104 protein-coding genes and 14 pseudogenes (2 of these 118 only partly in view) are annotated in these 112512 nt (G+C 62.8%); 51 read left to right on the forward strand and 67 right to left on the reverse strand.

Annotation, left to right across the window (positions count from 1 at the left end; genetic code table 11):
- The 3 genes from ACPEE0_RS22270 to ACPEE0_RS22280 all read left to right on the forward strand — a co-directional run.
- Positions 1-980, forward strand: the 3' portion of a protein-coding gene (locus ACPEE0_RS22270) for a CaiB/BaiF CoA transferase family protein (protein ID WP_424575445.1). The gene continues 235 nt to the left of window position 1, outside the view; only the last 980 of its 1215 coding nucleotides appear in the window; its start codon lies off the left edge, out of view; its stop codon occupies positions 978-980.
- Positions 977-1330 (forward strand): muconolactone Delta-isomerase, encoded by a 354-nt coding sequence (locus ACPEE0_RS22275; RefSeq protein WP_424575446.1) that lies wholly within the window; start codon positions 977-979, stop codon positions 1328-1330. Before ACPEE0_RS22270 ends, ACPEE0_RS22275 begins: the two co-directional genes overlap by 4 nt.
- Before the next feature lie 256 nt (positions 1331-1586).
- Positions 1587-3065 carry an MFS transporter gene (locus ACPEE0_RS22280; protein ID WP_424575447.1) on the forward strand — a complete coding sequence of 493 codons (1479 nt, stop codon included), beginning with the start codon at positions 1587-1589 and terminating at the stop codon, positions 3063-3065.
- A gap of 2402 nt (positions 3066-5467) precedes the next feature.
- Here ACPEE0_RS22280 and ACPEE0_RS22285 read toward each other — a convergent pair.
- Both ACPEE0_RS22285 and ACPEE0_RS22290 read right to left on the reverse strand, forming a co-directional pair.
- On the reverse strand, positions 5468-5668 hold the full coding sequence (locus ACPEE0_RS22285; RefSeq protein WP_424575448.1) for a hypothetical protein: 201 nt from the start codon (positions 5666-5668) through the stop codon (positions 5468-5470).
- 617 nt (positions 5669-6285) lie between these two features.
- Positions 6286-6465, reverse strand: coding sequence for a hypothetical protein (locus tag ACPEE0_RS22290; protein WP_424575449.1), 180 nt, complete (start codon positions 6463-6465; stop codon positions 6286-6288).
- A 204-nt stretch (positions 6466-6669) separates the two neighbouring features.
- Here ACPEE0_RS22290 and ACPEE0_RS22295 point away from each other — a divergent pair.
- Positions 6670-7481: pseudogene (locus ACPEE0_RS22295) on the forward strand (DUF2382 domain-containing protein).
- A gap of 118 nt (positions 7482-7599) precedes the next feature.
- On the opposite strand, the gene ACPEE0_RS22300 reads toward ACPEE0_RS22295, so the two are convergent.
- Entirely contained in the window at positions 7600-7914 is a 315-nt protein-coding gene (locus ACPEE0_RS22300) for a hypothetical protein (protein WP_424575450.1), read from the reverse strand.
- Between the two features lie 572 nt (positions 7915-8486).
- Here ACPEE0_RS22300 and ACPEE0_RS22305 point away from each other — a divergent pair.
- Complete coding sequence (locus ACPEE0_RS22305; RefSeq protein ID WP_424575451.1) at positions 8487-8816, forward strand: histone-like nucleoid-structuring protein Lsr2; 330 nt, start codon at positions 8487-8489, stop codon at positions 8814-8816.
- Positions 8817-9541: 725 nt separating this feature from the next.
- Positions 9542-10012, forward strand: coding sequence for a hypothetical protein (locus ACPEE0_RS22310; RefSeq protein ID WP_424575452.1), 471 nt, complete (start codon positions 9542-9544; stop codon positions 10010-10012).
- 33 nt (positions 10013-10045) lie between these two features.
- Here the strand turns inward: ACPEE0_RS22310 and ACPEE0_RS22315 are convergent, their stop codons facing one another.
- The 6 genes from ACPEE0_RS22315 to ACPEE0_RS22340 all read right to left on the reverse strand — a co-directional run bounded on the left by ACPEE0_RS22315 (position 10046) and on the right by ACPEE0_RS22340 (position 17087).
- Positions 10046-11224: an ATP-binding protein gene (locus ACPEE0_RS22315; protein WP_424575453.1), complete on the reverse strand. Its 1179-nt coding sequence runs from the start codon at positions 11222-11224 to the stop codon at positions 10046-10048.
- 434 nt (positions 11225-11658) lie between these two features.
- Positions 11659-12081: a hypothetical protein gene (locus ACPEE0_RS22320; protein WP_424575454.1), complete on the reverse strand. Its 423-nt coding sequence runs from the start codon at positions 12079-12081 to the stop codon at positions 11659-11661.
- A 402-nt stretch (positions 12082-12483) separates the two neighbouring features.
- On the reverse strand, positions 12484-13014 hold the full coding sequence (locus ACPEE0_RS22325) for a hypothetical protein (RefSeq protein WP_424575455.1): 531 nt from the start codon (positions 13012-13014) through the stop codon (positions 12484-12486).
- The gene (locus ACPEE0_RS22330) at positions 12954-14756 is read right to left on the reverse strand and encodes a hypothetical protein (RefSeq protein ID WP_424575456.1); all 1803 of its coding nucleotides are present in this window, start codon (positions 14754-14756) and stop codon (positions 12954-12956) included. The genes ACPEE0_RS22325 and ACPEE0_RS22330 overlap by 61 nt, the downstream gene beginning before the upstream one ends.
- A complete protein-coding gene (mobF, locus tag ACPEE0_RS22335; RefSeq protein WP_424575457.1) occupies positions 14717-16732 on the reverse strand; it encodes a MobF family relaxase in 2016 nt (671 codons plus the stop codon). Before mobF ends, ACPEE0_RS22330 begins: the two co-directional genes overlap by 40 nt.
- A gap of 7 nt (positions 16733-16739) precedes the next feature.
- Positions 16740-17087 carry a relaxase domain-containing protein gene (locus ACPEE0_RS22340; protein ID WP_424575632.1) on the reverse strand — a complete coding sequence of 116 codons (348 nt, stop codon included), beginning with the start codon at positions 17085-17087 and terminating at the stop codon, positions 16740-16742.
- 425 nt (positions 17088-17512) lie between these two features.
- On the opposite strand from ACPEE0_RS22340, the gene ACPEE0_RS22345 reads away from it, so the two are divergent.
- Positions 17513-17911: a hypothetical protein gene (locus ACPEE0_RS22345; protein ID WP_424575458.1), complete on the forward strand. Its 399-nt coding sequence runs from the start codon at positions 17513-17515 to the stop codon at positions 17909-17911.
- A 152-nt stretch (positions 17912-18063) separates the two neighbouring features.
- Here ACPEE0_RS22345 and ACPEE0_RS22350 read toward each other — a convergent pair whose 3' ends face one another.
- From ACPEE0_RS22350 to ACPEE0_RS22375, 6 genes are all read right to left on the reverse strand, one after another.
- Positions 18064-18321 (reverse strand): chemotaxis protein, encoded by a 258-nt coding sequence (locus ACPEE0_RS22350; protein ID WP_424575459.1) that lies wholly within the window; start codon positions 18319-18321, stop codon positions 18064-18066.
- Positions 18318-18617, reverse strand: coding sequence for a helix-turn-helix domain-containing protein (locus ACPEE0_RS22355; RefSeq protein ID WP_424575460.1), 300 nt, complete (start codon positions 18615-18617; stop codon positions 18318-18320). The genes ACPEE0_RS22350 and ACPEE0_RS22355 overlap by 4 nt, the downstream gene beginning before the upstream one ends.
- A complete protein-coding gene (locus ACPEE0_RS22360; RefSeq protein ID WP_424575461.1) occupies positions 18614-18808 on the reverse strand; it encodes a ParB family protein in 195 nt (64 codons plus the stop codon). Before ACPEE0_RS22360 ends, ACPEE0_RS22355 begins: the two co-directional genes overlap by 4 nt.
- A 65-nt stretch (positions 18809-18873) precedes the next feature.
- Entirely contained in the window at positions 18874-19473 is a 600-nt protein-coding gene (locus ACPEE0_RS22365) for a DNA-binding protein (RefSeq protein ID WP_424575462.1), read from the reverse strand.
- A gap of 140 nt (positions 19474-19613) precedes the next feature.
- Positions 19614-20219, reverse strand: coding sequence for a single-stranded DNA-binding protein (gene ssb, locus ACPEE0_RS22370; protein WP_424575463.1), 606 nt, complete (start codon positions 20217-20219; stop codon positions 19614-19616).
- Between the two features lie 85 nt (positions 20220-20304).
- Positions 20305-20613 carry a hypothetical protein gene (locus ACPEE0_RS22375; RefSeq protein ID WP_424575464.1) on the reverse strand — a complete coding sequence of 103 codons (309 nt, stop codon included), beginning with the start codon at positions 20611-20613 and terminating at the stop codon, positions 20305-20307.
- Between the two features lie 1599 nt (positions 20614-22212).
- On the opposite strand from ACPEE0_RS22375, the gene ACPEE0_RS22380 reads away from it, so the two are divergent.
- Together ACPEE0_RS22380 and ACPEE0_RS22385 are read left to right on the forward strand one after the other, a co-directional pair.
- Positions 22213-22455 carry a helicase associated domain-containing protein gene (locus ACPEE0_RS22380; protein WP_424575633.1) on the forward strand — a complete coding sequence of 81 codons (243 nt, stop codon included), beginning with the start codon at positions 22213-22215 and terminating at the stop codon, positions 22453-22455.
- Between the two features lie 166 nt (positions 22456-22621).
- Positions 22622-22849, forward strand: a complete 228-nt coding sequence (locus ACPEE0_RS22385) for a DUF2188 domain-containing protein (protein WP_424575465.1) — start codon at positions 22622-22624, stop codon at positions 22847-22849.
- 287 nt (positions 22850-23136) lie between these two features.
- Here ACPEE0_RS22385 and ACPEE0_RS22390 read toward each other — a convergent pair whose 3' ends face one another.
- From ACPEE0_RS22390 to ACPEE0_RS22435, 10 genes are all read right to left on the reverse strand, one after another.
- Positions 23137-24489: a ParB/RepB/Spo0J family partition protein gene (locus ACPEE0_RS22390; RefSeq protein WP_424575466.1), complete on the reverse strand. Its 1353-nt coding sequence runs from the start codon at positions 24487-24489 to the stop codon at positions 23137-23139.
- A gap of 953 nt (positions 24490-25442) precedes the next feature.
- Positions 25443-26453 carry a DNA-processing protein DprA gene (gene dprA, locus ACPEE0_RS22395; protein WP_424575467.1) on the reverse strand — a complete coding sequence of 337 codons (1011 nt, stop codon included), beginning with the start codon at positions 26451-26453 and terminating at the stop codon, positions 25443-25445.
- 371 nt (positions 26454-26824) lie between these two features.
- Complete coding sequence (locus ACPEE0_RS22400; protein WP_424575648.1) at positions 26825-26980, reverse strand: hypothetical protein; 156 nt, start codon at positions 26978-26980, stop codon at positions 26825-26827.
- Between the two features lie 132 nt (positions 26981-27112).
- Positions 27113-27769, reverse strand: a complete 657-nt coding sequence (locus ACPEE0_RS22405) for a hypothetical protein (RefSeq protein WP_424575468.1) — start codon at positions 27767-27769, stop codon at positions 27113-27115.
- 143 nt (positions 27770-27912) lie between these two features.
- A complete protein-coding gene (locus ACPEE0_RS22410) occupies positions 27913-28104 on the reverse strand; it encodes a hypothetical protein (RefSeq protein WP_424575469.1) in 192 nt (63 codons plus the stop codon).
- Positions 28092-28889 carry a DUF4192 family protein gene (locus ACPEE0_RS22415; RefSeq protein ID WP_424575470.1) on the reverse strand — a complete coding sequence of 266 codons (798 nt, stop codon included), beginning with the start codon at positions 28887-28889 and terminating at the stop codon, positions 28092-28094. Before ACPEE0_RS22415 ends, ACPEE0_RS22410 begins: the two co-directional genes overlap by 13 nt.
- A gap of 661 nt (positions 28890-29550) precedes the next feature.
- A complete protein-coding gene (locus tag ACPEE0_RS22420) occupies positions 29551-29997 on the reverse strand; it encodes a hypothetical protein (protein WP_424575471.1) in 447 nt (148 codons plus the stop codon).
- A gap of 42 nt (positions 29998-30039) precedes the next feature.
- Entirely contained in the window at positions 30040-30390 is a 351-nt protein-coding gene (locus ACPEE0_RS22425; RefSeq protein ID WP_424575472.1) for a hypothetical protein, read from the reverse strand.
- 291 nt (positions 30391-30681) lie between these two features.
- Positions 30682-30825 (reverse strand): hypothetical protein, encoded by a 144-nt coding sequence (locus tag ACPEE0_RS22430; RefSeq protein ID WP_424575473.1) that lies wholly within the window; start codon positions 30823-30825, stop codon positions 30682-30684.
- Positions 30826-30910: 85 nt separating this feature from the next.
- A complete protein-coding gene (locus ACPEE0_RS22435; RefSeq protein WP_424575474.1) occupies positions 30911-31342 on the reverse strand; it encodes a hypothetical protein in 432 nt (143 codons plus the stop codon).
- Positions 31343-32956: 1614 nt separating this feature from the next.
- Between ACPEE0_RS22435 and ACPEE0_RS22440 the strand changes: the two genes are divergently transcribed.
- On the forward strand, positions 32957-33280 hold the full coding sequence (locus ACPEE0_RS22440) for a hypothetical protein (protein ID WP_424575475.1): 324 nt from the start codon (positions 32957-32959) through the stop codon (positions 33278-33280).
- A gap of 109 nt (positions 33281-33389) precedes the next feature.
- Here ACPEE0_RS22440 and ACPEE0_RS22445 read toward each other — a convergent pair whose 3' ends face one another.
- The 4 genes and pseudogenes from ACPEE0_RS22445 to dprA (ACPEE0_RS22460) all read right to left on the reverse strand — a co-directional run.
- A complete protein-coding gene (locus ACPEE0_RS22445) occupies positions 33390-33542 on the reverse strand; it encodes a hypothetical protein (protein WP_424575476.1) in 153 nt (50 codons plus the stop codon).
- 183 nt (positions 33543-33725) lie between these two features.
- Positions 33726-33980, reverse strand: coding sequence for a DUF4192 family protein (locus ACPEE0_RS22450; RefSeq protein ID WP_424575477.1), 255 nt, complete (start codon positions 33978-33980; stop codon positions 33726-33728).
- Positions 33908-34750, reverse strand: coding sequence for a DUF4192 family protein (locus ACPEE0_RS22455; RefSeq protein WP_424575478.1), 843 nt, complete (start codon positions 34748-34750; stop codon positions 33908-33910). The genes ACPEE0_RS22450 and ACPEE0_RS22455 overlap by 73 nt, the downstream gene beginning before the upstream one ends.
- Positions 34751-35322: 572 nt before the next feature.
- Positions 35323-36230 (reverse strand): annotated as a pseudogene (gene dprA / locus ACPEE0_RS22460) (DNA-processing protein DprA); the annotation flags it as partial.
- Between the two features lie 962 nt (positions 36231-37192).
- Here dprA (ACPEE0_RS22460) and ACPEE0_RS22465 point away from each other — a divergent pair.
- The 6 genes and pseudogenes from ACPEE0_RS22465 to ACPEE0_RS22490 all read left to right on the forward strand — a co-directional run bounded on the left by ACPEE0_RS22465 (position 37193) and on the right by ACPEE0_RS22490 (position 44684).
- Complete coding sequence (locus tag ACPEE0_RS22465) at positions 37193-37915, forward strand: AAA family ATPase (protein ID WP_424575479.1); 723 nt, start codon at positions 37193-37195, stop codon at positions 37913-37915.
- A gap of 249 nt (positions 37916-38164) precedes the next feature.
- Positions 38165-38515, forward strand: a complete 351-nt coding sequence (locus tag ACPEE0_RS22470; protein WP_424575480.1) for a hypothetical protein — start codon at positions 38165-38167, stop codon at positions 38513-38515.
- A gap of 1448 nt (positions 38516-39963) precedes the next feature.
- Complete coding sequence (locus ACPEE0_RS22475; protein ID WP_424575481.1) at positions 39964-40464, forward strand: hypothetical protein; 501 nt, start codon at positions 39964-39966, stop codon at positions 40462-40464.
- A 538-nt stretch (positions 40465-41002) separates the two neighbouring features.
- Positions 41003-42628: pseudogene (gene istA, locus ACPEE0_RS22480) on the forward strand (IS21 family transposase); the annotation flags it as partial.
- A gap of 66 nt (positions 42629-42694) precedes the next feature.
- Positions 42695-43482, forward strand: a pseudogene (gene istB / locus ACPEE0_RS22485) (IS21-like element helper ATPase IstB).
- Between the two features lie 545 nt (positions 43483-44027).
- Entirely contained in the window at positions 44028-44684 is a 657-nt protein-coding gene (locus ACPEE0_RS22490; RefSeq protein ID WP_424575482.1) for a TraM recognition domain-containing protein, read from the forward strand.
- Positions 44685-44801: 117 nt separating this feature from the next.
- Here the strand turns inward: ACPEE0_RS22490 and ACPEE0_RS22495 are convergent, their stop codons facing one another.
- The 3 genes from ACPEE0_RS22495 to ACPEE0_RS22505 form a co-directional block, all read right to left on the reverse strand.
- On the reverse strand, positions 44802-45359 hold the full coding sequence (locus ACPEE0_RS22495) for a hypothetical protein (RefSeq protein ID WP_424575483.1): 558 nt from the start codon (positions 45357-45359) through the stop codon (positions 44802-44804).
- On the reverse strand, positions 45319-45594 hold the full coding sequence (locus ACPEE0_RS22500; RefSeq protein WP_424575484.1) for a hypothetical protein: 276 nt from the start codon (positions 45592-45594) through the stop codon (positions 45319-45321). The genes ACPEE0_RS22495 and ACPEE0_RS22500 overlap by 41 nt, the downstream gene beginning before the upstream one ends.
- Positions 45595-46123: 529 nt before the next feature.
- Positions 46124-46558 (reverse strand): MarR family winged helix-turn-helix transcriptional regulator, encoded by a 435-nt coding sequence (locus tag ACPEE0_RS22505; RefSeq protein ID WP_424575485.1) that lies wholly within the window; start codon positions 46556-46558, stop codon positions 46124-46126.
- 15 nt (positions 46559-46573) lie between these two features.
- Here ACPEE0_RS22505 and ACPEE0_RS22510 point away from each other — a divergent pair, with 15 nt between their 5' ends.
- Positions 46574-47581, forward strand: a complete 1008-nt coding sequence (locus ACPEE0_RS22510; protein ID WP_424575486.1) for an alpha/beta hydrolase — start codon at positions 46574-46576, stop codon at positions 47579-47581.
- Positions 47582-47856: 275 nt separating this feature from the next.
- On the opposite strand, the gene ACPEE0_RS22515 is transcribed toward ACPEE0_RS22510, so the two are convergent.
- On the reverse strand, positions 47857-48282 hold the full coding sequence (locus ACPEE0_RS22515; RefSeq protein ID WP_424575487.1) for a DUF4158 domain-containing protein: 426 nt from the start codon (positions 48280-48282) through the stop codon (positions 47857-47859).
- A 296-nt stretch (positions 48283-48578) separates the two neighbouring features.
- Here ACPEE0_RS22515 and ACPEE0_RS22520 point away from each other — a divergent pair.
- Positions 48579-49123 (forward strand): annotated as a pseudogene (locus ACPEE0_RS22520) (recombinase family protein).
- 50 nt (positions 49124-49173) lie between these two features.
- Here the strand turns inward: ACPEE0_RS22520 and ACPEE0_RS22525 are convergent.
- Positions 49174-50343, reverse strand: a pseudogene (locus tag ACPEE0_RS22525) (IS110 family transposase); the annotation flags it as partial.
- A gap of 823 nt (positions 50344-51166) precedes the next feature.
- On the opposite strand from ACPEE0_RS22525, the pseudogene ACPEE0_RS22530 reads away from it, so the two are divergent.
- The 3 genes and pseudogenes from ACPEE0_RS22530 (at position 51167) to ACPEE0_RS22540 (ending at position 53208) form a co-directional block, all read left to right on the forward strand.
- Positions 51167-52463: pseudogene (locus tag ACPEE0_RS22530) on the forward strand (Y-family DNA polymerase).
- A gap of 39 nt (positions 52464-52502) precedes the next feature.
- Positions 52503-52820 carry a hypothetical protein gene (locus tag ACPEE0_RS22535; RefSeq protein WP_424575488.1) on the forward strand — a complete coding sequence of 106 codons (318 nt, stop codon included), beginning with the start codon at positions 52503-52505 and terminating at the stop codon, positions 52818-52820.
- Positions 52810-53208 (forward strand): hypothetical protein, encoded by a 399-nt coding sequence (locus ACPEE0_RS22540; protein ID WP_424575489.1) that lies wholly within the window; start codon positions 52810-52812, stop codon positions 53206-53208. The genes ACPEE0_RS22535 and ACPEE0_RS22540 overlap by 11 nt, the downstream gene beginning before the upstream one ends.
- Positions 53209-54926: 1718 nt before the next feature.
- On the opposite strand, the gene ACPEE0_RS22545 is transcribed toward ACPEE0_RS22540, so the two are convergent.
- From ACPEE0_RS22545 to ACPEE0_RS22560, 4 genes are all read right to left on the reverse strand, one after another.
- Positions 54927-55322 carry a hypothetical protein gene (locus ACPEE0_RS22545; protein WP_424575490.1) on the reverse strand — a complete coding sequence of 132 codons (396 nt, stop codon included), beginning with the start codon at positions 55320-55322 and terminating at the stop codon, positions 54927-54929.
- The gene (locus tag ACPEE0_RS22550; protein ID WP_424575491.1) at positions 55316-55951 is read right to left on the reverse strand and encodes an AAA family ATPase; all 636 of its coding nucleotides are present in this window, start codon (positions 55949-55951) and stop codon (positions 55316-55318) included. Before ACPEE0_RS22550 ends, ACPEE0_RS22545 begins: the two co-directional genes overlap by 7 nt.
- 259 nt (positions 55952-56210) lie before the next feature.
- Complete coding sequence (locus ACPEE0_RS22555; RefSeq protein WP_424575492.1) at positions 56211-58034, reverse strand: MarR family transcriptional regulator; 1824 nt, start codon at positions 58032-58034, stop codon at positions 56211-56213.
- A gap of 236 nt (positions 58035-58270) precedes the next feature.
- Entirely contained in the window at positions 58271-58501 is a 231-nt protein-coding gene (locus tag ACPEE0_RS22560; RefSeq protein WP_148258204.1) for a hypothetical protein, read from the reverse strand.
- 616 nt (positions 58502-59117) lie between these two features.
- On the opposite strand from ACPEE0_RS22560, the gene ACPEE0_RS22565 reads away from it, so the two are divergent.
- The 4 genes from ACPEE0_RS22565 (at position 59118) to ACPEE0_RS22580 (ending at position 61582) form a co-directional block, all read left to right on the forward strand.
- Positions 59118-59621, forward strand: coding sequence for a hypothetical protein (locus ACPEE0_RS22565; RefSeq protein WP_424575493.1), 504 nt, complete (start codon positions 59118-59120; stop codon positions 59619-59621).
- A 113-nt stretch (positions 59622-59734) separates the two neighbouring features.
- Positions 59735-60613, forward strand: coding sequence for a hypothetical protein (locus tag ACPEE0_RS22570; RefSeq protein ID WP_424575494.1), 879 nt, complete (start codon positions 59735-59737; stop codon positions 60611-60613).
- Positions 60594-61154 (forward strand): hypothetical protein, encoded by a 561-nt coding sequence (locus ACPEE0_RS22575; RefSeq protein ID WP_424575495.1) that lies wholly within the window; start codon positions 60594-60596, stop codon positions 61152-61154. Before ACPEE0_RS22570 ends, ACPEE0_RS22575 begins: the two co-directional genes overlap by 20 nt.
- Entirely contained in the window at positions 61151-61582 is a 432-nt protein-coding gene (locus ACPEE0_RS22580; RefSeq protein ID WP_424575496.1) for a hypothetical protein, read from the forward strand. The genes ACPEE0_RS22575 and ACPEE0_RS22580 overlap by 4 nt, the downstream gene beginning before the upstream one ends.
- 138 nt (positions 61583-61720) lie before the next feature.
- On the opposite strand, the gene ACPEE0_RS22585 is transcribed toward ACPEE0_RS22580, so the two are convergent.
- A complete protein-coding gene (locus ACPEE0_RS22585; protein ID WP_424575497.1) occupies positions 61721-62035 on the reverse strand; it encodes an ArsR/SmtB family transcription factor in 315 nt (104 codons plus the stop codon).
- Between the two features lie 89 nt (positions 62036-62124).
- On the opposite strand from ACPEE0_RS22585, the gene ACPEE0_RS22590 reads away from it, so the two are divergent.
- The 18 genes from ACPEE0_RS22590 (at position 62125) to qatD (ending at position 78226) form a co-directional block, all read left to right on the forward strand.
- Positions 62125-62775, forward strand: coding sequence for a hypothetical protein (locus ACPEE0_RS22590; RefSeq protein WP_424575498.1), 651 nt, complete (start codon positions 62125-62127; stop codon positions 62773-62775).
- A 49-nt stretch (positions 62776-62824) separates the two neighbouring features.
- Complete coding sequence (locus ACPEE0_RS22595) at positions 62825-63196, forward strand: M23 family metallopeptidase (protein ID WP_424575499.1); 372 nt, start codon at positions 62825-62827, stop codon at positions 63194-63196.
- Complete coding sequence (locus ACPEE0_RS22600) at positions 63193-63489, forward strand: hypothetical protein (protein ID WP_424575500.1); 297 nt, start codon at positions 63193-63195, stop codon at positions 63487-63489. Before ACPEE0_RS22595 ends, ACPEE0_RS22600 begins: the two co-directional genes overlap by 4 nt.
- Before the next feature lie 260 nt (positions 63490-63749).
- Entirely contained in the window at positions 63750-64241 is a 492-nt protein-coding gene (locus ACPEE0_RS22605; protein WP_424575501.1) for a hypothetical protein, read from the forward strand.
- Positions 64238-64939 carry a MinD/ParA family ATP-binding protein gene (locus tag ACPEE0_RS22610; protein WP_424575502.1) on the forward strand — a complete coding sequence of 234 codons (702 nt, stop codon included), beginning with the start codon at positions 64238-64240 and terminating at the stop codon, positions 64937-64939. Before ACPEE0_RS22605 ends, ACPEE0_RS22610 begins: the two co-directional genes overlap by 4 nt.
- Before the next feature lie 11 nt (positions 64940-64950).
- Positions 64951-65286: a hypothetical protein gene (locus tag ACPEE0_RS22615; RefSeq protein WP_424575503.1), complete on the forward strand. Its 336-nt coding sequence runs from the start codon at positions 64951-64953 to the stop codon at positions 65284-65286.
- A 3-nt stretch (positions 65287-65289) separates the two neighbouring features.
- Positions 65290-66075 carry a hypothetical protein gene (locus ACPEE0_RS22620; protein ID WP_424575504.1) on the forward strand — a complete coding sequence of 262 codons (786 nt, stop codon included), beginning with the start codon at positions 65290-65292 and terminating at the stop codon, positions 66073-66075.
- Positions 66056-68044, forward strand: a complete 1989-nt coding sequence (locus ACPEE0_RS22625) for a hypothetical protein (protein ID WP_424575505.1) — start codon at positions 66056-66058, stop codon at positions 68042-68044. Before ACPEE0_RS22620 ends, ACPEE0_RS22625 begins: the two co-directional genes overlap by 20 nt.
- Positions 67930-69495: a hypothetical protein gene (locus ACPEE0_RS22630; RefSeq protein WP_424575506.1), complete on the forward strand. Its 1566-nt coding sequence runs from the start codon at positions 67930-67932 to the stop codon at positions 69493-69495. Before ACPEE0_RS22625 ends, ACPEE0_RS22630 begins: the two co-directional genes overlap by 115 nt.
- Positions 69492-69974, forward strand: a complete 483-nt coding sequence (locus ACPEE0_RS22635; protein WP_424575507.1) for a hypothetical protein — start codon at positions 69492-69494, stop codon at positions 69972-69974. The genes ACPEE0_RS22630 and ACPEE0_RS22635 overlap by 4 nt, the downstream gene beginning before the upstream one ends.
- On the forward strand, positions 69971-71080 hold the full coding sequence (locus tag ACPEE0_RS22640; protein WP_424575508.1) for a hypothetical protein: 1110 nt from the start codon (positions 69971-69973) through the stop codon (positions 71078-71080). Before ACPEE0_RS22635 ends, ACPEE0_RS22640 begins: the two co-directional genes overlap by 4 nt.
- On the forward strand, positions 71077-72765 hold the full coding sequence (locus tag ACPEE0_RS22645; protein ID WP_424575509.1) for a type IV secretory system conjugative DNA transfer family protein: 1689 nt from the start codon (positions 71077-71079) through the stop codon (positions 72763-72765). The genes ACPEE0_RS22640 and ACPEE0_RS22645 overlap by 4 nt, the downstream gene beginning before the upstream one ends.
- A complete protein-coding gene (locus ACPEE0_RS22650) occupies positions 72762-73316 on the forward strand; it encodes a DUF4913 domain-containing protein (protein WP_424575510.1) in 555 nt (184 codons plus the stop codon). The genes ACPEE0_RS22645 and ACPEE0_RS22650 overlap by 4 nt, the downstream gene beginning before the upstream one ends.
- A gap of 239 nt (positions 73317-73555) precedes the next feature.
- A complete protein-coding gene (locus ACPEE0_RS22655) occupies positions 73556-74596 on the forward strand; it encodes a KAP family P-loop NTPase fold protein (protein WP_424575511.1) in 1041 nt (346 codons plus the stop codon).
- 38 nt (positions 74597-74634) lie between these two features.
- Positions 74635-75417 (forward strand): hypothetical protein, encoded by a 783-nt coding sequence (locus tag ACPEE0_RS22660; protein WP_424575512.1) that lies wholly within the window; start codon positions 74635-74637, stop codon positions 75415-75417.
- Positions 75418-75463: 46 nt separating this feature from the next.
- A complete protein-coding gene (gene qatB, locus ACPEE0_RS22665; RefSeq protein ID WP_424575634.1) occupies positions 75464-76225 on the forward strand; it encodes a Qat anti-phage system associated protein QatB in 762 nt (253 codons plus the stop codon).
- On the forward strand, positions 76222-77385 hold the full coding sequence (qatC, locus tag ACPEE0_RS22670) for a Qat anti-phage system QueC-like protein QatC (protein WP_424575513.1): 1164 nt from the start codon (positions 76222-76224) through the stop codon (positions 77383-77385). Before qatB ends, qatC begins: the two co-directional genes overlap by 4 nt.
- Before the next feature lie 106 nt (positions 77386-77491).
- Complete coding sequence (gene qatD, locus ACPEE0_RS22675) at positions 77492-78226, forward strand: Qat anti-phage system TatD family nuclease QatD (RefSeq protein WP_424575514.1); 735 nt, start codon at positions 77492-77494, stop codon at positions 78224-78226.
- 387 nt (positions 78227-78613) lie between these two features.
- Here qatD and ACPEE0_RS22680 read toward each other — a convergent pair whose 3' ends face one another.
- The 4 genes and pseudogenes from ACPEE0_RS22680 to ACPEE0_RS22695 all read right to left on the reverse strand — a co-directional run.
- The gene (locus ACPEE0_RS22680; RefSeq protein WP_424575515.1) at positions 78614-79492 is read right to left on the reverse strand and encodes an SLC13 family permease; all 879 of its coding nucleotides are present in this window, start codon (positions 79490-79492) and stop codon (positions 78614-78616) included.
- Between the two features lie 22 nt (positions 79493-79514).
- Positions 79515-80024, reverse strand: a complete 510-nt coding sequence (locus tag ACPEE0_RS22685; protein ID WP_424575516.1) for an SLC13 family permease — start codon at positions 80022-80024, stop codon at positions 79515-79517.
- A gap of 8 nt (positions 80025-80032) precedes the next feature.
- Positions 80033-80875 (reverse strand): isocitrate/isopropylmalate dehydrogenase family protein, encoded by an 843-nt coding sequence (locus tag ACPEE0_RS22690; protein ID WP_424575517.1) that lies wholly within the window; start codon positions 80873-80875, stop codon positions 80033-80035.
- A gap of 35 nt (positions 80876-80910) precedes the next feature.
- Positions 80911-81132 (reverse strand): annotated as a pseudogene (locus ACPEE0_RS22695) (isocitrate/isopropylmalate family dehydrogenase); the annotation flags it as partial.
- A gap of 151 nt (positions 81133-81283) precedes the next feature.
- Between ACPEE0_RS22695 and ACPEE0_RS22700 the strand changes: the two are divergent.
- Positions 81284-82294, forward strand: coding sequence for a LysR family transcriptional regulator (locus ACPEE0_RS22700; RefSeq protein WP_424575518.1), 1011 nt, complete (start codon positions 81284-81286; stop codon positions 82292-82294).
- A 449-nt stretch (positions 82295-82743) separates the two neighbouring features.
- Here the strand turns inward: ACPEE0_RS22700 and ACPEE0_RS22705 are convergent.
- The 3 genes and pseudogenes from ACPEE0_RS22705 to ACPEE0_RS22715 all read right to left on the reverse strand — a co-directional run bounded on the left by ACPEE0_RS22705 (position 82744) and on the right by ACPEE0_RS22715 (position 84765).
- Positions 82744-83414: pseudogene (locus ACPEE0_RS22705) on the reverse strand (response regulator).
- 504 nt (positions 83415-83918) lie between these two features.
- Positions 83919-84457, reverse strand: a pseudogene (locus ACPEE0_RS22710) (amidohydrolase family protein); the annotation flags it as partial.
- Positions 84436-84765 carry an amidohydrolase family protein gene (locus ACPEE0_RS22715; protein ID WP_424575519.1) on the reverse strand — a complete coding sequence of 110 codons (330 nt, stop codon included), beginning with the start codon at positions 84763-84765 and terminating at the stop codon, positions 84436-84438. The gene ACPEE0_RS22715 and the pseudogene ACPEE0_RS22710, both read right to left, overlap by 22 nt.
- Before the next feature lie 75 nt (positions 84766-84840).
- Here ACPEE0_RS22715 and ACPEE0_RS22720 point away from each other — a divergent pair, with 75 nt between their 5' ends.
- The 4 genes from ACPEE0_RS22720 to ACPEE0_RS22735 are packed head-to-tail and all read left to right on the forward strand — an operon-like array spanning position 84841 to position 86859.
- Positions 84841-85242 carry a GntR family transcriptional regulator gene (locus ACPEE0_RS22720; RefSeq protein WP_424575520.1) on the forward strand — a complete coding sequence of 134 codons (402 nt, stop codon included), beginning with the start codon at positions 84841-84843 and terminating at the stop codon, positions 85240-85242.
- Positions 85128-85586 carry a GntR family transcriptional regulator gene (locus ACPEE0_RS22725; RefSeq protein ID WP_424575521.1) on the forward strand — a complete coding sequence of 153 codons (459 nt, stop codon included), beginning with the start codon at positions 85128-85130 and terminating at the stop codon, positions 85584-85586. Before ACPEE0_RS22720 ends, ACPEE0_RS22725 begins: the two co-directional genes overlap by 115 nt.
- 2 nt (positions 85587-85588) lie before the next feature.
- Positions 85589-86155 carry an SLC13 family permease gene (locus ACPEE0_RS22730; protein WP_424575522.1) on the forward strand — a complete coding sequence of 189 codons (567 nt, stop codon included), beginning with the start codon at positions 85589-85591 and terminating at the stop codon, positions 86153-86155.
- Complete coding sequence (locus tag ACPEE0_RS22735; RefSeq protein WP_424575523.1) at positions 86095-86859, forward strand: SLC13 family permease; 765 nt, start codon at positions 86095-86097, stop codon at positions 86857-86859. Before ACPEE0_RS22730 ends, ACPEE0_RS22735 begins: the two co-directional genes overlap by 61 nt.
- 1146 nt (positions 86860-88005) lie before the next feature.
- Here ACPEE0_RS22735 and ACPEE0_RS22740 read toward each other — a convergent pair.
- The 20 genes and pseudogenes from ACPEE0_RS22740 to ACPEE0_RS22835 form a co-directional block, all read right to left on the reverse strand.
- Positions 88006-89006, reverse strand: a pseudogene (locus ACPEE0_RS22740) (sugar phosphate isomerase/epimerase family protein).
- 2 nt (positions 89007-89008) lie between these two features.
- Positions 89009-90214 (reverse strand): Gfo/Idh/MocA family protein, encoded by a 1206-nt coding sequence (locus ACPEE0_RS22745; protein ID WP_424575524.1) that lies wholly within the window; start codon positions 90212-90214, stop codon positions 89009-89011.
- 17 nt (positions 90215-90231) lie between these two features.
- A pseudogene (locus ACPEE0_RS22750) lies at positions 90232-91369 on the reverse strand (Gfo/Idh/MocA family protein).
- Entirely contained in the window at positions 91366-92115 is a 750-nt protein-coding gene (locus ACPEE0_RS22755) for a sugar phosphate isomerase/epimerase family protein (protein ID WP_424575525.1), read from the reverse strand. The pseudogene ACPEE0_RS22750 and the gene ACPEE0_RS22755 overlap by 4 nt, the downstream one beginning before the upstream one ends.
- Positions 92116-92329: 214 nt before the next feature.
- Positions 92330-94096 carry an ABC transporter ATP-binding protein gene (locus ACPEE0_RS22760; protein WP_424575526.1) on the reverse strand — a complete coding sequence of 589 codons (1767 nt, stop codon included), beginning with the start codon at positions 94094-94096 and terminating at the stop codon, positions 92330-92332.
- Complete coding sequence (locus ACPEE0_RS22765; RefSeq protein WP_424575527.1) at positions 94093-96045, reverse strand: acetylxylan esterase; 1953 nt, start codon at positions 96043-96045, stop codon at positions 94093-94095. Before ACPEE0_RS22765 ends, ACPEE0_RS22760 begins: the two co-directional genes overlap by 4 nt.
- Positions 96046-96351: 306 nt before the next feature.
- Positions 96352-97323 (reverse strand): carbohydrate binding domain-containing protein, encoded by a 972-nt coding sequence (locus ACPEE0_RS22770; RefSeq protein ID WP_424575528.1) that lies wholly within the window; start codon positions 97321-97323, stop codon positions 96352-96354.
- A gap of 32 nt (positions 97324-97355) precedes the next feature.
- Entirely contained in the window at positions 97356-98252 is an 897-nt protein-coding gene (locus ACPEE0_RS22775; RefSeq protein ID WP_424575529.1) for a glycosyl hydrolase, read from the reverse strand.
- A gap of 774 nt (positions 98253-99026) precedes the next feature.
- Positions 99027-100014, reverse strand: a pseudogene (locus ACPEE0_RS22780) (acetylxylan esterase).
- A gap of 74 nt (positions 100015-100088) precedes the next feature.
- Positions 100089-100727 carry a hypothetical protein gene (locus tag ACPEE0_RS22785; RefSeq protein ID WP_424575530.1) on the reverse strand — a complete coding sequence of 213 codons (639 nt, stop codon included), beginning with the start codon at positions 100725-100727 and terminating at the stop codon, positions 100089-100091.
- Complete coding sequence (gene manA, locus ACPEE0_RS22790; protein ID WP_424575531.1) at positions 100711-101556, reverse strand: mannose-6-phosphate isomerase, class I; 846 nt, start codon at positions 101554-101556, stop codon at positions 100711-100713. The genes ACPEE0_RS22785 and manA overlap by 17 nt, the downstream gene beginning before the upstream one ends.
- A gap of 9 nt (positions 101557-101565) precedes the next feature.
- Complete coding sequence (locus ACPEE0_RS22795) at positions 101566-101814, reverse strand: hypothetical protein (protein WP_424575532.1); 249 nt, start codon at positions 101812-101814, stop codon at positions 101566-101568.
- Between the two features lie 20 nt (positions 101815-101834).
- Entirely contained in the window at positions 101835-102437 is a 603-nt protein-coding gene (locus ACPEE0_RS22800) for a BadF/BadG/BcrA/BcrD ATPase family protein (RefSeq protein WP_424575533.1), read from the reverse strand.
- Positions 102438-102505: 68 nt separating this feature from the next.
- Positions 102506-103503: pseudogene (locus ACPEE0_RS22805) on the reverse strand (glycoside hydrolase family 113).
- On the reverse strand, positions 103500-104027 hold the full coding sequence (locus ACPEE0_RS22810; RefSeq protein ID WP_424575534.1) for a hypothetical protein: 528 nt from the start codon (positions 104025-104027) through the stop codon (positions 103500-103502). The pseudogene ACPEE0_RS22805 and the gene ACPEE0_RS22810 overlap by 4 nt, the downstream one beginning before the upstream one ends.
- A gap of 400 nt (positions 104028-104427) precedes the next feature.
- Entirely contained in the window at positions 104428-104934 is a 507-nt protein-coding gene (locus tag ACPEE0_RS22815) for a hypothetical protein (protein ID WP_424575535.1), read from the reverse strand.
- A 50-nt stretch (positions 104935-104984) separates the two neighbouring features.
- Positions 104985-106100, reverse strand: a complete 1116-nt coding sequence (locus ACPEE0_RS22820) for a glycosyl hydrolase 2 galactose-binding domain-containing protein (RefSeq protein ID WP_424575536.1) — start codon at positions 106098-106100, stop codon at positions 104985-104987.
- Positions 106097-106966: a carbohydrate ABC transporter permease gene (locus tag ACPEE0_RS22825; protein WP_424575537.1), complete on the reverse strand. Its 870-nt coding sequence runs from the start codon at positions 106964-106966 to the stop codon at positions 106097-106099. The genes ACPEE0_RS22820 and ACPEE0_RS22825 overlap by 4 nt, the downstream gene beginning before the upstream one ends.
- Positions 106963-107379 carry a carbohydrate ABC transporter permease gene (locus tag ACPEE0_RS22830; RefSeq protein WP_424575538.1) on the reverse strand — a complete coding sequence of 139 codons (417 nt, stop codon included), beginning with the start codon at positions 107377-107379 and terminating at the stop codon, positions 106963-106965. Before ACPEE0_RS22830 ends, ACPEE0_RS22825 begins: the two co-directional genes overlap by 4 nt.
- Before the next feature lie 556 nt (positions 107380-107935).
- Complete coding sequence (locus ACPEE0_RS22835) at positions 107936-109186, reverse strand: ABC transporter substrate-binding protein (protein ID WP_424575539.1); 1251 nt, start codon at positions 109184-109186, stop codon at positions 107936-107938.
- 378 nt (positions 109187-109564) lie between these two features.
- On the opposite strand from ACPEE0_RS22835, the gene ACPEE0_RS22840 reads away from it, so the two are divergent.
- From ACPEE0_RS22840 to ACPEE0_RS22850, 3 genes are read left to right on the forward strand one after another with little or no spacing between them, the layout of a single operon-like run.
- Positions 109565-110593 (forward strand): LacI family DNA-binding transcriptional regulator, encoded by a 1029-nt coding sequence (locus tag ACPEE0_RS22840; RefSeq protein ID WP_424575540.1) that lies wholly within the window; start codon positions 109565-109567, stop codon positions 110591-110593.
- 6 nt (positions 110594-110599) lie between these two features.
- A complete protein-coding gene (locus tag ACPEE0_RS22845; RefSeq protein WP_424575541.1) occupies positions 110600-111646 on the forward strand; it encodes a LacI family DNA-binding transcriptional regulator in 1047 nt (348 codons plus the stop codon).
- A 44-nt stretch (positions 111647-111690) separates the two neighbouring features.
- The gene (locus ACPEE0_RS22850; protein ID WP_424575542.1) at positions 111691-112371 is read left to right on the forward strand and encodes an MFS transporter; all 681 of its coding nucleotides are present in this window, start codon (positions 111691-111693) and stop codon (positions 112369-112371) included.
- Positions 112372-112509: 138 nt separating this feature from the next.
- Here the strand turns inward: ACPEE0_RS22850 and ACPEE0_RS22855 are convergent, their stop codons facing one another.
- Positions 112510-112512: the final stretch of a hypothetical protein gene (locus ACPEE0_RS22855; RefSeq protein WP_424575543.1), read on the reverse strand. Its footprint extends 315 nt past the window's final position; 3 of the gene's 318 nt are visible here — the last part of the coding sequence; the start codon falls outside the window, past its right edge — the gene reads right to left on this strand; it ends in the stop codon at positions 112510-112512.

A 112512-nucleotide genomic window follows, 5' to 3' on the forward strand; every position in this document is an offset into this window, starting at 1 on the left:
GAAGGGCGCAAAATCCTTCGGCAATTGCTAAAGGGGGCCGACGTGTTCTATCAAATCTCGGTCCAGGAGCCGTGGACCGCATCGTATCCGACGACGAGCTTGTCGCCCTCAACCCGGAGCTGATCAGATGCATCATTAGCGGATACGGACCCGATGGACCCTACGAACATAGGAAAGCCTTCGACCTACTCGTGCAGGGCGAAGCGGGGGTGACAACCAGCACCGGCGAAATCGGGCGGCCCGCCAAGCCTGGAGTTTCGCTCGCCGACCTCGGAGCAGGAATCTACGCAACCACGGCAATTCTCGCAGCACTAAGGGGGCGGGAGAGGAGCGGAAGTGGTGATCGCATTCATATCGCGATGTTCGATGTGATGGTGGAGTGGATGAGCCCCCTCCTTTTGGCATACAGAGAAGCCGGCGTAGAGATAGAGCCAGCGGGTACAAGGCATGCGACCATAACCCCTTATGGCCCATTCGAAACCCGCGATGGAAAGATGCTAAACATCGCGGTTCAGAACGACCGACAATGGGCCTCCCTTTGCAACGTTCTGGGCCTGAGCTCTCTGGCCGCACAACCGGACCTAGCGACAAACAAGGGCAGGCTTGCCAAGCGGGAGTTTGTGGAGAAATCGGTGTCGGATGCCATCGGCTTGCGCAACCAAGCGGACGTGGCCAGTGATCTTGAGCGTGCCGGCATTCCGTTGGGCTCTCTCAACTCCGTTGCTGACGTAGCCCATCATCCGCAATTGGAGGGCGGCCGCAGGTGGGAGAAGGTCGTTTTGCCATCCAACGAGACGGTATCTGTTATCGCCAGCCCATTCCGCGTCGAGGGCAACTCTACGATGAAGCGAATTCCGGCGCTTGGGGAAAGTACCGTGTCCCTCCTGTCGGAGTTGGGATACTCAACGGCAGAAACCACGCAGTTTCTCAGCGATGGTGTCGTGGGCGTTGGCGGCGCAGCCTCAGTGTTCCCCGCATGAGCGAGTTCCTCGTCTTCATTGAGGTCAGACGCCCAGCAAACACACCCGACGCCGAGTGGGCTTCCTTATTGGAACGCGAGGCAGCCCGCGGCCGCGAGTACCGCATCTCCGGCATCATCAGCCGAATCTGGCGCGTACCAGGAACCCGCCAGAACATCGGAATTTGGGAGGCGGCAGACGCAACGGAATTACACGCCCGCATTTCCGCTCTGCCCATGTTCGACCACATGTCGATAGAGGTCCGGCCTCTAGCGTTGCACTACCTCGAAACCTACGCCAGGACCGTCACAGGGAGGACCCGACCCAAGTCCGCTGGCGGAGGTAGTTCCGCATGGAAAGATACGGAATAACGCCGGTCTCTGCTGACTGCAGGCATCCGAGACACGCGAATCAAACCTCCGGACACTGCGAGTCATTGTCCTAAGACCTGAGCTGTATCTATTACTTCCTCACGGAGGGCGAAGAAGCCCTCCGCCGCGTCGCCATGGGTCGGGGCTGCCGCTGCCTCTATCTGGGAACAGAATCCCCACGAACCTTGCAGAAGGCATTGCCCCTCAACTGTCGCGTGACACGGTTCTCCATTCATAACTAAAGGAAGGTTGCGGAATGGACATGTTCTCAGAACTTGACTCCCGCCCCCGGCTAACCAGACGCCAAAAGGTACTGACTGTTATTGCCACCTGGGCCGTCTGCCTCGAATTCCTGGATTACTTTATCGTTGGCTTCATCATCGTCTTCATCGGAAGTTCGTGGAACCTCAGCTTCGGACAGTCCTCGCTCATCCTTCTGTCTTCAGGAATCGGTGCCATAGTGGGCGCGATCTATTTCGGCAGGCTCGCTGACCGCATTGGACGGCGGCGAGTTTTCATCACGACGATCATGACCTTCACCCTTGCAACCGGTGCACTGGCACTGACGCCGGACAACGCCGCGTTCGGGTGGATATACATCGTCCTGATGCGAGTCATAGTGGGTTTTGGAGCCGGCGGGCTTTACGTGGTTGACATTCCCATGGTCCAGGAATTCCTTCCGGCCGCGAAACGTGGCCGAATCACCGGCTACGTGACGTCCGCTGTCCCCCTTGGTTTCTTGGTCGGCTCAATTCTCGTGTGGCTCTTCGCCGACCACATCGGGTGGCGAGGAATCCTCATGATTGCCGTTGGACTGGGCATAGTCCTGCTGCTCTTACGCCTCACCATTCCCGAATCGCCCCGATATCTAGCCCGCAACGGTGATATTGAGGGTGCGCGGCGATCAATCGCTTGGGCCTTGGAAATTGATCCTTCCACGCTTCCGCTCGAAACCTCCGGCACGGCTGCCCCACAGCAGCGCCCTGCGCAGATGCGTGAACTGTTCTCCTATCCACGGAGTCTCTGGGTCTCGACGCTCACAAACCTAGGCGCCCAGACCGGCTATTACGGGATCGCACTGTGGACTCCAACTCTGTTTGTGCTCGTGCTGGGGATCCCGGCGGCACTGTCGGGTCTCTACATGATCTTTGCCACTCTCGGGGCACTCGTGGGTCGATTCGTCCTCTCACACCTAGCCGAGATCCTGGGGCGGCGCGCCACCGGGGCATTCGCGGGAATTACGGCGGCTGCGCTCCTCGTAATGGCCGCGCTCACTGAGGACCTAGAGGTTTTCGGAGGAGTTTCCGTCTTCCTGCTCGTCATGATCATCGTTTACTTCTTCGCGGAAGGCGGTTTTGCCATCGTCGGGCCCTATTCGGCAGAGGTCTGGCCCAGTGCCCTGCGGACCACTGGAATGGGGTTCGCCTATGGCGTCGGAGGCATCGGCAAGGTCATCGGACCGCTGGGTCTGGGTCTCATCGTCGGATCGAGCAACTTTGTAAAGCCTGATGCCAGAACCGCGACCCTTCTGCCCGCCTTCTCGTACTTTGCGGCCTGGTTCCTACTCTGTGGGCTGATGTTTCTGCTATTCGGTCTTGAGACCAAGGGAAAGAGCCTAGAAACGCTCGACGCAGAAATCGAAGCGCAGCGAAAATGTGCCTTGCGCCCTGCAGAACTGGGCATGAAGGATCCCTCTACCGTGAGCCCAAGGCAGGACGAGGTCACTCGCAGGTAATTCGCCGGGGCCCATGACGTCCCTCCGCGCCTAAGAAGCAAGAAGTACTCGCGGAAAAACCCGTGCCCGAAGGGAAATCCCGGCCGCCGGTCTGTGGGTCGGCCGGCCCACAGACCGGTGAACCCAATCGATTGGCGTCGGAATCAAACACAATTCGGAAAGACTTATTCAACATGAACACGCAGGACTTTACGGTTACTATTACCGTTCCCGACAGGGCCAGCCTGGACCGCCAACTCGATGCAGCCGTCGCGCTCGCTCAGGCAAAGGCTGTGAATCCTCCAATAAGAGGAATTCTCGTAACGAGACATGACTACGATTGTTTTACCGTCTCACTTAGTGACGCCGTCCCCTTCGGTCTCATTAGGGAACAGCAGGACTGGCGGACTTCGGAGAAGGCCGACCGAGTGTTTAGGCCCCATCACTAAACTACGAAGTCCAAGCCATCCACCTGCGAAACGCCCGCTGAGGCAATCCGTGGGGCTGCACTCCTGAGGGTGTCGCAGATAAGCACCCTATTGTCCTCCGCGAACTGGCAGCAACTCCGCGTGCCCCTAACAGGTCCCGACCAGCAAAGAAACTCAGGGTCGACACTGTATTGGCGGACGGATCTTTTCTTTGGATAATGTCCAGGAACGGAACCGGTGCCGTCTGCTCATCAAGGATGAAGTTTCCAAGACCCTGTTAGTGGTCGGGTAGGTTGGGCCTCGGGAACGAGGCCCTGATCAAAGCTGCGGAATAGTCTGGAAGTTCTCTACTAGACAACGCTCTGGTCCTTGGTCACTGGGCGTCCAGCCGTTTGCGATGAACTCCCGCTTGTCCTTGTACAGCGCACAAACCCCGTTGGCTTGAAGTACACCCCAATCTGACGTCAGAAATGGCCCTGATACCCGTCAGGATAGGGCCAGTTTGAGAGCTTACTGACACTGATTTGGAAAGGTCTTGGCTTCAACCTGACAGTCGTAGCTCCTGGTGCCAGTCCGAATTGGTCGCCGCTGGCGGGTACCCGGGCTTTGGAGAAACGCGTACTGATTACTCGCGCGGCTTGGCAGATAGAGATCGTAGGGTCGTAACCGGAGCTGGCGGCGAGGGTGTCGCTGAGACCACGACGCCTCCCCCAGCCGTCGCCAGCTTCAAACTCGGGGGTTGGGGGTGCGGTGCCCACGGGCTGCGAAACTCAAAATTGGAACAATAAGTCCCTGTGATGGGCAAAGTTCCTTCCGCCTGCCTGCGTGGCTCCTTACTGTGTCACTACAGGGGCCGAGGATGTTCCCTGAGTCGCACGTCAAAGGGGACGTATGAGCACACGTATTGCGGTTGAGGCCATGGAAGAAGCATGTACCGGGGCTCCGCCGCGGCGGGGTGGAACTCCTGTTCCCGCTCCCCCGAAGACCCGCTTGGTGCGACCTCGTCTTGTACAGCAGAATCCGCGCTCTGCGCAGCGGGAACATCAGGTGCAGCGGGTGATCCTCGATCTCGCCGCTCTTGCCGCCGCGCATCGGCCACCGGTTCCTTAGGCTGGTCGTGATGATCGTGGGACCTTCACGCCGAGTCTGCTGATCAGGGGCCCGCGAAGTCTTGGTTCGAAAGCCCTGTTATTGAGGTTCTGCCGGTCGTACGCTGTGGTCATCCATCTGATTCGAGGAGGCACCGATGCGCACAGCGGAACCAGCAATCCAAATGGAGCACGTGCACCATCTTTCCGATAACCTCATGCATCAGCTGGCCAGGGGCCGGGAGTGGGCGACGCCAGGGGTGCAGGCTGCGCTTCAACGAGCGGTGGCAGGGCTGGATACGGGTATCGAGACCGCGTCGCCGCGCCTGCAGGCACTTTTACGCCGGTTGGCGGATGAGCTTGCCGGCGGTGTGGAGACACTGACTCCCCGGGTGCAGGAACGATTAAAGCGTGTGGGACCGAAAGCCCAAGTCACTGAACCGGTTTCGGGGCGTCCCGCTGCCCGGGTATGGTGGGCGGTTTGCGGGTTCGTGGCTGGAGCTGCAGCCGGGGTAACTGCGTGGCGTCTTGTGCAGGCGTCCCGAAACGAGCCGGCCCCGTCGCTTAGTGCGCAGGAAAGCGGCGGCACCGACTTTGCGGGAGATGCAGACCTTACCGCTGGCCGCATGTAGGAGCGTCCGCTGGGAATGCATCAAGGCGGCCACGGGGATGCGCGGTGGCAGCAGCCGGCAATGACGGATGCCCAGCTTTTCTGTGTCTTCCTGGACCCGAGGGGGCCGGAGCTGGTTACTGCCGCTTTGCCGGACGAGGAGCTATCCAGGCTTTTGGATGCTCTTTACCGCCACCTTGATACTGCCGATCCTGAACCGAGTGCCATTTTCTGGTACGAGACGGGCCTCGAAGAAAGCCGCCGGAGGGGCCGCTAAGCGGCCACTCGCACTCGGTTCTAGTTGTCGCGGTGCTCGAACTCTTCGTCCAGCTCTTGGTGGCGGAATTCGGTCTCGGGGTTTGGTTCGCCCTCGTTGATGATTTCGTGGTCCAGCTGGCGTTGTACCTGGCTGTCGAGAACCTGCAGCTTCTCGTCTTTCAGTTCTTCCAGATCCTCAGGAAAAGGATCAGTAGGGGCGATCCGCAGATTCGATGACATAGTCTGACCTTTCGATGGCGGCACTCCAGCAAACGGACACCCGCGACCGGAGTATTTTAGTCGAAATCAGGCAAATGCATGTAACTGAGGTGTGCATCCGATCTGCTCCGTGCAGGTCCCGCGGTCAGATTAGGCAGTAGTCGGAACGACGGTTGCGGCGGTGATTCAGACTTTGGATGCGAGGGGTTTTGAAGCTTCCCCGCCGTGCGGTGCGTCTGGCCTCCCGCAGGGCACGACGTTGTGCCCGGTCGAGGGTGTAGAGCAGGAGCAGCACTCCCGATATCCAGGCAACGGCGGTCAGGAATACCAGGCTGATTGCCGCTAGGGGATGCATGCTGCAAGTCTAGGTCCCTGCCCCCCCCTGACAGCCCTCTCCAGGGGAACGGATTAGGTACCCGCACGCCTGTTCCCCGGGCAGGGACAGTCCTACGATGAACAGAGACGTGAACGGGGTTTCGGGTCTGGGCCCGGGTCCGGTGTGGCCGGCGTCGTGTGGGTTCCGTCGAGACATCCGGGGCCCTCCCCCAGCCGACGCCGGTCACTTAGCCCGCCTGCTGCGATCACACACTCCGTCCACGGTGGCAGCAGGCAGGACTGCGCGTTGTTTGGGGCCCCGGTCAGTAGTCGCTGACGACGGTGAACTGGTCGTGGGCCATTCCAGTGTGCTCGGCCGCTGCTGCCAGCACTGCTCCGGGTATCTCGGCATCGTTCGCCGCCTTGGCTCTGACCTGGGGCAGTTCAACGATTGGCAGCGTGAAGTGATGGTCGGTCGCGGTGATGATGTAGGCCGTAAGCACCAAGAGCTTCCCCGTTCTTCCAAGCTCCTCAACAGGCTATCGCGCACGACTTGCGCCCCGGACCGTAAGGAGGGGTGAACAAAATTAATAAGCATGCTTGCTGTTTTGTGTGGTGGTGTGGCTATGTAGAGGGAGGTGGTGCACCTTTGGTTGCACTGACGAGATGGTCTCAGAGCCTCATCCCAGCACGAGAAGGAGAACATCATGATTCACGGGGAGAACCTTTCATCACTGGCCAGCGCCGGCGGGAACGTCATCGGTTCGGATGGCAGCAAGATCGGCGGTATCGGCGAGATTTACGCTGACGACCAGACGTCGGAACCGACCTGGGTCACGGTCAAGACCGGGCTTTTCGGCACCAATGAATCCTTCGTCCCGATCCGTGAGGCCACCCAGGAAGGCAACGACCTGGTCGTCCCGTACACCAAGGACAAGGTCAAAGACGCCCCGAACGTTGCCCCGGACGGGCACCTGAGCCCGGAAGAGGAAGACCGCCTGTACAGCTACTACGGTCTCTCCGGCGGCACCGGCTACACCGGTACTGCTGACCGCGGCGCCGATTATGACACCAGCCGGGACACGGATCGGACCACCGGGCGCGAGACTGTCGGCCATGACGTTTCCGGCCCGACCACCGACGATGCGATGACCCGCTCCGAGGAACAGTTGAACGTGGGCACGCGGCGGAAGAAGCCGGCCGGGCCCGGTTGCGGAAGTACGTCACCACGGAGAACGTGACCAAGACTGTGCCGGTGCAGCGTGAAGAGGTGCGCCTCGAGCGTGAGCCAATCACCGATGCCAACCGCGACGCCGCCCTGTCAGGTCCGGCGATCAGCGAGGAAGAACACGAGGTGATCCTGCACGAGGAACGCCCCGTCGTGGAGAAAGAAACCGTTCCCGTCGAACGGGTCCGGCTCGACAAGGACACCGTGACCGACCAGGAGAGGGTTACCGAGGAAGTCCGCAAGGAAAACATCGACGTGGACGACGACGGAACCGGCCGCACCAACCGATAACCCGGCCCCCGGCCCCGCAACTCACCGCCGCGGCCGGACCAACCCCAGAGATCCGCTTCCTCCCACCGGGGCGGATCTCCGGGGTAAACGGATCCTCCACGCCTTCGCGTTTCTTGATTCAGGCGGGCTGCTCAGCCGACTCGACCAGGAACAATCTGAAGTAATTCAGGCACGTACTGGCGGCGTCATTTCCCGGGATCCGCGCACCTTCCAGCGTCACTTCGGCTCCCAGCTGCATGCTTGTCCCGTCCGGGAGGATGATGATCCGCGGCCCGTGCACGAGGGTCCCCTCGGGAAAGACCAGCGTGCTCGTATACCCGTCCTGGTCCTGGACGGTAAAGCACCCAGCTTCGTCGGAGCTGAGCACCCCCCCGGAGGGTGCCGGGGTCGCCTGGTTCCGTAAGGAGCCCATCGAGGACAACGGCTTTGGCACCTTCGTCACCGTGAACGATGCTCAAGCTCGTATGGGTGCTTGCGGGAACAACATATGGGCCCTGCCGTACGCCGCACCCGACCAGGCTGAGGGCTGCGACGATCATTGCTGCAGCTGATGTTCGGTGTCCCATGGTGCGCCCCCGTTGCCCAGCCATCTAATCGTTCCCCCAGACTAGGCGTCGGGCCCCGGGGAGGTCTACGGCCGCGGAACACTGAAGCGAATAACCAGGTCGCAAGCGCTTTGTGATGGCGCCGACGCTACCGAACGGTGCGTCCTCTACCTCTGGCGTCCCGATTCGGAAGGACTGACAAACTCATGAGCTTTCACCAAGAACGCCAAACTCACAAAACTCATGATCACACACAAGCAGAGCTCATGATCGAGGGTCAGTTCAGGCCCTCAGCAGGAGCGACTCCCCCAGAAATTATCGGGCGGACAGGCGTGCCGGCCACTTTTTATTATCTAATTGCTGGTTATATTATCCGCTGACGTAAAGCTGGCGCGTTTGGTTGACTAGGCAGAGATGCTTGGTCGATAGCGTTTGTTCTTTAGGCTGATAGTCTTGTTTTATGGCAAAAAAGACAGTCGTGCTGCTGGAAGATGATATTGACGGTACGGAAGCTAATGAAACGATTTCTTTCGCTCTCGACGGCAGTGAGTACGAAATTGATCTCAACGAGGAACACGCAACGGAACTGCGTGAAGCTCTGGCGCGCTTTACCGACGCTGGCCGCAAAGTAACTGGCGGACGTGGGCGTCCCGCGGCTCGTGGCAAGTCCTCGCAGAGCGGACCTGACGCCAAAGCGGTACGAATGTGGGCCGTTGAGAATGGCATCCCCGTCAATACACGCGGCCGGATCCAAGCGGAGGTAGTAGAGAAGTACGAGGCTGCTCACTAAATCTGTGAAGAACAATATCGGGGCTCGGATCTATTATTGATTCGGGCCTCGATTTTTATCGCAACATAACTAATTTCTCGGCAAGAGTCCCCGGTCCGGCGAACAATCAGAGCATTCGCTACCGGCCTTACTGACGACTCCAGATGTAGGGTGAGCATGAAAAGGAGGAGTGCTATTTCTACTGATGCTGGTGCGGCCCGCTGCGGTACAGCAAGTCTGGCCCTTCGAGAGATTGTCCGGCAGTTGAACGGCGGGCTGGGCGCCACACTGGTGGCCGCACTGTCGGGCAGCAAAGACCCAACCATTAGTTATCGCTGGGCCCGTGCCGGCGGTCCTGAACCCGGGCCCGAAGCAGAGGCCCGGCTGCGGCTCGCGCACCGTGCTTGGACCGCTGTGTCGGGTGTCGAGGGCGAACACGTGGCCCGGCTCTGGTTTGTGGGTGCCAACCCGTGGTTGGATGACGTCTCCCCGTTGAAGCGATCAGGGAGATGCGCTCCACGGAGGTCATGGCGGCCGCGACGGCCATGACGGAAGGCAGGTTTACCGGGTGACTCGGACCCGGTTCTTGTACCGGCGTGGTTCCTGTCGAGGGAGTGCCCTGGTTCGCCCACAGGGTGTTGTGTGCTGCGGCATTGGCCAGCAGTGGAACACTGGGATCTTCACCTGAAGGGTTCGGATCTTCAGACTTGTGGAGTGACCGCAGAGCAGGGAGCCTCAAGAGGAGAATGTTGGGATACACACACTACTTTTCCGGGCTGCAGGCAACGGCCGATATCATCGCCGATGCCCGAAAGATTGTCGCAGCGTCGGATGTGACGATCTGCGGCCCGAGTGGTGAGGGCGTGCCTGTGATGACCGAAGCCGAGGGGATTCGGTTGAACGGTTCGAGGGCCGCCGGCGAAAGCTACGAGACGTTCCATGTGCAGGGAACGAAAGAGCTAGATGTGCCGGGGTTGGGTGAAGCCTGCAAGACAGACGGCCGCCCTTATGACGAGGTCGTGACAGCCATTTTGATTGCCGCTGCGGTGCGTTCGATGGAGTCAAGGGCGGGTGTCTTCACGACTGATGGGCGATGGGACAACTGGAGTGCCGGCGTGCGATTGTACGAACGTGCGGTGCGGGCACTGACCGAGGAAGAGAAGCTGGCGTTGGAGCTCGATGTGGCACGGATGCGCCCGGGTACGCTCTACGACTGACTGTTCAGGAAACCGGGTACAACGGTTCGGTTGTCATTCCTCTGTTTGGCGGGCGATGAAGGCGGCCATGCCGGGGACGGTGAACTGAATGGACCCGTATTCGGGCGCGTAGACGACGCCTTTGGCGATGAGCCGGGAGCGGATGACGGCGAGTTTGGTTGTTGACTTCCCGAGCCGGTCGGCGATTTGTCCGGTGGATGAGGGGTTGTCCCCGTCTTGTGCCATGGCTCTTAGGTAGAGGCGCTCGGCGTTGGTGGCCCGCTGCCATCGGGCTTCGAAGAAGCCGTGGTCCAGGTCGCTCGTGCCGAGGCGGACGGCGAGCTGGGCGTCCTCGGCGCTGATGACCTTATCCGATGCCGCTTCCCAGGCGGAGCGTCCGTAGACCTGAAGGAAGAAGGGGTAGCCGTTGGCTGCCGCCAGCAGCAGGGACAGGGCGTCCGGTGCCAGTGTGGCGCCGAGCCGGCTGATGGGCAGGGCAAGGGCTTCGGACGCGGCCTCGTCGTTGACCTGGCCGATGGTTCTGTAGAGAAACAGTCTCTCGCCGTACGTCCTGGCTTCCGAGATCTTGCCGGGCAGGTTGGGCAGCCCGGCACCGATGATGTAGAACGGCCAGCCGCGTTGTCCCGCAAGGTGCTGGACGGAGAGCAGCACGGTGAGCAGTTCCTCGTCGAGGTCCTGCATCTCATCAATGAAGAGGCCAAATCCTGCCCTGGCTTTTCGCATGGCGGTTGAGACGTCTTCGACGAGTTCTTCGAGGTCGATGTCCAGGTTGCCCGAGTCGGCCCGGCCGTGTTGTTTGGTGGTCACGGTGGCTGATACGCCGGTCACGCCGAGGCTGGCGGAGATGTTGGCGATGCTGGCCATGGCGTTCTGCAGGGAGCTCCAGGCGGGTTTTCCGCGGAGCCTGCGGGCACCGAGTTCGAGTTCTCGGGCCAGTTTCGCCCGGGTGGCTTTCTTGCCGGGCTCCCCTGGCTGGGCTTCGAGTTGGATGACCAGCCAGTCGTTGCGGCGGGCATGCTCGGCGAACACGTTGAGCAGAACAGTTTTCCCGACTCCGCGCAGCCCGGAGAGGACCATGCCCCGGTCCCCTACCGTGTTGGATTTGGAGCGGGCTACGAGGAGATCAAAGGCGTCGATTTCTCCGTCGCGGCCGACGAGCTCGGGCGGCCGGACACCGGAGCCCGGGTTGAAGGGGTTTAGAGCTGGGTCCATAGACCGATGATACCGGTTTATAGGCTCTTATAACAGCGTTTGTTATAAGGTGCTATTTCTCGTTATCCATGTACGCGTGAGGACAGCCGACATGGGTCGTTGCTTCGGGGCTCCTCCCATGGTGGCCGGTCAGAGTCGGGGTCCGGTGAACGTAGCTTCGGTGTTGGGTGGTCGTGGTTGTTGGTGGTCAGGTGGGGTTTCGAGGGCGGCGCGGGCTTGGGTGAGCAGGCGTGCGACGTCTGAGGATGGCTTGGTTGTTTCGTTTCGTGCGCGTTGTGCTGCGAGGTAGCGCTGGAACTGGTTCTCGATGGACGCCAGGGCTCTGGGTGACTCTGTTCCGACGGCGAGTCCTACGGTGTGGTCCAGGGGCGGGTTGTGGTTGTCGGCCTGGGCGCGGAGCCGGTTGAGGTTCTCGTTCTCTTTGCCTTGGTGGACTAGACTTGAGGCCGAAGCAACAGCTGGTTGCCCGCCCTGTAGGGGGCCGGTCGTTGGCTGGACCCCCGGACTTGGCTGCGGCAGATGGGGGTTGCTTCTTTAACGGCCAGTCCGGTCCTGGCGTGCAGGACGGTGGCGACGGTCTCGTATGGGGTGAACCATTGGGAGTCGCCGAGGGCGAGGTCGCGGCGGAAGCTCCAGGCGACGAGGTCCGGTGCCCAGAGCAGGGGTTCGTCTCCGGGTGAGGCGTGGTAGCCGGTGACGTCGGGGTGAAGCAGTCCGGCGGCCCTGAGCCGGTGCAGGACGGCGAGGTCTTGTTTGTCCCGTCCGGGTAGTAGCGCCGGTTCCTTCGCTCGAAGACGAGCAGCCGCGGCGCTGCGGGTTTGCCGCGGGTGATCTCCCTGGCGAGGGCGGTGACGCATTCTTCGCGGGCGGTGCGGAGGTTGTGGTCGGCCCGGCGGATCTCGGTCTGGACGGTGATGATGCTGGGTTCGATGGCGTGGGCGAGGTAGTCGTTCATTTCGGTGATGACGTGCCGGCCCATAGGGGTGTTGAAGGCTTCTGTGGTGTGCCAGTAGTCGCTGCCGGCGATCTCGATGAGGCGTTGGCGGATCATCGCGGCCTGGTCCTTGGCGATCACGATGGCGCTCATGGCGTAGAAGGGGCGTTCCCCGCGGCCTGGTTCGCGCAGGCTTTCGTCGATAAAGGCCACGGGGCCGGGGGTGCGCTGGTAGAGGGTGCGGAGGCGGTCGTCTTTCAGTCCTGGCCCGTCGACGATGCTCACGTGTGTCCTTTGGTCATGACTGTCTGTTTGTCGGCTCACTCTACAGGCGGGGTCCGCGCGGGCCCTGTTCCGGGCCAGTTCCGCGCCCGGGTCGGCCGGTGTCCGGGCGGGACTGCTCTGCGGCTTGTTCTGCCTGGGCCGCGCGGAGCCTGGCCACCGCGTTTGAGGGGCAGGGTGCCGGCCTGTTGGTCCTGGCGGAGTTTGGAGAGCCGGTCCTGGAAGGATTCCCGGGCCTCGGCACCGGCGGTGGCGCCGGTGCCGTGTTCGGCTTCGCGGCGCTTGCGGATGTCTTCGAGGGCCTCGTCGACGGATTCGGGTGTGGTGTCGGCGGGTTGCTGGCCGGGCCGGTTGTCCGTACCTTGCGGGCGAGGTCGGCGATCCGGTCGGCGCGCCCCTGCAGGGGTCCCTCCCCGGCTGTTTGTGCGCGGTCTTCGCGGAGCCGGTCCACGACCTGTTCGGCCGGTGTGGGTTCGACGGCTACGATCGCTTCGACTTCGGCGGCTTCGGCCATCAGGGTGGCGTCCTCGGGGGCGAGGGGTGCCTTCTTCGTTTGGGCGGTGTATTTGTGCATGGCGGTGACCCGGGCGGCGAGGTCGGCGCCGGTCCCGGTTGCGGTGTGCGTGGCGGGCAGGACGGTGGGGTCGGTGTCGGGGATCCGGTAGGTGTCGCGGTAGGTCTTGACCTCGGCCGCCAGCTGCCGCCAGCGCTGCTGCTGGGCGGTGTCGGACGGGACGGGCCAAGGGCCTCGGCCCAGGCGGGTGGTTCGGCGGCGAGCTGGGAGCCGAGCCGGTTCATTTCCAGTGCCATGGCCTCCCGGCGGTCCTGCAGTTCCTTCCGCCACAGGGCCGGCGTGTCGTGGTGGCTGATGGTGTCGGCCGGGGCCATCCATCCGGGCACCCCGTCCTGGGCAACTGTCTTCGTCATGGGGGTGGGGAGTTGGCGGCGGAGCTGGAGTTCGGCGTTGATCCGCTGGTGGATGTGCCGTGCTGTGTGGACGCGGTGTGCGGTGTCGTTGCGGCGGTGGTTGGTCAGGGCGCCGCGTTCGTAGGCTTCGTCGGCGCGGGCTTCTGCGGGCATCCGTTCGCGCAGCGCCTTCTCTTTCTGCAGGGTTCCGGTGAGCCAGCGGTTTTTGCGGGCGGTGTCGGGGTCGTTGATGGTGGTGTCGGTGCGGGCCTGTTCCTTGGCGCGGGTGATGCGGGAGTCGAGGTCGTCGTCGGTGAGGTGGCCGTGCAGCCTGCGCTGCCACGGTGTGGTCCGTTTCTCGGCCCGCCAGCCTTTGATCAGGTCTTTCTGGTCGGGTTTGCCGGTGCCGGGGTTTTGTCCGGCGTTGGCACGGGCGCGGATGAGTTCGCTGGCGGCGCGGCGTTCGAGGCGTGCCAGGGCGTCGTCGCTGACCGCTTCCAGCGGGCGGTGCCCGGGCATGGTGGCGCGTTCGCGCCATGTCTGGAGGGTGTGCTGGACGCGCCAGGACAGGACGGCGCCGATGTCGTCGGTCTTCTCGGACGGGTAGGCGGTGGCGTCTTTGAGAAGGGTGGTGAGGTTGTAGCCGTCGTTTTCGGCGTTGCGGAGGTGGGTGGCGGTCGCGGCCCAGGCGTCGGAGGCGATGAAGGGTTGGGCGGTGGCGTCGCCGAGGATCCGGCGGGCGGTGTTGGCCATTCGCAGTTCGTTGGCCTGGCCGTCGATGTCGTTGTAGGCGGCGGCCATGTCGGGCAGGGAGCGGGCCTGTGCGCGGGCGGCGTCGATCTGTTCGTGGGCGGTGAGGTTCCCGTCGTGGTTCGCCGCGACGGTGCGGAGCACGTCGGTGAGGGTTTCGCCGTCCGTGGTGACGCCATAGAGGTGGTTGCTTTCCCGGCCGCGGGACGCGGCGACGTAGGCCAGGGACCGGGACAGGCCGGAGCCGATCAGGGCGTGGGTGGTGTCGCAGGTGATGCCTTGGGTGCGGTGGATGGTGGCGGCGTAGCCGAGCATGGTGTGGTCCCGGACGTAGTGGGCCGGGAGGGTGATGGTTCCGCCGTGGGCCTTGTTCCGGGCGGTGAGGGACCCGTCGGGGTGGACGTCGCGGACGTCCCAGACGTCGTTGTTTTTCACGAAGTCCTTGCCGCGGTGCATAGTCAGTCGGCGGTTGTTTTCGCGGGTGACGATGACGTCGCCTGCGCGGGCATTGAGTCCGTCCCGCAGCGTTGCGGCGGGCCCGTCGGGGAGGGTGCCGGTGCCGAGGCGGTAGGCCTGGGCGCGGGCGTTGAGTTCTGTGACGGTGGCGTTGTCGTAGGCCATCATGACCGAGTGTTTGCCCTTGGCGGTGTCTTTCTCCACGCCGTGTACACCATGGAGGTCATGGTTTCGGCGTTGCCGCCGACGACGCGGCGGTTGGTCCGGTAGAAGGTCCAGGGGTCGTCTTCGCCGGTGGCGGGTGGTTCGCGGAGGGCCAGGGTCGCTGCGGCTTCGTCCTCGTTCGCGGTCCCGTCGGGGTTGCGGAATCGGTGGAGGTCTTCCAAGTGCACGGCGCCGACGGTGTTTTTCAGCAGCCGCAGCGCTCCGCCGGAGCCGACGGCGGAGAGCTGCTGGTCATCGCCGAGGGCGCGGACGACGGCGCCGTACTGGTCGGCAATGGTGACGGCGGCGGCGAACAATTGGGTGCCGACCATCCCGGCTTCGTCGATGATGATGACGTCCCCGGGGGCGGGGATGACTTTGCGCGGCGAGTCGGTCTGGTGGGACAGGACGAACGAGTCGATGGTGGTGGCTTTGGCGCCGAGCTCGGTGCCCATGACGGCGGCGGCCGCGGCGGTCGGGGCGAGCCCGATGACGTGTCCGCCGGCGGCGCGGACGGTGTCGGCGGCGAGTTTCAGGGCGGTCGTTTTTCCTGCTCCGGCGGGGCCGACGCCTACCAGCAGCAGCCTGTCGCTGCAGGCGAATTCGCGGGCGAGCTGCAGCTGCCCGGCGTCGAATTGTTTGTCCTGGGCCGTGAGGGCGGTATCGAAGGCATCGGGGGTAGCGGCGGGGATGACGGTGCGGGCGGCGGCGGTGAGGAGGCGGTCTTCGCTGTGCAGGATCCCGGAGGAGGTGTAGAGGGCGGCATGGACTTTGCCGTACCTGCTGGCGCCGTTGCGCAGCCGCAGCGCGTCGATCTCGGGGGCCGGGGTGTCGGGGGTGATGCGAAGGGAGAACTGGTCGATGGCGCGGGCTTTCACCTGCTCGATCAGGGTGGCCGGGATGGGCAGTTCGCCGAAACGGGACCCGAGCCGGCGGCGGGTTTCGGCGTCGATGTGGTGCTCTCCCCACACCCCGCGGGTGCGTTCCAGGGTTCCGATGACCCCTGCCGCTTCGGTCTCGGGGTCGACCTCGTCGGCGTGCGTGACCATCCAGTCCGGGTTGGTTTTGGCGGCCATGTCGCGGGCGTCGTGCCGGTGCGCCCGCGCCTTCTCGACCGCCGCCGGGCCGACCTGAACACCGGGAAGCCGGCCGAGTTCTTCGGTCCACTCTGTGACGAGGGCGGAGAGTTGACGGGCGGATTTTTTCCCTGGCCGGGTCTGAAGGGTGGCCTGCTGGGCCAGGGCGATTATCTGTTTGGTGGTGGGGGCGTAGCCCTTGGTGTCGGTGAAGTCCTCGACGAGTTTGTCCAGGGCAGGTTTGATCCCTTCCCGGCGGGAGGAGGCCTTCTCGATTGCGGCGACGTCGATGCCGGCGATCTCCATGACCGGCCGGTCCCCTGCGACTTTGCGGGCGATCGTGCCGACGCCGAGGCGGCTGCAGACCTTCTCCATGACGGCGCGGTTGTAGTGCTCGGAGGCGGCGACGTTGAACTGGTACAACAGACGCCCGTCCAGGCTTGACCACTTCCCGTCGGCCCCGAGGACCTTGTTCGCGACCACGACGTGGTCGTGGAGTTGGGGGTCGCCGTTGCGGGAGTCGTAGTGGCGGAACGTGGTGTAGATCAGGCCGCCGTCGACGTCTTCCTGCCGGACGCCATTGCGTCCGCGCCGGGTGTAGGTGGCTTCCTTTTCGAGGAATCGCATCGTCTCATCGATCGCTATGTGTTGCGCTGCTTCGATCTCGCGGCGGGCGTCGTCCCCTCCGATGGCCCAGAGGACGGAGACCGATTTGGCCGGCGCGAAGACCAGGTCGTACCCGGCGACGGCCTGCGAGCCGGGTTTGTTCTGTGCGGTGATGAACCGTCCGAGTTCTTCCTTGTCGGCGGGGTTTCGGCCGTTGAGTTCGCGGAAGTATTGGGCGCCTTCCTTGGTGCGGATGCGGCGGCGGGCGTCGGTGTCGGGGTCTTTGTGGTTCATCCGCTGGTCAGTCCCCGGTGGCCCGGTCGATGCGCTTAGCGAGTTCGCTGTTCTTCTGGTCGTAGCGTTTGTAGCGCTGCCCGAGCCGGGTGTCGGCTTTTGGATCGGCGGCGAGCATGGCCTCGGCGTTGGGGTGCAGTCCCTCCCCGAACAGGGCCGCCATCTGCGCCTCGGTGACCTCGCCGGTGACGCCTAGGTGGGTGGTCCCGCCGCCGCCCCATTGCCCTGGCGGGTTGCCGTCCACGGTGTAGTAATCCCCCAGTGCCCGGCCGCCCGAGCGCAGCTCGTCACCGCTGGCGACTTCACGCGTGTAGTACGTGTATCCGTCGCCGGCACTGAGCTTGTGCACGGTCATCACGGACCTCAGCATACCGGCCTGACCAGCCCATTCATCAATGATGCATGAGGTGTGACAGATCAGAGCGGGTTTGCCTCTCGACAAGGGACGCAGGAGAATCACAGGAGGCGGGCGCGCTATGCTTTTGGCCATCAATCGTTCTGATGCGGTTCTGCACATGAGAATGGGCGGTGGGTAACGCGCTTTTGGTTATCCACGGTTGCGTTCGATTGTGCAGAACCGCACGACCGGGCTATCCACAGGTTGGCAGAGGAGAGACGCGGGTTATCTCGGAGCCGTCCACGTGTGGGTAGCCCGGTCATGGCCAGCCCGAGCGTCAGCGAGGACCGATCCGGCGATTTTCGCCGGCCGCGGGGCATGGACCAGGCCACCCGGGCCTGTGACCATGCGGGATCAGATGAAGGGGAAGGGGACCCACACGAATGGCAGCACCACGGAAGTCAGCACAGCAGGTCGCGGCGCGGGAGAAGGCCAGGGCGAAGGCCCAGGCGCTCACCGCCCGGCACGAGAAGATGATCGATCTCGCCGCCGAATTCTTTGAACGGCAAGAGACGGCAGAGCAGGTCCGCGCCGACGCGCAGCGCAAGGCCGATGAGATCCTGGCCAAAGCCGAGCAGGACGCGGACCGTGCGGTCACGGCCGCCGCCGGCACCGTGCAGGCGATGGTGGACGCGGGCGAACCGAAGGCCGCGGTCGCCGCCCGTCTGGGACTCACCGGCGCCGAGGTGAAGAAAATGCTCGACCTCGCGGCCACACCCGCAGCGGCCGCTTCGAAAGACAGCGACGACGCTCGCGAGGAAACGGTCGACACGGCAGCCTAAACCAGGCCACACGGACACGACGACAGAAGCCTCCGGCATGTGCCGGAGGCTTCTGTCGTAGCGCTCAAATCCCGCGATCAGAAAATCGGTGAAACGCCACGGCTGCGCGAGGGGCGTATCGGGACATAGCGACCCGGACCGGTCGCGGACGTTTATCGGTGCCAGCGCAACTCGAGCCGGTTGGCGCAGAACAGGAAGGCTGCGGCAGCCAGGAAGTACGGCAGTGAGGCCGGGAAGCCCTGGAAGATCCAGACCCCGATGGCGGCGAGGGCCGCCAGGACACCGGCGGTTTTGGTGGCGCCGATCAGGACGCCCTGGCCGGCGAGGACCGGATGCGTCAGGGCGTAAATGATCCAGCACACCAGGGACACTCCGGCGAAGGCTGCGAGGAACGGCAGCACCATCATCATGTCTGCTGCCCGTCCTCCCCCGCGTCACCGGGCAGCTGGCCGCTGGCGATCCGCTCGGCAGTCTTCTCATACGCCGCGTCGATGTAGGCTTCGAGGTCGTCTTCCCGAACCCGCCAGACGCCTCGGCCACCGAACTGGGCGGCGCGCAGCTCCCCGTTGCGGACCAGCGCGTAGACGAGCGGCTTGCCTAGGTTCAGGATCTCCTCCACCTGTTCCAGGGTCAGCATCCGCGCGAATGCCCTGGTTCCCTGGCCGGTGTCGCCGGTCGCGGTATGGGTTGGTTTGGCCACGGTCATGCTTCCTCACGTCGGTGCTGCAGTTCTTCCATTCGTCGCTGTCCGCGGCGCACACCACCGGCTTTCACCGGCGGCCACGGCTTCCCGCCGTTGTACTTGCGCTGGCGGCGTTTCACCTCACGCATCGTCGCATAAACGATGAAGTCCGAGATGCTCGCGTCCCCTTCCACCTCCTTTGTTTCCAGGAACACGGCACGGACCTGGTCGGCCTGCTCCTCGGTGAAGTACGGGGTGAAGGCAGGAATTTTTTTTCGGCTTAGGCATCGGACTGCGCCGGCGGCTGCTCTCCGGGCTGTTCGGGGGTGATGCGCTGCAGCAGCGCCGTGTGGGCTTCCTGGAGGGCGGCAGCGCGGGCTTCGGCGGCCGCAGCACGCGTCGCTGCCGCTGCCGCCTCTGCCGTCGCTTCCCGCTCGGCTGCTTGTGCCTGCTCGAGCTGGTCGACGCCGGCGGCCAGACGGCGTTCCAGATCCTCGACCCGGCCCGTCAACTCCGCGACGGCGGACTCCTTGTCAGCGGTGACCGTGTCGAGGTCGGCGACGAGCTCGGCGACCTCCTCGGTCAGCTCCTTCTTCTCCCGCACCCACCGTTCCTCTACGGCCGCGTGGCGCTCCAGCGCTGCGGAAGACGCTTCCGCCCAGACCGTGCCGGCCAGGCGCGCGGCCTGCTCGAGGATCGTCGGCGGAGTCGCAGCGACCTGGCCTCCCGCTGCCTGCTTCTCCTCGTTCCATTCCTTCAGGTACCGGGTGGCGTCGGCGCTGCTCACGCCCGCGGCGGCGCGGACCGTGGAGACGGTGGGACGGCGCTCCGCGCTGATCTTCTCAGCAGCAGCGAAAACCCGATCTTTGGCACTCGACACGGCGGTCCCTCAAAAAGTAGTAGGAGTAGTAGTAACCAAACTACTACTCCTACTACTCGGGCACAAGATGGCCTCGCTGCCTTCCGCGCCATAGCCCGCTCCGGGGTGTGGAGGGCACCCGGGCCCCTGCGTGCTGGGCGTTATTGGACGTAACCGTTGCGGTGGGCGTTCTTTCCGAACCAGGGATCGTCGTCGGCGTACCCGGCGGTGCCGGTCTCGGCGGCCGCGGCTTCGTGTTCCTGCTGGGCTTTGAGCCGGTCCCGCCAGCCCATGCGCGGGGCCTCCTCCGCCGCTGGCGCCTCGTCCTGTGCGGGTGCTTCCTGCCGTGCCGTCGGTTGTTCCCGGGCCGGCTGCTTAGCCGGCGAGCCTACGGCCTGAGCCGCGGAGAAGCGAAGGGAGATTCCGATCTCGTCAATGTCGAATTCGATGACTGTGCGCTTCTCCCCCTGCCTGGTCTCATAGGTGCGCGGCTTCAACCGACCGCTGGCGACCACCCGGCTGCCTTTGGACAGGGACGCTGCGACGTGCTCTGCGGCTTCGCGCCAGACGGTGGACCGAAGGAACAACGTGTCGCCGTCCTTCCACTCCTTACTTTGGGGATCAAACACCCTGGGAGTGGACGCGATCGTGAAGTGCGCGACGGCAGTGCCTTCAGTTTTGCCGAACTCACCGGAAGCCGGGGTGCGGCGCAGTTCCGGGTCGGCCGTGAGGTTTCCGATGACGGTGGTGGTGGTTTCGCCTGACATGGTTTCGTTCCTGTTCTCTCTGGTTTCGTATTGGCGGGTACTGCGTCTACAGGCCCGGGCCGGGCCGGTCGGGCCCGGGGGAAGGCTAGTCGTCGATGGCATCAACCTCTGCCATGAAGTCCTCCACGTCGAGGGCATTGCTGCGGCGGAGGATCCTGTCGTTGTAGATTTCGGTGAGCATGGCCCGGGTGGGCATTCGGTAGGACCGCTCCTCGGGGGTGTCACCGGGCAGGAGGGTGTCGGCGTTGTAGAAGCGTTCCTCCGCTCCCCCGTCCGAATTGTCCAGGAAGGCCAGCGCATACGCGGCGCCGAGCAGCTCCGGGTCCTGACGGTGCCCGTCCTGGACCTCGTGGCGGTCGAAGATCATGGTGATGATGGCGGGGTTGATGCTCATGCTAGGTCCTCTTTCCGGGTAAAAGTCGAGTCGATGTTGTTCAGATGCGCTTGGACAAGCTTGTCGCGGCGCAGACCGGACCAATGGTCCGGTCATCAGCACTCACCACGACGGGAGCCCGGGGCGTAGCCGAGCTCTGTGATGTATTCCAGGGCCGCGGGGACTTCGGTGATGTTGACGGGCGGCGTAAGTGATGCCCTCGACATCGAAGCACTCCTTCGTCTTCTCGCAGTTGCTGCAGTCGGGGCTTGGCATAAACCGTGTAGGCCGTTGCGTGAGGCAGTCATTTTCAGCACCTGGTTTCGTATCAAAAAAGTTTCGTTCGTCTGGCTGACCCGCTGCTTCTATTCTACCATTCATTCAACTGAATGAATGGCTGTTTTGCCCCGTATTCTAGGCATTTTGCAAAACATTTCTTAGGCCCCGGCGCGGTCTCCCGCGCGCTTGTCCAACGCTGTCGATTTCAGAAGCTGACTGCACAAATGTCAGAAATCCTCTGCACTTCTGCCCGGATCAGCTTCCAATAGGCCAGGTGGCCCCGAATCAGGCCGTCCAACCGTACCGACATGCTGCAAGGGGCGTGGCTCGTTTTCACCTCGCCCGGCCAAGGACCCGTTGCGGGCGGCACGGATTGATGTAGATGCATTGTGAACAGGAGTGGGAAGCAACCCGACACTTGTGCACAGGAGTAGCGGGCAATCCGTGATCACAACCCGTCTACACAAACCCAGGAGTTCAGCAGGGAGTTGTGCAGACAGCTTCTGAAAACGACAGTTTTGGTGGTGGTGATGATCGCCGCTGGTGACTGTGGCGATCGCCCGCTGGTGCCCCACGGCGGCAGTCCCCCGGCGCCTGAAAAGCCGCCCACGGCGTGAAGGTTCCATGACTATCTGGGATCACCCGCCGCGGAGCAATGTGTCGTCCGTGCTGAAAGAAACCCGGCCGACGGGATGGGTGGGCGGCGACGGCGGCCTTGGCCCATGGGGAACCAGCCCGCTTCACTGCAGGCCATCGCGCCTCCCCCGCCACCGTCTTTGGCCCCTCGACCCGGGCGCCGGGGTGTGGGGCGGGTTGTGTAGCCTGACATTCGGGCGGCACAGCCCGGGCCGGGCCCGGGACCACTGGTGTTGGCGAAGGGGGGGGGGGCGGCTGTGGCTGGGGTGAGGCGGCAGGCGCCGGATCCGGAGTGGGTGCAGATGTACCGACAGGGTGTGCCGGTGTCCCGGATCGCTGTCCTGGCCGGTGCCGCGGAGACGACGGTCCGGTATCACCTGCAGATCGCGGCCCGGGCGGAGCCGTCCCTGCGGGGCGAGCATGCCAGGGCGGTGCGGCCGGTTCCGAAGAAGCAGGATGAGCGCGGCCTGAAAAACGTGGCCGACATCGTCGCCCTGTACCGGGCGGAGGGGCGGTTGCCGAGCAGCAAGTCCGCGTCGATGAGGGAGCGGTCCCTGGAGTCCTGGCTGGCGGCCAAGCGGCAGCAGTCCCAGAAGGGGACCCTCTCCCCGCCTACCGGGACGGGCTCAGGGAGATCCCGGGCTGGGATACCCCGCGGCGGCAGAAGAGCAGCGCGAAGAGCTCTGGAACCAGCGCTTCGCCGAACTGGCCGCCTACCGGGCGGCAGGTAATGACTGGCCACTCCACAAGGAAGCAGCCTCGGAGCAGGAGCGGCTGCTCGGGGTGTGGCTGCACAGCCAGCGGATCACGTACCGGGACGGGACGCTCCGGCAGGACCGGGAAGCACGGCTGGATACGGAGCTGCCGGGTTGGCGGCGGGGCCGCCGGCCAGGAAGGCGCCCACAGCCGATGCGGGGTGCGGGTGACGGCGCGCCGCTTGAAAAGTAAGCATGCTTGTTATTAGTTTGGTGGCAGTTGCTCCGCCTGTCCCCCATCAGGCGGAGCAACTACGAAGGGGCGGCCCTGCATGACTGACTTGTGGTGCGGGGCTTTTCCGCTTTCCCCGCAGCGGCGGGGCAGGTGTCAGTGAACCGATCGGCAGAGGGAGTGTGCAGTGGCTCAGGGCGACATCGAGACGTTTTACGAGAACGGCGAGTGGAAGAACAAGCGAGAGGGCGCCGGCCGGGCGTTCGGGTCCGGGTACGGCACCAAGGTCGAAGCGGTCACCGTCGGCCGGGACACCGCGAAGGCTGACAAGGTCGAGCACGTGATCAAGAACCAGGACGGACAGATCGCCGGGAAGAACAGTTACGGCAACGATCCGCGCAGCGTCCCGGGCTAGGTAGTCGGGGTGCTGTCAATAAACAAAAAGGGCCGGCATCGCCGGCCCTTTTTGCTCTCCTCGGACAAAGGAAATCTGGTGGCAACTCTACCAGCGGCTGCAGGTGCAGCGCGGCACGCTGGTGTGGGTCGCGTGTCTTGCGCGAATGGCGGTCCGCCGCTGTTGTGTGGCTGCTGTGGTTCGCACCGGGCGGCGGACCGCCCGACTTTTGGAAGGTTACTGGCCCTCGGATGATGAGTGGGCGGGGCCTTGCCGGGCGGCGTTCGCTTCCGCCCGGCAAGGGGTTGTTATGCTGCCGATTCTTCCTCGGCCGGTTGGCCGCTGTCGATGATGATTTGTTCGACGTCGCTGGCGGTGTATCCCCAGAGGACCAGCTGGTTCAGGTAGTCCCGGTGGGTTTGGCTGGGTGAGCGCCACGAGTCTTTTTGGATGGTCTTTTCATACCCGGCGCAGACCAGCGCAATGAGCGATATTTCGGGACGTGCGGTGGACTTATCCACGTGGGTGCGGAGCGGGTTCCATCCCCAGGTCTTCGACCCTTCAATCTTCGCTCCAGCCATCTCGGCCGCTACCTCGCCGTCGTAGCCACTGGCGGTTTCGGGGTGGTGGGTGATGGCGCGGACGGTGAAGTGCTGCCAGCCCTTGGGCGGCTGTTTCTTTGCCAGCAGGTTTTTGACCCATTCGCGGCGGACGGTGGTCGCTGACTGCATCAGCTTGTTGTTCTCGATCAGGGTCTTCCGGTCGGCCTTCTGCTCGTCGGTCATGGGGCCTTTGGGGGCCGATAATGCGCCGTAGCCGCTGTAGTAGCGGAGCGTGAAGCCCAAGTCTTTCCAGCCGGTGACCACGGCGACTGTGGAGTGCTCGCCGCAATAGTCCGTCTCGATGTAGACGGCGTTTCCGTCCTCATCGGTAGCCGGTTCCCCGTCTGCCCGTTTCAGGGATGTGACGCGCAGGGTTTCGCTGTCCTCTCCGTACCCGCATTCCGGAACAACAATCGTTCCGGCCGCTTCCAGTTCGGCGGTCAGGGCGGTCAGCGCGGCGGCGCGGTCGCGCTTGTCACGGAGCTGTTGGGTGACGTGCAGGAGCATGTCGGGTTCGTCCATGATGACCGATTCGAGCTCGGCGGTGGCGTCCTGGTCTGACTCAAACTCGGCAAGAATAAGGGCTTCTTCGATGGTGTAGCCCTTGCCTAGGGCCGCGGCTCCGGTCTCGGTGGACTTGGCCTTCAGCGCGGACTCGACGGTGGTCTTTGTCCGTCCCGTCTTTTTGGCGATTGCGGCGGCCGAAACCCCGATGAGGGACAGCTGGTGGTAGGCGTCGGCTTCGTCCGCTTCGGTGAGTTCGGCGCGCTGGATGTTCTCGACCACCTGCGTGACGATGCGTTCGGCCTCTTCCGGGCTGTCGATGATCATGACCGGAATCAGGGGCCGCTCGGCTTCGACGGCGGCGCGGGTGCGCCGCTGGCCCATCAGCACGTGCACGGTGCCGTCGTCCTTTCGGTGGGCGATCACCGGTTCCATCACGCCGTGTTCTTTGATGCTGGCCACGAAATCCGTGGTCAGGGCGGCGTCTTTCCGGACGTTGATATCGACGGTCAGGGTTGCCGGGTTGAGCATTTCGAGCGTGGGTGTTGCGTTCATTGGTGTTGTTCTTTCTTCTTGTCCGAGAAGTGGGTGGGTGGGGGCGGTGCGTAGTGACCGGCCAGCTCTCCCTCTCCCCCGTTGTTTTTGGCTGCTGGCGAAGCTTGCGGAGCTGTGCCCGACGGAAGCCTGTCTGCCCTTGGGCAAGGGCCAAAAAATCTTGCGGGATCGGCGCGGAGCGTTGATCCCTGGCTGAAGATTTTTGGCCCGCAGGCCCCGGAGTTCACGGAGGGGCTAGACGGGCTGGAGCGGGTACGTACAATCCCTAGGGACAGCAGCAAAAACGTCGTAGACACACAGGTGGTGACGGGCCGGAGCTCTGCGACGGACCGGCAGCACCCAACAGCCGGCCGCGCCAGCGGACGCCCGCTCCTTTGGTGCGAGCCCTGCGAGCATGCTCTTTAAAGCGACCACGGTCGCCCGACGTCCGGGCAGCATGGCGGGCCGCCGGCGTAAGCCAGCGGGGCTGGGACTGGTGCGGGATTGGCGGTCCGCCGCCGGTGACCCACGACGGAAGGCTTCTTGTTGCGGCGGACCGCCCGCGGTGACCGGCCCCCGGGAGGTCCGGTCATCGGGTGTCAGCTGGTGAGGTTTTGGATGGTGGTGGCTGTTGCTTCGGCGTGGCGGGTGAGGTTTTTTACTTCCTGCGTCTGCGGGGGTGGCGGTGATCCTGTCGATCAGGGCCTGCCAGTGTTCCAGGGCCTTGAGTAGGGCTGGTGTGAAGCCGGAGAGCGGCCGGTCTGCCAGTCCAAAGTGGTAGAGCGCGTCGGCGAGGTGCGGCCTTGCGATGGTTTCCGCTGTCGCTGCCGCGTGCCGACGCTGTCCTGCCTCGTGGTGGGCCTCGTAGTCGAAGTCACCGTCGGCGTCCCAAAAGCTTGTCATGATCGCTGCCTTTCGTAGGTAGGGCTGCTGGCACGGGGTGGCCGGTGCTGGACCGGCCACCTGGTGCGGGTTTAGCTGGTGAGCAGTTCGGCGAGTTCGGCAGCGTCGGTCACCAGGACGGCGCCGCCTTCTTTGAGGAGCCGGTGGCATCCTGCCGAGTTGGCGCTGTGGATGCTGCCCGGGACTGCGGCGACGTGCCGGGCGATGGTTTCGGCGTGGTGCGCTGTGGTCAGCGCTCCGGAGCGCCACCGGGCTTCCACAACACAGGTCACTCCGGCCAGCGCCGCAATGATGCGGCCCCTGTCCAGGAATCTGGCCCGGGTAGGGGCGGCTCCCGGGGGCTGCTCCGAGAGCGTCAGCCCGTTGGCGCGGATCGCGGCCGCGAGGTCCGCGTTTCCGGAGGGGTAGTCCCGGTCGAGGCCTCCGGCGAGCACCGCGATGGTTGCCGGTCCATCGCCGCAGCTTCCGGCCAGCGCGGCGCGGTGGGCGTGGGCGTCGATGCCGTAGGCGAGGCCGGAGATGATGCAGATTCCGCGCTGGGCCAGCCCGTAGGCGATGTCGCCGGTGACGGCGGCGCCGTAGCTGGTGCTGTCACGGGACCCGGTGAGCGCCACGGACCGGGACGGCGCGGGGATGCCATTGTCGATGGTGCCGCGGTACCACAGCCCGTACGGGGCGTCGGGAAGGTCGTTGAGGCCGGTTGGCCAGTGCTCGTCGCCGGGGGTGAGGAACCCTCCGCCGAGGCCTTTGATGATGTCCAGGTCTGCTGCCGGGTCCAGTCCGGGGACGCGGGGCGCCCAGCGGCGGAGCCCTTCGGTCAGGTCCTCGCTGGTGACGTCCCAGAACGGTTCGGCGCGGTGGGCGCCGGTGGCGATCTTCAGCGCATCCGGGGCGCCGTGTTTGGCCACGAGGGCGCGGCCTACAGGGTCGGCGGGTTCGAACAGGCGGGCCAGTGCGGCGCGTGCGGTGCGGTTGTCATCGTTCATGTGGTGGTGTTCCTTCTTGTCCGAGAAGTGGTGGGTGGGGCGGCTCAGGTGCCCGGCCAGCTCCCCTTCTCCCCCGTTGTTTTTGCCTGCTGGCAAGCTCGCTTGCTCGGCGCCCGAACCGGCCCGTCTACCCATCGGGCAAGAGCAGAAAAATCTTGCGGGACCGCAGCGAAGCAAGGTCCCTGGCCTAAGAATTTTCGGCTCGCAGGCCCCGGAGTTCACGGAGGGGCTAGACGGGTTGGGTCGGGTGCCGAGAATCCGAAGGACAGCAGCAAAAACGTCGTAGACACACAGGTGATGACGGGCCGGAGCCCTGCGACGGACCGGCAGCACCCAACAGCCGGCCGCGCCAGCGGACGCCCTTTCCGGTCTTGAAAACCACAGAGCCGGCACCCACGTGGGTGCCGGCTCTGTGGTGTTCCTCGGACAAAGGAAGACTCCGGGTGCAGCGTCAGCGCTGCAGGGGTTTAGAAGTTGTGGTGTTCCTGGGCCCAGCCGAGATCCACCGGCTCGGCCGGTTGGCCAGCAGTGAGCAGGCTCAGTTCAAGGATGTCTTCGCCCAGACTGGCGTTCTCGCCGGGCTTGTCGTCCTCGGTGAGGATGTAGTCGGTTCCCATGCTCACGCTTCCTGGTCGGTGCAGTGTTCCGGTGTTCACTGTAGCCGTGGTTTCTGCGCGTTCACTGGGTGTGGCTGCCGACAGTGGACATCTTTTTGGGCGTTGGGTGGTAGCCGCTGCGCCCCGGCGGGTGCCGGCTTACGCGGCGCGGGTACCGCCCAGGTGTGTGCCGTCGGCGAGCCGGTACGTTGCACGGTATCCGTCGTGTGCCACGACGGTGGCAGTTTTTGCCCGACGGTTAATCTTCACACGGCCGTTTCTGCCGATGAGGTCGGCGTGGGCGGCAATTTCACCGGCACTGTAATCACTCAGGGGCCGGTGAGTGCCTTCGAGGTACTGGCCGAGTGCGGCCTGCAGCCGCTGGGCGGGCGGGCGCTCACGCCGGTTGTTCTGAGCGGTCGGGGCGTCAGGGTGGGGCGCGAATACACGCCCGTACAGGACGGCCAGGCCAGACAGCATCAGCCCAGCGGCGATGAGCAGGAAGAGGTCCGGCGACCACGCGGTGGTGTTCGGAAAACGCAGGAAGAAGAGCATGAACCTTGCGTGCTGCGCGGTCAGGCCGGGGCCCAGGGTGCTGCTTCCAACTTTGCGGACGGTTCGCAGGGCAATAAGGACGGCGAGAGCGACCACGGCGGCAATCGTGGAGATCATGAAGAACGCGGAGAGCATGAACGCGGCATGGTTGAGAGCCCTCTCCGGATGCAGGATGATTCCAACGATTCCGGTTACGGTTCCAGTGCAGGCCAGGCAGCGCGTGACCTTTTTCGCGGCTCTGAGGTGGTTCATTGCGTTCATGGTGGGCATCCTAGAAGGTGGGTCGGACAACGGTGCCGGGCACGATATGGCGGCCGGGGGAGCGCAGCGGAGGAGGCCGCCCCGCCACCGCGGAAACGGGGCCGGGCCGGCTGTGGTGATTCCGGCCCGGGCCCCGTTTTTCGTCAGATGAGGCGGCGCTGGTAGGCGGTTTCAGGGTCGCGGGCGACGTCGGCGATGTAGCCGCGGTTGATCAGTTCCCGCAGCAGCACGGCGAGGCGGAAATCAGTGACGTCCTCGGCGGCGAGCTTCAGGTAGCGGTCCGCTTGGGATCCGCGGCCTTTGAGCCATTGAAGCCAGCCCATCAGGGTGAGCATGGGGCGCGCTGCCCGGCCGGTACGACCTTCATCAGGTCGAAGGCGAGGGCTTCGGCGCGGTCCACGCGGTCCCAGTCCGGGCGCCCGGTGAATTTCCCGGTCAGGGTGTCAGCGAAGGTGCCGTGTGTGGTGATGGTGTCGCGGAACAGGTAGTCGCGGATGTGGCGGTGCTGGAATGCTGCTGCCAGCTGGCGGGCGGTGTCCGTGTCCGGCGTGCCTTCCCCGTCCAATACGGCCGCCCACGTCCCGCATGCAGCCACCAGGTCCTCGTCGGTGCCTTCCGGGGCCTGCACCGGAGGTGCCCACGTGCCCAGCAATTCAGGGTTGTACACATCAAGGTGCGGCGCGGACCCGAAATAGGTCAGCGTCACGTTGGCGTTGCTGTCCCGAATCTCATCCAAAGGGTTTTTCTCGGCCGTGCCGTAGGTTGCCCAGTGCGTGCCGGTGACCAGCAGGACCATGCGGACGGGCATCCGCGCCGTGGCCAGTTCGGTGGTGAGGGCTGCGACGTGCGCGGCGTAGGGGTAGCCGTGGTCCGGGTCTTCGTCGGTGTAGACGATGACGAAGCTGCCCGTTGCTTTCTCATCATGGGCGGCGTAGGTGGTCATCATCTGCGCGTAATCGGCCGGGTCCGCCTCTGCCGGTGCGTCCAGGCGCAGGCTCGCGCCAAGGGTGCCAGCGCGGGATGTCAGCACCACGAAGGATTCCTTCGGTTCTTTGCCGAGCAGGTGCGGGACGGCGGCGATCAGGTCGGCGGAACCGGAAATGGTGAGCTTGTCAGTCATTGTGTTTGTTCTTCCTTCTTGTCCGAGAAGTGGGTGGGTGGGGCGGCTCAGGTGACCGGCCAGCTCCCCTTCTCCCCCGTTGTTTTTGCCTGCTGGCAAGCTCGCTTGCTCGGCACCCGAACCGGCCCGTCTACCCATCGGGCAAGAGCAGAAAAATCTTGCGGGACCGCAGCGAAGCAAGGTCCCTGGCCTAAGAATTTTCGGCTCGCAGGCCCCGGAGTTCACAGAGGGGCTAGACGGGTTGGGTCGGGTGCCGAGAATCCGAAGGACAGCAGCAAAAACGTCGTAGACACACAGGTGATGACGGGCCGGAGCCCTGCGACGGACCGGCAGCACCCAACAGCCGGCCGCGCCAGCGGACGCCCGCTCCTTTGGTGCGAGCCCTGCGAGCATGCCCTCAAAGCCATCACGGATCGCCCGAAGAATCCGGGTGACCATGGCAGACCGCCGGCGACAGTAGCCTCTGCTGGGACGGGTGCGAAATGGCGGTCCGCCGCCGGCAACCCACGGCGCGAGGCTCCCCCGTGCGGCGGACCGCCCGAACCCTGACGAAAGGGATGCAGCCCGGACATGAGAGAAGGCCGGTCACCAGTGAGTGGTGCCTGACCTTTTTCGTTCCTTCCCCATGGCGTTGGGCAGCTACGAATACAGGTAGATCAGATTAGGTGCGGTCAAGCCCCAGGAAGGAGATCAGGGCATCGGACTCGGCAAAGACGGAGGTGATGAGCGAGGCTATGAAGAGCAGCGCTCCCCCGATCAGCAGAACCCAGGCATATCGTGCCCTGCGGTCTTTCGCGTGAGTCCAGGCGGCTCCCATGGCGCCGAGTGCGAATCCAATCAGCGCCCATCCGGCCCACGGGAAGCCCAGAACGACCGTAATCCCGGCGGCAAGGGAAACCACAGCGGCGAGCACGTACATCACCAGCACCGTGCGCGCGGACTCGAGGGCCGCGATTTCTTCGTCGGCTGCCCTGAACATCGCCGCTTCCTCCTCCCGTTTCCGAACCCGCGCGGAGGCGCGCCTGGATGCTGCCGCGCCGGACGCGCCGACGGCCACGGCTCCGACCAGACGAAGAAGCTTTCCCGGCATGTTCTTCAGAGTCTCCACATCAATCCTTATCCTTGACCGACATTATTCTCACCGGGAGCCTCACAGGACGCCTGTTACATCACCGACGGTGAAAACTACCCCTGTGACGACAAAGGCTGCGCCCACCGCCGCAAGGGTGCGTGCCCGCCATTTGATTTGGTTGGTGGCGATAAGAGCGATTCCGAGGCCCATCACACCCAGACCAAGCACTCCCATCCACGGGCCTCGATACGGTGTCAAGAGAGCCGCCACGAAGAGCAACGCGACACTCACCCACCCAAGGCGACGGGCTTTCCGGTGCTTCTTTGCATCAATCAATGGATCGGTGCTTTCGGTCGCTTGCGTGTGCATCGTTTTCTCCGGATCTCTTCCGTGGTCGTCTTTATCGATCGTATCGGCGGCCCCCGACAATGAGCCTCGGGATGGCCGTCGGGTGCCCGTTTCTGGGTTGCTCGGGTACCGGTGGTCGGTCCCGCTGGGGACCGGCCACAGGTGCTCCTATTCGCGCCGATCGTGGAGCGGGACGGCTCCGTAGTGTCCGGCTGCGCGGCGGAACCGGCTGTCGCTGCTGAAGATGAACGTGCCGCCGAACATGTACCACGGCTTTGGTTCACCGGCCGGGATGACGGGTTCGGCATGGACGGTTTCGTCGTGGAAGTACTTGTTCTTGACCAGCCGGACCGCCGGGCGCTTATCGGTGGCCTAGAAATCCGGGTCGATGCCCTCGCCAATGACGGTTACTTCCATGACGCGGGCGGAGATGCCGCGGTTGGAGAAGTCGGTGCCCAAATCGTCGCGGTAGATCAGGGCGGTAATGCCTTTGGCGGTGGTGGTGTCGTTGCTCAAGCTGGTTTGCTCCTTGGAGTCGGGAGTGGCGGCTGTGCCGCCCGCCTGACGTGGCGGCGGATGGCACAGCTCGATGGGGGGGTAGTTAGGCGACGTTCTGGACGATGTAGGGCATCCGGTACCGGCTGGGGAGTTCGGCGGCCGATTCGGGGAGGTCAACGGGGCCTTGGGCCTGCCCGTTCTTCCAGTACAGGAAGGCCTGCTCGGATATCTCAGTCCACTGCCTCGCTTTGGTCCGGAACCAGTAGCAGGTCACGTCTCCCTCGCAGTAGGTGGCGACGCCGAACAGGTTGCCGATGCTGTCAGCGGTCCGGGTCACGGCGACCATGACGTAGGGCCACTGGCCCAAGTCCCAGCCGTCACATCCCCAACTGGAAAGAACTGCCCAGCCGTGTTCTTCAATCAGTTCCATCCAGTCGTAGCCGCCGTTCATGTGGTAATCAACCAGCGCGGGAACATCGTGGATGATTTCGCCGGTATCGGCGGTGGTGATCGTCTTGGTGGTGATGACGTTCATGTGGTGGTGTTCCTTTTTGTCCGAGAAGTGGGTGGGTGGGGCGGCTCAGGTGACCGGCCAGCTCCCCTTCTCCCCCGTTGTTTTTGCCTGCTGGCAAGCTCGCTTGCTCGGCACCCGAACCGGCCCGTCTACCCATCGGGCAAGAGCAGAAAAATCTTGCGGGACCGCAGCGAAGCAAGGTCCCTGGCCTAAGAATTTTCGGCTCGCAGGCCCCGGAGTTCACGGAGGGGCTAGACGGGTTGGGTCGGGTGCCTAGAATCCGAAGGAATCTCAATGATGTTGTCAAAGGATCCCTTCGTCCTTGGTTAGGGGTCCGAGCCCCGCCGTGTAGACATTCGGGATGCAGGATTGGGGGCTTTCGTGGTCGTCACAGTGGTACTTCCTGTCGTGATGGGTGGGGCGGCTTTGGTGACCGGCCAGCGTCCCTTCTCCCCCGGGCGTTTTTTGCCTGCTGGCGGAGCATCGCGGAGCTGTGCCCGACGGAGCCGGGGCAACCCGAAGGGCAAGCAGCGGATGGGTTGTGGGAGGAAATAAGCGAAGCGCCGACACAAGGCATCGGCTGAGCAGCCGTCCGCAGGACGGTTGAGCCGGTGGAGCGGGCACGTACGATCCGCAGGACAGCAGCAAAAAAACCAGAAAACGCTTCTACAGCCCGAGCGAAGCGAGGCCCTTTCTTTTGAGGCTTGGGCACCGGGCCGACCAAGTTCAGGGCACGTTTTAGGCGACCGCCGCACGGGTTTAGGTTCTGGTGCTTTTCCGGGCCGCGCGGACTCGCCAGTGTCGGTGGAGCGTTGCCGGACTCCAACCGATCGCGCGTAAGGAATAGATATCAAAATGGGCGGAATTGCGCGCAGGGAGCGGTTTTAGTCTTTTTAGACACGCCGTCTTTTCCACGACACGCTGGGCGTTAAAATGTGCCTTACTACTCCACAGGGTGTGGATTCCGTCCTCGAAATCGGCGCGATTTCGGCTCTTTAAAGGGCCGCGCCTGTGGATTAAGGGGGGATTAAATGACATACTTGTAATACATCATCTTGGGGTTCCAAAGGGGCGTCTGCACTACATGTAGTGTGGACGTAGAGCTCATCCCAATGGTGTTCTCTACGACAGAAGCGCACGATCGGGTGCAACCGATCATGCGCTTCTTTTACAAAAAAAATAGGGACCAATGCCTCGCAGGCAAAGTGCCTGCGTCAAAGTCCAAGGAATTGTTTTGTGTCGTTTCCATAGCTCCGGAACGTCACAACAGACTACGAGTGAGTCTGTGGCCTGTCAATCCAGTTGGCAGCTAGCGTTCCTCTGCACCTGGCGGTCCTGGGAAGGAGAGTAGCAGTGGCTACTCAAAGGATCCGGATCCGTATCAAGCGGACCATCCGAATCATCCCCGTCCGGCGATAAACGTCGGTAACTCTGGGCCGACAGCGGTCACTCGACGCTGTCGGCCCAGAAGACCCCATACAGCCAAGCAAGGACACTGAAATGCCAAAGAACACCAAACAGACCAGCACTAAAGCAGCGAAAGCCGCAAGCAAAGTCCTAAGGGACGGTCGCACCAGTGCAGCTTCCAAGACAGCCGCGGCAAGCGCCCTCTCCCAGAAGGGCAAGGGAAAGTAATTGACTGTCTTCTACTTCAACAACACAGGCAACCCCATCGCGTTCCGGCGCCATCCAACCGACAGGTTCCTATTCGACAAGAGCGGGAATTGGATTGGTTGGTTTCCTTGGGGTGATAACGACGCTGCTGACAAGGAAGGGAACTACCTGGGCACGGTCGTAGGAAACCGCCTGCTCAAGCGAGATTTCCAGCCCTACCGCGGTTACCCCGGGTATCCAGGCTATCCCGGATACGCCGGATACCCCGGATACCCGGGCTTTGCCGGGTACAGCGGCTATCACTCGGGGTTCTCCGACGTCCCGGAGGCCAGCCTTAAAGGCTGACACAGTAAGTGCTTCGCCCTGGAAAAACCTGAGCCGGCCCCTGGGGCCGGCCTCAGCTTTTCCCTCAGCAAAAGGAAAATTAGTGCTGCAGCGTCATTGCTGCATCAAGTTATAGGTCCAGTGGGGATTTCTCCCAAGAGATATCGACGATGGGGGCGCCTGGCTGCGGCATGGTCAACATCGAGAGCTCGAGGATGTCCTGGGCGTGGGTGGCGCCTGCGGGTGCTGCGTCGTCGTCCGTGAGGATGTACTCGTGGCTCATGTGCTGCTCCCGGGCTTTTAGTGGTTCGTGTTCCTTTTCCACTGTAGCCCGGCGTCCATCTGATGCCTGCTTTTGGTGCTGCGCCCGCGGCAGCGTGATCGGCGGCCGGAGGAGCGCCAGCGGGGGAGGCCGCCCGCGCACCCAAGAGGGCCGGACCGCTGTCGCGGTCCGGCCCTCACCTTTCTAGCGGTGGCGCTTGTAGGCGGTGTCCTGGTTCTTGGCGACGGGGGCGATCGTTCCCCGGCTGACCAGCTGGTCCATGAGTTCGGCGAGCCGGTAGCCCGGCGTGTCAGTCAGGGCGATCTTGAAGTGGTCGGCAGCTACTGACGACTGGCCTTTGAGGTATGCGAGCCAGCCGATCAGGGTCAGCAGGGGCGCCCGGTAGCCTTCCGGTGCGGTGTCGATGAGGTCCCGGGCAATTTCTTGCGCCCGGTCCACGCGGTCCCAGTCTGGGCGATACCCTCCCCCATGAGCAGGTTTCCGCTTTCCTCGGCGTTGGGCAGCTCCGGGTCAATCACGTTGCAGAACAATGTGTCGCGCAGGTCCGGGCGCTGGAAGCACGCCAGCAGCTCCACCGCCGTTGCTGGGTCCATCCAGCCGTCCCGGGTCATGGCCTCTGCCCACAGTTCCCGGCCCGGGGCCAGCTCCGCGCCGAGCACTCCCGGGAGAGCGTTACGGATCTGCTCCTCCCTGTCGGCTGGGCCTGCGAACGGTGCGTAGTTGGTGCCGGGCGTCTTTTGGTAGCTGCTGCCCCGGAAGACCAGTTCCGCGTTCAGTTGCCCGTCGGTGATGGATTCCAGCGATTCGGGCGGGCAGCACCCGGCGTCGCTGTCGCACAGCAGGTTCTGCCAGTGCGAGGGGGTGACCAGCCACGCGTCCTGCAGCGGGGTACCTGCAGTGTCCAGCGCCTCAATGACGGCCTCGACGTGGTCGTGGAAGGGGCGGGCCTGTCCGGGCGCGGGGGTGCTGGCCGTGTAGATTGCCAGCAGCACCGCTGTGGCCTGCGTGTCCAGTGCGAGGTATTCCCTCATGGAAGCGGCAAAACCGGCAGGTTCCGCGGACGCGGGGGCGTCGACGCGCAGTGTCGCGCCCAGCGTCTTGCCCCTCATGGTCAGGAACACAAAGGATTCACGCGGTACGAAACCGAGGGAGTGCGGGATGAAACCGAGGATGTCGGCGGGGCTGGAGATGCGGATTGCGTCAGTCATGTTGAAAGTCCTTTGCTGAGGATGATGGTGGGTGGGGCGGCTTTGGTGACCGGCCAGCTTCCCCTCTCCCCGTTGTTTTGGCTGCTGGCGGAGCTTGCGGAGCTGTGGCCGACGGAGGCCTGTCTACCCTTGGGCAAGGGCCGGGAAATTCCCGGAGGAAATCAGCGACGAAGGAGCGCCGCAGGGACATTTCCCGCTCCGCAGGCCCCGACGAAGGAGGGGCTAGACGGGCCGGAGCGGACACGTACAATCCGTCAGGACAGCAGGCAAAACGTCGTAGACAGAACAGGGCCAGGGTCGGCGGAGCCCTGCGGAGCCGGCACTGGACCCACAGCCGGCCGCGCCAGCGGACGCCCTTTCCTGGTGAGCTCTGCGAGCCCTCCCTCAGCACCCCGGGTCTTCTTACGGGTGTCCCGACTCCGGGCGGCCGCGGGCCCCGGGTTGCCGGCACTGCGTGTGCGGATGGCGGTCCGCCGCTCGGAACCACGACGGGAGTTGGCCATGACGGCGGACCGCCCGCGGTGACCGCCCCGGCAACGGGACGGCCACCTTGGAGAGGACTAGCCTGCGAGGAGTTCGGCCAGCTCGGCGGCATCGGACACCAGCACCGCCCCGCCTTCCTTCAGGAGCCGGTGGCATCCTGCGGAGTTGGCGCTGTGCACGCTGCCGGGACGGCCGCGACGTGCCGGGCAATGGTTTCGGCGTGGTGGGCGGTGTTCAACGCCCCTGACCGCCAGCGGGCCTCCACGACACAGGTGACCCCTGCGAGGGCTGCGATAATGCGGTTTCTTCGCAGGAACCTGTACCGGGTCGGGGCGGAACCCGGCGGGAGCTCTGAGAGCGTCAGGCCGTTGCCGCGGATCGCGGCCGCGAGGTCAGCGTTACCGGACGGGTAGTCCCGGTCAAGGCCTCCGGCCAGTACCGCAAGGGTCGCGAGTCCTTCTCCCTGGCTCCCGGCCAGAGCGGCCCGGTGCGCGTGCGCATCGATGCCATAAGCCAGACCCGAGACGACGCAGAGTCCACGTTGGGCCAACCCGTAGGCCATGTCCCCTGTCACGGAGGCGCCGTAGCTGGTGGCGTCCCGGGATCCGGTCAGGGCCACACACCGGGACGGTACCGGGATGCCTTGGTCGATGTTGCCCCGGTACCACAGCCCGTATGGGGCGTCGGGCAGATCGTCCAGGCCTTCCGGCCAGTGTTCATCTCCCGGGATGAGGAACCCGCCGCCCAGGCGCTCGATGGTGGCCAGGTCCTTTTCCGGGTCCAGCTCCGGCACTCGGGACGCCCAGCGCTTCAACGCGGCAGCCAATTCTTCGGCCGTGACATCCGGAAGGGTGTGCGCGGGCTGGGCGCCGGTCGCAAGCCGCAGTGCGGCGTACGCGCCGAGCCTGCCCACGAGGGCCCGGCCGATGCGGTCGCCGGGTTCGAAGAGGCGGGTCAGGGCTGCGCGTGCAATGCGATCGTTCATGGTTTTTCTCATCCTTTGCTGAGGATCCGGTGGGTGGGGCGGCTTTGGTGACCGGCCAGCGTCCCTTCTCCCCCGGGCGTTTTTTGCCTGCTGGCGGAGCATCGCGGAGCTGTGCCGACGGAGCCGGGGCAACCCGAAGGGCAAGCAGCGGATGGGTTGTGGGAGGAAATCGAGCGAAGCGCCGACACAAGGCATCGGCTGAGCAGCCGTCCGCAGGACGGTTGAGCCGGTGGAGCGGGCACGTACGATCCGCAGGACAGCAGCAAAAAACGGAAAACGCTTCTACAGCCCGAGCGAAGCGAGGACCGATTCCGGTGCGGCCTGCCGCGCCGGCTCACGCAGTAGAACCGGGCGGCAGGGACGGAGCACCGCGGCGCACTCGTCTTCTTCTATGGCTAGGGATTCGAGGCATCTGAGTTTTGAGACACATCGCCTCAGTTCGGGAGCAGACTGCCGCTGTCCGTGAGGAGATGGCGTGAGGGGCAGCTACTTCCGACTTTGCGGCGTAGGCTCGGCCCCTGCGTACCGTGCGGGCTGATTCGGATGACTCCGTCGGAGGGGGCGATCTATCTCCGATCTATAGAGTGCGTTTCTGGTTTCCCCCGGCGGCCGTGGATTTCGCATGGCTCGTTGATGAATGGGATGTCACTGACGCCAGCGAGGTAACTGACGTTATCGCCTGGGCAACAAGCAAGGCAGGAGAAAATCCTTTCGAGATTTTCGTTCGTTGGGAGGATCACCATATGGCCAGGGACGACCAGCTAGAGCCTTACTACCGGTATGCACGCATTTACTGGCGGCCTGCAGTCGAAGACGCGACCACAGATACCGTCGTCTTTGAATCGAAGTAGCCCGGAGGGGACGTTGCGGTGTCCGGCGCAGAGTCCTTTCACGCATCGTCAGGGCACCGGTGCTCGTTGACGATTCGGACGGACTATTTGTTAGACCAGTGGAGTGGGTTGCAACAATGGGGCATGCCTCCGAACACCTTTCCGATTAGGCGGGTAGTCGAAGACCCCGCCCGTCCCCTGGACCGCGGGCGGTGGCCGGGCGCTTTGGCCCCGGTCGCGCAGGTTTTGGACCACGGCCTCGACCTCACTTCCGCGACTGTTCTCGTCGGCGAAAACGGGTCCGGAAAATCGACACTCGTGGAAGCCATCGCGCTGGCCTACGGATTGTCTCCGGAAGGCGGATCTACAGGGGCCCGGCATAGCACTAGAGCCAGCGAGTCCGTTCTCGCCGATCACCTGCAACTGGTTCGTAACGCCGGTGCCCCGCGGCGCGGCTATTTCCTGCGCGCGGAAACTATGCACGGCTTCTTTACCTACCTGGAGAAGAACCCGAGCACATCGGGTCCGGACATCTCATTCCACGACATGTCACACGGAGAATCATTCTTAGAACTGGCGGTAGATCGGTTTCGTGGAGGCGGACTTTTGGTTCTCGACGAACCTGAGTCGGCTCTCTCCTTCGCGGGGTGTCTCAGCCTCCTCGCGGTCCTGAAAGACCTCATTGCCGGGGGCTCCTCCCAAATCATCTTGTCCACCCACTCCCCGGTCCTCGCAGCTTTACCCGGCGCGCAGATCCTCGAAGTCGGCTCGTGGGGGCTCCGCCAGCGGCATTGGTCTGAGCTCGACCTGATCTCTAACTGGCGTTCGTTCTTGGACTCACCTGAGAGATACCTGCGTCACCTGTAGGGAGCGGCAGGTGGGATCCCGCAACCAGTCGTTGCACCGCGACCCAGCTGTCTTCTATAGCTAGGATTCGAGGCGGTTGGGTTACGAGACACGTTCCGTCTAACTGGGCGCAGCTTCGGTTGCCCGTAACGGAATCCTGATAGGTTCGGCAAAAGCTACTGGGGGAAAAATGAAAAATCGCGTTTCGAAAGCGGCGGCCATCGCCGCTGTTGTGCTGTCATTGACTGCCTGCTCCGGTACCAGGGAATCGTGGCTGTGCACCGGGAAGCAGACACGCGGGACGACCTGCCTGCCGATGTGCGTAACGCAAACCCCAACCAACCTTCTGACTTCAGATTTCTGGTCGAGGACGCGGGAATAAGGTACTTCGCCTCCGAGAGCGAAGACTTCACGAAGGCCTGCATTGTTGTCTATCCCATATACGAGCCCAATCAGTGGAGCATGGGATGCAGCAATGCGATCACGAGTGACCGGGAAATTGTCACGGTAGGCCACACCGGTCAGCCGACAGCGAAGTTGGTGACGACCGGGTTCGATACGCGCGCTCTTGAATCCGCTGGCTGGAGGAAAGTCCACGAGAACGTCCTAGTCGGCTCGTAACTAGGCCCAGCGCGTTGAGACGTGATCGGTTGTGAACAGCATCGAAGCAGAAAGTCACAACGGCTAAGGGCTTCTAAGCTGTTGAAGCATGATCGTCCTGCAAGCTGATCCTTTGGCGGGGGTCGAATCAAAGCGCAGAGACTATCTCCTGTTCCGCTCACGAGTCTTGGCTATGCGCCAGGCCACGACCATGAATACGGCGGCGACAAGGGCTCCGGAGGCTACGGTTAGGCTCACAATTGGCGACTCATTGGTTACTGCGTTCCGCAAAACAAATGTGACCACCCCTAATATCGCGAAGACTGCGGCCAATAACAGTGCCTGCTTTGGAGTCAGCGCTCCGAACTTGCCGGGCTCTTTCATGGGGACAGCGTAGCGGCAGAGGGCCGATGCCGGTGGAAGTTGGTCCGTCAGGGCGAGACCAACTCCTGTCCCGCTCGCCGGTCCCTTTGCCGGCCACAGCCTGAGCTTCCCAAGCTGCCTGCAGCGGGAAGTTTTTACAACCCGTATGAACGGGCCCGCAAGTCCGTGCCGGTCGAGGTGCCTAAAACGCTATGCCCCAACCGTCTCAAAACCCTAGCGTTTTGAGGCGCTGAGGATATGAGACACAGGAATTCAGCTGTCCTGTAAGGGGATACCTTTGCAGGCAGCCGCGCCAGCAGCACTGTGCGAGCTAGTTAATCACTGGTTGTCTTCCTGCCACCCCGTGGTGGTCATGATTTTCGTGGAGATCGAACGGGGCATGACCGCGTTCTCCGTTCCGACCCACATCAGTATTCGGCCGAGCTGCTCACAGACAAAGCCGCTTGCACCGTCCGCTAGTAACGCCCACCCTGGGACCGGGACTCCGTCGACGTTCACGGTGTGAGGAGTTCCTTGAACCAAACTGATTGATCTGATGGTCTGGGCGAGACCGGTGAGCAGCCGATCTCTGGCGAACTCGGTCAATTCCTTTGCGAGGACGCTGATGAGAAACGCAGCGTGATGGGGGCCGGGCTCTCCGGCTAAGGGTTACTAAGCGTTCGGGTGCGTCGGCGCCGGCGCCTGGTCCTGAGGCGATCGAGAAGAGAGCAAGAACCTTTTCGCCGTCTCCTGCTCGCCGCATGGGTATGGATATGTGCCCCCAATCGAGTCCCTTTGTATCTGTTTGGAACGCAAACGGGCCGAAGGCCGCCAGCTCGGCCCAAATTTGATCGCGGAGGGTGGAGTGCGGCGGACCTGATGGGTCCTTACGCTCGTACATTGATCCACCCATGGCTTCATTGTCCATCAGTCGGTGCAAAAAAACGCCGGGCAAGACCGCTAAACGGCACTCCCACAGGGATAAGCCGCCGTTCCGATTTCCTAAGGTTCCGAAGTGCTGGAACAAAAGCTGGGCTAAAACAACGATTCGGGGACGACTTTGAGCTTTTCGGTAGTGGCTGCGTAGGCAGGGCAACAATGGGGGCATGGAGTTCCTTGGGATGTTTCCCGATAGAAAGTCGTTGCGGCAGTCGCTCCTCATCGCCCTGCTCGGTGTTTCTGTAGTAGCTACCGCGGGGGCCTGTTCACGGTCCATGGATGGTGAGCCGCATGAGCCGCCGTGTTTTCCGCCTGCCTATTCAGTAAGTCCGGCAAGCGCCAAGCCTGGGGATGCTGTGACGGTTTCAGCGCCGGGGGCGGACTGCAACCCCCGATACGGTTCCAATGCACAAATTCAAGTGACCGTCACCGATGAAACCGACTCCAAAGTCATAGACACAACGGCTCCAATGACCGATTCCGGGGAGTTCACCTACACCTTCATCGTTCCTGCTGAGATAGCGGTTGGAGAAGCGAGGGTGACGGCAATGCCATACAACATCGACTGGTGTGACGACACCGGCAGAAACAACCGCGCAGCCGGAACTCTGCAATTTGAGCTTGCGTCATGTGCCATGCCGGAGGAGCAGCTCACCATAACGCGCTAAGTAAGTCTCGGTCTATGTCGCGGATCGCAATGTGCCCGTAGACCGGGCCCCTCTGGCCAGGCCTTTGGTTGGCCGACTGCTTCACGAGCCGCTCTGGCATTCTTGGCCTTGATGGTTCCCGTATAAGCCGCCCGAAAAAGCTGCTCGATAGAGGTGCGAGGAACCGACGGTGACAATGACAGCTCGCTCCTAGTTCTGCTGTCCAGCGTCTCGAAAAACAAAAGCTTTGCAAGACACCTTTCAAGGCCAGCCACAGGAACATTGATCCGCGTCATTCCATGCGAGCCGAGGTCTCGCTAAGTCGTCTCAGCAAGGAGCGTCTCAGCCTTGCCTTCAAGGGACCTTTTCGAGCCACAATGGCAGCGTGAGACACCTTGGCTATACACGGGTCTGATTGTGACAGGTTTGAATGGCCCCGGTAAGACGGTTATTTCTGGCCCCACTTCGTGACTCGCCGGGCACTTGTGACGGTTATTCGTGGCCCCGACCCTCAACGTTGGATCCATCAGTGGATGAACGTAGCCGAGGGTGGGTCTGGATGGAGTCGAGAGTGGAGTTATTCGCGCTGATCCGAAGGGACGCCCGGGTCGATGGCCTGTCCGTTCGAGCGCTGGCGGCCCGGCATCGGGTCCATCGACGGACTGTGCGGCAGGCGCTGGAATCGGCCACTCCTCCGGAACGGAAACCAAGGCGGGGAGTGTCATGGCGGCTGGAGCCGTTCAAGGCAGCGATCGACGCCATGCTGACCGAGGATACGACGGCCCCGAGGAAGCAGCGCCACACCGCCAGGAGAATACTGGCCCGGCTGTTTGAAGAGCACGGCGCGGAGGAACTCTCGTACTCGACCGTTCGTGATTATGTGCGGGTTCGCCGGGCCCAGATCGATGTTGAGGCCGGCCGCCGGGTGGAGGTGTTCGTCCCGCAGGAGCACCCTCCGGGCGCTGAAGCTGAGGTGGACTTCGGGGAACTCTGGGTCGTGCTGAACGGTGTGAAGATCAAGTGCCATATGTTCATCTTTCGCCTCTCGCACTCTGGCAAGGCCATCCACCGGATCTATCCGACGCAGGCGCAGGAAGCCTTTCTGGAAGGCCACATCGAGGCGTTCAACGAGATTGGTGGCGTGCCGGTCAGGCACATCCGCTACGACAACCTCACCAGTGCCGTTAGGGCGGTGGCGTTCGGGCAGGGCCGGCAGCGCCAAGAGAATGAACGGTGGGTGTTGTTCCGTTCCCACTTTGGTTTTGATGCGTTTTATTGCCAACCTGGCATCGCCGGAGCCCACGAAAAAGGCGGGGTTGAAGGCGAAGTTGGATGGTTCCGACGCAACAGGCTTTCGCCCATGCCCGTGGTTGAGTCCCTGGATGAGCTTAATGACCGGATCCGGGTCTGGGAGGCCATGGATGACCGGCGGCGGATCAATGACAGGATCCGTACCATCGGACAGGACTTCGAGACGGAGCGACCGTTCCTTGCACCGCTTCCGGTAGAAGAGTTTGATCCGGGTCTGGTGCTGACGCCCCGGGTGGACAGGTCATCGATGGTTACGGTGCGGATGGTGAAGTACTCCGTCCCGGCACGATTCATCGGCAGGAGGCTGCGGGTGTCTTTGCGGGCCTCGGAGGTCGTGGTGTTTGACGGCCGGACCGTAGTGGCCAGGCATCCGCGGGTGGCGGCCCGGTCCGGGCAGTCGGTCCAGCTGGACCACTACCTCGAGGTCCTCAAAACTAAGCCGGGCGCGCTGCCTGGCTCCACCGCACTGGCACGGGCCCGAGAGTCAGGGACCTTCACCAGCGCCCACGAGGCCTTTTGGGCCGCGTCGCGCAGGGTCAACGGAGATGCCGAGGGAACCCGTGAACTTATCGACGTCCTGCTGCTCCACCGCTCGATGGATTCCGGCGACATCCAGGCAGGAATCACCGCTGCACTGGAAGTGGGAGCTGTCAGTGCCGACGTCGTCGCAGTCGAAGCCCGCAGGCAGACCACCTTTTCCTCCCGGGGTGGGGCCAGTCCGGACCGTCATCCCGGTGCTCTTGCTGACGTGAATGTGCAACGCGTTGTCAGCCTTACCCAACGACGACTCCGGGAGCCCGCCGCGGTCATCGCCGGGCTACCGCCGGACACCCGACCGCTCCCATCGGTGAAGGCCTATGACGAACTGCTCACAAAACGCCCCGAAGCGACCGCGTCGAAGGAGAACATCTCATCGAGTCCCACCGCCCCTGCCGCCGCCATCACACCGACCCTGCGCCGACGCCGCGGCCTGACCGAGCAAGCCGCGGTCGCGGCCGTGGATCAAGCCTGCCGCCGGCTGCGTCTGCCCACGATTCGGGCGGTTCTCGACGAAGCCCTGACCATCGCCGGCAAGGAACAGCTCACCTATCAGGGATTCCTGGCCGAGCTGCTGCTGGCCGAGTGCGATGACAGGGACCGTCGCTCCTCAATCCGCCGCGTAAAGGCCGCAAATTTCCCGCGGGACAAATGGCTTGGAGACTTCGATTTCGACGCAAACCCGAACATCAACCCCGCTACCATCCATACCCTCGCGACTGGGGACTGGATCCGCAAAGGCGCACCACTGTGTCTCATCGGAGACTCCGGCACCGGTAAGTCACACCTGCTCATCGGTCTCGGCACGGCCGCCGCGGAGAAGGGATACCGGGTCAAATACGCCTAGCCACCCGGCTCGTGAACGAACTCGTCGAAGCCGCCGACGAGAAGATGCTGGCTAAAACCATCGCCCGCTACGGCCGGGTCGATCTGCTGTGCATCGACGAGCTGGGCTACATGGAACTGGACCGCCGCGGCGCTGAGCTGCTCTTCCAAGTCCTCACCGAGCGAGAGGAAAAGAACTCCATCGCCATCGCTTCTAATGAATCCTTTTCCGGCTGGACTAAAACCTTCTCGGACCCGCGCCTCTGCGCCGCGATCGTAGACCGCCTCACCTTCAACGGCGCCATCATCGAAACCGGCACCGACTCCTACCGCCTCGCCCACACCATCACCCAACAAAACGCCTAGCGCTCCAAAGGAACTGGCCGGCGTTGAAGATAAGGTCATAGTGTCCCAGCCCGAAAGCTGCATCGAGAGTTGATTCATGCGGTAGGTGCTGCTCCAGCGCACGTTCATTGGGTGCCGGTCAAGCCCTCCTGGCGGACTCCAATAAAGCTGACACAAGCACTCAACCCAGGAAAAACAACTTTCGCCAGCGTTTTGCGGGGGCCATCGAAGGCGCAGCCGGAAACGTGCTGCGCGAAAGCCCTGCCGGGCTTGACCTTCGTGAGGCCATCCTTCGCGGAGACGTCGTGCTGTTCAATTTGGACGCAGCGCGGGACGCGCAGGCCGCCCGACAGATCGGCAATCTTGCCCTCCAGGACGTCACGGCAGCCTTTGGAGACTTGGGAAGTCGCCGCTGGCACCGATACCGGGGTCGCAGCAAGGCAGGTGCCTTCTGGGCCAAGAACCTTTGGCTTCCGCTGCGGCGGAAGCTGGGCCCCACTCCCCCAGCCGTGGGAAAGCTTGACGGTTGGTTCCGTGGCCGCGTCGTTTCGTGGTCCCAAGGAAAGATGGAACAGAACCGCATGGGCTACATCGTCGTTGACGAATTTTCAGCACTTGGAGGTTCGCTGCTCCAGTCGCTCTTTGAGCGGGCCAGAAGCAACGGCGGAGCCGTTACTCTGGCCACGCAGGTCAGTACCGCCCTTGAAGAAGCTTCGATGAGCTTCAAGGATTCTGTTATCAAGAACTCCAACGTGAAGGTGCTGCACCAGCAGGACACCAACGCCGAGGAATACGCCGGACTGATCGGCACCGAAAAAGGTATGGCAGAAACCACCCAGATTTTCGATGACAAGGACGAGCTGGGCATGACAACGCGAGCGAGCGGTCAAGGCTCGCTGCGCGAGGTCGAACAGTTCCGCGTCCACCCGAACGAGCTTCGGGACTTGGAACCCGGCCAAGCCATCATCTTCACGAAGACCCCCGCCGTGCAGCACCGGGTGAAGGTCCGCCGCATGACCGCTAGCGGCGGGCGCGTCGAACTCCCCCGTGCCGAAGGTCGAGCCCCCGCACGTGGAACCGACGCCGGCAGAGGCCGCCGCTTCGGCAGCCGATCCCTTCGAGGAAACTGCCAGACTACAGCCGGCGCCCGCGTGGGCTGCCGCAGCAGCCCACGCCAGGACCGCTACCGTAGAGAAGTCAGAGGCTACCCCCAAGGCCAATGACGACTGGTCGAACCACTCCCCCGGCGCGAGCGAACCGCCGCCCGAGGACGATTGATCCAGGTATGACGGCCTCGGGGAACATCGGTACAGCGGTTAACGCCAAGCCGGTGATCTTGTTCAGGCCGGAGCTCCGAGGCCGGTGACGCGGTTCTCGTACTCGCGGCGGGCCTTGCGCTGGGCAGGGATGGCAGGGACACCCTGGCCGCCGTCGAGCGGTTGGCAGCGGGCGAGGAGCTGGCGGTGGACCGCTGGCACTGCCGTGATGCGCAAGGTGTAGCCCTGACCGCGCCGTACGGTCACCCCTTGGTTGAGCGCGGCCCGCTCGGCGGGCTCCAGCTCAGTGGTGCGGAGGAAGTCGGCGACCTTGCCCGGCATGTCGAGGGTGACCGGCAGCTCCGGGGCCGGGACGTCCTCCTCGATGGCGGTGTGGTCGGGCATGAGGTCCGCGACGGCTGTGCGGATCGCGCCGCGACTGACGCCGTGGTCACGGGCGAGGGCGGCGATCGAGCGGCCCTCCAGGTAGGAGGTGCACACGCCGTCGGTCTTGTCGGCCGGGACGGCGGGGCGGCGCCCGCCCTTGCTGCCCTTGGCCTCCGCCGCGCGCAGTCCGTCGTAGGTCAGCTCGCGCTGGAGGTCACGCTGGAGTTCGCCGGCGGCGGCGAGGGTCTGCACCATGAACTTCCGGTGGACAGCAATTCTTCGGTGCGCGGGTGGCGGGCGGTGAGGTCCATGGCGGAGAACGCACCCTCACGGTGTCGCCCGGCCGCTGGAGGGGGTGGAGGCGGCTGGAGGTTCCCGGGTCCTCCTCGAAGACGACGGGGTCCTCGATGCCGGCCTCGTCCAGGACGAGGTTCTGCCGGGCGGTGGACTGCTGGTCGGTCGAGACCCGCTTGTAGACCAGGTTCGCCACCGAGGGGCCCCTTCCGTGCGGAGGATCGGACCCTATCTGTCGTCAAACCCTATCAGCAATCACCATCGGATCTGATTGGATTCGCGCCGCCGCGAACCCTCGGATTGCACCGGTTCATTGGACAGACGGGCAGCCTGTCATCAAACGAATCGTTTGCCGACAGGAGACCCTCGGCAGCTCCTGTCGGGAATACCTGACAGCCCGTCAATGAAGCGCCAGAGCGCCGCAATGTTGAATGACGAGCGAGACGGCCACCGCATCCATGAGGGACTTGCCGGGGGCTTGGCGAGGCCAGTCACCGCGGTGGCGCCTGGAACTGGCACCGTTGGCAGCAGTGGCACTCCTGGCAGAAAACGTGGCTCGTGACGTTCCCGAACCGTCCCGGTGGCCTCAGCATGTGCGCGCGGAATGCCAGTGCGCCTGGCACGGCCAGGCGCGACCGGTGGACAAGGATCCTGCGACCGCCGCAGCCGCGGTCAAGGCCGACCGAGACAAGCGCATCCCAGCAGCAGAGCACCGGACGGACGAATCACTCACGCATGCTGCCTGACGCGGGCGAGGCGAGCATCGCTTTGAGGATGCGTTGCAGCTCGACGCGGTCCTGGGGGGTGACCCTCGCCAACCTGCGGTCGTACTCCGCCGCGAGGGCTGCAAGTGCTTGATCGCGCGCTTTCGTGCCCTCGTCGGTCAGTGCGAGCCGGTGACGCCGCAGGTCCGCCTCGTCGATCTCGCGGCGGATGAAGCCCTTGGTGACGAGGTTGCGGACGTAGACCGTCACGCTCGCCTTGGGCAGCAGTAGCGCGGTCGCGATCTCGGCCGGGTACGGCGATGCCTCCACCTCGGCCAGGACGAAGAACTCTTTCGTTTCCAACCCGAGCTCGGCCAGCTCCGCCGTGCAGGCGTCCATCACGACTGCCAGCAGCCGCTGGTTCAGCGTCCACAGCTGCGCCCCGTCGACCGACATGCGGTCCTCCGTTTCATGTGCTACAGTTTCGTACTAGTTCCAGATCGTACAAGATACCGTCTTGTACTGAGCTCCTATGGAACAACATTATCGCGAAGGAAGCCAGTCATGATCCAGCACCTCACCATCCCGCGCGGTCCCATCAACCTCGCCGCTCACCTCCACCTGCCCAACAACGCCGACAGCAGCGCACCGCTGCCCGCCGTGGTGCTCTCCACCCCCGGCAGCAGCGTGAAGGAGCAGATCGGCGCCAACTACGCCTCCCGTCTCGCCGCCCGCGGCATCGCCGCGCTCGTCCTCGACCCCGCCCACCAGGGCCAGAGCGAGGGCGAGCCCCGCGACCTCGAAGACCCCTACCGCCGCGGTGAGGACATCTCCTACGCCATCGACGCGCTCACCACGACCCCCGGCATCGACCCGCAGCGCATCGGCGTCCTGGGCATCTGCGCCGGTGGCGGCTACGCCGTGCACACCGCCCGCACGGACCACCGCATCAAGGCGGTCGGCACGGTCGTCCCCGTCAACATCGGCCACGCGTTCCGCAGCTTCTCCCCCGCCGGTCCGGCCGCAGCACTCGACGCCCTCGCCAACGCACGGACCGAAGAGGCCCGCTCCGGCGAGATGACCCGCGTGAACTGGCTGCCCGACACCCTTGAGGACGCCGCGGCAGCGGGCCTGACCGACATCGACACCACCGAGGCCGTCACCTACTACCGCACCGAGCGCGGCGGCAACGAACACTCCACGAACCGGCGCCTCCTGCGCAGCGACTCCCTCCTGCTGGGCTACGACGCGTTCCATCTGGCCGATCAGCTCATGACCCAGCCCCTGCAGGTCGTCCTTGCCGGGCGCATCGGCAACACCGGCTCCTACGACATGGGCATGCAGCTGTGGAAGATGGCCCCCAACCCCGTCGACCTCATGGTGGTCGACGGCGCCGGCCACTACGAGATGTACGACGAACCCGCATACGTCGACGCCGCCGTCGAACGACTCGCCAGCTTCTACGCGAAGAACCTGTGACTGCGGGCATGGACGGAGCCTCACTGGACCGGCTCGGTACGGGCAAGTATCTGCTGGTCACCAGCTACCTCAGGAACGGCACCCGGTCGCCACCCCCGTCGGGGTGGTGCGTGACGGCGACGCGCTCGGCGTCTGGACGGCCGCGGACTCCTGGAAGGTCAAGCGGATCCGGGCCCGCGCCGATGTCCTCGTCGGCCCTGCGATCTACGCGGCAATTCGACGGGCGACCAGGTTCCCGCCACCGCCGAGATCTGCGACGCCGCCACCACGGCCCGCTATCGGCAGCTCATCGCCCGCAAGTACGGCATCATCGGTCGCCTCAGCCTCCTCGGCAGCCGACTGCGCCGAGGTGAGGCCGGAACGCTCGGCATCCGGGTGACGCCGACGCCGTGACGCGCATGCCGAGCGCGTGAGTGCATGCTGGTCGCTGTCGAGTGCCGAGGGGGCAGCAGCACCCGGTGACGGCGCAGCCAGCCCACCGCCTGGTTGAACAGCGCCACCGGCCCCTCGGCGTGCGTCCACGCCCGTCCGTGCAGGAACGTGCGGAACCGCCGCGACCACTCCGCATCCTCGTACTCGTGGTACTCGTAGGCGTCCCGGATCTCCCACGCGTGCTCATACGCCGTCGGCTTGCGCTCGGTGTACCGCTTCACGCACGAGACGTCCGCGATGCCGAGCTGCGCGGCCAGGTGCTCGATCACGACCCACGGCCTCATACTTCAACGGGGCAGGCAGCAGCACGCCTATTGCTGCTGGGCGGTTCGATAATCTCTGAGCGCATCTTCTCTGACCCACCTCCTGGTCAAGAGGGCGTCCAGTTCAGCATGGCGCCCCCAAATGCATCAACGGTATTGGATCAGCGTACCTGCGCGGGTCATGAAGTAGGGCTAGGCGCGGGGAACCTCAGGCTCCTTGACGGGGCCAGATATCGCCGTCCTCCCGGGGCCAAGAAAGGTTGACATAGTCACGGGTCAGTACATCCAGCCAGGACGCGCAGCTGCAGCTCGACGCGCTGGTCGCGGTCGGGTCCAGAAGCGCTATGTGTTCGCCGATGTCATCTCCGGCAGCCGCGCCGCGATCGAGCGACCAGGCATGAAAAAGCTCCTGGAGTACGCCGAGCCCGGTGACACTGTTGTGGTCTGGCGCATCGACAGGCTCGGCCGGTCACTGATCGACGTCCTGAACACCGTGACGCTGCTCCAGGACCGGGGTATCAACCTCCGCTCCATCTCAGACGGTATCGACCCGACGACCTCGACCGGGCGGCTCATGCTGAACATGTTAGCCACACTTGGCGAGTACGAACGCGAGCTCATCCTCGAACGGATAAATGCCGGGATCGCTGCAGCAAAACAGAACGGCACACGCTTCGGCCGCCCTGCATCGGATCCTGGCCTCATCGCAGAAAAACTGGCCGTCGCCAGGGATGCCCGGGCAAAAGGACTCACCGCGAAAGAGGCTGCACGCCTGGTTGGCTGGAGCAGAGCTTCGCTCTACCGAAATCAGCAAGCAACAACCGTCCGCCAAACTCCACCGAAGTGAGACGTGGGTTCGATCAGGCAGCCAATGACTGTGTGGCCACTGGCATGGGCGTATACGAGGGCTCCGTCGCGCAGCATGGCCCAGAGGACATTGAGCCGTCGCCGGGCGAGCGAGAGCATTGCCTGGATATGGGATTTTCCTTCGACCCGTTTCCGATCGTAGTAGCCGCGTGAAGCAGGACAGGACTTAAGGGCTGATAGCCCGGAGAGGTAAAAGACGCGCAGGAGCCGGCGGTCATAACGTCTGGGTCGATGGTGGTTTCCGCTGATCCTTCCGGAGTCCCTGGGCGCCGGCGCCAGACCGACGACGCCCGCGAACCGATCCGCGGTCTGAAATACGGCTAGGTCTCCGCCTGTAGCACCGAGGAACTCGGCTGCGAGGACAGGGCCGAAGCCGGGCATGCTTAACAGCACCTGCGTGTGCTGGTGTTCCGTGACTTTCTCACTGATCCTTGCATCGATGTCCGCCAGTTCTTCGTTCAGGGTGAGGATCTCCTTGGCGAGTGCGGCAACAATCCCCTCCCCCATGTCCTGAGCCGGAACTATGGTGTGCTGGGATTTTGCCGCCTCAACTGCCGCTGTGGCGACAGCTGCCGAGGAGCGGGCACCGTGTTTTTGCAGCCAAGCCTGAATTCTGGTTTGGCCAGCGCGGCGGATTCCGTCCGGTGTCCGGTATTTGCTCAGCAGCATCAGTGCGGCCTTGGACCGGCTGTAATCGAAGGCCCGCTCCAGGGCAGGGAAGTATTCGAGCAGCTGGGCTTGCAGGCGGTTGAGCGCCCGGACCCTGTCCGCTGCCTTATCGGCCCTACGAGCGGTCAGGAGCCTCAGCCCCGTGCTGATCTCGTCCCCGGCCCGAAGTGGTTGCAGGTCGTTTCGCATGCGGGCCTGGTCCGCGATGACGGCAGCGTCTTTGGCATCTGTCTTGCCTTCGCCGCGGTAAATTTTGGAGGCGTGATGCACTGTGCGGCCTGGAATGTAGAGGACGTCCCGGCCATGACCAGCGAGTAGGGCGATCAGCAGAGCCGGTCCCCCATGGTTCAGGTCCATCGCCCAAACCACCGGGTCACCGTCGGCTAGTTCCAGAACGTCGCCCAGGAGCTGTAGCAGTGCTGGTTCGTCATTGGGGATTCTTTGGGAGAGCAGACGGTTTCCGTCGGCATCGATCACAAAGCAGTGGTGGTGGGCTTTGCCGGCGTCAATACCGGCCCAAAGTTGCACCAAGAACAGCCTCCAGTCTGTTGGATGGGTAGAGCCCAGCAGATAACCGCGCCGTCGTGTCCTTATCCGGCGATCATGTCGCGTCTCTCAATTAGCGGTCGGGTCATCGCGGGGTGGCAGGCGGCCAATCCTTCGAAGCCGTCACGAGACCGTGCGGCACAGCAACCAAAGCCATACCCGCCTCCCCTGGGTAGCCACGACCCTACAACGGCCGCGGAACTGAACCCGGTAACAACATAAGGACAGCAGCAAAAACGTCGTAGACACACAGGTGATGACGGGCCGGAGCCCTGCGACGGGCCGGCAGCACCCAACAGCCGGCCGCGCCAGCGGACGCCCATCTGGGGTATGAGCCCTGGCGAACACCACACCTGCCCCAGCCTCCGTGGATATGGCATGCTCCAAGGCGTGATCTCGCCCAGTCCGGTCTCGGGGCCGTGCCAGGGAAGTCCTTCCTGCCCGGCCAGCACACAACGCGACCACGCTGGAACTGCCCTGCACATCCAGAGCCGATAACCACCCAGCCGCACAGACATCAGGCAAACCCTTATTGCGGTCAGACGGAGCCCTCTGCACAGTTCGCAGCTGACCACCACGGAATAACCCTCATCACCTCAGGAACTGCATTGTCAGTGCCGTCCACTACAGTTTTCGAATATACTTTCGAATTAGAGGTGTGTTGTTGTCATGATTTCTGGTCCATATGTGCTAGCTGCGGGCTCCTCGCTGCCTCAAGCGGTCGAAGCGCGGGACGCGTTGGCGGGACGGCTAGGCCACGGCGAAGCAGGTGGCATGGTTCCCGCCTCGCCTCGGGGTGGGGCTAGCGATGTCTAAGCCGGCGGTGATGCGGCGGATGCCGCAGATCGCGCACGTGGACGTGAACTGCTTCTACGCCTCCGCCGAGCGCGCTTTCAACCCATCCCTGGAGGGGCGCCCGGTGATCGTACTCTCAAACAATGATGGCTGCGCTGTCACCCGTTCCCCGAGGCCAAGGCCCTGGGTATCGCAATGGGCGAGCCTGCGTTCAAGCTCGCCCCCAGGGCGAAGGAGTGGGGCCTGGTCGCGCTGTCGAGCAACTATGAGCTCTACGGGGACATCAGCGCCCGGGTGATGGAACTGCTGGGCCGGTACTCGGCCTGGCTCGAGGTGTACAGCATCGACGAAGCCTTCCTCGGCGTCAAAGGCACCCCGGCCGAGCTCGCTGCGATGGGCCGGTCGATCAAGGCCACGGTCCGGCGGAACGTCGGCGTGCCCGTCTGCGTCGGGATCGGCCCGACCAAGACCCTGGCGAAGCTGGCCAACAAGTGGGCCAAGAACAATAAGGCCTTCGGCGGCGTCTGCCACTGGGACTCCATCCCCAAGGAGGCACGCCAGGGCCTGCTCGACCGGCTGTCCGTCGAGGAAGTCTGGGGCATCGCCGGTCGGCTCACCCGCCGGCTGAACGCCATGGGCATCTTCACCATCACCGACCTCGTCCGCGCCGACCCGGTCATGATCCGCGACAAGTTCAACGTGGTCGTGATGCGCACCGTCCTGGAACTGCAGGGCAACCCCTGCATACCGATGGAAGAAGAACGCATCGGCCGGGACCAGCTCATCTTTTCCCGCTCGTTCGCCAAACCCATCACCACCGCGGCCGGGATCCGGCAGGTCATGAGCGTCTACGGCCAGCAAGCCTCAGCGAGGCTGGCCAAACCGGGCTGCAGGCCAAAGTCCTCACCGCATTCGCCGGGACCTCACACTTCAACCCCAACGACACCTCCTACCCCTCCGTCTGCGTCCCGCTGCCCATGCCCACCGCCGACCCCGTCATCCTTACCAAAGCCGCCCACGCCCTCCTCCCCAGGATCGTCGACGGCGTCCGCTATGCCAGGGCCGGGATCATGGTCACCGATCTGCGCCCCACCGGCAACCAAAAACCCCTCGAACTGTTCGAGAACCGGCACGAGGAACGCCACATCGGCCCCCTCCTCGAAGACGTCACCCGCCGCTACGGCCGCGGCTCCATTGGCCTCGGCTTTGGCGGGATCCGGGGCGGTCCGGACTGGACCATGAAACGCGACATGCTCTCCCCCAGATACACCACCCACTGGGACGAACTCCCCCTCGTCAAAGCCGCCTAAACCACCCGACTAGCAACACCAGAGAGAACACCACCCGCAATGACCATCACCCCCGAAGCACCCACCCTCAGCATCCCCGTCGATGTCCGCTTCACTCCCGCCGGCACTCCCCTCGCCGTCCGCCATGACGGCCAGATCTGGGCCGTCGACCCCACCCTTGAAAGCGCCCACTGGTACACCAGGGACGCCTGGTGGGAAACCCGCCGGAGCGTCCCCGTAGGAGTCGGGAACGTCGTCGACATCGAACACTGGCAAGTTCAGGTTTCATCCTCAGGCTCGGCGCTGCGCACTTTCCTGCTACGCCGCGAACCCGCCTCCACGCAATGGCTTCTGGACGCCATCACCGATGTCAGCTGACCTATACCGCTCCCCCATTCCGCCGCAGCTCTGGAACGCTATTCGCGAAGAGTTCGGCCTGCCCGCGCTGACCCAGGTGAGGGAACGGCTCGAAGCCGGCTTCCCGGATCCCGAACCGGCGTTGCGGCAGCTCGTTCGCGTTTTCATCGACGAAGGCACGTTCTGTCCAGGATTCCAGTTCCAGCGGGATCTGTCGCTGGACCCGGTCGTCGTGCGCTTGTTCCAGCGCGCGGTAGAGCTGCGGATTCCGCACAACTACTTCGCCCTGTGGATGATGACCCCCTGCCTTGCCCCGGACGACGCACGACCCGTGGATCGGCGCGAAGAGAAATACGCGCCGGCGCTGCTGGCAGTCCTGGAAAGCACCCTCGCCAGGGCAGTTGCCTAAAATATGGGCGTGAAAATAGCCCTGACCGTAGAAGTCAGTGACGGGCAACTCAGCTACGTCGAAGCCGAAGGCACGACGTACGAGACAGCCAACACAGCCGCAGAGTCGAAGATCCCCGAAGGGTTAAAGCCGATCACGATCCGTACCCGAATAGCGCGTAGCGACGAGCCGTGCGGGCCGTGCAGACCTTAGGTTCAAGTGCGTCTGGCCTCAGACTCAGTACACCTCAACGATGGTTATCACCTCCCCAGGAACCTTTGTTGGCACTGACGGATCCTTGGTCTGCCGGGCCTACGTCATCGCCTGTTGCCGCGGAACCGAACGCCACACGAGAACCGAGTCAGCATCACACATCGCGCAACACCCCCGTGCCAGTACCACACCAGGACCGTCCACCCCGCACCTCAACCCTGCCGCCACACCGGTACCGTGCCAGTACCACACCGGTACCGCGCCAAGGACCGCGTCCATACCGCACCTCAACCCTGCCGCCACACCGGTACCGTGCCAGTACCACACCGGTACCGCACCAAGGACCGCGTCCACCCCGCCGTCAACCCTGCCGCCACACCGGTACCGCGCCAGTACCACACCGGTACCGCACCAGCCCGGGGCCGACACCACACCAAAGAAACCGCGCCCACCCCGCCGTCAACCCTGCCGCCACACCGGTACCGCGCCAGTACCACACCGGTACCGCACCAGCCCGGGGCCGACACCACACCAAAGAACCGCGCCCACCCCGCCGTCAACCCTGCCGCCGCACCGGTACCGTGTCAGTACCACACCGGTACCGCACCAAGGACCGCGTGCACCCCGCACCTCAACCCTGCGGCCGCACCGGTACCGCGCCAGTACCACACCGGTACCGCACCAGCCCGGGGCCGACACCACACCAAAGAACCGCGCCCACCCCGCCGTCAACCCTGCCGCCACACCGGTACCGCGCCAGTACCACACCGGTACCGCACCAGCCCGGGGCCGACACCACACCAAAGAACCGCGCCCACCCCGCCGTCAACCCTGCCGCCACACCGGTACCGCGCCAGTACCACACCGGTACCGCACCAGCCCGGGGCCGACACCACACCAAAGAACCGCGCCCACCCCGCCGTCAACCCTGCCGCCACACCGGTACCGCGCCAGTACCACACCGGTACCGCACCAGCCCGGGGCCGACACCACACCAAAGAACCGCGCCCACCCCGCCGTCAACCCTGCCGCCGCACCGGTACCGTGCCAGTACCACACCGGTACCGCACCAAGGACCGCGTGCACCCCGCACCTCAACCCTGCGGCCACACCGGTACCGCGCCAGTACCACACCGGTACCGCACCAGCCCGGAGCCGACACCACACCAAAGAACCGCGTCCGCCCCGCACCCAACCCTGCCGCCCCACCGGTACCGTGCCAGTACCACACCAGTACCGCACCAGGGCCCCGTCCACCCCGCACCTCAACCCTGCCGCCACACCGGTACCGCACCAGCCCGGGGCCGACACCACACCAAAGAACCGCGTCCACCCCGCACCCAAACCCTTGCCGCCACACCGGTACCGTGCCCGCCTGAACGACTGGGAGCGTAGTAGTACCACACTAGTACCAAGACAAGCAGCCTGGCTCTGGAGCGGACTGGCAAGATCTAGGTAAAGCCGCGGGCGGCCACCTCACCAGAGGAAACCGCCCGCAGAGACACGTGGGAGAGTGGGGGAGAGGGCTATTCGGAAAGGCTGGAACCGTACTTCTCCTCGAGGATGGGCCAAACGAGGCGCTCCAAGATTTTCTGCTGGCTCATCTCCTCGACGAGGGCTGCAGTGCGCAGCAATTCCAACTGGGTCGTGCTGGCACGGAAGTTGATACCACCGGTCTTGGGCTCGCGGTTTCGCTGTTTCCAGGCTTCCATAGCAGGAGCAAGAATGCGGGCTCTGGCGGAGGGTGAGTCAGCCGCCTGCACCGGCCTCTTCGACTTGCTGGATTTCTCAACCTCATCTGCCGCCGAGCCAGCCGGCTGGGGGAGTGCCGTTACAGGGGCAAGAGGTTGTTCTGCCTGAGCAGCAAAGGCCTCTATCTGCTTCTCGGTCTGCGGATCAGTGCGCCCCCGCTGCCTCACCATGCCAGAACCTCCTCAGTTAAAAGCTGAATCTCACGTTTAGCCTTGGAATCCTTCATCTCGACTACACCCAGCCCTTCCGAGACGCTGGTCTGATAGACCTTGCGTTCGTGTAGCTTGGTCCGGGCCACGCGCAGTTCGGGGAAATCCGCAAGGTAGGTGCGTGCCTCGGCATCGGAGTCGGAGAACACGTTGGTGGGGACCCGGTTGAGGACTGCAAGTGCCTTAAGCTCAGGGTTGAAGTCACGGGCCTGATTGATGGTGACAACCAGACTCTCCGTGGTGTCGAGGTCGGGCTGGCTCGGAGGGATCGGCACGAGCATGAGATCGGCAGCTGTCATCGCTGTCCGCATCTCCGAGGAATCCTTACCCGGCGCGTCTACGATTACCGCGTCATATTTGTCGGCCAAATCAAGCAGCGTCCCGCGAAGGTTGCCGGTCTGGCGAACGGTGGTGATGGGGGAGTACCCGCTGTCTTCACGGTCCTTGGCCCAGGTGCTGGACGTCTTCACGGTCGGGTCAGCCTCGACGATGATGACGCTCTTCCCTTTTGAGGTGAACTCTACGGCTATATTGACGGCGATGGTGGACTTGCCAACCCCGCCTTTCTGATGCGCGACCAGAATAATCACTTGGGATACCGTCCTAGTGTGATGTCGGTGTGGTACCACTCTGGGATCAGACCGGTACCACTAGGGCTTAGGCTTTGAAGGCCGACAATTTATCCAAGGGCCTTCCTCAGTCAATAATTCCGCACTTAGTATGCCCACCATGGGAGGCGCGCCGCGGCTGAATACCCGCAGTGCACCAGCCGTAAGGGGTGATCCAGACAAACCATCAGGACTCTCCCTAGGCGCACCCTCCCGGGTCGCTGCAGGCCTTATTGCCAGTTCAGCCGGCGCGACGGAATGCTATGTCCGAGAGTGACCAGTCGTCGGGCGGTCCCTCGAACATTTCCCATGGGTAGTCGTCGTCAGGGGAGAGGAGTTCGGCAACGGTATTAACGTTCTTAGCAAGCCACTCACGCCAAATAATGCGATCCGTTCGGTACCGCTGAACCTGGACAGCCACGGCTTCCACTACGCCAAACCGCTCGGCCAGCTGTTTGAGGGATGTGGCAGCTACCATTGACCAGGCACGGCCAGCATTGCGGCTGATCAAGTTCCAAGCTGCGAGGATTTCGAGCGCTTCGTGAACGGTAGAGCGGGACAGTCTAGTGACGTCGACAATTTCAGTCGTAGACAGCGCAGGGGAGTGCTCCAGTGCTTCATAAACGAATGCTGCCGGCAGACCCAATTCCCGGAAGACTGGCCGGAGGCCGTGAATCTTCCCTTTCTGCCAACTAGCTTCCTCGGCCACCGTTTTCAGCTCGTCTGGGACGGTGAGCATGTACAGATCTCCCTTGGTGCCGCGCGCTTCTTCAACCAAGGTCACAAGTGGGTCCTTCTCAGCACGCAGCTCCCGCAAGTGCAGGCCAACAGTTGTGTGATCGAGGCCAGTTGCCACAGCAATGGATCGGACACCGAATTCAATGAAACGGGACCCTGTCTTGTGGGCTGCCTCCCCAAGGGCCCTCAGTACCATCCTCCTGGCCATTCCGCTCCTGGATTGCTGGTAGTTGACCTCCCGGATCCTAAGAGCACTGCGCCAGGACCGAATGTACTGATGCTCTGCATCAGGGTTAGTAATTGGATTTGAGCTCTTTAGCGGACCCGCCTGTGTATCTGGCAGGCTTGTGGGGGATCTGCGGACATTGTTCTTTCCGTTCCGATTGGCCGGGTTTTTGCTGAGGTAGGCGAGGGCATTCATCCAGTCCCGTCGCAGGGCCGGGAGCCTGTGTCGGGCGGCGTAGCGGGCGTAGAAGGAGGCCAGTCCGGGCCAGGTTCCCTGAAGCATCCGGCGTTCAACGTCCACTAGCTCGAGGCCGGCGGCAGCGGCTCCGACGATGACGGCTTGGCGGGCGTCTGAGTCTGTGGCGTAGCGATTCGCGTCGTATATGCCGGTCTGGGCGAGCACCTGCATGGCGCGGGTCATGCGGCCAACAGGCTGGTCCACAACTGGGGCCGGAGCGGTTTCCGGCGTGAAGGTGGCCTCCTGGCGTAGTGCCCGGACGGCCTTGATCTCTGCGGCCAGGTCTTTGGTCATGGCGGCCCAGACGGTGGCACTGTTGGGGCGCCGTACGATGTCGTAGGCCATGGACAGGCTCATTGCAAGCTCTTGGTGGCCGCCCCGTTTGTGGGGTGAGCCGGGGGTTCGCATGCAGCCATGGAGCAGATTTTGGTGCGGGGTCTTGTCTAGGGTCCGGTACCGGGTGCCTAGCGCCTCAACAAGATCACGCGCTTCGGAAAATGTGACTCGTTGCGCCAGCGGGACGTAGATGTGGCGGCCACCGTTGGGGGAGTAGTCCTCGATCCAGCGGGCCTCGACCGAGTGCAACCAGGTCTGAGCGGCACGAACGTCTGCGTGAACCCAGTCCTCCCCGGCTATCGAGGAGTCGAAGTCCAGAAAGATAGCAGCGCAGGTGCCGTCCTTGCCGAAGATCCGGACCGCCGCGGGAACAGACGGAAGTGTTTCGGTGAGGTTCCGTTCATGTTTTTGCGGATACGACTTACCGCCGTCCTTGGAAAGACGGACCCGTGGTTGACCTGCGAGAGCAGGTGCAAGGGCGGCCCAAGCTTCAGCGGGCGAACATGACGATGAGAGGTTGCGCGACACGCCAGAAACAGGTATGGCTGGCGACGCACATGGGAGTCCATGTACGATGAGAACAATCCTTTCGGGGAGAGTTGCTGTGACAGGCAATGAAAAGAGACCGATCCTGGCAGATCGGTTTTGCTACACAAATGAAGCCCTGCGAAGGACTTCCAAACGATTCGCGCACTGTTCGCCGGCAAGCATTCCAGTACGTGAATCAGAAGCTTCGACGGCCCTCCTCACGAGGGCCGTCAACTTTAAGAAGCTAAGCGCCCAAGTGGCAACTCCTCCTGCTGAACGATCGCGTGAAGTCTAGTTTTGGCCAGGCGCTCTTCAACCACATCGGACAGCCAGTCACTTACGTACTGGTACCCCTCCGCTTTGGCAATCTCTTCCATTGCATCGGCTTTCGGAGTAGCGATGCGGAATCCGACGAATTTGCGGTCGCCTTTGGAGCGTCTGCCTGTACGAGTAGTTGGAGCCATCATCCCTGTCCTTTGAACTACAGCAGCCGGGGCTGCTTCTACTTCATTAGAGTGGTCGGGCCGGAAGACTTGGCGGCCCTGAAGGAGTGAAATGCTGGACCTTCCAGCTCCTCTGAAACTGAAACTACCACTGGGGACTTCCCCACCTCGGTATTGAAACAGAAACAGTTCTCGGCGTGTTGAAACAGAAACTGGCCCCGGCAGCCGGCTGGCCACAAGCGCTGTAAGGCGGCGTTCTGGTTCGCTGGCGGGCGCGTGGTGAATAGCAGTGGATGACACTACGCAGGCCCGCTTTCGCTCGAGGATGTGGCCAGAAAAAGGGCGCATACACAGCTTTTTGACGTGTTGCTTCGGCACTTCTTTGCGTGGGGAGCATGCACGTTCTGCCGCTTGGAAGCTTTTGGCCACAGCAGCTGCCACGGCCAGCCCCAGGCGCGTTTGTTGAACCTAGCCCTAAGCGTTTCGATCTCCTTACCTCCCTGCATGACAAGCGCTCTCAGCCGAATGTTGATATATGTGGTCACTGCCCTGTTGGGGCAGGGCGCGCGGAAGGCGGCCCTCAAAGCAGTCTCTCACACATGCGTGACGCATGCGTGTAAATGTTTGCGCTGGAGTAGTGATGATGAAGAGCCAAGGTAGAAGCAAGAGGATAGAAGTCTCGCACGGGACGCCGGAAGCAGCCGTTGAGCAGCTCGGTCTACCGAGCCAGGTTTCGTATGGGCAGCTCATCAAGGCCGTGGAAGTGGAGCACGGGAAACCCATCGTCGTTCGCGCCGTTCCTAGGAGTACGCTGCCGGGAGTCTCGGGTCTGTGGCTTGAGACGGAATCGAAGTCACATATTCTCGTTCATAAAGACCATTCAGATCTGCACAAGATGCACGTCGTCTGTCACGAGTTGGGCCACATTCTTTTGCGCCACGAGGGATGCGACGGAATGGCGCTGCCGGCGCCCTCCATCTTCAACCATCTGGGACGGCATAGGGGGATAAAGCGAATGCTCGCCCGTTCCCCGCAATGGAACGATGTGGAGAAGGCTGCCGAGGAAGTCGCTTACATGCTTTCGGGCATGGTTCTTGAAAAGGAAGTTGTTTCCGTCAGTCAGTTCGAGAGGGTCTTCGGTTGAAAGTGCTGCAAATTCTACCGGCGGCGATACTTTGGGCTGTAGTTCTAACCCGCGTAGTCGGACTGCGCTTGGGCTGGAAGCCTGGAATCCTTGCCGCTATGGTGCTAGTTGCTATGGGGACCACCCTTAACATCGACGCCGTTTACCTTGTCGTCGACTCATGGGTTGGCGACCGAAATTTCATGAACTTGGTTGTCCACGTATTTCTGGGGCTCGGGATGACGGAGCTGAGCAGGCTCATAGTCTCTGCTACCGACGCCTCCCGCTTGCTTTGGCGCCTACTGGTCGCAGCGGGCATTGCCTTGATAGTTGTCCAAGCCGTCTTGCTGCTTAGCGCCGAGACGCCTCACTCGGCCACGAATTTCACCGATGCTTTTGCTGGCATTCCTGAGATCGCCTGGTATCAAGGTCTGTTCTTCGCTTGGATCGGACTCATCACCATGTACACCGGCGTAGAGTGCGTGCGCCGTGATCGCACAGGGGAGAAGCCTCTGTTTCGGGTCGGGTTCGACATTATTGCAACGTCTTGCTTCATTGGGGTGTTGGCCGTGGTTCTGAAGCTGGTGCTTATTTGTCAAGAACTGGTTGGTGTCGACAGTAGCCTCGAGCAGGTTGCCTATGTCTGTTATCGAACGCTCATTGCCTCGACGTTGCTTGGTTTTGCCGCTGGATTCGGGTTGCCCGCCTACTCTCGAGGACGTCAGCAAATGGCGGATCGTGGCCAGCGCCGGGAACTTCTTGAGAAGCTTGCACCTATTGTGGCAAGGCTTCGTGAAACAGAGCCGGGACGTCAGGCCGGCAAGGCAGCCGCTCTAAACCTGGGGTCACGATCATCTCGAGAGCGGCTATACCGGTGGATCATTTTTGTAGATGACATCCGAATGGACCACCCAGGGCTCCTGTCCGCGACGGAGAGGAAACTACTCGACGATATTGAGGCATCATTTGCAGAACTTGGTCCGATCAAAGCCCTTGCTCGCACTGGCAGCTAGCTTTTCGAAAGCGCTTAATCCCCCTGCCGTCTTGCTACTGGTCATAGTCTTGGCGGGAGTGAAGGCGGGTCTTGGCATTATCGGGGTGACGGCCCTAGCGTTAGGCATCATCGCAGTCCCGGGCATCGTCTATAAGAAGTTTCCCGTCCTGGCCATGAAGCTTGGCTTGGCCACCAGTCTTCGGACAAAGGTTGTGGCAGCGCTAACTCTCGTCGGCGCCCTAACTTGTTTGATTCTTGACGTCCCAGGACCTGTTCCAGCTACTGCTATGGGACTTGTTGTCGGCAATGCAGGCCTTGCGCTGGCCCGTTTGCGACTGAATGCTTCAGCGCATGTATCGGTACTAACTTTTGCCGTTTCTTGGAGCGTTGCAGTCTTCGGCGGTGAATTCTCGTGGCTATTGGTACTATCGCCGGTGATGCTGGTCAGTCGAACCGTATTGCGAGAGCACACGTGGGGGGAGGCTCTGGTCGGTGCACTTATTGGTATCGTCACCTTCGGCTTCTTCGCTGAAGCTAACACTTGGAGTTGGATCACGTGAGCGATTTTGATCTACCGCCGCAAAGAGCGGCTGCAGTCCGACGCGCAGAGACGCTCGCGCGGAAGATCAATCTATTGCTAGACGTGATCGTCTCCGACACCGGCAAGCCATTTGACTACCCCGCCATTCGAGACGGTGCGCAAAAGGCTGGCTACTATCTCTCACGCACCCGTTGGACTCTGCTTAAAGCGGGAAAGGAACAGGTAGTTCCAGACGAGGCACTTCGAGCAATAGCAAGAGTTTTTGATGTCGACCCCGAATACTTGCTCCAAGAAGGTGGCAAGCTGCCGGAGCGGGTAGAGGCTGAGTTGGAGTTAATTCGCTCGATGAGGCGGGCGGAGGTAAAGAACTTCGCCGCCCGAGCTCTTGGCCCCGTAGACCCCGAGGCTTTGAGAGCAATTTCAAAAATTCTAGACGAGGGTGTGTAATCCGAGGCCCTCCTGACTTGACCGAGGCCTCTGCACTGGTATCGTCGGAGACGGGTTCACGCATGTGTGAATCATGCGTGAACCAACAAAGGGGCGGATATGGACGATCCTCAAAGGCGGCGGCAATATGCGTGGCTGTCAGCGCCCCTCTATGTAGGCGATGTACGTGCGCAGGAGCTCCTGGATTCGGGGTCTCTGCACTGCATAAGTGACATCTTTTCCCTGGCGCTGACCTCGTGGAGGGTCCGTTTCGATCAGGCCGGCATCAGAGAGGGAAATCAGATGCCGGTTCAGACTAGGCCGTCCGATTTCCAACACTGCTTGAAGCTGTCCAATCGTAGATGGACCCTGGATGGTCAATTGACGCAAGAGGTCCGTTTGGGCTCTGTTGCCCATGAACCTCACCGCAGCTTCGACCTCGGTCGGCAGATTGGGCTTAATCAGTCTGGGCATGCGTCCATCCTGCCCGATTTCTTAACTTCCACTTTATTGCTAAGTAATAGAGTTTCCTCATTTCATCACCGCGTGCGGGATGTACTTCGATGACAGGGCGCGCACTCACGGTTGCTGGGGTGGTTGGCGCGATGCTGATGGGTTTTCTCGTTGTTGTCTTAGAAGGCGGAATTGCGTCTTCGCAGGCGATCGCCTCATGCAACAGTCGCGCTACAACATCAAGAGTCTCCAGTACCTCGATGTCGAAGGGCTTTGACGCTGAACAGATGAAGAATGCTGAAGCCGTCATGGAAGCGGCCCGATCGCTTGGCTTGTCGGTTACTGCTCAGGTAATCGGAATGCAAGCGGCGATTGGAGAATCATCCTTGCGGGTTGTCGACCATGGCGATCTGGCCGGGCCCGACTCCCGTGGGTTGTTCCAACAGCGGGGGAACGGCGCATGGGGATCATATGAGGATCGGATGAATCCCATCATCTCGGCCACGAATTTTTTCAGAGCGCTTCAGCGTGTTGAAGGTTGGGAGGCTCTGGAGCCGACAATTGCGATCCACCGGGTTCAGCGCAATGCGGACCCTAATCACTACACGAAGTTCCGGTCCCAAGCGGCGCAGATCGTTAGGGCGTTGGGAGGGGAGAGCAGCTCGGATATCGATCCGAGTGGTAGCTGCCCAGGAGAGGGTAACCAGGTCATTGGTGATTTAGAGGGCAGGTGGGTCGAGCCGATGGCCGGGGCTGTTTAACACCAGCGGGTACGGGCCGCGGCCCGCTCCTGCCGGGACGGCAGGAGGCGTGCTGGCCAATTTTCACTACGGCATCGACTTCGCACACCCCGGCGGGCCCGGAACGATCGTGGCGATCACGGACATGAAGATCGTGAAGGTCCGGAACCTTGACGGACTGTTCGGAACTGGTGTCACAGGTCAGACAACCGACGGCAAATTGACTATCGGCATGTACCACATGGAAGCCGGGTCGGTGAAGGTCAAAGAGGGGGACACCGTAGCCGCTGGGACGCCGCTGGGCATGGAGGGAGCCACGGGAAATGTCACCGGGAGGCACCTGCATATGGAGTTCTTTGCCGGGTCCCTGCCCAATCCAATGGTCCCGGTTAATCCGACGATCGATCCCACCCCGATTCTGAAAGCGAAGGCGATCCTATGAGCCGCAAGTACCGCACCGTTGTAGCGTTCTTGGCTGCAGGGGCATTCCTGGCTTCCTGCGCTGCTGCCAACCCAGAGTCTGGCACGCCTGCGTCAACAGCCGGTGCCACTCGCGATGAAGGGCACACTGGCGGCCACGGGCACGAAGCAGAAGAACTTTACGGCGCCCCGGAGGTTACGTGGGACGCGACGTCGCAGACCTCTGTAGAACACGCGGCAGAAACGGCGATGAGGCTTTTCGCCCGCCCCGAGGCACCTGAAGCCATCTGGTTTTCAGACCTGTCCCGTATTTAGCAGCGGATTACGCGGACGACGCTCGATACATCGACCCAGCACGGGTTCCGGTTAAGACGATCACGGATGGCCCGGCGATCAGCAGGGAAGCCGGGAACCCCATGACGGTCACCGCGTCCTTTTCCACCGATGCCGGCCGGTGGCAGATCATGCTGCACCGCTCCGGCCAGCAGGAACCCTGGTTGGTAACCGCCATCTCACCGGAGAAATCCTCCTAACCCGTACGAGCAATAGAACGCAGCGAGTGAAAGGAACAACCAATGAGCACCAATTGGCAAGGCAGCGAACGGACCCGTACAACGACGATCAGCCTTACGGACCGACTACCCGAAGAGAGCATCGAGTCGGAGCGGGTTCATCCACTACCAGGGTCAGCGGGGCAAGTAGCTGACGCCCCGGTGCTGCCGCTGTCTGAGGCAGCTGATGCAGGACAGGCCCCGCTGGTCAGTGGCCGGCGCAGTGCCGCGCTGCTGCAGAAGGACAACGTGAACGATCAGTTGCCGCCGGATACGGGCTGGCAGGCTTTTCTTCGCGCCGTGAGCTTCGGTCTGATCAATCCCAAGGCCGGCGCTGCTGAGCTGGCCCGACGGGCGGATCTGTCGGCAATCCAGCGGATCTACTCGCGGCCTATGCAGATCATGGTCGCCCAGCCCCTGGGCGGGTCGGTAAGACTATGTGCAGTGTCGGCCTCGGCTCGACGTTCGGGATCCACTCGGGACAACAGACACTGGTCTGGGACAACAACGAAATGATGGGCACTGCCGGTGTCCGCACCAACTCCAACGGCTCCAGCAGCACCGTGTGGGACCTGCTGAACGTCCTGGAATCCTTCGAAACGGTGGCCGCCCGAAAAGGTGAGTTGTCCTATTACACCCGGCATCAGGGCAATAACCAGTTCTCGGTCCTCGTCGCCGACGAGGACGCCGATCGGATGAAATCCATCGGGGCTGAAGAATTCAACCGCATCCATACCGTCGTCAGCCGCTTTTACGACACCCTCATCGTGGACACCGGGAACAACACCCGCTCAGCGAACTGGCTGGCCTCCATCGACGTCACCGACCAGCTCGTGATTCCAACGACCCTGAAACAGAACGCCGTGGTCTCCGCCCTGCGAATGATCGAACAGCTCGAGTCCATGACAGAACGCACCGGCAACCCCCACTACAAGAACCTCGTCAACAACGCCGTCGTCCTGGTCACCCAAGGCGGGGGAGCGAAAACCACCACCCGGGAACAAACAGAACTCCGCACGATCCTTGCCTCAACCGCGCGCACGCTCATCGACATCCCCTACGACAAGGCCCTCGACACCGGCTCCATCATCGACTGGCAACTCGTCACCAACCCGGCACGGCGCGCCTTTGAACGTGCAGCCGCTGAGATAGCGGCCGGTCTACAAACCGCAGACGCCACGCCCACCCTTCCTGCCAAGACCACCAACCGATAGGACACCCCTTCATGCTGACAACCATCACCACCGAACTCATCATCGGCTCCGCTGCAGAAAACCCCCTGGACGGTGTTACGCCCAATATCGATGTGTTCGGCATCGAGTTCAAATCCGCCTTCCAGCTCATCCTTGGCGGGATCTGGGCCCTTGCCCTGTTTCTCGTCACCGCAGCATTCCTGTGGAACCTGGCCAAATGGGGTGTGGCACGGCAGCGTGGACATTCTGATGACATCGCCGATGGTGCGGACGGAGCAAAGCGCAGCGGAGTAGCCTTCGGCGCCGTCGCCGGTGCCAGCGTGATCATAGGCGGCATCCTGGCCCTGACGAACATGGCAGGCGCATAACCAATGAGAAAGCACTGGAAGGCACTGGCCGCCGCGGGGGCGGTGATCGTCATCATCATCGCGGCCGTCCTCGTCATCACGTTCCGCCCGGCAGAACGGCAACCGGAAGCCCAAGAGTCCGGGCTCGAAGCGACAGGCAAATTCGGCTTTCCCGTCTCGACTCTTCGCGTAGGGGAAGGCGGCACCAGCGTAGCTGGTGACGGCAGGACGATCATCGGCTACAACGGGACCTGCGACTCGGCCGTACAGGCGGCCGCGAACTACGCGCCGCTGCTGCGCGACGTCAACATCAATACCTGGGCAGAACAGAAGAAGACCCTCGCCGAGATCTCACCCCAAGGACCATGGTTCGAAACAGCAACCCTCAGCGGCGACTACCTAAGCGCGGCAAAGGACCTCCCCACGCCGGGTTTTGACGGCGGCTGGTTCACCCGGACCGATGTAGCCGCCGGCGGTATGTATCGGGTCGCGAGCTGCGACGAGAAGGCTACGGCTGTGGTGCAGGTGTTCGCTGGATCGCTTGAGGCACGCACCGAGGGCAAGCCGTTGGGCGGGTACGAAACCATCACCGTCGAGCTGGGCTGGGACGGGGACTGGAAGATCACCGACGCCCAGGTGCTGGCCGCGGACAAGGACTTCGGCGGCCGGGTCAAAGACCAGGGGCCATCGGGGCCAGACCCGCACGGCCCTACAGGCGCCCTAGCACCGCTTACCACCACCTGGGTCGACAGCCTGTTCACTGACAAGAGCCGTGACGGATGGATCGAATATGCAAACGCCACGCGCTAGCACCCGGATCCGCTGGATTGCAGTCCTCCTGGCCTTATTCCTGGGCCTCAGCATGGCATCGCCCGTTACTGCACATGCCGCTGAGGACATCGCGTTCGCTGACAAGCTCAATGCCGATCAAATGAAACGCCTCGCCGGGCTGCCCGAGCCCGAACGAGCCAAGATCCGCGACCAAATCAACCTCGAACACGGAAAACAAAGCTGCGCGAACCCGACCTTCTACGGCTTCATGGGCGGAGACAACTGCGAGAACGTTGCTGCCAGCGCCTTCGGAAACTTCTTGACTACTCCTGAAGCAGCCCTGGACTACGCAGGTACTGACAGCGCGCGTTTTTGCACAGCCCTCGCAAAAGTCCAAGCCCCAACACCAGCCGTCTCCATGTGCCTGGCGGGCGCCGTGTGGAAGAAGTTTTCGCCGGTTGCGGGTGCTGTGTTGCGTACTGCGTTGTCGACCACTTCCGGGGGTCAGGCGGTGTTGGGTGCGGTGGATTCTGTGGCGTTCATTGCCGGTGCGAAGGACGGGTTTGAGCGGTTCGCGAACACTGTCAAGGACGAGGGCGTGAAGACCACCAACGAGGTCCTCAGCACCTTGCTGAAGGTCTCCACGTTTGAAGTAGATGACGGTTTCCGGGACGTGTGGGCGGCCTTTGCCGGTATCGGGATCCTCATCATGGCCTTGATGTATTTCAAGCTCTGGAAGGACGTCTCCAACGGAGACCTGGATCTGGACAGCGCGAGGCAATCCCTGTTCTGGTACGGGCCGCTGTCCGTGCTGCTGGTCCTGTTCGGACCCGCCCTGGGCTATGTCATCAACGACTGGCTGACCTCCCTCGTCCAGGGAGCCGGGTCTTGGTCCTCCGTCCGGGTCACGGATTTCCTTGTGGCGATCATGCGGTTCGCCTCTTACGAGTCAACGGGCGTGTTCGGGCCCCTGGCAGGGGTGGTCCTGTTCGGGCTGCTGTTTGTCGGGGCGTGGGCGCTGCTGGGTTTGTTCGCGCTGCAGCCGATTGCGCTGTACCTGCTGGGCGTCGGCCTTGCCCTGATGGTCGGATTCATGGTCCACCCCCAGTACCGGCCACGCGTCGGGAAGACCAGCTCGCTGTGGCTCGGCATCGCCCTGTCGAAGCCCCTGCTGCTGCTCATCATGGGTGCCGTCTTCAAGTTTCTCGCCTCCCGTCCCGCCTTCGCCGAGGACGGTGTCGATGACGCGATGGTCAATGCCACGTCCGTTTTCCTCGCCGGTGCGACGATGCTGGTCCTCGCCTGCTCCCCGGGCCTGCTGTTCAAGTACGTGCCGCTGCTTCCGGCATCTGCCAGCAACCTCGGGACACACCGGCAGTCCGTTGTCGGGGCGGCCATGATGGCCGGTGCCGGGGCCGCGATCTCCTCGGCCATCAGGAGGCGCAGAACCGCGCAAGTCCAGTCCGGCCCCGGCGGACGGCCCCACCAGGGCACCGGTCCATGCACCGTCAGCTGGCCGGAGCTGATGGCCCCACTGACCAAGGAATTGAGGGAGCCGGCAGGGGCCTCACCCCGGGCAGGAGGAACACGACCGGCAGGGGACCTGACGCCACGGACATCCCGGCGGAAACACGGACCTTGTCGGAGCTGCAGCGTGCCGGCCGTTCCGGTACAGCCGGGGCCGGGCCGGGGTTCATGGCCGGGGCGGGTTCGATGGGGCGCGGGTCAGCGAAGATCGCCGCCGGCGGCGCCACAGCGTTCCTGCTGGCCGGGCGGGAAACCGCACGGCAGGCGGCACTGCGCGGCCAGCGGGCCGTGCACTCCATGGTCCCGGACACCGACCACATCAGCGGCCGATAACAAACACAGCACAAGACAGGGGAACGGTAGGTCATGGGAAGAATGGTTGTCGTCGGTGGTGAGGTCCAGCGCCGCGGCTTGTTCGGCGGTAACCGGACAACCCCTGAATGGATCGGCCTCGCCGCCGCTGTCGTCGCTGCTGCAGTGATCGTGGTGGCCGGCGGCAGCCACCTGGTGAGCCTGTTCTTCGCCGCGGTGCTGGTGCTTGCCGGGGTTATCCTGACGACCCCGAACAGGTTTTCCGGGCACCGCTCGCTCGGTGCCCTTTTCCTGGAGGCACAGCACAAGGCCTACCGCCGCCGCCACGACTCGCTGACGTTCGTACCCGTCAAGCACCGGCCCACGACCCGGCTGGTCAAGGCCGGCAGGAGGAACCGGGACCGGGCCGACGCTGACGGGATGATCGAGGTCCCGGCCCGGTACCAGGACAACGTGCCGCTGATGGTGGGCACGGTCCGCCACTTCGAAGTCCAGACCCCGGACGGGCCGATGGTCGTCTTCCGCCACCAGGGCAAAATCACCCAGCCTTACTACACCGTGACCGTTGAAGTCCTCGGCTCCTCTTCAGCCATCCGTGAGGAGCAGCGGCAGGAAACCGGCCACGTCGCCAGGGGCCAGTACCTGGCCAGGCTCGCCCGCCGCCAATCACTGGTCACCCATGTCCAGTCCCTGGCCCGGTCGGTGCCGATGGACTCGGCCGATCACCTGCTCTGGGTCAAGAAGCGCATTCCCGCCACCGGGGTCCCGACCATCCTGTTGGAGTCCTACGGCGCCCTCTGCGAGACCGTGAAGTCCCGCTCGGAGCAGCACCGGACCTACGAGACGTTCCGCATCCCGTCCTCCGCCGCCCTGTCCCGCCGCGCCAATGCCCTCGGCGGCGGGGACGAGGGCATCGGCCAGGCGATCTACCAGGAAGTCCGCTCGGCCATGGCCCAGGCAACGATGATGGGCTCGGTCCGGGCGTACCGGCCCCTCGGCGCCCGGCCGATGGCCGCGCTGCTGCGCCACCTGCAGGACCCAGACTTCGACATCGACGACTACCAGGACGCGGACCTGATGGACTGCTGGCAGTACCTCGACGGCGCCGCCTCAGCCCTGTCGCTGGTCGTCAACGGCCACTGGCATGTCCGCACCGGGTACGTGCCCGCCTCGGCGTTCAGCCCGCAGGCCATCCCGGTCGAGGCGCTCGAAGCGGTCATCAGCGGGATCCAGCCCGCCGTCGTCCACAGCGTCTCCATGGTCATGGAGCTCCAGGACGCCCGCACCGCCCGCACCACCGCACGCACAGACGTCGCCATGGACCGCGCCAAAAAGAAACAGGTCAACGAATCAGGGGTCGTCACCGACGGAACCGACGATGTCCTGCTCGACGCCTCCCACCAGCGGCTCCTGGACCTCAAACCGGGCTCCGGACACCACGGCGCCGCCTACGCCCTCTACATCTCCTTCGCCGTCGACCACGAAGACGACATCCTCTCCACCACCGACATCATCGAAGCAGCAGCCGCCGACGCCGGCATCGACTTCATTGACTGGATGGACCACCGCCACGACCTCGCCCTGATCACCACCATGCCGTTCACAAGGGGAATCCGATGACCAACACCACTGCCCGCCACGCCCCGCCCCACACCCATACACACGACATGCCGGCCGAAAAGGGTCCCGGGCGGCCGGCCCTCAACAACAGCCCTGCCACATCCGATGACGTGCCGGCCCGTCGAGGGTCCAGGTCGGCTGCGCGGAAGGCGAAGCGGAAGGCACGGGAACGGGAGCAGGCCGAGGCGCAGAACAGCGCGTCCACAAGATGGCATCACGGACGGAAGTGGCGTTTCGCGTCCCGGCTCGGGTTCTACGACCCGGCAGCGCCCGGGGTGCTGACCTCCACCCGTCAAATGGAGTTCTCCCACATGGCCATCGCCTCCCCGCCCACCTCACACCGCGGCCTGGTGTTCGGCGTCGACGCCGGATCCGGATGGATGATCGTCCACGACCCGTTCACCGCCTACGGCGACACCATCGAATCCCCGAACGTCTGCTACATCGGCGACCTCGGGCAGGCCAGTCCTCCGCCATGAAAACCTGGGGCGTGATCCGCCAGCTCATCCTCGGCCGCCGCGTCGTCGTGATCGACAAGAAATACCAAACCGACGTCGGGGGAGGGGAATACACACCCCTGGCCACCAAACTCGACGTCACCCCGGTCCGGTTCATGATCGGCGGCGGCGGATCCAGAATCAACATCCTCGACCCGCGCATCGCCGCCCGCCTCAACGAAGAACCCGGCGACGGGGACTCCACCCCCGCCGGGCAGTCAATGCTCGTCCGCGCCGTCATGGAAGAAGCCCTGCGCCGACCCATGACACCCAAAGAAGGCAAAGCCGTCCGCGTCGCCCACCGCCAAGCCCTGGCCGCGGCGAAAACGGCCGGGGAAGTCGCGGACATCCGCCACGTCCTTGCCGCCCTGTACGCGCCGGACCCGGACACCGCGGCCGCCGCCGGACTCACGCCGGCCGAGCTGCGCGAATGGGGCCAGGACCCCGCCTTCGAACTCGAACGCATGATCGAAGACGACCTCGCCGGGCTGATCGACGGGCCAACCAGCGACCACATCGAACTCAACGCCGGGCTCACCGTCTTCGACGTCTCCCTCCTCCCCGAAGACGGGCCCGCGCTGCCGATCGTCATGACCATCATCAACACCTGGCTCGCCAACACCCTCTACCGGCAGGCCAGCCCCGTCCCAACCACCCTGCTGATCGAGGAAGCCTGGCACACCGTCCAAGGCTCCGTCGCCACCGTAACCCGCAGGAACACCAAACTCTCCCGCGCCCTGTCACTGTCCTGCCAGTTCGCGTTCCACCACGTCTCCGACATCCCCGAAGACAGCCCCGCCATCGCCATGCTTAAAGAATGCGGCACCGTCCTGCTCTACAAACAGCAAAAAACCGCCGACGCCCTCGCCTGCGAACACATGTTCAACCTCCCGCCCGGATCCGCCGACGTCATCTCCCGGCTCGTCAAAGGAACCTGCCTGTTCAAAATCGGCAGCCACGACCCCTTCGAAGCCATCCACGTCCGCAGCCCCCTCGAAATCGAACTCACCGACACCGACAACGCCATGAAATCCAACTCCACCATCACCTTCGCCCACAACGCCGCCCCGATGGAGGTCCCCGCATGAGCAGCCGCACCTCATCCGACACCATCCTCAAACTCATCCTTGCCGGCACCATCGCCGGACTCGCCGCCCTGGCCTGGCTCTCCGCCCTCCTCGGCGAACTCCTCACCCCCACCGGCATGCCCTGGACTCAACCCGAGCAACTCCTCACCCGCATCAAAGACGGGACGTTCCAGTGGCCATCGGCGTCGACGTGGATCCTGATCGTCCTGGCCGTCCTCGCCTTCATCGGCGCCGCCATCCTCACCGCCGCCCATGGCGGCAGCACCCGGGATGACGGGCTGCCCCGATACAAAGACCTCGAACGCCGCATGGGCCGCAAAGCCGCCCTTACCAAGGCCCGCCAGTCCCTCGAACTGCCCGACGATGCAACCGAAGACGAAATGATCGTCGCCCTCTGCACACTCGACCGGCAGACCCTGTACGTCCAGCACGAAGACTCCATGTGGGTGTTCGCCCCGCAACGCTCCGGCAAAACCCTCTACCTGGCCGTGGGTATCATTCTCGACGCCCCCGGCGCGGTCATCGCGACCTCCACCAAGAACGACCTGCCGATGCTCACCGCCGTCGCACGGGAACGCAAAGGCGACGTCACCGTCTTAGACCTGCAGGACATCTCCGGCTGGCCCAACAAAATCCGGTGGAACGTCATCGACGGCTGCGAAGACCCCGACGAAGCCCTCGCCCGCGGCAAAGCCTGGGCCGGCGCCCAACCCATGGGCAACGTCAAAAACGGCGACTTCTTCAACTCCAAAGCCGCCGCCGTCCTCGGCCGCTTCCTCCACGCCGCCGCCCTCGGCGGCCTCACCATAGAAGACGTCGTCCGCTGGACCAACAACTTCGCCGACACCGAACCCCTCGAAATCCTCATCGAACACAACGCCCCCGCCGCGTTCTCAGCACGCCTCCGCGCCCTTACCACCTCCCGTGCCGGCGAGACTGTCGACTCCATCCAGGAAACCCTCGCCGGACTCCTCGAACCCCTCTCCTCACCCAAAGCCATGGACACCCTCAGCCCGGCCAAAGGTGAAGGCTTCGACATGGAACAGTTCCTGGCCAAACCCAACACCATCTACCTGCTCACCGACGGCGAACGCTCACCGGTCGCACCACTCGTGGCCATGTTCGTCGACTTCATGTTCCGCAAAGCCCAACGCATCTCCCAGACCAAGCCCGGCGGCCGGTTGTGGCCCGTCCTCACCATGGTCCTCGACGAAGCACCCAACGTCGCAGCCATACCCGACATGGCCGGTGCCCTGTCCGACTCCGGCGGCCGCGGCATCCGCATCGTCGGCTTCAGCCAATCCTTCGCGCAAAACCGGCAACGCTGGGGAACCGAAGCAGCGACCGCCATCCGCGGCACGTCCTCCGTCCGCCTCTTCCTCCCTGGGCTGGAAGAACTGGACGAACTCGACAAAATCGCGCGCGCCGCCGGCACCACCCATAAGGAACGCATCTCTACCTCCCAAGGCCGAGGTGGCTCCTCACGGACCACGAGCAAGGAAGAGCGCCAGGTCATCCGCGGCAACGAAATCCAGCAACTGCCTGTCGGGGAGGCCTTCATGCACTACAGCAACGTCCGCCCAGCCCGCGTCACCCTCACGCCCTGGTGGGAACGACCGGACGCCGACCAAATCCGTAAAGACAAAGCGGCCGCAGCTGACATTGTTAGAGGAGTGCGGGCATGAGCGACGCACAGCAGTTCGCCGATCAGCAAGGCGGTGAGGGAGTAGGAGTGCCGTCGATGGAGGAACTCGTCCTGCAGCACGACGCCCACATCCTTCAACTCAAGGTTGACGTCGAAGGCATCGCCGAAGTCGTCGCCGACATCCTCACCACCCCACCAAAAGCCCAGCCAGCACCGTGGAACTGGAAAGAACTCACCGGTGTAGACCGGGTCAAGCTCATGAAAGAGCTGGGGGAGTGGGTCACATGGATCAACGAAAGATACGGTGTCACCGACAGCTCACGGATCCCAGGCTGCTGGTACCGCCACGGCCCCGTCGTCGAAGAACTCACCGCAGCATGGATTGCCTGGAAGGCCGCGTACTACGGACACAAGACCCCCGTAGACGCGCCAGCATACTGGCACGAACGAATCCTCTGGCCAACCCTGACCAGGATCAAGAGCTCAGCATGGGGATTCAACGGATGCACCACGGAGCACAAAGACCCGCGGCCTTCAACAAGACCCTCCATCGACCCTGGCTTTGAAGACTATATAAATAACCCTGCTTAGAAATACCCCCACTGGATGCACGATGAAAACTGGACTCCCCCTTTCAATTCCTAATAAATGAGCATGACCTTTATGAGACTTGCAGATACCAATGCCCAAGTCTGGGCTCATGTCGGGCGCCTCAGTTATTAAAGGTGGCGCGCCTCCGCTCCCGTCCGTAGGCCCCATGGCATTCTGGGAAGGACCAATCATGACTCAGATCGCCGATCAGAGTGGGGGACCAGAAAGGCGATTTTGCCATGTGGCTCGACAACGAGACAGACCGCGACTTCCTCAACTTCGAAGGAGTTGCGGACACCATCGCGGAGGTAATCGTCAGCGCCAGCGGCCGACCCGTTTCGATCGGTGTATCCGGTGCCTGGGGAGTGGGGAAATCCTCCATGATCAAACTGACGAAGTCGGCACTAGAGAAGCAACAACCCGCGGAAGGCCACGGAAAGTATCTTTTCGTCGAGTTCAACGCATGGCTCTATCAGGGGTACGACGATGCCCGTGCCGCCCTGTTGGATGTCATCGCAAATAAGTTAGAAGCAGAAGCAGCAGCACGGCAAACGGGTGTTGAAAAAGCCCGCGACTTCTTACGCAGGGTCAAGTGGTTTCGGCTGGCCAAGCTTCTTGCACTACCAGCGGCATCAGTTGCCCTCGGAGTTCCCCCCGTCGGGCTTCCAGGAGAAATTGCCAGCCTTATTAAAGAGGGAGTAGCAGGCCAGCTGGACGGCGAAGACGTGGAGAAGGCCGGCACTGTTGCTTCAGAAGTATCGGCTGTAGGCCGAGCCCTTCTTGACCCGAAGCAAGAGTCGTCACCGCCGAAGGAGATACAAGCGCTGCGGGAGTCATTTGAGGATGCCCTTGAGGACATCGGAGTTACTCTTGTAGTCCTAATCGATGATCTCGACCGGTGCATGCCTGGAACAACGATCTCCACCCTCGAGGCCATCCGTCTCTTCCTGTTCTTAAAGAACACAGCCTTCGTGATTGCAGCTGATGACACCATGATCAAACATGCCGTCAGAAAACACTTCGAGGGACTGGATGACGACGAGCTGGTCACGAATTACTTCGACAAACTAGTTCAGATACCGATTCGGGTGCCAGCTCCGGGAACCCAAGAAGTTCGCGCCTACCTCATGATGCTTTTCATAGATAACAGTGAAATCGCGCAGGAGGAAAAGGATTCCTTACGGGCCGCTATCGCCGGCCAGCTTCGGGAAACATGGAAAGGGAAACGGGTGGACCGCTCCTTCGTTACCGGCTGCGGCATAGAGCTTCCCCGTCACTAATCGGACGTCTTGACACCGCTGAGCGGCTCGCACCGTTGATGGCAAGTTCTGACCGGATCGCTGGCAATCCACGCTTGGTCAAACGCTTCCTTAATGCCTTGTCGATCCGCATGAGCATCTCAAAAGCACAAGGAGTAGGCGTTGATGAAGCTGTCCTTATAAAACTACTTCTCTTCGAACGGCTTGCTGCACCGGCTGCCTATGCAGCGCTGAACAAAGCCGTGAACACCGACACGGACGGTAAACCGAGAATACTGGAACAGTGGGAAGAGTCCGCTGCCAAAAACGAAGAATTTCAGCTTGAAACACCCTGGGACGACGAATTTATCCGAGAATGGCTCGCACTCCCCCCGGCACTAGCAGATCAAGATCTGCGTGGGGCGCTGTATGTTGGGCGCGAACAAGCTCCACTCATCACTGCTGCGGACAGACTTTCATCAGAAGCAGCCGGCTACCTGAGCGCGCTACTCGCGAGCCCCACAGAAGCGCATGTGCTTATCGAGAGCCTCACCCAAATACAGCGCGCGGAACTCACGATCATCATGGATCGACTGCTTGTGCAGGCAGGCAAGGAACAGGAATGGGGAGCACCTGCGATCCTCGATGCCTGCATCGCAGTAGTGACAGCCGACCCTTCTCAAGGCAGCCGGCTTGCAGGCTTCCTGATCGAGCGACCTGCTCAACAGATCCAACCAGGCATCGTGCCGAAAATTGCCTCGCAACCTTGGGCCAAAGAAGTGTTCATCCAATGGTCGAAGACGCCCGACATAGAAACCCCCGTTAAGAAGGCGATTGAGCGTGGGAACGTCGCAAAGCAGTAGCGGTCCCGGTGCTGGGGTGGCTCTGGTGCCGCCGTGGGCAGATGACGTGGGGTCTGAGGATGCCGACGCACCAGCGGCCCCTCCCTCCACCGGAGGAGGAGACAGCGAGGAGAAAGTTGATACCGAAGTAACACCTTTGGCGCCTTCGGGCCGGTTCCGTGGTGCAAGACGGTCGCTTGGAGCATACGCGCGCACCGGGGACACTCGTGACCTTCGTCGGGCCCTTGGACACTATGTCCGGGTTGGCTATGGGGGATCTGGGACTATGGCCCGCCGTCTCGGAGGAACGGCGTCCGTAGCCAATCGCCTAGGTGGCGTGCTGCAATCGGGCAAGATGGCCGACGGTACCGATCTACGTGATGCCATACTGGCCAACGGTAGTGACGTCAACGTTGTTCTCGACGCCATTGCGGACTCGGCGAGCCCCATGGACGGAACTCAAGACAAGGAATCGTCCCGTAGGGCAGTGCGCGATTCCCTCTCGGATCTGCTCGTGAAGTATCCCGATGCCGACCTTGCAGCGCTCTCTGACGAACAGCGCCAGTTCGTCGTCGAACGCTACGCAGCTTTGGACGTATATGGACGTTTTTGCCTGGACCTGCAGAAGACCGTCATGGAAAAAGCAACGGATGCTGCAATCGGACTCCGAAGACTGAAAAGCATACGCGAATTCGTGGTCCAACAGGTTGCCGCGGCATTCAAAGCCGTCCGTCAGCGGGGGGCAGCACCTACGAGTAGAAGCATCGCGCGGCTGACACATGAGGCCCTTAGAGAGACCATGGCCGTTTTCGAGGAGTACACAACATGAAATATTCGAGCGGACCCCGTTCGGTTGTTGCATCCGGAACGGATTCAGCACCGATTGTCCTATTCGACAAGGAGCCTTCAGGTCAACTGCCAACCGCTGGCTGGTCTGTCTTGGACACTATCCGTAGACGACAACTGTTGCCCGACCCGGCGGCTTGGGACTTCTTGTCCATTGCCCTCTCCGTAGTGGTTGCAGATGGCGCAGCCAGTAGGTCCGATAGCCCCGATGGCTGGACGCGCGAATTCGAAATGGACATAGCCCTCCATGACCCCGACCGCTGGACTCCGCTTGCTCCGGCCTTGGAGTCCGCGCTGAGGTTTCTCACTACAGACCTCTGGACTTTGTCGTACCGGGGCGGCGGTCTACTCCCTACAAGTCCGACAAAGCCGAGATATCCTGCCGCAGACGCCGCCGCGCTACTCTCGGGAGGTCTGGACTCTCTGGTCGGTGCAATCGACCTGTCTGAACAGGGACTGAAGTTGCTCGCCGTCAGCCAAACAGTCCGCGGCGACGCTGAAAAGCAGGAGCGGTTCGCCAACCGGATTGGCGGAGGTCTCGAACATCTGCAGGTTAACCACAACGCAAGTACGCCTCGGAATGAAAAAGAAACCTCGCAGCGGTCCCGCTCGCTGATCTTTCTTGCCTTCGCGGTTCTTGCTGCGACAGCCACGCAGCGTTACAGCACCGGTGGAACGGTCCCTGTTTACGTATGTGAGAACGGATTTATCGCCATAAATCCACCCTTAACAAACGCCCGCATAGGAAGTCTTAGCACGCGCACGGCCCACCCCGAGTTCCTCGGGAGGATCCAGCAAGTCCTCGACGATGCAGGACTCCGCGTGCGCATCGAAAACCCCTATGCCGAGAAAACGAAAGGAGAAATGCTTCAAGAGTGTCTCGATCAGCCCCTCCTCATGACCGAAGCCGCCATCTCCACGAGTTGTGGCCGGTTCCAACGTTTCAATTACCAACACTGCGGGCGCTGCGTACCATGTCAGATCCGCCGAGCAGCCTTCACTTCGTGGGGAAAGAGGACACCACTCAGTACTTTTACAATAACCTCGGGACGCTGGACCAAGATCATGCAGCTTTCGACGACGTTCGCTCAGTCGCCATGGCGAGGCTCATCGTTCAAGAGGACGGCCTCGACCGCTGGATAGGTCCTGCCTTGAGCTCACCGTTGATTCATAACAGGAACGAGCTCCGACAAATGCTGCGGCGAGGACTGGACGAGCTGGGCTTACTACACGCCGAGTACGGCCTGTCGTGATTGACTTTCACTGCCATCTCGACCTCTTCCCAAATCCCAGAGAAGTTGCCGCGGAGGTGCAACGTCGGGGCGCCGGAGTCTTGTCTGTGACAACAACACCATCAGCATGGCCTGGGACATCGCGCCTTGGACAGGACCGACCTGCAATTCGGACAGCGCTCGGTCTTCATCCACAAATTGCGGCCCAGCGTAAGCAAGAGATCAAATTGTTTGAACGCTACCTCCCGGAAACCCAGTATGTGGGCGAGGTCGGGCTAGATGGATCCCCTGAACTGCGAGCATCTTGGCCCGACCAACAAGACGTTTTCAGGCACATCCTTCAGGCATGCAGCGATGCGGGAAATAAGGTCCTATCAATTCACAGCCGCCGCGCAGTTGACCCCGTACTGGACCTGCTAGAAAAATACAAGGGAGACAGCACTTTTATCCTGCATTGGTTCTCGGGAAATCAGACCCAACTTAAGCGCGCCGTCGATTTAGGCTGCTGGTTCAGCGTTGGCCCCTCAATGCTCGCCGGTGCCAAGGGCAAAGCCTTGGTAGCGAAAATGCCAAAGAACCGCGTCCTTCTGGAGACCGATGGTCCCTTCGCGCAATATCGGCAGTCCGCTCTCAGGCCCTGGGATGTAAACGAAGGATGCAGCCTATTGGTAGACGTTTGGGACGAGAGTCAAGCCAGAGTCGAGGACCAGATCAGAAACAACGAAAGATTGCTACTTCAGACCGTTTCGTGACATCGATCAATCTTTGCGGCCGGGCTCTGCTGCCGAATGATTGCACAGTCAGATTCAAGTCTGAGACCTCCGGACAGAGTGTCAGATTTATCGAATTGTAGGCCCAATTCTGACGTGATTCCATCCATAACCTGACGTCAGGTTGGGGTGTACTCCATTCGGGTGTTGAGAGTGCGTTGAAGTTGTGAGGAAAGGCGGAATAGTGACCGCCTTTCCTCACCAGCCCTTCACCGATCAGTTGCGGAAGAGGCTCGGATGAAGAGGCGTTCGACGACCAAAAGCTGCCAAGAAACTGATCGTTGGAAGGGGTGCCCGCCGACTTTGGCTGGCGGGCACCCTGGGTGGTGTCAGATGGATGGCGGGTTGCTTAGCTGGTGTTCCCCGCATCTAGAGGTTCAGGGCTATCGCCCCCGTAAGCAAGGCGAAACCGAGGTACGCTAGCGAGCCGATTAGTACTGGCTTCCACGCGAATTTCTGGAAGTCGCCCAGATTCGCTCCTATGATGCCAAGCAGCGCCCACAATGGTGCCGAGGTGGGACCGATTGAGTGGGCCATCTGCCCGATTACAGAGGCGCGGGCCATGTCGATGGCGGGAATGCCATACTGCGCGGCAGATTCGGCCAGCACTGGCACAATTCCGAAGAAGTAGGCGTCATTGGCCATAAAGAAGCTCAAGGGAATGCCGATGAGCGCCGCTGCAACAGGAATAAGGCCGCCCAGTTCCTCAGGGATTCCCCCGATGAGGGTGGTTGCCATGGCGGTGGTCATGCCAGTTTCGGTGAGGATGCCTGTAAAGACACCGGCGCCGAGTACAAGCATGACAACCGGAACCGCGTTGGCAGCATGTTGGCGAATAACTTCGCCCTGCGTCGAGGGCCGCGGAAAATTGACCAGCAGAGCAATAATGAATCCGATGATGAACAGGACCATTAGGTCAGCAACTTCAAGGACCAGACATGTCAGCAGGCCAGCAGTGAGAGCTGCGTTGACCCAAATTTTCCAATTCGCCTTACTGCCCTCGTCGGGGTTTTGATCACGGATGTCAGTGGCGACGGACGTCTGGTGCCCGGACTGGCCACCGTTCACAGCCGAGCCTGACCGCCTCGACTGCGGCCATGCCTTGATGTCGCCGGTGTGGTGGTCACGACGAATTTCTTTGGCTACTGCCGCAAGATGGTCCGGATCCATTTTGTCCCGCGCCACACGACCCAGGACGTAGGCGACTACGCACACCGTCAGGCAGGAGAGGACCATGGGTGCGATCATCCCTATGAAGTATTCTGAAGCATTAAGGTGCAGGACGCTGATGGCCCTGGTTGCTGCCCCGCCCCAGGGAGTGGTCCCCGAGACCGTACCAAGGGCCATGGTAGCAATGGTGGCAATTATCAGGGGGGTTGATCCCCAGCCTCTTATACAAGGGCAGAAACGCCGCACAGATGATCATGTAGCTTGTTGTTCCGTCGCCGTCGAGGGCTACGAGGCACGATAGAACCGCTGTACCAACACAGATCTTCACCGGATCGCCTTTAGAGGCCCGGATGATGAGCCGTGAGACGGGATCGAAGAGTTTTGCGTCCATCATGATTCCGAAGTACAGGACGGCGAAGAGCAAAAGGACAGCCGTTGGGGCGACCGTTTCGATGCCGGTGGCGATCATATCCGGGAGACGCCCGCCCTGGCCCGTAAACAGTAGGAAGAACGCAGGCGTGACGACGATCGCTACGAGTGCCGTCATCCATTTGCGGATGACAAGAACCATGAAAGTGATGAGGGTTCCGAAACCCAGAATGGCAAGCATGACGGACCTCAGCTTTCCAAACGAGCAGCGATGGCCTGGGCTACGTCGGCGGTGCAGGCAGTCCCGCCCAAATCACGCGTGCGCGTAGCCGGGTCAGCCATGGTCGCCTCGAGCGCCGACATTATGGCAGCGCCGGCGGTGCGAAGCCTGGCGTCATCCCTGCGGTCGGAGAGCCATTCCAAAAGCATGGCAGCGGACCCGATCAGGGAACAGGGGTTCGCCACGTTCTGCCCTGCCAGGGCGGGAGCCGAACCGTGCTGCGCCTGTGCTATCGCGTGGACGGCACCGGTATTGATCGAGGCAGCCATGCCGAGGCCGCCGGCGAGTTCGGTGGCCTCATCCGAGAGAATGTCACCGAACATGTTTGTTGTGACTATAACGTCAAATGCTTCAGGTCGGCGGATGAGATGGGCTGCCATGGCATCGACCAGGACCTCCTCGTAACTTACATCCGGATATTCGGAGGCCACGGAACGGGCACATTCGAGGAACAGCCCGTCACTCGTGCGCAGGACATTGGCCTTATGAACGACGGTTATTTCCGAACGACGCTTCTTGGCGAGTTCGAATGCTTCACGAACGATACGTTCAGATCCCTCGCGCGTAACCTTGCGCATAGCCAGCGCGATGTCTGGCGTAGGCATGAATTCCCCGGTGCCCTGATACATCGTCCGATCAGCGTAGAAGCCTTCGGTGTTCTCGCGGACGATCACTAGGTCAAAGTCGCGATTCAGCGGTGTGGGGACGCCGGGCATGGTCCGTGCCGGGCGGATGTTTGCGAAAAGGTCGAGCCGCCGGCGCAGCTCGCCTGACGGGTTTTTGCCGCCTTCGGCCGCAGCCGGGTAGTCCAAGTGGGAAACGGGCCCAGAATGACGCCGTCTGCGGCCCGTGCCACTTCTAGGGCCTCATCCGGGAATGTTGAACCGGTGCTTTCGAGAGCGAGGAAGCCGATGGTGGCCTCAGTTCGCGCCCAGTCTACGCATTGCGCCCGAAGTGCGGCAGCGAGAACGACTTCGGTCGCGGAAGAGATTTCCGGTCCAATGCCATCGCCAGGTAGAAAAGCCAGGGACAGGGGTTTGTGGGTAAAAGGGGTGGGGGTGGTGTGCACTGAATGACCTCACTGTCACAGAAAAATAAGAACGATGCCGCACTTGTCTGCAGGCGGCGCCAAAACAGCATAGGAAGAACCGCGCAGTTAAGAAAAGCAACATCTGCTTATTCCTGAATGAAGACGAGCTTCAACCGGATACCATGGAGCCATGGAGTTGGATGTAGGGAAGTTGCTTATAGTGGCACGGGTGGGCCGGCTGGGATCGATCACGGCCGCCGCGGAAATGCTTCACCTGACGCCGTCTGCCATTTCTCAGCAAATTCGGCGGCTTGAGCGCGGTCTCGGCCTGCCTTTGTTCGAACGCCGCCCTCACGGCATGGTCCTGACTGAGGCTGGGGCGCTGATCACTAAAAGGACCGGGGAAATAGAGTCTCGCCTGACTTCACTGGGCGCGGAATTGGAGCGACTTACCTCTGGATTGGCTGGCCGTGTCTCGTTTGGGGTGTTCCCGACATTCGCTTCGTCCTTGCTTCCCATGGTCATGAAAACCTTCCGGTCCAGCTGTGCGGGAATTGAGTTGGATGTCCGCAGCATGCGCTTGAAAGGGTTGCGTGAGCAGGTACTCAATCAGGAGCTCGATCTTGCTATCACGTGGAGTTATCCGTGGGAACGAGAGGTTCTGCCTTCCATGGCGGTCGGTCTGGACCCAAACGTCGTCCTTCTCCCACCGGGGCATCCGGAAGCAGACGCTGAAGTTGTGCCCTTGGGTCGGCTTGCTGAAGAGAACTGGGTCTGCCGGGCGGATGGGCACGCCGTCACTGATCTGCTGCATCGAGCTTCGGCAGCCGCCGGTTTCGAGCCTCGCATTGTGGTCGCAGCCAATGACTACCAGGAAACTCAGGCTATGGTCGCCGCAGGAATTGGGATCGCTATGGTGCCCCGACTCTCTACAATGACGCGCCGTCCGGACATCGCCGTACGATCCGTTTCTGACGAGGCACCGCCACGGACCCTGCATCTCATCCGGCGTCCGACTGCAACACCCAGCCGGGCAATTGATCAATTAGTTCAGGTCGTCGAGGAAATGGTGAACTCCAAGGCTCTCGCACCAACCGGCTCCGCCGACTCATCGAATATGGTCGGGCACTGGTCCCGAACGTGCCCTAGTCCGATGCGAGGAGCGTGTGGCCTTGGCCAAACTGCTGCTACTCGCCGGTGAACTCAAGAAAAGCTCGACGTGATGCCCTGCGTCGGCGTCAGGATAGGGCCCAATTCCGTCCATTGACAGTCGCTCAATGAATGCTCTGAGAACCCATCCTGACTGTCCCAGGGCAGGGAACTGAGGTGTTGTGCCACGAATTTAGCGACATAGCCGAAAATGTGGGGATTGATGTCCATCACCGGGAGCGAAGGCCAGTCTTGGCTCTTGTGCGGCGGTGTAGCTCCGGGCTGCTTCTAAGACACCTGCCAAGCCGTACGAACCGGAAAGGACAGGCCTGCCCTTGCCGACGGAACCACCTGCGCTCTTGATTCCGCGAGCGGGCGCTAGTTTCCGGGGATGCGTGTGCAGCAACGCCACGGCTGAGCGCGGCTGCGCGGACACCCAGCGGGCCTCCACCAGCCTCCGCCGCCACAGCGGCGGCAGGATGTAAAGATAAGGGCGGCAGTCTACTTCAGCATGTAGCGGCGTTCGGGCCGTCCGGCGCCGTACTTGAGCCGGATCTCCGCGCGTGCGTCATCAAGGAGGTATTCCAGGTAGCGTCGGGCACTGACGCGGGAGATGCCCAGGAGATCCGCGACTTCCGCTGCCGCCAGGTCCGTGTCGGCCGAATTAAGGACGTCCTCGACCAATTTCAGTGTTTCGGGGCTGCATCCTTTGGGCAGCGGCCGCTCGGCCGAATCGCCAGGCTGCACCCCGAGTACCCGGTTCACGTCCGATTGCTCGGCTACCTGCTTCGAGGAGTCCAGGGCTTGATAGGCGCTGCGGTAGTGTTCCAACCGTCCCTGCAGGTCCGCCTGGAAAAAGGTTTGATGAGGTAGTGGACTACGCCTCTGCGGAGGGCTCGACGCACCGTACTCACTTCCCTGGCTGCGCTGATCACCAGCACGTCCAGTTCCGGTGCGACTTCGCGAAGCTGCAGCATCAGCTCGAGCCCGTTGGCGTCGGGGAGATGGACGTCGAGCAGAACGAGGTCGGGCTGAAGCTCCCGGGTTTTGACGAGCGCTTCGGCGCCGCTGTGGGCAGCCCCGACTACGGTGAAGCCGGAAGTGCCCCGGATAAAGCCGGCATGAAGCTTTGCAACTATGAAGTCATCGTCGATTATCAGTACTCGGATCATTGTCGGATCTTCCTTGCGGTGAGCGCGGCGCCATTGTCGTGGTGCACGCAAAGTTAAAGAGCCGCCGTGACGTAGGTGGACCAGGCTAGCGACACTCCTACGCAAAATAGAAAAACCCGGTCGCATTGGCACGGTTGTCGCTTCGGCTCCGCAGCAGGACATTGTTTGAGGGACCCCATCATGCCGAGTGGGAGCGTGCTCCAGTATGTTTCAAATAGCTGGTAAAACTACAGTCTGCCAGCAGCGCTCCCTCAATCACGCACGATGCCTCCACGAGCGGTGCGGTACCGGCGTGCGCATTTACGGTGCCGTTATACGCCATTGCCGGACCGTTCGCAGTGCTATTGGTGTATGCACATGTGCCTTCCCGGATCGAGGGGCTTGGGCCTGTGCGGCCAAGGCGTGTTGAAGGTATACGGGACGTAGGACACCCGCTGCCACTTCGCAGTTATACCGACTTTCGCTCGGCCTCGGCCTCTGCGCTTTGTAGTGAAAGGCTCCCACTCACAAACAGAGCGTAGGCTGTGAGGCCGGGTCATCGGACGGTGCAGGCCATCCGAGCAGGGTAGCCGCGTTTGTTGTCATCATGCTCCCGAGGAGATCGTCCCCTCCCAAGGCCTGGGCCCAGAACAAGACCTCCGTGAATGTGTGTTGTTCGTGGCGCGTGAATGGCCAGTCGCTTCCAAAGACGAGCCTGCCTGCACAGCCTCGCTCCAAGAGCTCGGCGAACACCGCTTCGGACTGTTCGCGGGAGGACCGGTACGGTCCGGAGACTTAACCCAGACATGTTCGAGGACGGCGAGTTCGAGTACCGCGTGGATGGCTTCAGGACATTCAGATTCGGGAAGCCCCAGGTGGTCTATGACCACTTTTCCTGGCCAGGCTCGAAGGGTCGGAGCCAGATGCAGCCATTGCTGCCCCGAGGCCTGGATTTCCAGGTGCCATCCATGCTTCGCCATGGCCACAGCTGCGGCTTGCCATGCCGTACTGAGGAGGTCCGGAACTGGCTGGCCAATAAGATTCAGCCGGACACCGCGGACCCCGCCCCGTCCAGGTGCGCCACTCGTCCTTCGCTCAGTTCCGAGCGCACCTCTCCGCTTGACACCACAACGACTCCCCGAAGCCTGTCCGGTGCGGTCGCCAAGGCAGAGAGCAGATAACTGTTGTCCGATCCTAGGAAGCTCGGCTGAACCAAAACGCCCCGGTCCACGCCGTGGACAGTCAGCACGTCGAGGTACTGATCCAACGTAGCCGCATAATCGGGCACGTACCGTGCACCAGTGGCGGTCGTAAGCGTGGGCTCAAAAATGTGCGCATGGGTGTCAATCGCACCGGGGGGAAGACCAAACATGCATCAACTCTAACCGAAAGCACTAAACCTTTACAGGACTAGACCTATAAAGGAATTTCCTCTAGTCTGTGAGACATGACACAGGCCTCCAACTCCTCAGCTCTGGCACACACTGACCAGCGGCTCCCGCTGCACGTCCGAGTCAAAGACGACCTGATCCGCCGCGTCCGGGCCAACGAATGGGCTAGCACCATCCCGCTGCCCCCCGAGTCGGCGCTGGCTGAAGAGTACGGCATTTCAGTTGGAACGCTGCGGCGCGTCCTTGCCGAACTCGCGGCTGACGGAATACTGGAACGCCATCAGGGACGGGCACCTTTGTCCGTCGCGCCACCTTCCAGCACTCCCTGTTCCGTTTCTTCCGGATGCACGGAGGAACCGGAGAGACACCAGGCAGCCGCCTTCTGGACCGGAAGATCCAGGAAGCTCCCGGGGTGGTTGCCGCTGCGCTGGGCGTCCAGGAACATGCGCCCATTGTGAACCTGCACCGGCTTCGGCTGTGGCAGGACACACCCTTCCTGGTCGAAGACATCTGGCTCCCGCTGCCGCAGTTCCAGCCAATCGCTGAGGTCAACCTGAATGAGCTCGGCAGCTTGTTGTATCCCGAATACGAAAACCGGATCGGCCTGATCATAGCCTCGGCAACCGAAGAACTCTCCGTCACCCAGGCCACCGACAGGACTGCCCAGCTTTTGAACTGCAGAAGCGGGGACCCCCTGGTCAAAATCAACCGCATTGCACGCACCCATACCGGCGACGTCGCCGAGTACCGCGAGTCCTATGGGCTGGCGTCATCATTCCGATACCAAGTGGAGATCAACTAGTCATGCAAGAACTCGTGGCCGTATCCGGCCTTGTCCTCATCTTCGGCCTTTCGATGTGGCGAAATATCAACATGGGCGCCGTCGCCCTGGTTGTCGCCTTCCTGCTGGGCGTCCTGTACTTCGGCCAGACAGCATCTGACATCGCTTCCGGGTTCCCGGGCAGCCTCCTGATCACCCTGCTGGGCGTGACCTACCTCTTCGGCATGGCCCGGGCGAACGGGACCATCGACCAGATCGTCGGACGCGCGGTAGGCGCCGTGCGGGGCCGCGTTGCTCTCGTTCCCTGGGTGTTCTTCATCCTCGCCGCGATCATTACCGGCTCCGGCGCACTTTCAGCGGCCACGAACGCCATCCTCATCCCCGTCGGCCTTGCCTTCGCCCAGCGCTACAGAATCAATCCGCTGCTGGTAGGCCTGTGCATCATCAACGGCACTAACGCTGGAGGATTTTCCCCATCGCCGTCTACTACAACATCGTGGACGGTGTCCTGGATAAAGTCGGCATCGCCGTGGATCCCGGACAGCTCTTCCTCTGGACTTTCATCGCCAACGTCGTTATCAACGCCGTAGCTTTCATCCTGCTGGGAGGACCGGAGCTGATGCGCCGGGGACGTGAGGAAGAAACCGCCGATTCCACCACCTCATACCTCGGTGGCGGAACTGCGACCATCACGAAAACCGCCACCTGGACCGGCCAGAAAATCGTCACCGTGGTGCTCATGGTCAGTATCCTTGTCGGCGCCCTTGGCTTCAAGCTCGACGTGGGGTTCCTCGCTCTCGCGGCCGCCGTGGTTCTTTCGGCCCTGTACCCGCAGCACTCCAAGGAAGCCCTCGGCCACATCGGCTGGAACGTCATCCTGCTGATCGGCGGGATCGTCACATATATCAGCATGCTCGAAACCGCAGGCGTCATCAAAGAACTCGCCAACTCCGTGGCGGGCATCGGCACACCACTCCTGGCAGCCCTGATGATGCTGGTGGTGGCCGGCGTCGTATCGGCATTCGCCTCCACCAACGCCATGTTCGTCGTGCTCGTCCCCCTGGCGGCCCCACTGCTCATCACAGGTTCCATCGGTGTCCTGGGCTTTGTGATAGCGCTCTGCATCGCAGCTTCGGCAGTGGACTCCAGTCCCTTCTCCACAGGTGGCGCACTCGTGGTCGCCAACACCGAGGAAGAAAAACGCGAAAAGACCTTCCGCGGCATGATGATCTGGGGGGTTTCCATGATCGTTGCAGCACCCCTGCTGGCCTGGCTCCTGTTCGTCGTGATCTAAATATGACCCCATGCGAAGAAGGCGGGCTGAGAGATCAGCCCGCCTTCACCACTCCCCGAACCTACCTAACAAGCACGTGAAGGATCAGCACGCGTGGTTATCGCGCTGCGCACTGAAGGGTGGGGAGTCACCGTCTCCACCATCCTCCTCACCGTGGGTGCCATGCTGCTGATGAGGTCCTGGCTAAGGCTGGGCCAGCGCGCCGCTCTTCTGCGAAGAGCCAATTACCTGGAGCCGCTCCTTGGCCGTCGCCGACCCCCGCCTGCTCCGCTCCGTAAGCACAACAAGGATGACCATGCCAGATCACCGAACAGAACCGGTCCCAAACTGGACAAAACTACAACGAGGGGACCGAGTAGAAGTTTACGAGTATGGAAAACTTTCAGCCTCAGGAACCATCGACATGATCGCCTGGATGGCAGCGTCTTCTGGCTCACCCCCAACGGCGCAGACCGCCGAAGGCTGTTCCTGCACACAGACAAACTCCAGGTCCTACGCCTCCATGTCTGAGCGTAATGTGCGGGCGAGTCTTCCGCTGCCCATTTCCTGAGGTTAGGCAAGGCCAACGAAATAGGTCAGCACACCACCTTTGATTCCTGACCGGCCCGGAGCTGAAGTTGCAAAGTCACTGAACCCTGATGTGGAGAAGGCCGAAACTGGTTCCACCGATACGAATGCGACCTCTCAGGCTCATCGGTCAACCCACCACCCGCTCACCGTGACGCTGAAGCCCTGGTGTAAACCCACCCGGGCCCGTGTCCGTTTGGCCAACACCCTGCAAGTGGTGGTGCAACGCACACCGGCTCGCGCGTCCCATCGTCCCACGAGTGGTCGGATTTTTACATTGCCGCGGCCCCGGGAAGGAGTAACCGCGCCACCTTAGAACAGCGGTCCCTCGCTGCGGTCCCGACTAAATTGGGGTACACGGATCTTCCGTTAAGCTCCTTTCGGTAGACATGCTTTGGTGTCAGATTGGTGCCACCTTATCGTCAGGTTTGGCCTGACTTTCAGTCGCAACCTGAGTAGTTGAGGGTGGCTAACACCACAAGCACCTAGCCAAAAGGAATGTGGCGATGTGCAGGCAGTGTCGAAGCCAAAGGTGTAGTCGGTGGCATCGAGGTCGGCGTCCACGGTCTCGGGGATCTCCTAGTCTTTGCTGCTGAAGGCGGCGTCGAAGGACGTGCTCGACGGCGGAAAGTCGTACTTTTTGAGGTTGGCAAGGGCTTCGGGGGCGCCGTGGAGGCGGTCCATGCCGGCGTCTTCCCATTCGATGCTGATGGGGCCGGTGTAGCCGATCGCGGACAGGGCGCGGAAGGATGCTTCCCAGGGGACGTCGCCGCGTCCGGCGGAGACGAAGTCCCAGCCGCGGCGGGGGTCGCCCCAGGCAAGGTGGGAGCCGAGGACGGTGTTGCGTCCGGTCTGGCGGATCTTGGTATCTTTGCAGTCCACGTGGTAGATCCGGTCCTTGAAGTCCCAGATGAAGGAGACGGGGTCGATGCCCTGCCACATCATGTGGGAGGGGTCCCAGTTCAGGCCGAACGCTTCGCGGTGGCCTATCGCTTCGAGGGTGCGGACGGTGGTCCAGTAGTCGTAGGCGATTTCGGAGGGGTGGACTTCGTGGGCGAAGCGGACGCCGTTGTCGTCGAAGACGTCCAGGATGGGGTTCCAGCGGTTTGCGAAGTCCTGGTAGCCGGCGTTGATGACTTTTTCGGGGACGGGCGGGAACATGGCGACGTACTGCCAGATGGCGGAGCCGGTGAAGCCGACGACGGTGTCCCGCCCAGGGCCTTGGCGAGCCGGGCGGTGTGTTTCATTTCTTCGGCGGCGCACGTGCGGACGCCTTCGGGGTCGCCGTCACCCCAGACTTTGGATCGGACGATGGCCTGGTGGCGGAAGTCGATGGGGTCATCGCACACGGCCTGGCCGGTGAGGTGGTTGGAGATAGCCCAGACCTTGAGGTTGTACTCGTCCAGGATCTCGAGTTTGGAGTCGACGTAGCCCGGTTCGTCCCAGCGCCAGGCGTCCAGGTGGTCACCGGACACGGCGATCTCAAGGCCGTCATAACCCCACCCCGAGGCCAAACGCGCGACTTCCTCGAAGGGCAGGTCTGCCCACTGGCCGGTGAACAGGGTAAACGGGCGGGGCATGGTCAGGCTCCTTCTGTGGTGCCGGCGGCCGCTGTGGTGCGTGGCAGCTGGATCAGGGCACTTTTGGCGGCGGCGGATTCCTCGACGGCGTTGAGGATGTATTGGACGTTCAGGCCGTCCTCGAACGAGGGCGAGGGCGGGGTTCCGTCCTTGACCGCGGTGAGGAAGTCCCGGACCTGGTGGGTGAAGGTGTGCTCCCAGCCGATGATGTGGCCCTGCGGCCACCAGGCTGCCAGGTAGGGGTGCTCGGGTTCGCTGACCAGGATCCGGCGGAAGCCCTGTTCCCGGACCGGGGCGGTGGCGTCGAGGAAGCCCAGTTCGTTGAGGTTTTCGAGGTCGAACAGGATGGTGCCCTTGTCACCGTAGATTTCGAGTTTGAGGCTGTTCTTCTGTCCCGTTGCAACCCTGGAGACCTCCACGGAGGCGATGGCTCCGGAGGCGAGGGACAACGTCGCCCAGGCGGCGTCGTCGACCGTGACGTTCTCAATGCCGTTCTCCCCGGGGCGCTGCGGTACGAAGGTGTTCAACCGCCCGCTGACCTCGGTGACCAGGTCGCCGAGGAGGTAGAGGACCTGGTCGATGGCGTGGGAGGCGATGTCACCGAGGGCGCCCGAGCCGGCGGTTTCCTTGCGGAGCCGCCAGGTCATGGGTGACTGGCCATCGGCGAGCCAGTCCTGCAGGTAGGCGGCGCGGATGTGGCGGACCGTACCGAGGCGGCCTTCGGCGATCAGCTCCTTGGCAAGGGCCAAGGCCGGGACGCGGCGGTAGTTGAAGCCAACCATGGACTGCACCCCCCTGGCGCGCGCTTTGGCGGCGGCTGCGGTCATGAGTTCGGCCTCGGCCAGGGTGTTGGCCAGGGGTTTTTCGACCAATACGTGCTTGCCGGCCTCCAAGGCTGCGATGGCGATCTCGGCGTGCATCCAGCCCGGGGCACAGATGTCGATGATGTGGATGTCGTCCCTGGTGATGACGGAGCGCCAGTCAGTGGCGGACTCGGCCCAGCCGTAGGTGGCCGCGGCTTCGGCGACGGCGGTGGCGTCCCGGCCCACGAGCACTTTCTGCTCGAAGGCCGGGACATCGAAGAAGCTGGCCACGTTCCGCCACGCATTCGAGTGGGCCTTCCCCATGAAGGCGTAGCCAATGGCAGCCACGCCCAGTGGGGTTTGCGGGGAGGCCAGGGGGTCGGTCGGTTCTGCGGGTGTGGTCATGGCGTGTTCCTGCTTCGCTAGAGGGTTGCGGTATCCGGGGCCCAGTCCTCGGGGAGGGCGGTCGATACCGGGGCTGTGCTTTCGACGTTGACGAACGTGCCCGAGTCGATAGCTTCCGAGATGGACACCATGGTGTCGAGTACGTGGTAGGCCAACTCACCGGTGGCGCGGTGCGGGACACCGGCGCGGAGGGAGCGGGCCATGTCCAGGACGCCCATGCCGCGGCCGTTCGCCGGGCCGGTGGCAGGGATGGTGGTCCAGTCCTCATCTCCGGCGCGCCAGAGCCTGATGTCGCCGTCGAAGTAGTTTGGATCGGGCAGGGAGATGGTGGCCTCGGTGCCGGTGATTTCCACGAAACCCATCCGGACGCGGGGGGGATTCGAAGGAGAAGACGCTGTGCGAGGAGGCTCCGGACTCGAACTGCGCCATCGCGGAGACATGCGTAGGCACGTCCACGCTGAACTCCTCACCGGCCTTGGGGCCGGAACCGATGACGCGGACGTCCTTGGCCTTTGACCCGACGGCGGCGACCTTCCGGATGGAGCCGAACGCCTGCACGAGGGTGGTGAGGTAGTACGGGCCGATATCGAACAGCGGGCCGGCGCCGTACTGGAAGAGGAACGCCGGGTTGGGATGCCAGGATTCCGGGCCGGGCGTCTGGAACGTGGTCATCGCCGTCAGCGGCGTGCCAATGTCACCGCGCTGGATAACGCGGAGGGCGGTTTGCAGGCCTGCGCCCAGGAACGTGTCCGGTGCCGTGCCCAGGCGGATTCTGGCCGTGTCGGCGGCCTTGAGCAGGCCGAGGCCGGATTCGCGGTCGAGGCTGAAGGGCTTTTCGGTCCAAACGTGCTTGCCCGCGTTCACGGCGGCGGTGGCGACCTCGACGTGGGCTGCCGGGATGGTGAGGTTGACGATGATCTCGACGTCGGGGTGGTTCAGTGCCTTCTCCGGCCCGCCCCATTCGGCGACGCCGTATTCCCTGGCACGGGCCTCTGCCGCGTCTTCGAAGAGGTCGGCGATGACATGGACCTTCAGGTCGGGGAAGGCCGTGAGGTTGTCCAGGTACTGCTTGCTGATGTTGCCGGCACCGATGACACCGACACCGACCGGGCCTTTACGTGACGACGCGGACGGCGCTGCTGCGGTGGTGTTCACGCGGAGGCTCCTTCGGTGGCATTTGCGTTCAGGTAGGCCAGGGACTGGGCGATGCCGTCGAAGATGTCGCCGGAGTAGTCGTCGAACTCCACCACGCCCACCTCAAGGGACTTCGCCGCTGCGATGACGTCCAGGACCGGGACCTTGCCCTGTCCGGCAGGCTGCTGGGCTTTGGTGTCCGTGGTCAGGTCTCCGTCCTTGATGTGGATGAACTTCACCCGGGCGCCGAGAGTGGTGAGGACGTCCACCGGGTCGTGGCCGCCGACGGCCACCCAGTAGGTGTCCACCTCAAGCACCACCTCCGGGTGCAGCAGGTCCGCGAAGAACTCCAGCGCCGTCCGGCCCTCGATGCTGGACTCCAACTCCCACTGGTGGTTGTGGTAGCCCACGTGAATGCCGTATCCGGCGCCCTTCTTTGCCGCGGCGTTCAACTTCTCCGCCGTGGCCCGGATGTCCTCCGCGTTCTGCCAGTGCTCGGCCGGAAGATAGGGGTCGATGACCGTGGTGATACCCAGTTCCTTTGCGGCCGCGAAGATTTCGTCCTGGTCCTGGCTCAGCAGAGGTGCATGGCCGGAGGGCGCGGTGAGTCCGTTCTCCCTCAGGGCTGTGCCGAGTTCCGTCGCCGTTGCCACGAAGTTGTACGGCTCAACCTGGGTGAAGCCGATCTCCGCGACCTTCCTGATGGTGCCGGGAAGGTCCTCCGCGATGGCGTCGCGCAGGGTGTAGAGCTGAAGCGAGTAAGACATGAGTTTCCTATACTGCGTCGTTTTGGGTTGCCGGAGCCGAAAATGTACCTGATCAGGCGGCTCCGACGTCAGGTCGGTATGTACTCAAAGCACATGCGGGACGGCCGGAAATGATGGGTGGCGTGAATTCCCGGCCTCGGAAGGGTGCGAAAGCGTCTTGCTGACCGATCTCGCGGCAGAACTGGACAATATGTGCGAGGGGGGTGTGTTGTGGTCAGACGCTTTGAAGATGGTGCATGCGGGCGTATTTTCCGTTGCGGTCTAGGAGTTCCCGGTGGGTCCCTTCTTCGATGATCCGGCCCCGCTCAAGAACCACGATTCTTGAAGCGGAACGTATGGTGGCGAGCCTGTGGGCGACGACGAGGGTGGTTCTCCCCTTCATTAGGCGGCTGAGTGCGTCACGCACCTCGGCTTCTGATTCGACGTCGAGAGCGCTTGTGGCTTCGTCAAGGAACAGGACGCGGGGGTTCCTGATCAGTGCTCGGGCGATGGCTATGCGCTGGCGCTGGCCACCTGATAGGTTGGCGCCTCTTTCGCCTACATGGGTATCCCAGCCGTGGGGAAGTCTTGCCACAAAGGCTGATGCGCTTGCCCCGTCAAGTGCTTCGCGCACGCGTTCGTCGGTCGCCTGTTCGAGGCCATATGTGACGTTGTCGCGGATGGAGCCCTCGAAGAGTACGGGCTCCTGGGGAACGATGGCGACAAAATTGCGGTATGTGCGGAGGTCCAGGATTTCCATATCCTGACCGTCGAGAAGCACCCTGCCGGACCCTGGCCGAAGGAAGCCCAGAGCCACGTTGAGCAGCGTCGACTTGCCCGACCCCGTAGAGCCGACCAGGGCCACCGTTTCCCCCGGCGAGATGTGCAGGTCAATGTCATCGAGCGCGGGGGATTTGGATGCCGGGAAGGAAAGCCGCACGCGTTCCAGGCGCAGGTCGCCGCGGGCGGAGGTGACCGGAGCTTTGCCTTGATTGCGCTCAATGTCAGGGTCCTGCATGATTTCTGCCATTGAGCGGATGGACTCTCCTCCCCGCAGGAGAGTCGGCACCAGATTCAGCAGCGTGGTGATGCCGCCGGTCAGGATGGCGAAGTAGCTGGCCATAAGCACGACCTGCCCGGGCGTGACGGGGATGATTCCTGTCATCGACACCACGGCCGCCAGGACAAGGCAGCACACTCCAAGGATCTGGTATGCAATCCATGCAGCAGCCTGGAAGCGGCCGTTGAGCCGGTCCAGCTTCAGACCGGCGTCCCGGACGTCTTCAGTGCTGCTGGCCACTCGAAGCGCTGCGACCTGTTCCAGTCCGTGTGCCCGCGTTACGGGCATGAGGGAGGCCATCTCGCCGACTCTGGCTGACAGACTTTCCACCTGACGGCGGAAGTGCTCGTTGCGGTCGTGGGCGCTCTTTTGGAGCAGCCGCACCAGCAGAGCCCCGACCGGGACTGTTACCGCGAAGACCAGTACGAACGCCGGTACCGTCAAGGCGGTCGTTATCACCGCTCCGAGCAACACGAAAATCGCTGACATGCCGGGGCCGACGGACTGCTGCAGCATCAGTTCGACGTTTTCAACGTCCCGGACGATTTTCGTCTGTATGACTGATGAACTGCTCCGGCTATGGAAACCGATCGACAGTTCCTGCAGGCGCCAGGTTAAGGCATTGCGTATTTCCGCGGCCACGCTGCGGACGGTCGTGCTGAACAACCGGACGAAAGCGAGCGAGGTCGGATAGTTCTGGGCCAGAAGTGCCACGGCGATCCCAAAGTTGACCCAGAGCCCTCCGATGCCTTTTCCGGAGACGACGATATCGATGATGTTGCTTGTAAGGATGGGCAGGATCCACAGTGGGCAGTCCTTCATGGCGAAGACGACGACGGCGAGGCTCAGCTGCCGCCAGTGTGGGCGCAGTATGCCCAGTAATGAGCGGAATGGGCGCCTGCCACCCTCCGCCAGTGCCCCTGTGAGTATTGATGCTGTCATAACACGTCACACCGCTGAAGCCACTCCATCTGGGCCTTTCGCTGGTGGCCTTGGCCGCCCTCGTGGTCGTTGAAGGGGTAGTTGATGATGCTTTTCTCTTCACTTCCGTGATGGTTGTATGCCGCGTACACCGTCGACGGAGGGCAAATGACGTCCATGAGTCCCACCGAGTACATGGTGCGGGCTGTCGCACGCCTGGCGAAGTTGACGGCGTCGAAGTAGGAGAGCGTATTGAACACGGACTCCGCCTGACCCCTGTGCACGGAGAGGTAGCGGGTGATCTCTCCAAAGGGGTCGTTGGTGCAGATCTCAACGCCGCGCTCGAAATGGCAGAGGAACGGAACATCGGCCATGACCGCGGCAAGGTCGGGGACCAGTCCTGATACGGCCAGCGCTATGCCACCGCCCTGGCTGATACCGTGGACGGCTACCTGGCCGGGGTTTACGCCCGGCAGTTCCCGGGCGGCGTCGACAGCTCGGGCGGCATCCGTGAAGACCCTCCGGTAGTAGTACTCCAGTGGGTCATTGATTCCCCTGGTCATGAATCCGGCAACGCTCGGACTGGACCCGTGGGGATCGTTCGTCGATCCTCCGCCACCCCAGCCAGCACCTTGGCCCCTGGTATCGACGTGAAGGTGGGCGTAACCCGCGCTGGCCCAGTGCAGGCTTTCACCGGGGAGGTCACGGCCGCCGTTGTAGCCGATGAATTCGACTACGGCCGGCAGTGGTCCGGGAACACCGCGAGGTACTGTGAGCCAGGCGTTGATCCGGTCGCCGGCGAAGCCGCTGAAGCTGACGTCGAAGATGTCCACTGTTTCGTAGGGCATTTGCACCGGAACGGCGCGGACATTCAGGTCAAAAGTGCGCACTTCCTTTAGCGTTGCTTCCCAGAAGTCATCAAAATCCCCTGGCCCCCGGACGGCGGGACGGTAGTTAACGAGCTCGGCAAGGGGCTTGTCACTGATTGCCATGTGTGCGTCTTTCCTGTGAGGAGTGCGGTCCGGGGCTATGCCAGTGCAGCCGTTCGGCGGCGGCGACGTGCAGCAGCGGGTGAAGCGGGTGGTCAGTCGGCAGGTCCGGGAACTGGGCGACCCGTCCAGAGGTTCGCCCCGCGGCGCCACCAAATAGGCGTTGGGCCAAGCCTGTTGCAGTTTCCTGCGCAGCGGGTCAGAAATTCTGGGGTTGGAGAGGATTTTTCCCGCCCAGCTGATGTATGGGCTGGATTCGGGCTCCCAGCCGCTGCCGCGCAGGCTCGCCGCAGCGGAGAGCGCGAGTTCGTCGGTGGCGTGATCGACTATTCGGGCGGAGATTCCGTCCTGGTCCGAGAGGTCGATGATCTTATCTGCCTTGGAGGCCACGAAGGAAATACCTTCCGGGTTGGACTCGATCTCGATGTAGGCTGCTTCGACGTCCGGGAAGTCCTTTTGGAGCAGTTCAAGAATCGCGGTAGGTTCCCCCCGGCCATCGTGTGCGCGGATCGCTGCGTCCAGCGCGGCCTTGCCGATCCAGTAACAGCTGCCGGCATCGCCCATGATGTTTCCCCATCCATCGACCCGGGAGTAGCCGGCCTCGCCGGTCGCCAGGGCTACCACGCCAGTGCCGGCGGCAATGGCTGATCCTCGTTTGCCGCCGAGGCAGCTCAGATAACCCGAAATGGAGTCATGCGCGAGGTGGACTGTTGTCACGCCGAGGTCCTTGCATGCCAGCAGAACCGCTTCCGGTTTCGCATCGGCGGGCGTCAGCCCGGATAGGGCCGCTGCCACCCTGACCTGCGGGACGGGCTGTTCGCTGAGAACGGACCGGACGACACCCACGAGTTGGGGCAGCAGCGAACTGTGGTTCATCAGCGGGGGAAAATCCCACTGGTGCTGAACCTGGGGACCGGTCAGCAGCCGGGCACGGATCGAGGATTGACCGGCGTCGATGGCGAGGGTGGTAGTGGGGGTCACATCGAAGAACTTTCTGCGGTATGTGTCGTGGCGCGGGCATAGGCGTGAGTCCGGATTCGGTTCTCACAGAGCAGGAACCTACCCGGGCTTAATCCTCAGGCTGTGCTCTGCCTGATCTGTCTTTGGTTGGGGCCGGGGCGGAAAACTGCACGAAAAAAATCTGTCACTCCTGGGTCTATAGCTGCGGTGATTCGGCGTAGACAAGGGCATCACTGACTGCAGCAAGGAAAGGAGAGAGTTCATCAGGAGAACTGAGAGTTCGCAGATCACTGCGAATTCTCAGTTCTCCTTGTTAGCTTTTTTTCGTTAGTGAGCTCTGATGTCATCGACGTAGACGACACCGGTAGTGGGAGCACCACTTGCGTGGCCGAGGTACAGGTTAAAGGCCCAGACCTTTGCCAGGTGGGCTGCGTCGAGGACTGCGCCGGCGTGGGCAGTGTCCCATGGCGCTGGGTGGAAGGACCCGAAGGGAACCTCGATGTCCTGCCCCGCGGTTCCGCTGAGGGGAAGCGTGTATTCGAAGTAGACACCGTCTGCAACGATCTGCAGTGTTGCGTTGTTGGGGGTTCCGTCTCCTTGCAGCCACATGGCCATGGATGTGAAAGCGGACCAGTCTCCCTCCACGGTCTTGCCGATGCCGGTGTACTCGGCATCGGCGAAGTCATACCCATAGGCAAGGGCGTAGGCGCCAGCTTTCTTGTGCTCTGCGGAAAGCGTGGTGCTGTTCGAATTCACGTGACTGTACGTTTCGCTTAATGTGATGTCGTCGCCGGCGTACCCCTCAAAGTTGTCAACCCAACCGGCGGGCAGCTGGGTGGGCTCACCCAGCAGGACTTTAGCGGTGTCGGTAAGGGTTTGTCCTTGCACTTTCGCGGATACGGTGACAGTCACTGACCGGTTGTTCAACCATGACGGATCGATCGACCAAAGTGCTGAATAGAAGCCCTGCTCGTCAAGCTCCATGGTTTTGGGGCTTCCCCCGTCAATCGAGTACGTGACTTTGCTGGCCTTCCCCGAAGCAACACGTGCTCGGATGGTGGTTTGGGTCGACGTTACGCGCTGGCGATCCGTGGGCGTTACCAGATGAACCAGCGGATGATTGGCTACCGCTGTCGTAGGAATGGAGAACACATCGTGAAGGTTGGAAGCGAAAATCGAGTAGGGATCATTGTAGTAGGCGACGAAGTTTTGCCAGAGCGCGTGCGGGGGGTTGGCGCCAATCGCCGGGTACGGGACATAGGCGCGGTTGGCGCCGCCAAAATTGGCCCAGGTCAGCATGTAGGCTATTTGGCGTGCCTGCGGGTCAGCTTTTAGGGCATCCAGCAGGTGTGTGAACCATTGCGGATCCGTCCCTCGTCACCGGATTCGCCGAATTCCGTCAGCGCGGGAACTTTTCCACGTTCGTGCGCCAACTGAACAACCATGCCAAGATCTTTCACGGTTGAATTCAGCCATGCAGTTGATCCGGCGGTGCCGTCATATGCGTCGTAGCCCAATACGTCTACGTATGCGTCACCCGGATAAGTTCTGAGGTACCCGGTAGGGTCTCCGCCAAAGCTTGCGTTCGGCGAATATGCGTAAAGCAGATTGTGGACCTGCTTGGTATCGCGAAGGTACTCGACCGTATAGCGGTACAGCTCGATGTACTGTGCCGATGTGGCATGTCCAGCGCCCCACCAGAACCAGCCGCCGTTGTTTTCATGCCATGGACGGTAGATGACCGGAATCTGGGTGCCATCGGCGCGTTTCGCGGCTTTAACTGCAGCGGCCACCCGGTCGAGGTAACCGGTAAACTCGGCATTCTTCGATCCGCCAGGAAGAATATTCGTGACTACCTGCCCGGCGGTGTCGTTGAAATTCCCGCCTGTTACGAAATTCGGCATGTGTGAGCTGAGCGTATTGATTCCGCCCCGGGCATCGCCCTGCTGTATAGCCCAGGTGAGCGCTTGGATATTCTGCTGCTCCGTGCCGCCGAAAACGCCTGGACGCTCATGGCCCTCAAGTATGAGGGTGTCCCAACCAAATACCGCGGGGTAGTCTCCCACGGCCGCTTTAGTGTCAGATAACTGGCCAGTTGGTTCGGTGAAGGTAAAGCCCACGCTGAGGTCATGCTGGTGGCCGAACAGGATTCCCTGGCCCTCCATCTGACCCAGATACGCGAACAAGGAGCGCGTATCGGAAGTAGCGGCATCGTCGACCAGTCTCACGGACGCGATTGATTGCTTCTTGAAAGGGACACCCGTTGCTGCGCCTGCCGGCAGGCCGACTGCCGTAACAACGATGGCCGTGGCACCAAGCACTGCCACGCTACGGCGAGACATTGCATGCGAAAATATGGACGGGGTTTCCGCGTCCTGGTGACGGTGGCTTTTCCTCATTGCAGCCGGCCCCGTTCACGGCGGACCCGTATCTCCAGATTCAACCGGGCCTTTTTATGTCCCGCCAATGAAGTTGAATGCACAGCGCTTACCTCCTTGTAGTTTGAGATCCCACCAATAGATATCCGTCCCCGGGAAAGTGCTGCAGCTTCTTTGATCAAACAGCATGGGGAAGTTGTGTTCCGAATCACATCGCGTGGTGTACGGAATCCTAATTTGTTTCCAGCCTGATTATCAAGCGGTACGACAATGAGGCCCATAATTTGTCGCAACAATGTCTACGCTCGGTTTGTCGCGGCGAATAGGGGAATTTGGACGGGGTTTTCAGAGAATTGTGGCAGAAATGTCCCCCTAAATGTCTGCCGAAGGACAAGGAGAACAAACTACCGTTTTACGATCGGCAGGACGTCTTGTGGTATTCCAAGGAAAGCGCACCGACTTGCTGATCATGCCACTCCCCGCGGCATAGCTAGTCCCGCGCGAATCGGTACTCTGGACGAGTCACTGAACCTCTGCCGCTGGTGACCTGGACAACGGAAAATTGCGGTCTCCGTTGTGCCGACGCCGCCGCGAAGCCGTGTTCAAATCTACATTTGTCAGACTTTACTCAAGGCGGGCCGCGAGCCACTCAGCCTGACGGTCCCAGTGCATGCCTTGGCCGCCTTCGTGTCCGTTGAATGCGTACTCGACGATGTCGGCCTGTGCGCCTGCGTCGGCCGAAGTGCCCCAAGCGTTGCGGGCCGCATACACCGTCGAGGGCGGGCAGATCATGTCCATAAGCGCGACCGAGAACAGTGCCGGTGCAGTTGCGCGCTTTGCCAAATTCACTCCGTCGAAATAAGACAGCGTCGAGAAAACCTGCTCTGCGGCGTTGCGGTGTACGGCCAGGTGCCGGACCACTTCCTGGTACGGGTCCGCGTCGGTAAGGCCCACGGCCCGTTCGAAGTGGCATAGGAACGGGACGTCCGGCAGCACCCCGATCAGGCCTTGGCTGAGCCCAGCGGCGGCGATGGCGATCCCACCACCCTGGCTTCCGCCGGCCACTGCGACCCGGTCCGGGTCCACACCTGTCAGGGACCTCACGGCGTCGATGGCCAGGACCGCGTCCGTGAACACCCTGCGGTAGTAGTAGTCATGCGGATCCTCGATGCCGCGCGTCATGAACCCCGGCGCCGACGGGCCAGTGCCGTGGGGGTCCGCCGTGCCACCGCCCGTGCCCCACACGCTGCCCTGCCCGCGGGTATCCATAAAAAAGTACGCGTACCCTGCCGACACCCAACCCAGCCGCTCGTGCGGGCGCCCACGCCCACCACCGTATCCGTTGTACTCGATGACGGCAGGCAGCGGACCCTCGGCGTTTGACGGTGTGAGGAACCATCCCCGGATAGGGTCGCCTCCGAAGCCGCTGAACTCGACGTCGAGTACGTTCACGGTGGTGAGTGGCGTGGTAAATGGTGTGAGGACCGGGGGGCGGGCAAGTCGAGCGGGACTCGGCGAGTGTCGCGTCCCAGAACGCGTCGAAGTCTGCTGGTTCGGCGACGTCGGGACGGTAGTCCCGGAGCTCGTGGCCCTCGAGGTCGAAGCGGGGCATGGATATCCTTTCGGGAACTGGTGCTTAAGGTGTAGTAGCGCCGGGCGCCGGAACAAGTGAGCTGCTGCGGCCGTTCACAGCAGGCCGCGGAGGTCTTCGACGTGGGTGAGCCCGAAGGGCACCGCTGCAGTGAGTTCCACGGTAACCTGCCGGTCGTTCTGCCGGGTCACGCGGATGCCGCGCCGTCCCTCGGTGCGTGCCACCCCGATCGCCTCCGCGACCGCGGCATCGATCGCGGAGTCGAGGTCGGCGCGACGGTCGGCCACGATTGTCGTCGTCGTTGTCTCAACGCGCTCAGTGTCTTCCCAGCATTCGGGATGCTGTTCCCCGGTCGTGGCGATGAAAAAGTCCCCGGAGCCGGAGAGCTCGAGCACGCTTTCGTCTGGCGTCACGTAGAGGGACTGGCCGCGGGCGATTGTTGCAGATGAGACGCAACCTGCCACCGTGGCTTCCCCAGCTACGGCCAGGATGATGGCTGGGCCTGCGATCCCGACGCGGGAGGCAGAGGTGCCGGATCCGGTGGTCCCGAGCCGCACACGCAGCAACCGGAAGTCGGACACGCCGGGGGCAAACTCCTCGACTCCCGGGGACAGAACTGTGGCCCGAAGGTGGGGAACCGGACTTGGCGTGAAGTCGAGGACGGAAAGCAACTCGGTGACGTCAACGTGCTTGCGCGTGAGACCACCGCGCAGCACGTTATCCGACGCAGACATAAGCTCGATCCCGAGGCCACCCAGGTACGCGTGGATGTTGCCGGCCGGCAGGTAGAGCGCGTCGCCACGTCGGATCGTAACCTGGTTGAGCCAGGAGGGCGACAGCAATGCCGGGATCCTCCGGGTACTGCAGCGCGAGTCGGGCTACGAGCGGGAGGACTTCCGGGTGATCGGGCAGTCCGGATGGCACCAGCCCGGACTCGACCAGCGCCGTGAGCTCCGCGACGACCGGATTCTCGCCGAGCAGCCACTTCACCGCCGCCTCTGGCGACTCCGAGCTTTTCAGCAAGGATGCGAGCTCTGAAAGTCCGGTCCTCGAGACGCCCGTGTCACGCGCGAGCTCCACCAGTCTCGCAGCGATTTCACGCGATTCTTCGATGGCCCGGAAACCGCATAGGGCCTCGAAGGAATCGCTGAGCGCCACGATCAGCTCCGGCTTGTGGTTGGCGTCCCGGTAATTGCGGTGCGGCGCGTCGAAAGAAATGCCCGCGTTGTCCTCTTGCTCAAACCCCGCCTGCGCCTGCTCGATCGTGGGGTGTACCTGGAGGGAGAGCGGGGTCGCGGCGGCAAGGACTTTGAGCAGGAAGGGGAGGCGTCCGCCGCTCGCCGTGCCAAGCGCTGCCTCCGGTTCGGCTGTGGTCCAGTCAGCGAGTGTACGGTGGCCGCCCACCGCCGCAGGGTTTACGATCCGCGCTGGACATCCGGGGTGATCGCCGAGCCACAGCTCGGCCTCGGGCCTGCCCGAGGGTTTCCGGCCAAGGAGCTCGGCGATGTCGGTCATGGAACCCCAGTCGTAGGGGCGTGGATCGTTGTCCAATGAGACGAACATGGATGGTCCTTATCGTGCGAGAAGGGGTGAAGCGGCGGTGGCCCGCGCCAAGTGGGGTGACAGGGCGCTTTGTGCGGTGACGTTCAAAAGTGTCTCCGCGCCGTCGAGCGGATCGCCGCGGCCGATGGCAACATCGGCCCGAGGTAGGGCAGCGATAACCGCATCAATGAACTCGGCGGCGAGGATTGACGAGCCGAACACACCGCCCACGCCCCGGATCAGGGGAGCGGGCTGGCCGGCCTCCCCCACTCGGGTCAAGCTGGTGACTGCGGAGTGCGCTAGTTCATGAGCAGCCGCGCGCAGGATAGCGTCGGCCACCGCGTCGCCAGACTCAGCTGCCTCGGCGACGACGCCCGCGTAACCGGCCACCCGCCGCACCCGGTCGGGATCCGCCTGGAGCAGGATGCATGCCCCTCGAGGTCGGGGAACTCGGCGCGCACTGCCTCGGAGAGGATGGTCGAGGGGCCGCGTCCATCGTGGTCCCGGAGCGCTGCCTCGAACGCGGCGCGCCCGATCCAGTACCCGCTGCCGGCGTCGGAAATGATGTTGCCCCACCCGTCAACACGGGCCACCTCCCTCGCGCCGACGGCGAGCGTGACCACCCCGGTTCCTGCAGCCACCACGGAACCGCGGTGGTCGCCGAGGGCACCCAAGAATGCGGTGATCGAGTCGTGGGCCAGCGTGACCGAACTTGCACCCAGCTCGGCGGCCGCGAGCATGAGCTTTCGCGCAGCGTCGTCCGCGTCTCCGGTGAGGCCAGAAACGCCGAGCCCTATCTGCGTGGCCTGCACGCCGCGTCCGACGGCGGAGTGCAGAACGGCTACAAGCTGGGGGAGGACGGGCAAACTGGTGCGCAGGCCGGGGTCTTTCCACTCCGTCATGCCGCTGGGGCTGCGATGACGGACCTTGATTCCGGTCTGTCCCGCGTCGATCGCGAGGATCCCGGCGCTCACAGGCGGGCCTCGCCGGGGACCGGCTGGCCCGCCTGCGCGCGCCAACCCGTGTACTGGTCGGCTAGGAACTCGGCGGCCGGTTTGCCGTATGGGCAGTAATCGTCGTTGCGCGCCGCCTCAGAAGGGAGGTACAGGTTCGCAGGCCAGTCCCACAGCATGAGTCCCTGGACCCACGGCCGGTTGCGGGCCTTGGCAAACATGGTTTCGTAGTAGCGCAGCTGTTCGGCGCCGGATGGGGCACCGTCCAGATTCCAGTCGTTCGGCAAGTCCGGAGACCCTTCACGGGACGGGCACCCGGCTTCCATGAAGAAGAACGGCTTGCCTTCCCGGACCACTACGGACTCGATCCGGTCCAACTGCTCGTCCCATGCGCCAATGGGGTAGTAGCCACTGGACGAGATGACGTCGACGGCGTCCCACCACGTCACGCGATCCTCCTGGTACTGTCGCAGTTGTACGTAAGCAGGCCCGAATACACGTCGCGGACGTCCGCGATGAGTCGACGCCAGTGGGCTTCCTGCCCGTCCGCGCGGACCATCTCGCAGCCGATGCACAGCATCTCGCACCCCTCCACCTCTGCGATCCGGGCCGCGTGCAGTATGAACATTCGGTATGAGTCGAACCACTCCGTCCAGGACGGCTCGTTCGGCACGTCCCAATCGAAGAAGCCGATGTGGGCACGCCAGGTGCCGTCCGCCACGTTGACTACGGGCTTGAGGCACACCTTCAGGCCCAGCGACTTGGCCTCGCGAATGGCCCAGACGATCTCCGGGTCCGTGACGGTGGGAGCCTCGCCGAACGGGATGTCGGTGGAGAATGGCGTGGCCTGCTCCGTAGCGTAGGCTAGCGCGGTCCAGGTCACGGCCGTCTCCGTCATGAGGCGCATGGACTCCGCGGCGGCGGGCGTGTCCCACGTCCCGCGGGTGCCCACCCAGCCCCATGTCATGCCGCAAACAGGGCCGCCAGGCAGCGGTACGGGCACCGGAGCGCTCATCGGGAAACCAGCTGATTGCCGGAACGGGCGACCTCGGGGGCCAGGACGGCCGCTGGGGTGAGCACCGCTCCGTCCACTCCGCTGATACGGAACGTGTGCGACTCGCCCGGGAACAGGGTCACGAGGCCAGAGTCCACGGCCGCGGCAGGGTCGAGCGCGTCCACGAGCAGCGTCAAGTCCCGCACGAGGGTGCCCGCCGTGACCCTCACCTCGGCGCTGGTCCCATCGTTGTCTGCTGACGCCGGAACCACCTGGGCGGTCAGTTTGGCCGCCGGGAGGGCTGAGTCGCGCGGCTCGGCAAACCACCAGAGCCCCCGCGCGGTGCGCCCGGTGGCGTTGTTCCCCGCCGCATCGTCGAGCACATCCGCGACCAAGACCTCACGGTCGCCATTACCCGCCGCGGCAAGGTCCGCCGGGACGGGGACGCGCAGCGTCCCCACGCGGGGACCGAGACTTTGGCGTCGTGTCTCGCGATCTCCGCGCCATCGAATCCGCGCCGGGTCAATGTCACGGTGGCGACCCACGGCGCGCCGGAATCATTGGACAGGACGGTGACCAGTAATGCGTCCTTCGGCGATGAACCGCGCGCAGGCTGCACCGTCACGGCTCGGGCTGCGAACGCGTTCTTGAGGGCGAAGTACAGCGGTTTTTCGCGGCCATCCCCGTCGATCGCGGCCCACGAGGTGACAGGCCAGCAGTCGTTGATTTGCCAAACCACGGCGCCCGAGGTGATAGGTGCGGAGCCACGGAACCGACTCGAGGGCAACGCCCACCGCGTTCGCCTGTTAAGCTGCCATCGCCCAGTGCCAGTCCCGCATGGAATCGGGCACGCGGTAGTGCGTCACGAGCCCCGTGACGAGCTTGACGTTGCCCTCCGCGGCCTTCTGATGCACTTGCATGCCGGGCGACTCCGGCGTGAGCGGATCATCCGTGATGGAGCGGGTCATCGTGGTCCACGTTGGCGGGCCCTGCCAGCCAAACTCGGCTACAAACCGGGGCGTCTGGTCCCGATAAGTCGGGGTAGTCCTGGCGGTTCCACTGCTCCCACAGGTGCATAGTGCCGTGCTTCTCCTCGTTGGGGTGCTCACCCCCAGGGCTAAAAGGGCTTCCGGGCGTGTACGGAACATGCGGAGCTAGCTCAGAGACAAGGCGTGGAAGCAGCTTGTAGTAGTACTCCGAGCCCCATGTGCGGCCATCCAGGCGTCGCTGCCAGTCCCAGTCCTCGAAGCCCCAAAGATTCTCGTTGTTGCCGTTGAGCAGGCATAAAGACGCGTGATGGGCCATGCGCACGATGTTGTCCCGAGCCTCGGCCTCGACCTCGGAGCGCAGGGGCTCCTCTTCGGGGTAGGCGGCGCACGCGAAGAGGAAGTCCTGCCAGACGAGCAGGCCCAGTTCGTCGCACGCGTCGTAGAAGTCGTCAGACTCGTACATCCCACCGCCCCACACCCGGACCAGGTTGAGATTCGCGTCCCTCGTTTGGGTCAGGCGGCGAAAGTAGCGGCTGCGGTCCACTCGCGGGAAGAATGCGTCGTCAGGGATCCAGTTGACGCCTTTGACAAAGATCTTCCGGCCGTTGAGGACGAGCTGGAACGGGTTCCGTGTTCGTCCTTGGCCGTGTCCCATTCGAGGGTGCGGAAACCGACTCGGCGGGTGGCCGAATCCAGGGGCTCGCCGATGCCCTCGTGCTCACCGGGCACAGCCAGGGTGATAGTGGCAGCATAGAGTGGCTGATCGCCGTGGCCGGCAGGCCACCAGAGCTCGACGGCCGGCAACTTTACCGTCGCGGTGGCCCGGCTCGCGCCGGGATCGACCACGACGCGCGCCTCGACGCCGGCGACCTCGATAATCAGTTCGAGCGGTGAGGGCGCATCCCGGGCGTGCTCTACTTCCACCTCGGCGGTGACCGTTCCACCATTGCCGGCGGCGTCCGGGGCCGCCTGTACACGGACCTCCGAGAGGCGCGCCATCGACCAGGTCTCGAGGCGCACAGCGCGCCAGATTCCGCTCGTAGCGGTTGCGATGCCCCAGTCCCAGCCGAAGCTGCATGCGGACTTGCGGATCGCTTCGTACGGGTCCGGGTAGGGGCGGGGGCGGGCACCGAGCAGCAGGCTCTGCGCGTTGGCGTATTTCACTGGACTGCGGAACGCGACCGTGAGCGTGTGCTCCCCGGCGGCTAGGCGGTCGGTGACGTCGAAGCGGTAGGTACGATGCTGGTTGGCGACCTCGCCGAGCGGCTCGCCGTCGAACGAGATTGAAGCGACTGTATCCAGACCGTCGAAGATGAGTTCATGGCGCTGGCCCGGGGCGAGGTGATCGGCGTCTACGGTAAACGTGGTTTGGTACGTCCAGTCCGTCTGACCGATCCAATTCAACAGCGCTTCGTTGTCGTCGACGTACGGGTCCGGGATGAGGGCGGCGCGCAGGAGATCAAGATGGACGACGCCGGGCACTTCGGCCGGGATCGTCTCGTTTAGGATGTGGGACGGCACCGGACCGGCGGTTGCCCGGACGGTCCAGCCTGTGTGAAGGTCGCGGCGGGTCAGGCCGGCACGGCGGGCGGCAATGACGGCAGTGGATTCGGGGCGGGGTGGGGTCACTTGACGGCTCCTGCAACAAGGCCCTTGTAGATCCACTTCTGCAGGAGCAGGAAGGCCACGAGGGACGGGACGATGACGAGGACGGTCCCGGCGGCGATTACCTGCCATTGGGTGTTCGTGGCGCTCTTGAAGTTGAAAAGCGTTGTGGAAACCAGGCCCTCGGACGGGAGATAGAGAAACGGAGTGTAAAAATCGTTATAGATTCCGATCCCCTTGATGATCAGTACGGTCGCGATCGCTGGACGGAGCAACGGCAGAATAATTCGCCAATAGATGGTCCAGCGGTTCGCACCATCCAGCATCGCCGCCTCGTCGAGGGAGACGGGGATGGACTGAAGAAACTGGATGAACATGTAAATCGCGATGATGTCAGTGCCCATGAACAGCAGGATCACGGCGCCTTTGGTGTCGAACAGACCCATACCGTTGACCAATTGGAACGTTGCCACCTGGCTTGTAACAGACGGGATGAGCGTTGCGATCATGAATAAGCCCAATACGAGCCCTTTTCCGCGGAACTGGAAGCGGTCCAGCGCGTAGGCGGCCATCGAGCCGATAAACACAGTACCGGCGAGAGAGACTGTGAGGACGATGAGGGTGTTGACGAACCCAGCGAGCATGTTGCCTTGCGTGAATGCCTTGACGAAGTTGTCCAGGTTGGCCCAGTCCACCGGCGGAGTGAGTGCGCCACTCTTGGCGTACTCAGACTCGCTCTTGAAACTGGCGAACAGCACGGCCACCATGGGCAACAGAGTGCAGCAGGCGGCGATGAGCAGGGACGTGTACTTGGCTGTACCGGCCGTTGCCGTGCCGAGTACGAATGGCTTTCTGCGGGATGGGCGGGCGTCATTTGCGTAGGTGCTCATACCAGGTCCACCTTCTCGTCGGGGAACAGTTTGCGCTGGACCCAGGTCACCAGCAAGACGATGACCAGCAGCACCACAGCCATGGCTGAGGCCAGGCCGACGTGGCCATACACGAATGCCTCCTGGATGGTCTTTACTACAAACGTGGCCGTGCCGTTTGCGCCGCCCGTCATGATGAACGGCGTTTCGAACGCGCTCAGGCAGCCAGCGACTGCGAGTATCATGCTCAGGCCCACCACACGCCGGATGCCCGGGAAGATGATGGACCAGAACTGCTGCCACTTGCTTGCGCCGTCAATGTCCGCCGCCTCGTAGAGTTCGCTGGGAATGGACTGAATTGCCCCCAGGAACAGGACGAAGTTGAGACCCGTGTATCGCCATACTGAGGTGGCGGCGAGGGACCAGTTGGCCACAGACGGATCGCCGAGCCATTGCGGCGTGTTGCTGAGGCCGAACAGGACAGGACGATGTCCAGTGAGCCCGCTGGCTGAAACACGTACTGGAACATGAACGCGATCGCCACGCCATTGATCAGGTACGGGAAGAACAGAACACCGCGGAACAGGTTTGAGAACCGTGTGCTGAAGCTGAGGATCGTCGCGAAGTACAGGGCAATGGCCATCTGCACGAACGTCGCCGCGAAATAGTAGAGGCTTACGACAAAGACCTGGAAGATTCCGGGATCAGTGAAGACCTCAACGAAGTTATCCAGACCCGTGAACCTTTTGGTCGTGTCGACGCCATCCCAGTCGGTAACGCTGTAGTAAACCAGGTTCAGGGCTGGCCAGTAGGTAAGGAGCAGCAGCAGGCCTACCGCGAGCGCCAGGAAGAGCCACGGGGTGAGGCCCTTCATGATCTTTTGCGCCGCAGGAGGTGCGGGGCGCCGTGTGCCGCGCCGCCCCGCATCCTGCTGCACCTCCAAAGTGGGGTGCGTGAGTGCCATTGGGTATCTCCTGGCTCTGTGGGTGGCTACTTCGACTGCTTATCCACAGCGGCGCCCCATTGGGCGTTCAGCTGTGCGAAGTAGCTGTCCTTGCTGCCGTCGGCCGCGCCGCGTGCGATGTCTACCAGCTTCTGGCGATAGACCGGGCCGTAGAGGTCGATCTTTGCGTCATTGGCTGTGTCGGTAAGGAGGCTCTCCTTGCCCTGGGGAAACGGGTCCATCTCGATGAGTGTGACGTTGTTGTCGCTGAGATCCTTGAGGTTTGCCGGGAGCGGCTTGTCCTTGAGGTTGCTGACCATGCCCTGCGAGTCGGTGTAGCCGGACTCTTCGGTGAACCACTTGATCCATGCGAATGCAGCCGCCTTGTTCTTCGAGTGCTTGCTTACGCCGTAGGCGTAGTCTGCGCCGGAGACCGCGTACTGTTTCCCGTTCACCGTGGCCGGCCAGGCCATGTAACCGATATCGCTCGGCGAGGTGCCGACTTTTTGTGCTGCCGCCTGGAGCTGAGAGATAGCCCACGAGCCGAGGACCATTGAGGCAATGTTGCCGGACGCGAGGTCTACCTTGGACTTCTCCCAATCGGTGCTGAGCGGGTCGGACTCGGTGAGGCCTTCGTGCACGGTGTCAAAGAGGAGCGAGTCGATGGCGTAAACGTCGGTGCCGGTAGTCCACGGGGCCTTGTTTGTGGCCATGTCCAGCGTCGCCGTGGTGCTTCCCGTGATGGCGCCGACGCTGCCGAAGCCTTGCGTAAGCGGCCAGCCGCCCTTGTAGTTCGTGTACAGCGGGACGGCCTGTGTGCTTGCTTTGATCTTCTTCAGGGCCTCGAGCCACTCCTCCTCACTCTTTGGCAGCGATGTGATACCTGCCTGGGACCAGACCTTCTTGTTGTAGACGATCCCGTTGGCGTTGCCGCCGGACGCGATGCCGTAGGTGGTGCCATCGAACTCACCGGTGGTCGCATACCGGTACTTGTCTTTGAAGCTGTCGGAGGAACCGAGGGGTTCGAAGAACTGAGCGTACTGGCTGGGCTTCACTGCCGCAGGGATGGCCAGTACGTCGCCGTAGCTGTTGCCGCTGAGCCTCGTCTTGACTGAGTTCTCGTACTCTGCGATGGCTTGAAAAGTTACTTTCACGTCGGGGTACTTCTTATTGAACTCGGCCGCGTACTTGTCGAACGTGCCATCCGAGGCGAGGTCCGTGCGTTGGGTGAGGACGGTGATCTCACCCTTGGGGCCCCGTTGATCGAGTTGTCCGCGCTGGATGAACCTCCACCGCACGCGCTCAGTGCCAGCGTCAAGGCGGCGGCGGCGCCGGTGACGCTGGCGGCCATCTTGCGAAATGCCATAACTACTCCTTTGTATTGACCCACCTCGCGGGCCTGCCTGTCCCTGCGGGTGACGCGGCCTGAATGGCCGACATTGAATGACAGCGTAGGACATAGGTCACACCTTGTAAAGCGCTTAAGCTAAAGTATGTCCAAGGATGTCCAGCACCCCAGTAGCGCTTGCGGGCCGCGGAATTCCAGCGGTGCGCCTTTAGTCACGTCAAGGCAGGAGTACGATGTCCCCCAGTTGTCCATCGTCGAACGCGAAGAAACACAATACAGAGCCACGACCTTAATAGGCGCAGGATTAACCCAACGGAGGGAAACCCGGATGACCAGGGAGAAGCGAGTCACCATCACGGACATTGCAGAACGTTCCGGCGTGTCTATCGCTGCGGTCTCCTTTGCGCTCAACAGGCGAAAAGGCGTCTCTGCGACTACCCGTGAAAAGGTGCTGGCCGTCGCCGAGGAGCTCGGCTGGGCGCCGACCACAGCGGCCCGTTCCCTAGCCGAGGCACGGACCGAGACGTTCGGCCTTATTCTGGCCCGGGCTCCCGAGACTCTCGGTATCGAGTCCTTCTACATGCGTTTCCTGGCAGGACTCGAAGCAGAACTGGCCAAACGCTCCTATGGGCTTCTCCTGCAGGTAGCACCGAACCGTCAAGCGGAGCTGGACACCCTCATCAAATGGCGTAACGCACGCCGCGTAGACGGTGTCCTCGTGGTCGATGTCGGCGTGGATGATCCGCGCATCGAGTTGCTGACCCGACCGGGCGCGCTTCCCGCCGTCGTGGTCGGGCACCCCAGCGTAGCCGGCGGCCTCACGAGCGTCTGGACGGATGACGCCATGTCGATGCGAGAGATGCTTCGGCACCTCGCCGCCCTGGGCCATCGCCGGATCGCCCGGATCGCCGGACTTGAGCACTTCGCACATACACGCATCCGCGACGCCGCGTTCCGCGAGGAGGCACGCCGGCTCGGAGTCGAGCCCGTGCTCGTCCATTCCGATTACACCCTCGCCTCTGGCACCCAGGCCACGCGGGATGTGCTCTCGACGATGGAGCAGACCACCGCCCTTACCTACGACAACGACGTCATGGCCGTGGCCGGCTTGGGCGTCGTTATGGAGTTGGGTCTGCGAGTGCCCCAAGACGTCTCAATCGTTGCATGGGACGACTCAGTGCTGTGCAGCCACACATACCCGCCCCTGACCGCCCTGAGTCACGACGTCATCGCCACGGGCGCACATGTCGCCCGGCGCCTCTTCGATGTGCTCGACGGAGCTGCTCCCGCTGCGTTCCCCGACTCCACGGCTGCGCTGATTGCCCGCGGATCCACCGGCCCCGCCCGGAAGGACTGACTGACCATGACCTCGATCACACAAGCCCGCGCCACACTCGAGGACGTGGCCCGCCTCGCAGGCGTTAGCTCCAAGACTGTCTCCCGTGTCTACGACGGTTCCGCCACAGTGTCCCCCGCTACGAAGGACCGCGTGCTCTCGGCTGCGAAACGGCTGCGGTACCGGCCCAATACCCTGGCGAGGAACCTGCGGCGCGGCGGGGTCTCCAGCGCGGTCGCATTCGTGATCGGGGACATCCTCAACCCGTTCTACTTCCAAGTCGCCGCCGGGATCGAGCGTGAACTCGCCGAACACGGGCTCACCCTTCTGCTCGCAACCACCGACGATGCGCCAGACAGCGAGTCCGTAGTGATCGACGCACTTATCTCCCAACGCATCCGCGCACTTCTGGTTATCCCCATTGCAGAAGATCAGGGCTACCTTGAAGGCGAGCGGCAACTGGGCATGCCAGTCGTAGCCGTGGACCGCCCGGCACGGAACCTCCTGGCCGACTCTGCCGTCCTCGCCAACCGCACGGGCATGGCGGAGGCCGTCCGATCGCTCACCGCACTGGGCCACCGGCGGATCGGCTTTGTCTCGAACCCGTCCCAGATGTACACACTTACAGAGCGTCTGGCCGGGTACCGCGAAGCACTCGCTGAAGTGGGAGTAACAGACACGTCCCGCTACGAGCGCCTCGGCAACGACCCTGCGGCGGGGATCGAGTCCGGCGTGCAATCGCTCTTGGACATGGAGGAACCTCCCACCGCGGTCGTCGCGGGCAACAACCGCGCCACGAAGGCGGCATTGCGCGTACTTCGTGACCGCCCGGAGCGTATCGCGCTCATAGGCTTCGATGACTTCGAGCTCGCGGATATGCTTGGGGTCTCTGTAGTAGCGCACGACGCGGGCGAGTTGGGGCGCGCGGCAGCGCGACTTGTCATTGAGCGCCTTAACGACCCCACCGGGTTCACACGGCAGGTCGAGATCCCCACGAGACTCGTGCAGCGGGGGTCGGGTGAGATTCCGCCGTCGGGAGTGCCGACCACGGCGAAATCGCGTCCAGAGAGTTAGAAACGGTTGAAGCGTCTGAGCTAGAAGAGTGGAAACGAACCACCATGGAATCGCAGTCCGGCCACCGAGAGATCACCGAGAGCCGACTCGACACCCGCGCGGGTCAGGGACGCGCTCCGAGCTCCGGCCTGTGGCGGTCACTGGTGGTGAGCGGTGCCGTGATGGTGACGGTGGACCTGATGTACGCCTTCGTTCCCGTGTGGGGGACGGAGCAGGGCATCGGCGCTGCAGTGGTGGGCTTGCTGCTGGCACTGCGGGCCGCCGTCTCAGTCGTCAGCAGGCTGGGACTGACCCGACTGATCAGGCGCTTCGGACGGAAAGCCATGCTAATCGTGTCCATCGCGGCGGCAGTCCTTTCCCTCGCGGCACTGCCGCTGGTGGGAGTCTACGGTGCCATCGCCGTCATGGTCGGACTCGGGCTTGGTCTCGGCATTCCACAACCACTCACCATGGCCTGGGTGGTCTCACTATCTGCTGCGTCCAGCCACGGGGCGGTGCTGGGCTTACGCATGACGGTGAATCGCCTCTGGCGCCCAGATCACGCTGCCCATCGCCGTTGGATCCCTAGCGGCTCCACTGGGTTCTTGGGAATTTTCTGGGCCAACGCCGCACTCCTCACCGGAACCCTCGCCATTATTGTTCCGACGCAGGAGGAAAGACGGCTCCCGACACTAGCCACTGACGGGCTTTTGCCACTGAACGATCACCAGGCAAAACGCCGATAATGGCTATACTGTAAAGCTGCAGAATAGGAGAGCGTACCGGCCATAAGCTCCTGCGACCATCGCACTATGTGAGAAAGTGTTCCCGGCCTTCCGCCACCGCAGGCCTGAGACGGTGACGATGACGGTGCCGAGAAGCGTTTA

It is taken from the genome of Arthrobacter sp. SD76 (assembly GCF_049726125.1).
In the GTDB taxonomy this organism is placed as follows: Bacteria; Actinomycetota; Actinomycetes; order Actinomycetales; family Micrococcaceae; genus Arthrobacter; species Arthrobacter nitrophenolicus.

What these genes read in the sequence shown, in the direction of transcription:
- ACPEE0_RS22445 (WP_424575476.1), bottom strand. Translation starts at nt 33,542, where the DNA reads ATGAGCCACGAGTACATCCTCACGGACGACGACGCAGCACCCGCAGGC.
- ACPEE0_RS22590 (WP_424575498.1), top strand. Translation starts at nt 62,125, where the DNA reads ATGACAGGGCGCGCACTCACGGTTGCTGGGGTGGTTGGCGCGATGCTG.
- ACPEE0_RS22455 (WP_424575478.1), bottom strand. Translation starts at nt 34,750, where the DNA reads ATGACTGACGCAATCCGCATCTCCAGCCCCGCCGACATCCTCGGTTTC.
- ACPEE0_RS22560 (WP_148258204.1), bottom strand. Translation starts at nt 58,501, where the DNA reads ATGATGGCTCCAACTACTCGTACAGGCAGACGCTCCAAAGGCGACCGC.
- ACPEE0_RS22760 (WP_424575526.1), bottom strand. Translation starts at nt 94,096, where the DNA reads ATGACAGCATCAATACTCACAGGGGCACTGGCGGAGGGTGGCAGGCGC.
- ACPEE0_RS22725 (WP_424575521.1), top strand. Translation starts at nt 85,128, where the DNA reads ATGCACGGAGGAACCGGAGAGACACCAGGCAGCCGCCTTCTGGACCGG.
- ACPEE0_RS22645 (WP_424575509.1), top strand. Translation starts at nt 71,077, where the DNA reads ATGAGCAGCCGCACCTCATCCGACACCATCCTCAAACTCATCCTTGCC.
- ACPEE0_RS22610 (WP_424575502.1), top strand. Translation starts at nt 64,238, where the DNA reads ATGATGGGCACTGCCGGTGTCCGCACCAACTCCAACGGCTCCAGCAGC.
- ssb (WP_424575463.1), bottom strand. Translation starts at nt 20,219, where the DNA reads ATGTCAGGCGAAACCACCACCACCGTCATCGGAAACCTCACGGCCGAC.
- ACPEE0_RS22680 (WP_424575515.1), bottom strand. Translation starts at nt 79,492, where the DNA reads ATGATCGCACCCATGGTCCTCTCCTGCCTGACGGTGTGCGTAGTCGCC.
- ACPEE0_RS22415 (WP_424575470.1), bottom strand. Translation starts at nt 28,889, where the DNA reads ATGACTGACAAGCTCACCATTTCCGGTTCCGCCGACCTGATCGCCGCC.
- ACPEE0_RS22605 (WP_424575501.1), top strand. Translation starts at nt 63,750, where the DNA reads ATGAGCACCAATTGGCAAGGCAGCGAACGGACCCGTACAACGACGATC.
- ACPEE0_RS22285 (WP_424575448.1), bottom strand. Translation starts at nt 5,668, where the DNA reads ATGTCATCGAATCTGCGGATCGCCCCTACTGATCCTTTTCCTGAGGAT.
- ACPEE0_RS22770 (WP_424575528.1), bottom strand. Translation starts at nt 97,323, where the DNA reads ATGCTGACCTGGGCCAATTTTGGCGGCGCCAACCGCGCCTATGTCCCG.
- ACPEE0_RS22375 (WP_424575464.1), bottom strand. Translation starts at nt 20,613, where the DNA reads ATGAGCATCAACCCCGCCATCATCACCATGATCTTCGACCGCCACGAG.
- ACPEE0_RS22715 (WP_424575519.1), bottom strand. Translation starts at nt 84,765, where the DNA reads ATGTTTGGTCTTCCCCCCGGTGCGATTGACACCCATGCGCACATTTTT.
- ACPEE0_RS22720 (WP_424575520.1), top strand. Translation starts at nt 84,841, where the DNA reads ATGACACAGGCCTCCAACTCCTCAGCTCTGGCACACACTGACCAGCGG.
- ACPEE0_RS22625 (WP_424575505.1), top strand. Translation starts at nt 66,056, where the DNA reads ATGCAAACGCCACGCGCTAGCACCCGGATCCGCTGGATTGCAGTCCTC.
- ACPEE0_RS22510 (WP_424575486.1), top strand. Translation starts at nt 46,574, where the DNA reads ATGTGCTACAGTTTCGTACTAGTTCCAGATCGTACAAGATACCGTCTT.
- ACPEE0_RS22660 (WP_424575512.1), top strand. Translation starts at nt 74,635, where the DNA reads ATGGCAAGTTCTGACCGGATCGCTGGCAATCCACGCTTGGTCAAACGC.
- ACPEE0_RS22435 (WP_424575474.1), bottom strand. Translation starts at nt 31,342, where the DNA reads ATGAACGTCATCACCACCAAGACGATCACCACCGCCGATACCGGCGAA.
- ACPEE0_RS22565 (WP_424575493.1), top strand. Translation starts at nt 59,118, where the DNA reads ATGATGAAGAGCCAAGGTAGAAGCAAGAGGATAGAAGTCTCGCACGGG.
- ACPEE0_RS22845 (WP_424575541.1), top strand. Translation starts at nt 110,600, where the DNA reads ATGACCTCGATCACACAAGCCCGCGCCACACTCGAGGACGTGGCCCGC.
- qatC (WP_424575513.1), top strand. Translation starts at nt 76,222, where the DNA reads ATGAAATATTCGAGCGGACCCCGTTCGGTTGTTGCATCCGGAACGGAT.
- ACPEE0_RS22640 (WP_424575508.1), top strand. Translation starts at nt 69,971, where the DNA reads ATGAAAACCTGGGGCGTGATCCGCCAGCTCATCCTCGGCCGCCGCGTC.
- ACPEE0_RS22800 (WP_424575533.1), bottom strand. Translation starts at nt 102,437, where the DNA reads ATGACGGAGTGGAAAGACCCCGGCCTGCGCACCAGTTTGCCCGTCCTC.
- ACPEE0_RS22405 (WP_424575468.1), bottom strand. Translation starts at nt 27,769, where the DNA reads ATGAACGCAATGAACCACCTCAGAGCCGCGAAAAAGGTCACGCGCTGC.
- ACPEE0_RS22310 (WP_424575452.1), top strand. Translation starts at nt 9,542, where the DNA reads ATGTTGGGATACACACACTACTTTTCCGGGCTGCAGGCAACGGCCGAT.
- ACPEE0_RS22745 (WP_424575524.1), bottom strand. Translation starts at nt 90,214, where the DNA reads ATGACCACACCCGCAGAACCGACCGACCCCCTGGCCTCCCCGCAAACC.
- ACPEE0_RS22305 (WP_424575451.1), top strand. Translation starts at nt 8,487, where the DNA reads ATGGCAAAAAAGACAGTCGTGCTGCTGGAAGATGATATTGACGGTACG.
- ACPEE0_RS22570 (WP_424575494.1), top strand. Translation starts at nt 59,735, where the DNA reads ATGGGGACCACCCTTAACATCGACGCCGTTTACCTTGTCGTCGACTCA.
- ACPEE0_RS22475 (WP_424575481.1), top strand. Translation starts at nt 39,964, where the DNA reads ATGGAGTTCCTTGGGATGTTTCCCGATAGAAAGTCGTTGCGGCAGTCG.
- ACPEE0_RS22755 (WP_424575525.1), bottom strand. Translation starts at nt 92,115, where the DNA reads ATGTCTTACTCGCTTCAGCTCTACACCCTGCGCGACGCCATCGCGGAG.
- ACPEE0_RS22685 (WP_424575516.1), bottom strand. Translation starts at nt 80,024, where the DNA reads ATGCTTGCCATTCTGGGTTTCGGAACCCTCATCACTTTCATGGTTCTT.
- ACPEE0_RS22585 (WP_424575497.1), bottom strand. Translation starts at nt 62,035, where the DNA reads ATGCCCAGACTGATTAAGCCCAATCTGCCGACCGAGGTCGAAGCTGCG.
- ACPEE0_RS22545 (WP_424575490.1), bottom strand. Translation starts at nt 55,322, where the DNA reads ATGGTGAGGCAGCGGGGGCGCACTGATCCGCAGACCGAGAAGCAGATA.
- ACPEE0_RS22315 (WP_424575453.1), bottom strand. Translation starts at nt 11,224, where the DNA reads ATGGACCCAGCTCTAAACCCCTTCAACCCGGGCTCCGGTGTCCGGCCG.
- ACPEE0_RS22700 (WP_424575518.1), top strand. Translation starts at nt 81,284, where the DNA reads ATGGAGTTGGATGTAGGGAAGTTGCTTATAGTGGCACGGGTGGGCCGG.
- ACPEE0_RS22850 (WP_424575542.1), top strand. Translation starts at nt 111,691, where the DNA reads ATGGAATCGCAGTCCGGCCACCGAGAGATCACCGAGAGCCGACTCGAC.
- ACPEE0_RS22635 (WP_424575507.1), top strand. Translation starts at nt 69,492, where the DNA reads ATGACCAACACCACTGCCCGCCACGCCCCGCCCCACACCCATACACAC.
- ACPEE0_RS22650 (WP_424575510.1), top strand. Translation starts at nt 72,762, where the DNA reads ATGAGCGACGCACAGCAGTTCGCCGATCAGCAAGGCGGTGAGGGAGTA.
- ACPEE0_RS22390 (WP_424575466.1), bottom strand. Translation starts at nt 24,489, where the DNA reads ATGAACGCAACACCCACGCTCGAAATGCTCAACCCGGCAACCCTGACC.
- ACPEE0_RS22785 (WP_424575530.1), bottom strand. Translation starts at nt 100,727, where the DNA reads ATGTCTGCGTCGGATAACGTGCTGCGCGGTGGTCTCACGCGCAAGCAC.
- ACPEE0_RS22840 (WP_424575540.1), top strand. Translation starts at nt 109,565, where the DNA reads ATGACCAGGGAGAAGCGAGTCACCATCACGGACATTGCAGAACGTTCC.
- ACPEE0_RS22275 (WP_424575446.1), top strand. Translation starts at nt 977, where the DNA reads ATGAGCGAGTTCCTCGTCTTCATTGAGGTCAGACGCCCAGCAAACACA.
- ACPEE0_RS22465 (WP_424575479.1), top strand. Translation starts at nt 37,193, where the DNA reads ATGCCTCCGAACACCTTTCCGATTAGGCGGGTAGTCGAAGACCCCGCC.
- ACPEE0_RS22535 (WP_424575488.1), top strand. Translation starts at nt 52,503, where the DNA reads ATGACCATCACCCCCGAAGCACCCACCCTCAGCATCCCCGTCGATGTC.
- ACPEE0_RS22540 (WP_424575489.1), top strand. Translation starts at nt 52,810, where the DNA reads ATGTCAGCTGACCTATACCGCTCCCCCATTCCGCCGCAGCTCTGGAAC.
- ACPEE0_RS22825 (WP_424575537.1), bottom strand. Translation starts at nt 106,966, where the DNA reads ATGAGCACCTACGCAAATGACGCCCGCCCATCCCGCAGAAAGCCATTC.
- ACPEE0_RS22815 (WP_424575535.1), bottom strand. Translation starts at nt 104,934, where the DNA reads ATGTACGAGTCTGACGACTTCTACGACGCGTGCGACGAACTGGGCCTG.
- ACPEE0_RS22495 (WP_424575483.1), bottom strand. Translation starts at nt 45,359, where the DNA reads ATGGTGCAGACCCTCGCCGCCGCCGGCGAACTCCAGCGTGACCTCCAG.
- ACPEE0_RS22600 (WP_424575500.1), top strand. Translation starts at nt 63,193, where the DNA reads ATGAGCCGCAAGTACCGCACCGTTGTAGCGTTCTTGGCTGCAGGGGCA.
- ACPEE0_RS22355 (WP_424575460.1), bottom strand. Translation starts at nt 18,617, where the DNA reads ATGACCGTGGCCAAACCAACCCATACCGCGACCGGCGACACCGGCCAG.
- ACPEE0_RS22410 (WP_424575469.1), bottom strand. Translation starts at nt 28,104, where the DNA reads ATGCTCACCCTGATGGGCTGGCTTCAATGGCTCAAAGGCCGCGGATCC.
- ACPEE0_RS22280 (WP_424575447.1), top strand. Translation starts at nt 1,587, where the DNA reads ATGGACATGTTCTCAGAACTTGACTCCCGCCCCCGGCTAACCAGACGC.
- ACPEE0_RS22490 (WP_424575482.1), top strand. Translation starts at nt 44,028, where the DNA reads ATGGAACAGAACCGCATGGGCTACATCGTCGTTGACGAATTTTCAGCA.
- ACPEE0_RS22630 (WP_424575506.1), top strand. Translation starts at nt 67,930, where the DNA reads ATGGGAAGAATGGTTGTCGTCGGTGGTGAGGTCCAGCGCCGCGGCTTG.
- ACPEE0_RS22340 (WP_424575632.1), bottom strand. Translation starts at nt 17,087, where the DNA reads ATGACCGTGCACAAGCTCAGTGCCGGCGACGGATACACGTACTACACG.
- manA (WP_424575531.1), bottom strand. Translation starts at nt 101,556, where the DNA reads ATGTTCGTCTCATTGGACAACGATCCACGCCCCTACGACTGGGGTTCC.
- ACPEE0_RS22620 (WP_424575504.1), top strand. Translation starts at nt 65,290, where the DNA reads ATGAGAAAGCACTGGAAGGCACTGGCCGCCGCGGGGGCGGTGATCGTC.
- ACPEE0_RS22345 (WP_424575458.1), top strand. Translation starts at nt 17,513, where the DNA reads ATGGCAGCACCACGGAAGTCAGCACAGCAGGTCGCGGCGCGGGAGAAG.
- ACPEE0_RS22320 (WP_424575454.1), bottom strand. Translation starts at nt 12,081, where the DNA reads ATGCGTCACCGCCCTCGCCAGGGAGATCACCCGCGGCAAACCCGCAGC.
- ACPEE0_RS22325 (WP_424575455.1), bottom strand. Translation starts at nt 13,014, where the DNA reads ATGCACAAATACACCGCCCAAACGAAGAAGGCACCCCTCGCCCCCGAG.
- ACPEE0_RS22350 (WP_424575459.1), bottom strand. Translation starts at nt 18,321, where the DNA reads ATGATGATGGTGCTGCCGTTCCTCGCAGCCTTCGCCGGAGTGTCCCTG.
- ACPEE0_RS22655 (WP_424575511.1), top strand. Translation starts at nt 73,556, where the DNA reads ATGTGGCTCGACAACGAGACAGACCGCGACTTCCTCAACTTCGAAGGA.
- ACPEE0_RS22615 (WP_424575503.1), top strand. Translation starts at nt 64,951, where the DNA reads ATGCTGACAACCATCACCACCGAACTCATCATCGGCTCCGCTGCAGAA.
- ACPEE0_RS22505 (WP_424575485.1), bottom strand. Translation starts at nt 46,558, where the DNA reads ATGTCGGTCGACGGGGCGCAGCTGTGGACGCTGAACCAGCGGCTGCTG.
- ACPEE0_RS22730 (WP_424575522.1), top strand. Translation starts at nt 85,589, where the DNA reads ATGCAAGAACTCGTGGCCGTATCCGGCCTTGTCCTCATCTTCGGCCTT.
- mobF (WP_424575457.1), bottom strand. Translation starts at nt 16,732, where the DNA reads ATGAACCACAAAGACCCCGACACCGACGCCCGCCGCCGCATCCGCACC.